The organism is Alsobacter sp. SYSU BS001988 (genome assembly GCF_054796215.1).
Window position 1 is genome coordinate 109,953 of record NZ_JBTAMK010000001.1, and the last position, 113,415, is coordinate 223,367.

The following is a 113,415-nucleotide window of genomic DNA, read 5'->3' on the forward strand; positions in this document are numbered from 1 at the left end:
AGTTCGGCGTTGGGGACGTCGTAGAGGAACCCCGACCAGTTGACGACGACCTCCTGGTAGTCCTCGAATTGCGAGGTGCCGGCCACCGCGTCGTGCTTCACGGCCTGCAGCTTGCCGTCGCGGTCGGCGGCGAGCGCCAGCTGCTGGATCGTGTAGGGGCGGTAGCCAAGCGTGAAGGTCTGGTCGCGGGTGAGCTCCACCCGCACGGAGCGCTTCAGCTCCAGCGCCGCCATGACGGCGAGGAAGAGCTGGTGCTGCGGCCGCAGGCCCGACCCGAAGGCGCCGCCGACGAAGGGCGCGACGACCCGCACGTCCGCGCTGGACAGCCCGAAGACGCTGGCCACGTAGGACTGGCTGTTCTGCGAGCCCTGCGTCTTGTCGTGGATGGTGAGCTTGCCGTCGCCCTCCCACACCACCGTGGTGGCGTGAGGCTCCATGGGATTGTGGTGCTCGATGGCGACGCTGTACTCGTTCTGCAGCTTCACCGGCGCGGCGGCCAGGGCGGCGTCGGCGTCGCCGCGGGGCTTGGGCGGCGGCTTCACGCCGTTGCGCTTCTTGGGAGGCGTATAGGCCTCCTCGCGCTGGAGCTCCAGATTGGTGAAATGCTCTTCGGGCGCGTAGTCGACCCGGACCAGCGTGGCGGCGTAACGGGCGGTCTCGTAGTCGTCCGCCACCACGAGGGCGATCGCCTGGCCGGCGAAGGCGATCGCATCGTCGTAGAGCGGCCGAAACGGCGAGCCCGGAGGCGCGGTCTCGTCGCGGTGCTTGTAGTCGAACCAGGCCGTCGCCGGCCGGTTCTCATGCGTGAACACCTGGACGACGCCCGCCACCGCGAGCGCCTGGGAGGCGTCGATGCGCAGGATTCGCCCGCGCGTGACGGCGCTCGACACGATGACCCCGTGCAGCAGGCCGGGCGCGGCGAACTCGGCGGCGTAGCGGGCTTGACCGGTGACCTTCAGCGGGCCGTCGACGCGGCTGCGCGGGGACCCCACATGCAAATCGGCGTTGCTCATGACGGCGTCCTCACTGGATCCGCTTGTCGGTCTGCGATTGCGGCGTCCCGGCCGCGGCCTGTCCGAGCGCCCGCACGATGGCGCGGCGCGCCAGCTCGATCTTGAAGTCGTTGTGGCCGAACCCCCGCGCGCCGACGAGGAGGCGCTCCGCGACCTGGGCGAACCGCTCCGGCGCCGGCGCCTGTCCTTCGAGGATCGCCTCGGCCTCCGGCGCGCGCCACGGCTTGTGGGCGACGCCGCCCAGCGCCAGGCGGGCCTTCCCGATGACGCCGTCGCGCATCTCCAGCCCGACCGCGACCGACACCAGCGCGAAGGCGTAGGACAGCCGGTCGCGCAGCTTGAGATAGGTGTGGTGCGCCGCGAAGGCGGGACGCGGCAGGTCCACCGCAGTGATCAGCTCGCCGGGCCGCAGCGTGGAATCCGTCTCGGGCGCGTCGCCGGGCAGGCGATGGAACTCGGCCATCGGGATGGCCCGCGCGCCGTCCGGGCCCTCCACCTGCACCACCGCCTCCAGGGCGGCCAGCGCCACGCACATGTCGGACGGATGGGTGGCGATGCAGTGCTCGCTCGTCCCCAGGATGGCGTGGATGCGGTTGACGCCGTCGCGCGCCGAGCAGCCCGACCCGGGCTCGCGCTTGTTGCACGGCGTGGCCGGATCATAGAAATAGTAGCAGCGCGTGCGCTGCAGCAGGTTGCCGCCCGTCGAGGCGGCGTTGCGAAGCTGCGGCGACGCCCCGGCCAGAATGGCGCTCGCCAGGAGCGGGTAGTCGCGCGCGATCCGCTCGTCATGGGCCAGGTTGGAATTGGTCACGAGGGCGCCGATGCGCAGCCCCTCGCCATGGCTCTCGATGCGGTCCAGCGGCAGCCGGGTGATGTCGACGAGGCGGCCCGGGCGCTCCACGTCGTATTTCATCAGGTCCAGCAGATTGGTCCCGCCCGCGATCACGCGCGCGGTCGGATCCCCGGCCAGCTCGCGCACGGCTTCAGCGGCGCTCTGGGCGCGCACATAGGAGAACGGGGTCATGGCCGACCTCCCGGCAGGCCGGCGCGGTCGCCCGCGGCCATGGCCTGCTCGACGGCGGCGACGATGTTCACATAGGCGCCGCAGCGGCAGATGTTTCCGCTCATCAGCTCGCGGATCTCGTCGCGCGTCCTCGCCCTGCCCTCGGCGATCAGCCCCACGGCGGAGCAGATCTGGCCCGGAGTGCAATAGCCGCACTGGAACGCGTCATGGTCGACGAAGGCGGCCTGGACCGGATGGAGTTCGCCGTCCTGGGCCAGGCCCTCGACCGTGACCACGCTCGCGCCGTCCTTCATGACCGCGAGCGTCAGGCAGGAATTGACCCGGACTCCGTCGACCAGGACCGTGCAGGCGCCGCACTGGCCGTGGTCGCAGCCCTTCTTGGTCCCGGTCAGGTCGAGGTCCAGCCTGAGCAGGTCGAGCAGGGTCGTCCAGGGCTGGACCTGCAACGGGCGCTCCACGCCGTTGATCGTGATGCGCACGGGGATGGCGTCCGGAAGCGCGGACGCAGTTCGCGATGGCGTGTTCACGGCAGGTCTCCGGTCGTGACGGGGAGCGTCGGCCTGGAGGCCCGGACGCTTCGTGCAGGATCAACCGGAGGCGCGGGGGATGGTTCCTCCCGACTCCTGGCGCGGACGGTCCGCGCTCAAACGTCGCACGGCGGCGGCGAGGGGGTCGGATTTCGGCGAAGGGGCCGTCGCGACGCCCCTCCGTTCCGTGTCAGGCGAGCGTTGGACAGGTGGGCCGCCAGCTTCAGCGCCGGCGACGATGGGCTCTCACGGGAACCATGCGGCTCTCCGCGTTGTCCTTGGCCTGCGCCACCATGAGGACGAGCGCGAAGGTGAGAGCCGGGACGATCAGGCCGGCCGCCGCAGCGGCATAGAGCGTCGACATCGGGGTTTCTCCTGCAAGGTCTTGAACCAATGCAGATGAAGTTCAGTCTGTTCCCGACGAAGCGGGGTCGCGAGACGCGGACGCTCGGCCATTCTCATGTTCGGAGCGCCACGGCGTCGCGTCTCGTCTGGCCGGTCGGAGTCGGGCCGGCGCATGCGACGCCGGAGGCGAGCGACCGCGCCAGAGGGGGCGCGATCGGCGTCCGAGGCGTGGTCAACCAGCCGTGGCGACCTTCGGGCGGCGGCCGCGCTTGGCCGGAGCGGGCGCAGGCGGAGGAGCGGGCTTGCGCCGGGCCTGACCGAGACCCATGCTTTTCGCCAGCTCAGACCGCGACGCCGCGTAGTTCGGCGCGACCATCGGGTAGTCGGACGGCAGTCCCCAGCGGGCGCGATAATCGGCGGGGGTCATGCCGTACTTGGTCGACAAATGACGCTTCAGGGACTTGAAGGTCTTCCCGTCCTCGAGGCAGACGATGTAGTCCGGAGTCACGGACTTCTTGATCGGAACGGCCGGGCGAAGCTCCTCGACCGGCTCTTCCTTCTTCCCGCTCGAGACGGCGACAAGGGCCGAGTGGACGCTTCCGATCACGCTCGTAAGCTCTTCACGCGACAACTTGTTGTTTGATACATACGCGGAGACGATGTCCGCGACGAGATCAATGAGGATGCTGTTGTCTTCTGACACGATGTGCTCCGATTTTTCAGCCATATCAGCATACACCACTTGATTTATTTGAAAAGCACAAATCCTTGATGAAAGACGAGTAGCATACCTCGCTTTATTCCCGGTCTAGTTGCATTTCCTCCCCAGGCTGCTTGTGCGGCTCCCGATCGCCGCAGATCCGTGGTCCGCCTCCGGCCAGCCATTTTCTTGGGCTCCAAGCAAGATCACGACGAAACGCCGCCCCAACTGGATTCGCCACGTGCCCTACAAGAAGATCATCGCCATGACGGCGCTCCTCGCCTTGGCCGAGCCCGCCAGCGCCGCCGCGTTGAAGATCGTCAACAAGACCAGAGAGCCGATCGCGGAGGTGCAGATCTCTCATGGGAGCGGCTGGGGTCCTCCGCAACTGGACGGCAAGCCGATCCGCTTCGGGGAAAGCCGCACCCTGCGCTGGGTCGCCGACGGAAAACGGCGGCTGATGCTGAAGAACGCCGGCGGCGACGAGTGCATCCTGGACGGCATCGACTTCGAGGAGGGCAAGGTCCTGACCGTCACGGACCGCGTCCTCACCCTCTGCAAATAAATTCGAAAAAAAACGACGGAGCCATGGAACCCCGTCCGGGGAGAGGCGTTATCCCGTCGCATCACAGGAATGCCCCCTCCAAGATGCGCAGCGGCCCTCGCAAGTGCTCGTCATTTGCGAGGGCCTTTTTCGTTCGGCGGCCCGCGCGACCGGGCGCGAGCCCGGCCTTACGCGCCCGAGCGGCTGGCCACGAACAGCAGCGACTGCTCGCTCTCCTCCATCAGAACGCCGGCGACATGGCCGAAGCTCAGCGACTCGCCCGGCCTCGGGCTGACGCCGAGGACCACGAGCGTGTGCTTGCCCACGCGCGCCTGGCGGGCGATGGCCTGCTCGGCGGCCATGTTCACCCGCACGGCGGTGCGGACCGGCACCCCGAACTGGTCACCCAACCGCACGATGTCCTTCAGGATCGCCTCGTTCTGGCCGCGCATGACGCGGAACCGCCGCTGGCGCGTTCCCGTCTGGTGCGCGCCGGCGACATAGAGCGCCGTGATGGGGCAGCGATGCGACCGCGCCAGCGCCAGCGCGACCTCGGCTCCCCGGCGAGACACCTCGGTGCCGGTGATGGCGACCAGGATGTTCATGTCGGCCCGCACGGGCTCCTCGCGCAGCGCGCCGCGGGCGCTGGCCAGCGCGAAAGGACCGTCGAAGCTCTCGGCGAGCCGCGTCAGCCGCGGGTGGAAGCCGCCCTTCGCATCCGCCGAAGGCTCCACCCCGGCGATCAGGAGATCGTAGCCTTTCGCCGCCTCCCGGGCGATCGCCTCCTCGTCCGGGCCTGACTGGACGCGGGTGGTGACGTCCACCTCCAGGGTGACCTCGTCCGGCTCCGGGTCGTCCTGGGCGGTGGCGGCCGCCTTTTTGACGGCCGTCTCGACGTCCAGGTCGATGTCGGGCTCGCCGTTCACGAGGGGGACCGCGTCGGCCCCGAGGCGCACCACCGTCACGGGCAGGCCCCTTGCGCCGGCGAGCAGGCCGGCGATGCGCGACGCCAGCCGGCCGCTCTGGCTCTGGTCCGCCCCGACCAGGAGGCGCTCCAGCTGGGGCACGAAGCCCTTGGCCTCGAAAGTCTCGCGCTCGATGCGCTCCGATTCCTCCGGCGTGATGGGCAGCCGTCCCAGCGCCCAGCGCAGCATCGGCGGCATCGCCATCGTGGTGATCACCGCCATGGCGACGATCATGGTGAAGAGGTTCTCGCTGAGGGCCCCGATGGAGAGGCCGATCGAGGCGACGATCACCTCCGTCGAGCCGCGGGCGTTCATGCCGCAGCCGAGCGCGACGGATTCGCGGCTGCTCAGGCCGCCGAACCAGCCGCCCACGAAGGCGCCGCCGAACTTGCCGAGGCTGGCGATCAGCACGAGGCCGACGGTCAGGAGGGCGATCTCGCCGTTCTTGAGAATGGTGAGGTCGGCGCTGAGGCCGGCGAGCCCGAAGAACACGGGCATGAACAGCGCCACGATCAGGCCGCGGAGCTCCTCCTCGATATGGCGCGTCAGGATGGGCGACTGCCCCACCAGCACGCCGGCCACGAAGGCGCCCAGCACGGTGTGCACGCCGATGGCGTTGGTGGCCAGCGCCATCAGGCCGGTGATCACCAGGATGACGGAGATCACCGCCATCTCGCTCACGAAGGTGTCGTTGGCCCAGCGGATGGCCATGAAGACCAGCTTGCGGCCGATCGTGAGGCTGACGGCCAGAAAGGCGATGGTTCCGATCAGGCTGCGCGCCAGCGACGGCAGGTCGAAGGCGCCATGCAGGGCGATGCCGAAGGTGAGCGCGATGATGATCCAGCCGATCGTGTCGTCGATGATGGCGGAGGCCACGATCACCTGTCCGACATTGCGCCTCATGAAGTTCATCTCGCGCACCACCATGGCGACGATCTTCACCGAGGAGATCGACAGCGCGGTGCCGAGGAAGAGCGAGGTGATCAGGCGCAGCTCGGGGCGCGGCAGCATGGCTTCCGGCAGCATCTCGCCCAGCGCGAAGCCGCAGGCGAACGGCACGGCGACGCCCGCCACCGAGACGCTGAAGGCGGCCCGCTTGACCTTGCGGACGAGGCCCAGATCCGTCTCCATCCCGGTGAGCAGGAGCAGCAGCATGATGCCGAGCTGGGAGATGGCGTCCAGCATCGCCTTCTGGTCGCGCTCCGGCGGAAACAGCGCATGCTGCCACTCCGGCAGGAGCGCGCCGAACACGGACGGGCCGAGCACGATGCCGGCGATGAGCTGGCCCATGACGGCCGGCTGGCCCACCCGCTGCATCGCCTCGCCCAGCAGGCGGCCGACGACGATCAGCACCAGCACCTGGGCGATGAACAGCGCTTCGGACGGACCCTTGGCGCCCGGCGCCGAGGCCGCGAAGGCGAGCGGGGCCGTGGCCCACAGGGCGACGGCGGCCAGAATCAGGAGAATGACGAAGGACGCCCGTCTCGGGAGGTCGACACAACGGAAAGACGGCACGCAAGGTCCTCATGCGGAGATGCACGAGAACGATGCAGGCCTTGGAAAGATCCGACCGACGCGCCCTCAGGTTCGCCGGGGGGCGGATGCGTCAGTAGAGGGCGCGCACCACGGTGCGCTCGACCACCGGGCAGGGCTGGGGCGTATAGGCGCGGTACCAGCCATGGCGCCAGCGATAGGGCGGGCTCTCGCAATAGCCCTGGTAGCGGGCCGAGATCGGCACGCCCGCGTCGGCGACGACGGGTCCGCGGAACTCGCCGTCATAGGAGATGATCGGCAGGTTGCGGACCGGCGGAGCGACGCAGGCGCCCAACGTCGTCGCCAACACGCCCAGCACGATCACGCTCTTCATCGCCGTCTCCTGATTCGCCCGAACCGTAGCATAGACCATGCAGCGTTCCCGCACGAGCGCACAGCCTAATGCAACCTTCCAGTAGAGCAAAGTTGAATTAGCGTAGGCGCCGCCCGCATATGGCCTTGGCCATCTGGCATTTCAGCATTTGTTAAGCGTGAAGAGACATGATGATGAACAGCGTATGGAGCATTTCAGATGAATCTTGCTCGGGCTTACCCCGATCAGCAGCAGGACGCGCTCGACGGCGCATCGGCTGCGGCTTTCATTCAAGGCATTTCTGACCGCATCGACCAGCTCGGAGAAATCGTCGACATCGCCGGCGACGTGAACGCCGTCGTCCGCGCCGTCTTCGAAAAAACAGCCGGGATCAACGACGTCGCCGTCGCGGCGGAGCAGATGATCCGCGCCAACGAGACGATCTCGACCACCGCCGAGCGGGCCCAGGCCTCGGCCATGGACGTCAAGGAAGGGCTCGCGGTCGCCACCGGCGCGATCCGCGAAGGCCTGGATGGCGCGCGCGAGAACGTCGCGACCCTGTCGGAGGCCGCCAGCCAGTTCTCCTCCATCCTCAGCGAGGCGACCTCGACCATCCAGCGCGTCTCCGAATCCAGCGCGGCGATCAACTCGGTCGCGCGCGAAATCCAGCTCATCTCGATCAACGCCGGCGTCGAGGCGGCGCGCAGCGGCGTCGCCGGGCGGGGCTTCGCCGTCATCGCCAACGCCATCAAGGACCTCGCCGAGCAGACACGCGCCGCCACCGCCGAGAACGCCCGGCAGCTCGGGCTCCTGTCCCAGACCATCGAGCGCCTGTCCGAACAGAGCCAGCAGAACGAGGTGAAGGCGCGCGCCGCCTCCGCCGAGAACGACGGCATCGCCGAGCGGCTGCACGCCTTCGACGAGTTCGGCCGGCTCGTCCACCGTCTGGTCGAGGACATCGAGGGCATCGCGTCCCCGGTCGCCGAGAACATCCGCGTCTGCAACGGCGTGATTGAGCATCTGGACGTCGTCATCGACAATCTGGAGGGCTCGCGCGGCGACTACGCGGAGGCCTCGCGGCGGATCGACTCGCTCGTGCGCACCAGCCAGGAGCTGGTGGAGTACATCGCCGGCTCGGCCGTGCAGGCCAAGGACGGCAAGCTGATCGCCATCGCCCAGGACGCCGCGGCGCAGATCGGGCGGCTGTTCGAGCAGGCGATCGACCGCGGCGAGATCAGCCTCGCCGACCTCTTCGACGAGAACTACGCGCCCATCGCGGGCTCGAACCCGCCGCAGCACATGACGCGCTTCGTGCCGCTGACCGACCGGCTGCTGCCGGCCGTCCAGGAGCCGATCCTGGCCACCGACGAGCGCATCGCGTTCTGCGCGGCGGTCGACCGCAACGGCTTCCTGCCGACGCATAACCGCGTCTATTCGAAACCGCAGGGCCGGGACCCGGCCTGGAACACGGCGAATTGCCGGAACCGGCGCATCTTCGACGACCGCACCGGCCTGTCGGCGGGCCGCAACGCCAAGCGCTTCCTGGTGCAGACCTACCGGCGCGACATGGGCGGCGGAACCTTCGCCCTCATGAAGGACATCTCGGCCCCGATCCGCGTCAAGGGACGCCACTGGGGCGGCTTCCGCATCGGCGTGAAGGTCTGACCCGCGCCGCTCAGGTGGGATCCCCAGCGGGCTCCTCGGCCTTGAGCCCCGGCCACCAGCGGAACGCCGCCGGGATGAGGAACGCGACAAGGACGAAGCGCGCCAGGTGGTGCACGCCCACATAGACCGGGTCGAGGCCGAGCGCGAAGGCCAGCACAGTCATCGCCTCCAGCCCGCCAGGCGCGAAGGCCACGGCGGTCTCGCCGAACGGCACGCCGACGATGGCCGTCACCGCGACCGCGCCCAGCGCCGACAGCGACAGGGACGCCGCGAAGGAGACGAGCGCGGCGGGCGCGGTGCGCAGCACCGTCATCGCCTCCAGCCCGCGGAAGCGCTGGCCGATGAACACGCCGATCAGCACGAACCCGATCAGGGAGAAGATCGGCGGCACGCCGCCATGCACGAGCCCGGGCGCGGTGACGAGGCCGCTCGCCAGCATCGGGCCGAGGATGAACGCCCCGGCCACGTTCAGCTTCTCGCAGGCGATCGCGCCCGCGATCGACACGGCGAACAGGATCGCCAGGGCGCCCGCGTCCGCCGGCGGGCGGATCGGCGCCGCGCCTCCCGAGCCGTGCTCGGCGGCCACGATGGCCATGGGCAGGATCGCGACCAACACGAAGAGCCGGACCAGCTGGACCACCACGATGCGGGCGACGTCGGCGCCCTGGTCGGCGGCGATGACCAGCACGGTCGAGAGCGCGCCGGGCGCCGAGGCCAGCAGGGCGTCGCGCGCCGACCAGCCCGACACATGCACCAGCACGGCCGCCGAACCGGCGATCACGATCACCACGGAGACGGCCAGGATGGCGAGGCTGCCGGGATAGTCGGCGAAGGCGCTCACCGATTCGGGCGTCATCGACGCGCCCATCGAGATGCCGGCGATGATGAGGGCGAGCTCGCGAAAGGCCGGGACCATCGGCGGGGCGATGTCGGCCGCAGCCAGGGCGGCCGTGACGATCATCGCGCCGGAGAGCCACGGGGCCGGGATTCCCGCCCATTCGAAGGCCCAGCCGCCCAACGCGGCGGCGGTCATCAGGCCGATCTGCGCCAGGATGGCGCGCAAGGCCGGCGCTGCGTGTGAACCCATGGGCGGCGGAGGGACCGGAAAGCGGAGCAAAACAGGGACCGTTGACCTCGATCAATGACGGTTCGCGATCCCTGCGTCAATTTGGATCCCGTGATGAGCGGCGGATGAGCGGCTCGGTCCCGAGGCGGCGGGGGTCTCCGCGGGACGCGCTCACTGTCCGATCCCACGTCATCCATGGCGTCTACGCCGTGGGCCGGGGCGCCCGGCACGGTCTCGGGGGAGCTGTGTCGGGCGCTTCCCGTCCGCCCGCACGTCGGACGGGCGCGGACGGGTTCCTCTTGCGTCGAACCGGAACTACGCCGCCCCGAACGGGAGCGCGGCGGCGCGTCAGGTCAATGCGAGCCGGTGCACTGGCACAGGCGGCAGACATTCACGATCGTGACCTCGTCGTGCCGGCCATAGTCCAGGAAGCCCTCGCGCTTCAGGTGCGAGAAGGCGCGGCTGACCGTCTCCAGCGTCAGGCCGAGATAGTCGGCGATCTCCTGGCGGGTGAGCGGCACCTGCACCTGCGCCCGATCCGCCTTGCGGTCGCCCGAGGGGCCCTGGCAGCCATTGCCGCCGCGGTTGGGGAGAAGCCGCATCAGAAAGGTGGAGACCCGCTCCACGGCCGACTTGCGGCCGAGCAGCATGGCGTGGTCGTGCAGGGCGCAGACCTGCGCGCGCAGGCCGGCGGAGATCAGCTGCTGCAGTTCGGCCGAGGCCTCGACCGTCTGGCGGTCGTAGAGCGCGATCCGCGACGGCAGCACCGTTTCGACCGTGACGTCGGCGAGATGGCTGACGCTGAGGCCGAACACGTCGCCCGGACCGAGCAGGTCGGTGATCTGGCGGCGGCCGTCGGGCAGGAGCTTGGACAGCATCACCGCGCCTTCGAGCACCACATAGAGGAAACGCTCGACGTCGCCCTCGTCGATGACGCTTTCGCGCGGCCCGAGATCGAGGCGGCGGACGGCCTTGTCGGCCGGCGCCTCGATGCGGCCGGGATGCGAGATGCCCAGCGTCCAGCCTGCGTCGTGCTTGGGGGGAATCCGGTCCCGCATGGGGTCCGACCGAGGAGCAACGAGGGACATACGAGCCTCTCCGGGGGTAGCGGCGCGTTCTGACGTCACGAGGACGCCGCCAGGGGATAGACGTCACATCTACAACTTAGCGCTAGCTGGGCGTCATCGCATCGGTTGTTCGCCGTAAGCACTGCTACGGACTGTGAAAAGGAAAAGGTCGGCGGCCGGCCTCCGCGTCCGGCGTTCAGATGATCTGCGAAATCGTCTCGGCGCTCAGCGGCTTTCTGAGCACCTGAACCGCCCCGAGGCCCTGGATCTGCTTCTCGATAGCGGCCTGGGGCTGGCCCGTGATGGCGATCACGCGCGGCGGATCCTTGAGGCCCTGAAGCCAGCCGATCACCTTGGCGCCGCTGATTCCCGGCAGCAGGAGGTCGACGATGATGGTGTCGCCGGCGAGCGGCGGCTCGCCCTCCAGAAAGCTCTCCGCATCCGGGTAGGTGGCCACCGTCAGGCCCAAGCCGTTCAGGAACATGAGCAGCGAATCGCTCACGCCGGGATCGTCTTCGAGGATGTGGATGGTCACAAAAGGCTACCGCAAGCTGGCCGCGCCGGTCCCGCGCAGGAGACCTCGCAACCTTGATCACTGTCAAAAACATATTGACTGAGAAATGCGCAGAATCCATCCGTAGCTTAACGGACGGGCTGGAGATTCTCGCCGAAACGGGCTTCGGCCGGTGCGGATCGGCCCTCCCCGGGGCCCGCCGGGGCTCAGTTCCGGCGCACGTCCGAATAGACGATGCGCACGAGGTCGGCGGTGTTGCGGGCGCCCAGCTTCTCCATGATGCGGGCCCTGTGCACCTCGATGGTGCGCGGGCTGATGCCGAGCTGGCGGCCGGCTTCCTTGTTCGACGCGCCGAGCGCGATCCGCTCGAGCACCTCGCGCTCGCGCGGCGTCAGCTGCTCCTCGCCCGAGAACGCGGCCAGGATCATGTCGCCGGAGTTGTTGCGCGCTCCCTTGCGGCCGCGCGCCTCGATGGCGTCGCGCACGCGCTGCACGACGGTGTCGGCGTCGAAGGGCTTCTCGATGAAGTCATGCGCGCCCTGGCGGATGGCCTCGACCGCCATCGGGATGTCGCCCTGGCCGGAGATCATGAACACCGGCGCGCCGTAGTGAGGCCCGAGTTCCTGCAGGACCTCCAGGCCGGAGCGGCCCGGCATGTGCACGTCCAGCACCACGACGTCCGGCGTGCGCGAGCGCGCCGCCGCCAGGAACGATGCGCCGTCCGGGAAGGCCTGGACCCGGAAGCCCTCCATCTCGAACACCAGCCGCAGGGCGTCCCGCACCGCTCCATCGTCGTCGACGATGAAGACGTCCTGGTCCATCTGGCCCGCTTGTCCCATGTGCACTCGCCGCCAAGTCCTGCGGCCGCCTCAGCTGCGGCCCATCCATCATGTTCGGGCGCCGGGCATCCGCAATCTTCCCGATTGGGCGGATCGCACATTCGGCGCCATTCTGTCCTGGCTGGCGCAACGCTCTGCGCCAGTCGTCATCCTGCGTCCTCGTCCGCCGAGCCGTTTTCGGGCGCGGCGATGATCGGCAGTTGAAGAACGAAGCGAGCGCCGCGTCCATCGCCGCCGGGATCGACCGTGAGGTCTCCCGCGTGATTTTGCGCGATCGTACGGGAGATGGATAGGCCTAGCCCCATCCCGGTTCGCTTGGAAGTAGAAAATGCCTTGAAGATCGTCGGCACGGCGGTGGGCGGCAGGCCGGGTCCGTTGTCCTCGACGACGACCTCCAGGTGCTCCCCGGCGTTGCGGGTCTCGATCGTGATCGTCGGAACCTCGCGCCCCTTCAGCGCCTCGACGGCGTTGCGCAGGAGATTGACGACGATCTGCTGGATCTGCACGGCGTCGACGACCGCCTTGGGCAGGCCGCGGGCGTAGCGGCGGATGACCCGGGGCGGGTTGCGCTGGCCCAGCATCACGAGCTCCAGGGCCTCGTCCACGATGGCGCTGATGTCGACCTCGCGCCGCTGCGGCTCGCGCTTCTCCACGAAATGCCGCATCCGGCTGATGATCGCCCCGGCCCGCTCGGCCTCGTGGACGGCCTTTTCGAGCACCTGCCGGAAGGTCTCCACCGGCAGGGTCGCGCCCTGCACGGCCCGGGTGATGCTGCGCGTGGCGGCCTGCAGATACAGCATGATGGCGGTGAGCGGCTGGTTCAGCTCGTGGGCGAGCGCGGCGCCCATCTCGTCCATGGCGGAGACGCGGGCGATGTGCACGAGGTCGGCCTGCAGCTCGTTGAAGCGCCGTTCGGCCTCCTTGCGCGAGCGCAGGTCGCGGATGATGCCGATGAATTGCCGACCGTCCGGCGTGCGCGCCTCGCCGACGGAGAGTTCGACCGGGAACTCGGTCCCGTCCTTGTGCCGGGCCCGGACCTCGCGCCCGATGCCGATGATCTTGCGCTCGCCGGTGCTGACGTAGTTGTCGAGATAGCGGTCATGCGCCGAGGCGTAGTCGGAGGGCATGATCAGCTGGACGTTCCGGCCGAGCGCCTCTTCCGGCGCGTAGCCGAACAGGCTCTCGCAGGCCTTGTTGTAGACGAGGATCTTGCCCTCTTCCTCGATGACGAGGATGCCGTCGACGGCGGTGTCGAGGACGCTGGCGAGGCGTGCGTCCGAGACGGTCGGGCGCGTGGGTCCGCTATGCTGCGTCATCGCCTTGCTTCACGCGCCCAACACCATGGCGCCATTCTGGCGCGCCGGATCCGCCAGCGCAACCGGCGGGCGGGAAGCCTCAGCGCGCCAGGGCCGCCGCGATCCGGCGGGCCGCTTCCTGGATGTCCTCGGGGCGGCGCGCGAAGCAGAGGCGGAAATAGGCCTCCCCGCCCGCCCCGAAGGCCGTGCCGGGCGCGATGCCCACATTGGCCTCGTCGACCAGCCGAAGCGCCATGCGCCGGGTGTCCGGCTCTCCCTTGACGGAGAAGAACAGGTAGAAGGCGCCCGCCGGCTCCGCGAAGTCCACCCGGCCGGTGGCCGCGAGGCCCTTGCAGATGATGTCGCGGCCGCGGCGCACGCGCTCGATCTGGTGCTCGACGAAGCCCTCGCCCTGGTCGAGCGCCACCACGGCGGCGCGTTGCAGGAAGGCCGGCACGCCCGAGCAGGAATACTGCATGAGGTTCTCGACCACCTGGCCCAGCGCGGGGCTGCACTCCAGCCAGCCGACCCGCCAACCCGTCATGGCCCAGTTCTTCGAGAAGGTCTGCACGAAGAGGATGCGGTCCTGCTCGTCCATGATGTCGTGGAAGGACGGCGCCAGCGCCGCGCCGTCGAAGACGAAGCGGCCATAGATCTCGTCCGCCACGATCCACAGGCCGTGGCGGCGCGCCAGCGCCAGGATCGCCTCCAGCTCCTCGCGCGTGGCCGTCCAGCCCGTCGGGTTCGACGGCGAGTTGACGATGATGAGCCTGGTGCGCGGCGTGACGGCGGCCGCGAGGCGCTCGACGTCGAGCGACCACCGGTTGCGCACCGGGTCGACGCTCATGGGAACCTCGACCGGCGTCGCGCCGCCCACCGTCACCGCGCCGAGGAAATTCGGCCAGGACGGCGACGGGATCAGCACCTCGTCGCCCGCGCCCGCCGCGATGCGGATGGCCATCTGCAGCGCGTGCATGCCGCCGGTCGTGACGTGGAACCGCTCCGCCGGCAGCGCCTGGCCGTAGAGGCGGCTCATATAGCGCGAGATCGCCTCGCGGAGCTCGGGGACGCCGCGCTGATAGGTGTAGAAGGTCTCGCCCGCCGCGAGGGCGCGGGTGGCGGCGTCCTGGATGAAGCCCGGCGTGGGAAGGTCGCCCTCCCCCACCCAGAGCGGGATGAGCCCCTGACGGCCGCGGCCGTAGTTGAACACCTCCACGATGCCGCTTTCCGGCGCGCCGGCCGCCTCGGGCCGCACGGCGGCGAGCAGCGCGTCGGCGGACGCGGCCGGCCTTGCGTCCAGGACATGGCCGGCCGGGTCGGCCGTCCGGAGGTCGGCGGGGGCGGAGAGTTCGGTCATCAAGGAATCGAGCCGCTTGCATCACCAGGGATGAAGCGGCTCTTCTGCCATGCGGCTCCCGCCGCCGTCTTCTCAAAAATCGTCATCGGAGCCATCAGCGTCGCTTCTGGCCCGATGCGGGCGCCGTTCAGCCCTTGGCGGCCAGGATGTCGCGGATCTCGGTGAGGAGCACTTCCTCCTTGGTGGGCGCGGCCGGCACAGTGGGGTGGGCCGCCTCCTGGCGCTGGAGGCGGGTGACCGCCTTGACGACGATGAACAGCACCCACGCGATGATCAGGAAGAAGACGACGGTGTTGATGAAGTTGCCGATCCCCATGACCGCGCCGGCCTTCTTGGCGTCCGCATAGGCCATCCCGAGCTTCACCGAGCTGGAGAGCGGGATGTAGATGTTGGAGAAATCCAGTCCGCCCGTGATCGCGCCGATGATCGGCATGATGATGTCGTTGACGAGCGAGTCGACGATCTTGCCGAAGGCCGCGCCGATGATGACGCCGATCGCCAGGTCGACGACGTTGCCGCGCATGGCGAAAGCTTTGAACTCATTGAGCATGGAACCCCTCCTCCGGCGGGCGCCGAGGCGGCCCGCTTTCAAATGAAGGCTAGACAATTGTTTGAAAAAGAAAAGATGCCGGCGGCAGTTTCAACCTCTACGCGAACTGTCTGACAAACCGCATTTTCGAGCTGTACTTCCGCCGGGACGCGAAGAACGCTAGGCTTCTCCCCGGCTGAGAGGGGGAGGACGGTGTTGGCGGGCTGGTCGGTCGTTCTGACCGCGTTGGCGTATCTGTGCATCCTGTTCGCCGTCGCCCATTACGGCGACACGGCCGGACGACGCTGGGTCACCGGCCGGGCGCGGCCCACCATCCAGGCTCTCGCGCTTGCGGTGTTCTGCACCTCGTGGACGTTCTTCGGCTCGGTCGGGCTGGCGTCCCGCTCGGGCCTCGACTTCCTGGCGATCTATATCGGCCCTGCTTTGGTGATCGGGCTCTGCTACGGCCTCGTCGGCCGCATCGTGCGCCTCGCCAAGTCGCAGAACATCACCTCGATCGCGGATTTCGTGGCCTCGCGCTACGGCAAGAGCGAGCGGGTGGCGGCGCTGGTCAGCCTCACCGCGGTCATCGGCTGCGTCCCCTATATCGCGCTGCAGATGAAGGCCATCGCGGCCTCGCTCACCACCCTGCTGGACGCCGTCCAGCCTGGCGCGGTGTCCCAGTCCGTGCCCGTCTTCGGCGACCTCGCCTTGCTGATCGCCCTCATCCTGGCCGGGTTCGCGACGGCCTTCGGCACCCGCCATGTCGACGCCACCGAGCACCAGGACGGCCTGATGCTGGCGGTGGCGGCGGAGTCGGTGGTCAAGCTCCTGTCCTTCCTGGCCGTCGGGGCGGCGGTGGTCTACGGCCTCTTCGACGGGATGGGCGACCTCCTGGCGAAGGCGGCCGCCCGGACGGACCTGACGCCCCTGCTGGAGCGCGGGGCGGGCTGGCCGGCCTTCCTGGGCGTCACCATGATGTCCGGCCTGATCATCCTGCTGCTGCCGCGGCAGTTCCACGTGACCGTGGTGGAGAACCGCGACACCGCCGACACGCGCCGCGCGGCGTGGCTCTTCCCGCTCTACCTGGTGCTCATCAACCTCTTCGTCGTGCCGCTCGCGCTCGCGGCGGACCTGCTGCTGCCGGTCGGCGTCGACCGCGACATGGCGGTGCTGGAGCTGCCGCTGCGCCACGGCCAGAACGTCATGACGCTGATCGCCTTCACGGGCGGCCTCTCGGCGGCGACCGCCATGGTGATCGTGGAGAGCGTCGCGCTCGCTATCATGATCTCCAACGACCTCGTGATCCCCCTGGTGCTGCGCCGGCGCGCCGTCACGGGCGCGGCCGGCATCGGCAACATGGGCGGGCTGATCCTGGCGGTGCGGCGGGTGGCGATCCTGCTGGTGCTGCTGCTCGCCTATTTCTACTTCAAGAACATGGGCGAGGCGGCCCTCGCGTCGATCGGGCTGATCTCCTTCGCGGCCATCGCCCAGATCGCGCCGGCCTTCTTCGCGGGCCTGTTCTGGCGGCGCGCCACGGCGCTGGGGGCGACGGCCGGCATCGTGTCCGGGCTCCTGGTCTGGGCCGCCACCCTGTTCGTGCCGAGCGTCGCGGACCCGGACTGGCTGCGCTCGCTGAGCGCCATCGGGGTCGACTGGGTGGGCCTCGACAGCCTGCTGGTCGGCGTCCATCCGGACGGCATCCGCTTCGGCCTGAACGAGATCACGCGCGGCGCGGCCTGGAGCCTCGGCGTCAACGCGCTCGCCTTCACGGCCTTCTCGCTGGCGCGCCCGGCCAATCCGATCGAGCGCCTGCAGGCCAGCACCTTCGTGTCGCCCGACATGCCGCCGATGGGCCAGTCCTTCCGGCTCTGGCGGGCCACCGTCACGGTGGGCGAGTTGCGCGCCACGGTGGCGCGCTACCTGGGCGAGGAGCAGGCGGCGTCCTCCTTCCTGGCCTTCTCGGCCAGCCGCGGCCTGCCGCTGGAGCCGGGGCGCGACGCCGACATCCACCTGCTGCGCTACGCCGAGCACCTGCTGGCCTCCGCCATCGGGGCGGCGTCGTCCCGCCTCGTCCTGTCGCTGCTGCTGCGCCGGCGCAACGTCACCAAGAAGGCCGCGCTCAAGCTGCTGGACGACGCCTCGGCGGCCATCCAGTACAACCGCGACCTGCTGCAGCACGCGCTCGACCACGCCCGCCAGGGCATCACGGTGTTCGACCGCGACCTTCGCCTGATGTGCTGGAACCGCGAGTTCCAGGAGCTCTTCGACCTGCCGCCCGACCTCGCCCGGGCGGGCACCGGCCTGGACGAGATCGTGCGCTTCAACGCGGCGCGCGGCAGCTACGGGCCGGGCGAGCCGGACGAGTTCGTCACCTCCCGGCTGGAGAGCTTCGTCAACGACGCCGAGCCCGTCCGGGTGCGCCTGCACGACAGCCACAAGGTCATCGAGATCCGCTCCGCCCACATGCCGGACGGCGGCATCGTGACCACCTACACGGACATCACCGCCTCGGTGGAGGCCGAGGAGGCTCTCGAGCGCGCCAACGAAACGCTGGAGCGCCGCGTCCGCGAGCGCACCGAGGAGCTGATGCGCCTCAACGAGGAGCTCGGCCGCGCCAAGGCCCAGGCCGACGACGCCAATGTGTCGAAGACGCGCTTCCTCGCCGCGGCCAGCCACGACATCCTGCAGCCGCTGAACGCCGCGCGGCTCTACGCCACCTCGCTCGTGGAGCGCACGCAGACGGGCGACGTCGCCGGGCTGGCCCAGAACGTCGACGCCTCGCTGGAGGCCGTCGAGGAGATCCTGACCGCCCTGCTCGACATCTCCCGGCTCGATTCCGGAGCCATGAAGGCGGAGATGTCGAGCTTCCGCATCGACGACATCCTCAACCAGCTCAAGCTGGAGTTCGAGCCCGTAGCCCGCGAGAAGGGCCTGCGCCTCGCCTTCATGCCCTGCTCCCTGACGGTGCGCTCGGACCGGCGGCTGCTGCGGCGGCTGCTGCAGAACCTCGTCTCGAACGCGATCAAGTACACCATGAAGGGCCGCGTCCTCGTCGGTTGCCGGCGCCGGCGCGGGCGCCTGCGGCTCGAGGTCTGGGACACCGGGCTCGGCATCCCGCCGTCCAAGCAGAAGGCGGTCTTCCGCGAGTTCCAGCGCCTGGACCAGGGCGCCCGGGCGGCACGCGGGCTGGGGCTGGGCCTCTCCATCGTGGAGCGCATCGGGCGCGTGCTGGACCACCCGATCCGGCTGCAGTCGCAGCTGGGCCGCGGCTCGGTGTTCACGGTCGATCTGCCCGTGGCCGCCCCCCTGCCGGCGATGGCGGCGCAGCGCGACTCGCGGCCGACGGCCGCCGCTCCGCTGGCCGGCATGGCGGTGCTGTGCATCGACAACGAGCCCGCGATCCTGAACGGCATGACGACCCTGCTGACCGGCTGGGGTTGCGCCGTGCTGGCCGCCCCGGGGCTGAAGGAGGCCCAGGCCGCCCTGCGCCGCCGCAAGCTGCGGCCCGACGTGGTGATCGCCGACTATCACCTGGACGAGGGCGACGGCATCGAGGCCATCACGGCCCTGCGCTGGAGACTGGGCGCCGACCTGCCCGCCGTGCTGGTCACGGCCGACCGCACGCCGGCCGTGCGCGACCTCGCCTCCGAGAAGGACATCCACGTCCTCAACAAGCCCCTGAAGCCCGCGGCGCTGCGCGCCCTGCTGGCGCAATGGCGGGCGACCCGCGCCGCGGCCGAATAGCGGCCTCCGCCCGCATGGCGGCGAGCCGCCCGGCTGCCTGCGTCATGGTGAATCAAATCTCTCCAATCTCATGAGAAAGAGAGACACCGCTTAACTCCGGATTGAATCTTGTTTGATATCAGTCAAGCACGATCAATCCCGAGTAGGTTCCATGGCGTGCACAGTTCGAACAAGGCTCAGCAAGCTCCTTCGCGCCTTTTCGCATGACCAGCGCGGCGTCTTTTCGGTGTTGCTGGCGGTGTTGGCCATCCCCATCCTGTCCTTCGTGGGGCTGGCGATCGACTATTCGCGACTGACCAAGCTGCAGGCCAACCTGCAGTCGATGGCCGACAGCGCGGCCCTGGCCGCCGCCGTGGCCATCAAGTCGAAACCCCACGCGCATTTCGAGCTGCACGCTCATCACTTCGAGAAGGCCAACAAGGATTTCGAGCTGTCGCGGATCAATTACAGCTACACCAAGGATGAAGTTCATCACACCGTCACCGCTTATCTGACCACGTCCGTCACGAATTATTTCGGGATTTTCCTGGGCAAGCGGCACAGCCCGATCTCGGCGCGGGCCGTCTCGAGCTACGACACCGTGCCGCCGCTCGAGATCGCCATCGCGTTCGATGTGACGGGGTCGATGAAGTATCGGGGCGACGGCGACAGCGGCGAGACCGTTTCGGTCCCGAAGCCCGACAGCAAGGCCGTGCAGGCCCAGAACGGGTTGAAGAAGTTCATCGGCAAGCTCACGGAGCTGACCGACGTTAGGGCCGCACTGGTGCCGTTTGCGACGGTCGTGAAGGTCGACGCCGATTCGACCCGGTACCAGCCCTGGCTGGACTGGAAGGCCGGTTCGGTCGCCCACGTCGAAAAGAAGAGCGACTGGGAAGGCTGCATCGTCGACCGGGACCCCGGCGTCGGTCCCTTCGTGTCACAGCACACGACCCACTATCCGGCGACGACATGCCAGAAGGATGATTGGAGGGCCGTCCATTGGACGAAGAGCACGCTGAACAACGTGGTCCAGTCCACCGATAATCTCACGATGCTGAAGGACCGCATCGGCGGCTTGCAGTTCGACGGATGCACCAACATCACGCTTGGCGCCTATTGGGGAGGGGTCGTCCTCGACCCGAACGGCCCGATCGCCGGGGCGGCGAATTGGGGCGACCGGAAGAAGATCCTGCTGCTGATGTCGGACGGCATGAACACGACCAATCGGTGGATCCCGATCCCGAACGCGCGCGACTGCGCCCGCACGACCAGCATGGACGCAGGAACCATCGCCACCTGCGACGCCATCAAGGCCAGGGGCATCGAGATCTACTCGGTCAATGTCGTGAACGGCGATCCCACGGTCCTTCGAGCCTGCGCAAGCGGCCCGAACCACTATTTCTACGCCGACAGCGCCGCTAAGATCGCCAAGAAGCTCGAGAACGTGACGGACGAGATCAAACGACGCGCCATCGTTCGACTCGCGAGTTGACGGCGTGCGACGCTCGCGCGCAAACGCGCCCTTGCGTCGCCGTCGTGTCGTCGCGCAGGACGGCGGGTCTATAATGCGCCCCGAACCGGATCGTCGAGGATCGTCATGAGCGCCGCCGCAAACGCACCCCGCCCCTTCCCGCCGGTCGCCGCGGGAACGCGCATCGGGCATGTCCATCTCAAGGTCGCCGACCTGGAGCGCGCCGTGGCGTTCTATTCGGGCGTGCTCGGTTTCGAGGTGCAGCAGCATTACGGGACCCAGGCGGCCTTCCTGTCGGCCGGGGGGTATCACCACCATCTCGGCCTCAACACCTGGGAAAGCCGCGGCGGCTCGCCGCCTCCGGCCGGGACCACCGGCCTGTTCCATACCGCGATCCTGTATCCGACGCGCCGCGACCTCGCCGACGCGCTGCGTCGCCTGATCGCCGCCGGCGTCCCTCTCACCGGCGCCTCCGACCATGGCGTCAGCGAGGCGCTCTACCTGGAAGACCCCGACCGCAACGGCGTCGAGCTCTACTGGGACCGCCCGGAAGCCGAATGGCCCCGCAATCCGGACGGCTCTCTCGCCATGGTGACCGAACGGCTGGACCTGCAGGACCTCCTCTCCGAACTGGAGCGCTGACCGCGGCGCCAGTTCCGCGGCGACGGCGCCCGCTGCGGCCCTCCCCTACGGTTCAGCCCCACCCACCCCCTCATCCTGAGGAGCCATGCGCAGCATGGCGTCTCGAAGGACGAGCGGGCGTTTGCATGAAACCACCCCCGTCATCCCCGGCGCGCCGCAGGCGCGGGAAGGGGATCCAGAAAGGCCGGGCGAAGGGCGCCTCTCGCCAACCCTCCTGGATCCGCTTTCCGGCGCTCCGCGCCGCCGGGGATGACGGCGCTGCCCTTCTCCCCGGCACGGGGAGAACGCAGCCGAGCGCAGCGAGGTCGGATGAGGGCCGGACGGCAAGGGCGTGGAACGGCGCTTGACAAACGGATAAAATTCCTATAACTCTGTCCATGCTCCGGTCCACGGAGGGGCGTCTGCAGCGTGACGGATGTGGATCGGGGGCGGCGGCCGTCAGAGCCGGGCTCACGACCCGGTCGAGCCGGCGGACGGAAGACAAGGTCCGACCAGCGAAGCGCGAAGGGGCTGAAAGCGCCCCGGGATCTTCCTTTCATCCTCCAACGTCGCGCGCGGAGCGGCGGGGCCTGGCGGCCTCCCGGCTTCACTTTTCTCTACCCCACTCGCCGTGGGCCCCCAGCGACGCCGCTCCGCGCCGCCCTCCGACACTCCGGGCCGAAAGGCCGCGGAGCTAAACGCGCTTGCCCTTCTCCCCGGGACGGGGAGAAGGTGGCCCGAAGGGCCGGATGAGGGGCCGAAATCCAGCCAAGCTGAACCACCCCCTCACCCCAACCCTCTCCCCGTTCCGGGGCGAGGGGGCCGGCTGCGGCGCTTGTCCAAGATCCCGGCCCACCGCCCCCGCAGCAAAGCGTCGCGAAGGATGAGGAGAGACGTGGCTCAGGCCGCCCGTCGGGCGCCCGCCGCGCGGCCGTAGAACGTCTCGCCGGTCGCCGCCATCTCGCGCAGCTGGGCGTTCGGCTCGAAGCGGACGCCGTACTTGGCGGCCAGCCTGTCGCATAAGGCCACGAAGGCCTTCGCGCCCATGCCGTCGATATAGCTCAGCGTGCCGCCCGTGTAGGGCGCGAAGCCGAAGCCGATGATGGAGCCGACGTCCGCCTCGCGCGGATCGGTGACGATGCCCTCCTCGACGGAGCGCGCCGCCTCCAGCGCCTGGGTGACAAGCAGGCGCTGCTTCAGTTCCTCGACGTCCAGCGAATCCGGGTCGAGCTGCCGGCCGGCGATGGCGGCGAGGCCGGGCCAGAGCGTCTTCGGTCCCTTCTCCGGGTAGTCGTAGAAGCCCTTGCGGTTCTTGCGGCCGAGGCGGCCCTCCGTCTCCACCAGGGTGGTGAGCAGCTTCTCCTGCACGGGATCCACGGCGGCGTCGCCGAGCTGGGCCTTGGTGGCCTTCACGATCTTCAGCGCCAGGTCGATGGCGACCTCGTCGTTGAGCGAGAGCGGGCCCACCGGCATGCCGGCCATCTTGGCGACGTTCTCGATCATGGCGGGCGGCACGCCTTCCATGAGCATCAGGTGGCCTTCGCGGATGTAGTTGCCGACGCAGCGGTTGGCGTAGAAGCCGCGCGCGTCATTGACCACGATCGGCGTCTTCTTGATGGCGCGCACATAGTCGAGCGCCAGCGCCAGCGCCTTGTCGCCCGTCTGCCTGGCCATGATGACCTCGACCAGCAGCATCTTCTCCACCGGCGAGAAGAAGTGAATGCCGATGAACTGGTCCGGGCGCTTGGCGGTGTCGGCGAGGCCCGTGATCGGCAGCGTGGACGTGTTGGAGCCGAAGACGGCGCCGGCCGGCATGGCGGCTTCCGCCTTGGCGATCACCTCGGCCTTCACCTTCGGATCCTCGAACACGGCCTCGATCACGAGGTCGCAGTCGGAAAGCGACGCGTAGTCGGCGGAGGGCGTGATGCGCGCCAGCAAGGCGTCGCGGTCGGCCGTCTTGGCGCGGCCCTTCATGATCTGGTCGGTCATGAGCTTGTGCGAATGGGCCTTGCCCTTCTCGGCCGCCTCCATGTCGCGGTCGATCAGCACCACGTCGATCCCGGCGTTGGCCGTGACATAGGCGACGCTCGCGCCCATGAAGCCGGCGCCGATGACGCCGACCTTCTTCAGGCTGGCGGCAGGGATGCCGGCCGGACGACGGGCGCCCTTGTTCAGCTCCTGCATGGAGACGAACAGGGTGCGGATCATCGCGGCCGCCTCGGGCGAACGCAGGATCTTGGCGAAATACCGGCTCTCGACCTTGAGGGCGAGATCCATGGGCAGTTGCAGGCCCTCGTAGACGGCGTGCAGCACGGCCTTGATGGCCGGATAGTTGTCCTGCGTCTCGCGGCGGTAGATGGCGTTGGCGGCGGGCCACACCATCATGCCCTGGGGCGAATAGACCTTGTTGGACGGCAGGCGGTAGCCCTCGGCGTCCCACGGCGCCTGCGCCTTGCCGCCGGCCAGGATCCAGGCTTTCGCCTTCGCGACGATCTCGGCCTTGGGCGCCACCTCATGCACGAGGTTCATGCTCTTGGCGGCGGCGGGGCGGATCTGCTCGCCCTTGAACAGCATCTGGAGGGCGTCGCCGGTCTGCATCAGCCGGGCGACGCGCTGGGTGCCGCCGGCGCCCGGGAACAGGCCGACCTTCACCTCGGGGAGGCCGACGCGGGTCGCCTTGTCGTCGGATACGACCCGGTAATGGCAGGACAGCGCGAGTTCGAACGCGCCGCCGAGGCACACGCCGTTGATCGCCGCCGCGAAGGGCTTGCCGCAGGTTTCGAGCCGCCGGTAGAGCAGGCTCAGGCGGCGGCTCTCGTCGAAGAAGAACTGCATGGCGGCCTCTTCGCCCTGCTGCTTCACCAGCTTGGCGTAGGCCAGGCCGAGGCCCTGCAGCATGGTGAGGTCGGCGCCGCCCGAGAAGCTGCCGTCCTTGCCGGACGTGATCACGCAGCCCTTGATGGCGGGGTCGGATGTCACGCCGTCGATGATCTTGCCGAGGTCCTCCATGACCTGCGCGGTGATGACGTTCATCGAGCGATCGGCCATGTCCCAGGTGGCGAGCGCCACGCCGTCGGCGTCGACATCGAAGCGGAAATTCGCGAGTTCCATCGTGGTGTCTCCCAGTTCCGCTTCCGTCAGACGCGCTCGATGATCGTCGCCGTGCCCATGCCGGCGCCGATGCACAGCGTGACCAGCGCGGTCGACTTGCCGGTGCGCTCCAGTTCGTCCAGCGCCGTGCCGATCAGCATCGCGCCGGTGGCGCCGAGCGGATGGCCGAGCGCGATGGCGCCGCCATTGGGGTTCACCTTGGCGGGATCGGCGTCGAAGGCCTGCATGAAGCGCAGCACCACGGCCGCGAAGGCCTCGTTGACCTCGAAGAGGTCGATGTCGGCGATCGACATGCCGGCGCGCTGCAAGACCTTCTTGGTGACGTCCACCGGCCCCGTCAGCATGAGCGCCGGCTCGGAGCCGATATTGGCGAAGGCCCGAATGCGGGCGCGAGGCTTCAGCCCTGCGGCGCGGCCGGCGTCGGCGTTGCCGACGAGCACGGCCGCCGCGCCGTCCACGATGCCGGAGGAGTTGCCGGCGTGGTGGACGTGGATGACCTTCTCGACTTCCGGATGGGCCTGCACGGCCACGGCGTCGAAGCCGCCCTGCTCGCCCATCATCACGAAGGAGGGCTTCAGGCTGGCCAGCGACTGCATGTCGGTCTGGGGCCGCATGTGTTCGTCATGGGCCAGGATCGTGAGGCCGTTGACGTCGCGCACGGGCACGACGGACTTCGAGAACCGGCCCTCGTCCCAGGCGGCTTTGGCGCGGCGCTGGCTCTCCACCGCATAGGCGTCCACGTCGTCGCGGCTGAACCCGTATTTCGTGGCGATGAGGTCGGCCGAGACCCCCTGCGGCATGAAGTAGGACTTGATCGCGATGGCCGGGTCCACCGGCCAGGCGCCGCCCGAGGCGCCGATGCCGATGCGGCTCATGCTCTCGACGCCGCCCGCCACCGCGAGATCCTGCTGGCCGGCCATCACCTGGGCGGAGGCGAAGTTCACGGCGTCGAGGCCCGAGGCGCAAAAGCGGTTGATCTGGATGCCCGGCACGCTGTCGCCGTAATCGGCCACGAGCGCCGCCGCGCGGGCGATGTCGCCGCCGGCCTCGCCGACCGGATCGACGCAGCCGAGCACGACGTCGTCGACATGCTTGGGATCGAGATCGTTGCGCTCGCGGATCGACCGCAGCGCATGGGCGGCGAGCGCCAGCGAGGTCACCTCGTGGAGGGAGCCATCCTGCTTGCCGCGTCCCCGCGGGGTGCGGACGGCGTCGAAGATGTAGGCGTCGGGCATCGGTGTCTCCCTGAGGTCCGCCGACGCGCGGCGGTTGGGGTGATCTTAAGCATCAAACGGCGGCGCGCGAACTCTCTCCCGCGCAGCGGGGGAGATGTCCGCGCAGCGGACGAAGGGGGCGGTGATGAGCCGGGATCCTGCGACACGGCGGCGCTGCGCCACCCCCTCCCTGCCCTCCCCCGCTTCGCGGGAGAGGGTTCCGCCTGGCGCTTTCCGTCAAAAAGCCTCCGCCGGCAGCGCCATGATGGCGTCCGAGCCGGCCGAGATGCGGGCGAGATGCGCCGCCGTTTCGGGGAGCATGCGCTCCATGAAGAAGCGCGCGGTCACAAGCTTGGCGTCCAGCACGGCTGCATCGCCCTCGCCGGCCGCCTTCTTGGCCGCCGCGGCCTCGACGATGCGGACCCACATGTAGCCCATGGCGACGAGGCCGAAGAGGTGCATGTAGTCGACGCTGCCGGCGCCGGCGTTGTCGGGCTTGGCCATGGCGTTGTTCATGAACCACATGGTGGCCTGCTGCAGGTGCTGCAGGGCGCCGCCGAGGGGCTTGGCGAACGGCGCCACGGTGGCGTCCTCGCCCTTCTCCTTCAGGTAGGTCCCGACCTCGTTGAAGAAGCCCATCACGGCCCGGCCGCCGTCCTTGGGCAGCTTGCGGCCGACGAGGTCCAGCGCCTGGATGCCGTTGGCGCCCTCGTAGATCATGGCGATGCGGGCGTCGCGGACGAACTGCTCCATGCCCCATTCGGCGATGTAGCCGTGGCCGCCGAACATCTGCTGAGCGCGCACCGCATTGTCGAAGCCGACGTCGGTGAGGACGCCCTTGAGCACCGGCGTCATCAGGCCGAGCCAGTCGTCGGCCTGCTGGCGCTCCTTCTCGTCGCCGCCCCGGTGGGCGACGTCGCTCTTCAGCGCCGTGTAGAGCACGAGCGCCCGGGCCGCTTCGTTGAAAGCGCGGATCTGCAGGAGGTTCCGGCGCACGTCGGGGTGGACGATGATGGGGTCCGCGGCCTTGTCCTTGGCCTTGGCGCCCGTGAGGGAGCGGCCCTGGAGGCGGTCCTTGGCGTACACGACGGCGTTCTGGTAGGCGACCTCGGACTGGGCGAGGCCCTGGATGGCGACGCCGAGGCGGGCCTCGTTCATCATCACGAACATGGCGGCGAGGCCGCGGTTCTCCTGGCCGATCAGCCAGCCGGTCGCCTCGTCGTAGTTCATCACGCAGGTGGCGTTGCCGTGGATGCCCATCTTGTGCTCGATGGAGCCGCAGGACACCCCGTTGCGATCGCCGAGAGAGCCGTCCGCCGCCACCTTCACCTTCGGGACGACGAAGAGCGAGATGCCCTTCACGCCCTCCGGCGCGCCCTCGATGCGGGCCAGCACAAGGTGGATGATGTTGGACGCGATGTCGTGCTCGCCGGCCGAGATGAAGATCTTCGTTCCGGTGACCTTGTAGGAGCCGTCCGGCTGCGGGACGGCCTTGGTCTTGATGAGGCCGAGATCCGTGCCGCAATGCGGCTCGGTGAGGTTCATGGTCCCGGTCCACTCGCCGGCGATCATCTTCGGCAGGTAGAGCGCCTTCTGCTCGGGCGAGCCGTGCGTATGCAGCGCCGCGATCGCGCCCATCGTCAGGCCCGGATACATGGCGAGCGCCATGTTGGCCGAGGACGAGAACTCGTTGACCACCGCGGCCAGCGTGTAGGGCAGGCCCTGGCCGCCATATTCGGGATCCGCCGCGAGGCCGATCCAGCCGCCTTCCGCGAAGGCGTTCACCGCCTCCTTGAAGCCCTTCGGCGTGGTCACGCTGCCGTCGTCATGGCGGGTGCAGCCCTCCAGGTCGCCCACGCGGTTGAGCGGCTGCAGCACCTCCTCGCAGAGCTTGGCGGCTTCGCCCAGCACCGCCTCGACCACGTCCGGCGAGGCGTCGGCGAAGCCCGGCAGGTTGCTGTATCGCTCCATGCGGAAGACGTCGTTCAGCAGGAACAGGACGTCCTCGACGGGGGCCTTGTAGGTCGGCATGGCTGGCTCCTCCAGGGGATCCCGCATTCGCGCGAGCGAGCTCGGGCGGGACGCTTCCCGATTTAGTTCACATATAAACCATAGGGGCCGGCTTGGGAAGGGGGGAGACGGGGACGGGGCGCCGCAAGGAAACGAATTCTTCGTCTCTCCTACGCAAAACTTAACGACCAAAGCGGCTTCCTTAACGCCCTGTTTACCCTAACCCCAGAAAAGTCAGATGCGCGGAGTTCGCTCAGCCGTTCTGTAGAAGGGCCGAGGAGCGCCGAGGCTGCATCGGCCCCCCCGATGCCCTGGTACCGAGTGGGTTCGCACCCCTCCAAGACGAGCGCGGACATGAAGCAGGCGATCCCGTGGAGCGTGAAAGGCGTCGACGCGAATGCGCGCGATGCGGCCAAGGACGCTGCGCGACGGGCCGGCATGACGCTGGGCGAGTGGCTCAACACCGTCATCGCCGAGACCGCCTCCGAACGCGAAGAACGCGAGCGGCGCGAAGCCGCCCAGTCCCACGCGCCGGCTCATCCCCAGGCGCGCGATTTCGAGGGCGAGGAGCGCCCTGCGGCCCACGCCCCCTCCCCGTCCCGGACGCGCCCGGCGGCGCCCGCCTCGCGCCCCGCGGCCCGATACGAGGACGAGGCCGCGGCCGAGCGCCTCGCCAGCCTCGAAGCCCGGCTGGAGCGGCTGTCGCAGCGCGCCGGCGAGACCGCCCTGCCCCGCACGGCGGCCAAGCGCCAGCCGGCCGGCGAGCGGCAGGACGCCTATGCGGACCGCAACGACCTCGCCTCGGTGCTCGAGCGGGCCATGCAGGAGAACCGCCTCCGCACGGAAGCCGTCGAGGAGAAGACGGCCGGCGCGCTCGATTCGATCGTGCGCTTCATGGAGCGCTCGGACACCCGGCGCGGCGAGGAGCTGAACGCCCTCGCGCAGGCCCAGGAACGCACCTCCACCGCCCTGCGCGACGCGCTGGGGCTGGTGACGAACCGCATGGACTCGCTGGAGCGGGCCATCGCCCACAAGGGCTCGACCGAGCTGGAGCCGATCCGGGCCGCCATCCTCCGGCTGGAGGAGCGCATCGAGCGCAAGACCGCCTCGGCGACGGCGTCGCCGTCGCGGATCGAAGCCTCGATCAAGCAGCTGGAGAGCCGCCTCGTCGACATCGCCGACAAGCTGGAGGAGACCGAGCACGCGTCGTCCGCCCGCGACGGCGACCGGGGCCGGGGCGAGCGCATCGCCCGCATCGAGGAAAAGCTCGCATCGGTTCTGGACGCGCTGGACGCGCAGGGCGGGGCCGACCGCTATGACGACGACGACGCCGAGACGCTGATCCCGCCGGCGCACACCCTCGACGAGGCCATCGCCCAGATCCGCTCCCGCCAGACCCGGCTGGAGGCGCCGCCGCAGCGCCGCCCGCGCGAGGCGGACCGCACCGCGGAGCTGCTGGACGGCCTGCGCGGCGACGTGGTCAGCCTGGCCGAGCGCCTCGAGCGCATGGACCAGCCGCGCGATCCGCCGGGCGTCGACGCGATGCGCCGCGAGCTCGCCGACCTCGCCCGCACCGTCCAGACCATCTCCAGCCGCAGCGATTTCGCCTCCCTGGAGCGCAGCGTCGCGACGCTGTCGGACCGCGTGGAGAACTGGGAGGCCCACCAGGACGGCGAGCGCCACCAGGGTCCGGCGCAGCGCGTGCTGGACGACATGCGCAACCTGGTCGAGGAGCTTCGCCCCGTGGCGGGGCTCACCACGCTGCGCGACGATATCGGCGGCCTCGCCGCCAGGCTCGACCGGGCGCCCGCCCAAGGCATGCCGGCCGAGGTGGTCGAAGCCATCCTGTCGCAGATCGCGGACCTGCGCGGCGTCGTCGCCAAGGCGGCGAGGCCCGTGTCGCTGGAGCCTCTGGAGAAGCAGGTCGCCGCGCTCGGCCACCGGCTCGACATCGCGCTCGCCAAGCCGTCCCGCGGCTCCGGCCAGGTGGGGTCGGCCGCTCTCGCCGACCTCTCCGACGCCGTCGCGGCGATCCGCTCGGCCATGCAGGACTTCAATCCGCAGGCGAGTTTCGAGCGGCTCGAACAGCGCCTGGACGAACTGGGCCAGCGCTTCGACCGCGAGGGCGACCGCGGAGACTTCGACGACATCCGGGGCCGGCTCTCGCCGATCGAGGGACAGCTTCGCTCGCTGGGCGAGAAGCTCGACTCGTTCAAGGGCGCGCCCGCCAACCGCGCCACGCTCGACGCGCTGGACCGCAAGATGTCGGCCCTCTCCGAGGCGCTGGACCGCAAGGCCGCCGCGCCGGACATGACGCCCCTGGAGACGCTCGTCCGCACGCTCGGGGACAAGATCGACAAGGTGCGCAGCGGGGCGGGCGACGCGCCGTCGCTGGACGCGCTCCAGGGCCACCTCGCCTCGATGACGGCCGCGCTGGAGCGCTCCGGCGAGGGCTTCTCGGCCCTGCGCTCGATGGAGCGGTCCATCGGAGACCTGTTCGCCAAGATCGAGGACGCCAAGCTCGGCGCGCTCGCGGCCGCCGACGTCGCCGCCACCAAGGCCGCGAACGAGGCGGCGGCGCGGGTGATGGGCTCCGAGTCGTCCCGCTCCGCCCCGTCCGAATTCGCCGAGGTGCGCACCCGGCAGACCCTCGAGGCCGTGCACGACACGCTGGAGAAGATCGTCGAGCGGCTCGGAATGCTCGAATCCGACATGGCGAGCGACCGCGTCCGGCTGATGACCGTCGCCGAGGGCGCCGGCCGCCAGCAGCAGGCGCGCGACCCCGCGCCCGCCGCGGCGCCCGCCCAGAAGCTGGCCGCCGCCGCCGCGGCCGCCGAAGCCGCCCGGGCGCTCGGCCTGCAGCCGCAGCGCCAGCCGGCCCGTCCTGCGGCCCGCGCCGGCGACTCCGAGCGCGTCCACGACGCCCCGGCGCAGAGCTCCGGCTCGGCGACGGTCATGGATCTCGCCGACGACATGCTGCTGGAGCCCGGCAGCGGACGCCCGCAGGGCCATGGCGAGCGCGTCGCCCCGGACTTCGACCGCGACGACCAGGCCGAAAGCCCCAAGGCCAGCTTCATCGCGGCCGCCCGCAAGGCCGCTCAGGCGGCGCACGGCGCCCAGCCGATCCGGGAGGAGCCGAAATCCAGGTTCCGGCTCGGCGGCTCCGACAAGACGGGCAAGGTCAAGACCGCCGCTGCGTCGGCCCAGGCGACCCTCAGCGCCGCCCCCGACGGGGACGCCATCGGGGCGGCCGCGGGCGGCGGATCCGCGGTCGACCAGGTCCGGGCCTATGTGGACGCCAAGCGCCGGCCGATCCTGATCGGCCTCGCCACGATCCTCCTGGCGGTCAGCGGCGCACAGGTGGCGCGCAACATGCTGCAGGGGCAGGAGCCTTCCAGCCCCGCGCCCCAGCAGGCCCCGATCGACGGGACCGCCCGCAACGCCGAGAAGCAGTCGCAACTGGCGCCGCCGGCGGCGCCGCAGCCGGCCCGGCCGGCCCCGGAGAGCGCCGCGCCCGCAGCCCCGACGATGGGCTCGAGCCTGACGGCGCCGACGGGCGTCCCGGCCCAGACCTTCGCCGCCAACCCGCTGGCCCCCGGCGCCTCGTTCGGGGCGCGCGATCCCGCCACGGTCGGCTCGCTCGCCCCCGCCCCGAAGGCGGGGCCGGCCGACGCCAAGGCCCCGGAGGCCCCGGCCGCGAGCCTGCCGACGGGCGCCTGGCCCAAGGCGCTGCAGAAGGCGGCGAGCCTGAACGACCCTGCCGCGGCCTTCGAGATCGCCGTGCGGCTCGCCGACGGACGCGGCGCGACGCGCGATCCCAAGCTTTCGGCGCAGTGGTTCGAGAAGGCGGCGGGCCTCGGGCTCGCTCCCGCGCAGTACCGCCTCGGCAGCATCTACGAGAAGGGCGTCGGCGTCCCCAAGGACCTGGCGCTGGCCAAGACCTGGTACCAGCGGGCCGCCGAAGCCGGCAACGCCAAGGCGATGCACAATCTCGGCGTGCTGATCGCCGAGGGCGTCGGCGGCAAGCCGGACTATTCGGCCGCGGCGCAGTGGTTCCGCAAGGCCGCCGAGTTCGGCGTGCGCGACAGCCAGTACAATCTCGCGATCCTGACCGCGCGCGGCCTCGGCGTGCAGCAGAACCTGCCGGAAAGCTGGATGTGGTTCTCGCTCGCGGCCGCCCAGGGCGACCAGGACGCGTTCAAGAAGCGCGACGAGGTGGCGGGCCGCATGGACGCCGCCGCGCTGGCGGCCGGCAAGGCGGGGCTCGACGCGTTCAGGGCCAAGCCGCAGGACGCCAAGGCCAACGACGTCGCCGCCCCGGCGGGCGGCTGGGACCGCGACAGCGCCGGCGAGGCGCCCGCCAAGGCGCGATCGGCGAAGCTCTGACGCGGCTCGCGGCGCCGGCGCCACGCCCGGGCCAAATCCGGGCGGCGACGACCTTGCGCCGTTGACGGACCGGCGACGCCTCCGCTTGATGGACGGCGGACCCGGCCCGCGGCGGCCCAGGCCTCCGGAGCCCATGCCGCCCAGCGAGGCCAGACCCCGTGCAGATCTATCTGCCCATCGCGGAGCTTCCCGTCAGCATCTTCCTGGTGCTGGGCCTCGGCGCGGCCGTGGGCTTCATTTCTGGCATGTTCGGCGTGGGCGGCGGGTTCCTGATGACGCCGCTGCTGATCTTCATCGGCATCCCGGCGGCGGTCGCGGTGGCGACGGAATCGGCCCAGATCGCCGCCTCGTCGATGACGGGCGCGATCGCCTACTGGCGCCGGCGGGCGCTGGATTTCAAGCTCGGGTCGGTGCTGCTGGCCGGCGGCGTGCTCGGCACCGTGCTGGGCGTCGCCTTCTTCAACGCGATGCGCCGCCTCGGCCAGCTCGATCTCGTCATCACCCTTTCCTACATCACGCTGCTGGGCTCGGTCGGCGGGCTGATGTTCACCGAGAGCCTGCGCGCCATGGCGTCGGCGCGGCGGGGCGGACCCGTGAAGCTGCGCCATGGCGGGCAGCATCCCTGGTATTTCGGGCTGCCGCTGCGCATGCGGTTCCACCGCTCAAAGCTCTATGTCAGCATCATCCCGCTGGTGACCCTGTCGACGCTGATCGGCTTCATCGGCGCTGTGCTGGGCATCGGCGGCGGCTTCCTGATGGTGCCGGCGCTGATCTACATGTTCCGGGTGCCGACCGCCGTGGTGGTGGGGACGTCGCTGTTCCAGATCCTGTTCACCATGGTGGCGGCGACGATGCTGCATTCGGCCACCAACCAGTCCGTCGACATCATCCTGGCGATGCTGCTGGTGGTGGGCGGCGTCTTCGGCGCCCAGTTCGGCGCCCGGGCCGGGCAGAACATCCGCGGCGAGCATTTCCGGCTCCTGCTGGCCCTCATCGTGCTCGCCGTGGGGGTGCGCTTCGCGTCCGAGATCGTGCTGAAGCCGGACGAGCTGTTCTCGCTCGGCGTGACGGAGATCCGCCGGTGAGGCCGGGCCCCGCCCGCGCGCTGCGCCTCGCCGCCGCCGCGATGGCGTCGCTGTGGGCCGGCGGGGCCGCCAGGGCCGAGACCCTGGTGCTGTCGCTCTCCAGCCATCGGGTGCAGATCACGTCCACCTATACGGGATCGGAGCTGGTCGTCTTCGGCGTCATCGACAACGAGCGCCGCAGCGTGACGCGGGCCGAGCCCTACGACGTGGTGGTGACCGCCACGGGGCCGCGCGCCTCCACGGTGGTGCGCCAGAAGATGAAGCTCGGCCCGATCTGGATGAACCTGAACCAGCGCAAGTTCTTCGAGGTTCCGACGACGCTGGCGCAGATCTCCTCGCGCCCGATCGAGCTCATCTCGTCGCCGGACCTGCGCCGCCGCTTCGGCCTGGGGCTGGAGGCGCTGCTCGACCCGGCCGGATACGACCTCGTCTACGACCCGACCTTCAGGACCGCGCTGGTGCGGCTGCAGAAGGACGCCGGGCTCTACAAGGTCAACGAGCGCGGCGTGACCTTCATCACGCCCTCGATCTTCCGCGCGGCGGTGCCAGTGCCGGCGACGGCGCCGCTCGGCGGCTACGAGGTCGGCGTGACGCTATTCTCGGGCGGCGTGCTGCTGGCCCGCGAGAGCACCAATTTCGAGGTCACCAAGGTGGGCTTCGAGCAGGCGGTGGCGCAGGCCGCGCACCAGCATCCGCTGCTGTATGGCGGGCTGACCGCCGCGCTCTCGCTCGCCTTCGGGTGGCTCGCGACGGTGATCTTCAGGCGGGACTGATCGCGCGTGGCGCTGGCCCTTCGGGCGGGGCCGGGGTAACGATCGGCCAGATCCTCGCCCGCCGGAGCCCGCATGACCGCGCCGACCCTCGACAGCCCCGACCCGGCGCCCGCCGCCCTCCGCGACGACCGGGTCATGCCTGCCTCCGCGATGGCGCTCGGCGCGGCCGGGGTGATCCCCTTCGTGGCGCTCACGGTCGCGGCCCTGGTGCAGGCCGATGCGCGGCTCGGGCTGCCGTCGGGCTTCGCGCGGGCCGGCCTCGTCGCCTATGGGGTGGTGATCGCGTCCTTCCTGGGCGGCGTGCGCTGGGGCGTGGGGCTGCTGATCCCGAACCGCGAGCATGCGCCCAGCCTGTTCGTCATGTCGGTGCTGCCGCCGCTGGTCGCCTGGGGCGCTCTGTTCATGCCGCGGCCGCACGACCTCGTGGTGGTGATCGGCTGCTTCCTGGTGCTCGGGGTGTCGGACGTGGCGCTCGCCTGGCGCGGCGTCGCGCCGCGCTGGTACGGCACGCTGCGCCTGGCGCTCACCGCCGCCGTCGTGTGCACGCTCCTGGTCGCGCTCGCCATGCTGCCGGGCGCGGAGGGCTGACGCGTCAGTCCGGAGACAGCTGCGCGGCGGAGACCGCGTAGACCCGGTCCGATCCCATCACATGCGCGGTGAAGCGGCGCGCGAAGAGCGGCGCGAAGGCGCGGTCGAGCACGTTGAGGCCGCCCGCATAGGCGCCGAAGGCCGGCATCACGCAACGCCGCCCGTCCGAGACGAAGCAGCGGCGGCGGATGGCGCGGCCGCGCCCGGCCACCTTCGCGGCCGGGTGGAGATGACCCGCCAGCTCCGGCCCGGCCTCGCCGGGCGCCGGCTCGTGGCGCAGCGTGACGCCGCGCAGCACGACGCTGTCGCGGGCCTGGCCGCCGAGGCCGGCCGGGGGCTCCGGATCGTGGTTGCCGGCGATCCAGATCCAGTCCGCCCCGGTCTGGAGGATGCGCAGGGCGGCCATGTCCTCGGCCGGGATGCGCTCCAGCGCCCGAACGTCATGGAAGCCGTCGCCCAGCACCACGACCGTGGCGGGGCGGTAGCGCGCCACCACGGCCGTCATGGCCGCCAGCGTGGCGCGGCTGTCATAGGGCGGCAGCATCTGCCCGCGGGCCGCGTAGGCGGAGCCCTTCTCCAAATGGAGGTCCGCCACGACCAGCAGCCGCTCGGCCTCCAGGAACAGCGCGCCGGAGCGGCAGGCCGCGAAGACGGCGTCGCCGACGCGCAGCTCCGTCGCGACTGCGGCGGCGTCGCGGACGGACAGGGCCGACGGACGCGCGTTCACGGAGTCTCGCTCCGCGACAGCTTGATCCGCGCGAAGGCCCGGAGCCCCCTGGAGCGGGACGACGCGCGGGCCCGGTTCGACAGCGACGCGGGCGCCGGGGCGGGACGCGGCTGCGCGTCCGCCGGGCCAGTGGCCGCCGCGGGCGTCCCCGTCTCCATCGCCTCGTCCATCATCTGCGCTTCCGCCTCGGCCAAGATGTCCTCCGCCGCCTCGCCATAGACCGCCTCGCGGCCGATCTCCAGCATCACCGAGATGGCCAGCGGAGAGACCCGCTCCAGCGACTTGTGCATGATTCGCCCCTGGATGCGCGACAACATGCCGGCCAGGCGCTGCAAGTCGAGGAGACCTGTCGCCGCATCCGCCCGGGTGGCCTTGAGCAGGATGTGGTCCGGCTCGTGCCGGCGCAGCACGTCATAGACGAGGTCGGTCGACATGGTGACCTGACGGCCGCTCTTCTCCATGCCGGGATGCCGGCGCTCGATCAGGCCGGCGATGATGGCGCATTGGCGGAAGGTCCGCTTCATGAGCGCGGACTCGTCCAGCCACTCCTCCAGGTCGTCGCCCAGCATGTCCTGGGCGAAGAGTTCGTCGAGGCTCAGCCGGCCCTGCGCGATCGCGGCGCTGAGGTCGGAGAGGCCCCAGACGGCGAGGCCGTAATCGGTCGCCACGAAGCCGAGCGGCCTCAGGCGGGCGCGCTCCAGCCGGCGGGTGAGCAGCATGCCGAGCGTCTGGTGGGCGAGCCGCCCCTCGAACGGATAGGCGACCAGATAGTGCCGGCCGGCTCGCGGGAAGGTCTCGACCAGCAGGTCGTCGCGCCGGGGCAGCGCCGACCTGCGGGTCTGGTTCTCCAGCCAGTCGGCGACGCCGCCCGGGAGCCGGCTCCACTCGGCCGGATCGGCCAGCATGGCGCGGACCCGGGCCGCCAGGAAGGTGGAGAGCGGGAACTTGCCCCCCGCATAGGAGGGCACCTTCGGGTCCGTGCCGGCCGGGGCGCGGGACACCACCACCTCGTTCTCGGCCAGCGCCTCGAAGCGCAGGATCTCGCCGGCGAACACGAAGGTGTCGCCCGGCAGCAGCCCCTCGGCGAAATACTCCTCCACTTCGCCCAGGGTCCGGCCGCCGCGCGCGACGACGCCGGGCGAGCCGGGCCGGGCGTGCTTGACCCGGCCGAGCCGCACCTTGAGCATCGCGGCTTCGACGATGGTTCCGACATTCATGCGGTATTGCTGGGCCACGCGCGGGTTGGCGGCGCGCCAGAGCCCGTCCGTCCCGCGCCGGATCTTGGCGAAGCGGTCATAGGTGGCGAGCGCGTATCCGCCGGTCGCCACGAAGGCGACCACACGGTCGAAATCGTCGCGGCCGAGGCCCGCATAGGGGCTCGCGGACGAGACCTCCGCGTAGAGGTCGTCGGCGTCGAAGGGTTCGGCGCAGGCCATGCCGAGGACGTGCTGGGCGAGCACGTCCAGCGCGCCGACCCTGGCGTCGGGCGTGTCCTGCGCGGCCTCCGCGACGGCGTCCAGCGCCGCCCGGCACTCCATGATCTCGAAGCGGTTGGCCGGCACCAGCAGCGCCTGCGACGCCTCGTCGAGCCGGTGGTTGGACCGGCCGATGCGCTGCATCAGGCGGCTCGCGCCCTTGGGCGCGCCGACATTGACGACGAGGTCGACGTCGCCCCAGTCGATGCCGAGGTCGAGCGTGGAGGTGCAGACCACGGCCCGGAGCTGGCCCGCGATCATGGCGGCCTCCACCTTGCGGCGCTGGCCGACGTCCAGCGAGCCGTGATGCAGGGCGATGGACAGGCCGTCCTCGTTGATGCGCCAGAGCTCCTGGAAAATGAATTCCGCCTGCATGCGGGTGTTGACGAAGACCAGCGTGGTGCGGTGCGCCTGGATGGCCTCGTAGATCGCCCCCATGGCGTGGACGGCGTTGTGCCCGGCCAGCGGCAGCGTGCGCGAGCCCTCCAGGATGCGGATGTCGGGCGCCGCCCCGCCGGCCACGGCCACGAGATCGGCCATCGCCGGCGGCTCGGCGCCGCGACTCTGCGACGCTTCGGCGCCACGACTCCCCGGCGCCTCGGCGCCGCGACTCTTCGGCGCCACGGCGCCACGCGATGCATCGGGCGGCGCGGCGCCGGTCGCGCCCAGGTAGCGGCGCAGCTCGTCGGGCTCGCGGACCGTGGCGGACAGCCCCACGGCGGCGAGGCCGGGCGCGAGGCGGCGCAGCCGGGCGAGGCCGAGCGACAGCAGGTCGCCGCGCTTGGACGTCACCAGCGCGTGAAGCTCGTCGAGCACGACCCGGCGCAGCCCGGCGAACAGGGTCCGCGCGTCGCGGTGGGCCAGCATCAGGGCGAGCTGCTCGGGCGTCGTCATCAGGATGTCGGGCGGCCGCTGCATCTGGCGGGTCCGCTTGTGGGCGGGCGTGTCGCCGGTGCGGGTCTCCACGCGCACCCCCAGCCCCATCTCGGCGATGGGCGCCTCCAGGTTGCGGGCGATGTCGGTCGCGAGCGCCTTCAGGGGAGAGACATAGAGCGTGTGGAGGCCGCGCCCCTCCAGCCCGCCGGGCGGCGCGTCGGCGAGCTCGACCAGGCTCGGCAGGAAGCCCGCCAGCGTCTTGCCGGCGCCCGTGGGGGCGACGAGCAGCGCGGAGCGCCCCGCCTGGGCCAGCGCCAGGAGTTCGAGCTGATGGGGCCTCGCGGCCCAGCCGCGCGACGCGAACCACGATGCGAAGCGGGGCGGCAGGGCGGAATGGTCGGGTTGGGGCGCGCTCACTCGCCTGAAACTAGCGCATTCCGGCCCGATTGGGATTCCGGGATCCCGAAAGAGGCCCGCGCCTCGCCGTCACGGCCCCAAGGCGTGTGCGGAGCCACACATCGGGCCGGGCTTGATGAGGGCAATGTCCATCCGTGGCCGACGAGCAACGGCCCAAGAGCTCCACAGATCTTCCTCCCCGGCTCCCAGTCCTTCCGAGCGGTTTTACAGAAGCCGCCTTCACCATCCCAGGAGATCCCTCCATGTCCGCCGCCCTCCTCTCGACGCCTGTCCGCAACCGCAGCACCCGGGTCCGCAAGTCGATCGCGGCGGCCCTCGTCGCCCTCACGGTCGGCGGCGCGGCGATCGCCACGTCGACCCCCGCGGCGGCCGGCGGATGGGGCTACTACCATCATCGCGGCTGGGGCTATGGCGGCGGCGCCGCCGCGGCCGGCATCGTCGGCGGCCTGGCGCTCGGCGCGGCCCTGGCGGCCTCCGCCCAGCCGGCCTATGGGGCGCCGGTCTATGCGGGCGACTGCTACGTGGTCCGCCGGCGCGTGATGACCGACTATGGCTGGCGCACCGTGCGCCGCACCGTCTGCGACTGACCGGCCGAGCCCTTGAGATCCGCCGAGGCCCCGCGGTCCGCCGTGGGGCTTCGCGCCGCGTGGTTCAGGCCGCGAAGGACCGGCGGGCGAGCCGGGGATAGAGCGCCGCCTGCCCCAGTCCCCGGATCGCCAGGAACAGCAGGAAGGCGATCCACAGGCCCGTATTGCTCCACCCCGCCGACAGCGCCTCCGCGGCGTAGACGATCAGGGAGCCCAGGATGGCGTAGTTGGCCAGGGCGAAGGGCCCGGACCAGATGCGGATGCGGATATAGTCGCGCGCCGCCTCGGTCACGGCCGGGCTGGCGTCCATCAGCCGGAACGTCGCCGCAATGATGGGCGCCTGGAGCAGGATGAGCAGGACGCCGAGGCAAGCGGCCACCGCCAGGGCCCGGGCCAGCGCGCGGGCGACCTCGCGGTCGTCGCCCGCCCCGAAGGCCTGCGCGGTGAGCCCGGCCGTGCTCATGCGCAGCGATCCGAGCCCCCAGAACAGCATGTCGAACAGCACGGCCCCGATGGCCACCGCCCCGAGCAGATGGACCTCGCCCAGGCGGCCGATCACCGCCGTGTCGACCAGCCCGATCAGCGGCTCGGTGAGATGCGCCAGCATCATCGGCGCGGCGAGCGCGACGATGCGGGCGGCCGACGCGTCGACGGGCCGGCGGGGGGCAGGCGCGTTCACGGAGAAGCTCAGCGGCCGAAGAGCCGCATCAGGAGCCAGACCGGGACGACGATCATCGCCCCATAGACGAAGTAGCGCAGAACCTGCCGAACGGCACCGAAGCCGAGATCCATGATGCGGTCGAGCAGCTCCTTGGCGCCCCGGAGCAGGTCGGGCGGGGTGAGCCCGAACAGCGACAGGAAGGCGCCGACCACGATGGACATGAAGATCAGCTTGAGCAGCACGGATCCGGGGGAGCCGCCCAGGATGCGGGAGAGATCCGTGTTCGCCATGCTGTCCTCCGGCCCGCGCGCCGGGCGATTCCATGGCGTCTCTTTAGCATCGATCCGGGCTGAAATCAGGACCGGCGGGGACTGGACCACGGGACGCCGGCGCCGTTTCATGGCGGCCCCGTCCTGGAGCCGAGCCCCGCCATGCTGGTCGACCCCGCAGCCTTCGATCCCGCAAGCGTCGACGCTGAAACTCTGGCGTTGAACGCCGAGATCCTGGCCAAGCTCGCCGGACTGCCGGACCAGTGGTCCGCGCCGCCGGCGGTGGTGCGCGAGCGCCGCAAGCAGGGGCTGGGCGCCTTCCCGGTCCCGCCCGCCAGCGCATGGGCGCGGACCATCGCCATCGAGGGGCCGGGCGGCCCGCTGGAGCTGCGCATCGTCGCGCCGGCCGAGCCCTCGGGGGTCTACCTGCACATCCATGGCGGGGGCTGGGTGTTCGGCACGGCCGACATGCAGGACGACCGGCTGGAGCGGCTGGCCCGCGTGTGCGGGCTCGCCTGCGTCTCCGTCGAGTACCGGCTCGCGCCCGAGGCGCCCTACCCGGCCGCGCCGGACGACTGCGAGGCGGCGGCGCTGTGGCTCGTCCGCGAGGCGAAGGCGCGCTTCGGCACGGAGAGGCTCCTCATCGGCGGCGAGTCGGCCGGGGCGCATCTGGCGGCGGTGACGCTGATGCGGCTGCGCGACCGGCATGGGCTGACGCCCTTCCGGGCCGCGAACCTGACGGCCGGGTGCTACGACCTCGCCCTGACCCCCAGCGTGAGGCGGTGGGGAGAGACCAAGCTGATCCTCAACACCCGCGACATCTTCCTCTTCGTGCAGAACTTCCTGCGCCTGAAGGGCGACGTGCGCGACCCGGACGTCTCGCCCCTGCAGGGCGACCTCGCCGGGCTGCCGCCGGCGCTGTTCACGGTGGGCACGCGCGATCCGCTGCTGGACGACACGCTGTTCATGGCGTCGCGCTGGCTTGCGGCCGGCAATCGGGCGGAGCTCGCCGTGTGGCCGGGCGGCGCGCATGTGTTCATCGGCTTTGCGGGCGCGCTGACCGAGCGGGCGCTGGCCTGCAGGCGGCCTGACGGCGCCTCAGTCCACCGTGGCGGGCTGGCCAGCCGCGATCCTGGAGGCGGCGATCACCGCCTGCGTGCGGCTCTCGACGCCGAGCTTCTGCAGGATGGCGGAGACATGCGCCTTGACGGTGGCCTCCGAGACGCTGAGCTCATAGGCGATCTGCTTGTTGAGCAGCCCCTCCGACAGCATCATCAGCACCCGGACCTGCTGGGGCGTGAGGCTGCCGAGGCGCTTGACCAGGTCGCTGGTCTCCCGGTCCATCGGGGCGGACATGTCGACGTCGGGCGGCGTGTAGTCGCCGCCGTCCAGCACGGCCCGGATCGCCGCCCGCATGGTCTCGACGTCGACGGTCTTGGGGATGAAGCCCGACGCGCCGAACTCGATGCAGCGGCGGATGACGCCCCGGTCCTCGTTGCCGGACACCACCACCACCGGGGTCCCGGGGTGCTGGGCGCGCAGATACATCAGGCCGGAGAAGCCCTGGACGCCCGGCATCGTAAGGTCGAGCAGGACGAGGTCGAGGTCCATGCCGCGGCCGAGGCTGTCGGTGACCTCCTCGAAGGTGCCCGCCTCGAGGATCTCGGCCTCGGGCTCGACCCCCGCCACGGCGGTCCTGAGCGCGCCGCGCACGAGCGGATGGTCGTCCGCGATCATGATGCGTGTCTGTGCCGATGCGCTCACAATCCCCTCCCGCGATCGCCCGTGCCGGGCGCTGACCTATTTGTTATGTCCGGTTGACGACCTTCCGTGAAATTCTCAGCCGGAGCAAGTATTTCGGCATAGCGGGTATTGCGGATGCAACCGCCCGGGACTTGTCACGCGCGGCCGCCGCCCGCATCGTGCGTCGTCGAGATTGCAGCGGCCATGCGACACGTGTTTGACGAGCAGGATTCCCACGGATGATGAGTTCCCGGATCGATTTCATCCGGTTCGCCAGCCTGTCGGCCGTGGTCGTCGGGCTGACGGCCGCCGCCGTCGCAGTGGCCGAGCGCCTCGGGGCGCCGGGCCGGGCGCTCGGGATGGCGGCCGTGGGGATCATGCTCGGTGTGGCCGTCGCGGCGGGCCTGGCGTGCGGCACGATGCGGCTGCCGGCGTTCCTGACGCAGGGGAGGACGCTGCCGGCGGCGGGCGCGAGCCTGGGGACGGCGGCGGTCTGGCCCTGGGCGTTCCCGGGGCAGTCGCCGGCCGCGGCCGCGGCGGGGCTGCTGCTGGCCGCCTTCCTGCTGGCGCCGGCGCTGCGCCGCTCCGGCGCGCCGACCTGGGCGAGCTTCGTCGGGACGCGTTTCGCCAGCCCCCTCGCCCGGGCGCTGGCCGCCGTGGTGGTCGGCGCGGGATCGTTCGGGCTCGGGACGGCGGCTCTGGCCGCAGCCGCGGGCGTCGTCTCGCGCGTGTTCGGGATGGGCGCCCCGCAGGCCGCCGCGGTCGTGGCGGCCGTGGTCGGGTGCATGACGCTGCCCGGCGGAGCGCGCGGCCAGACGCGCGCCGCCGTGGCGCTCGGGCTCGCCGCCCTGGGGGCCGCCGCCATGCTGTGGTTCGGCCGCCCGGCCGCCTCGCCGGAGCGGTTCGCGGCGGCGCTCTCGCCGCTGATGGGGCCGAACGGCCTGGCGCTGGGCGTCGCCGGAGCCCTCGCGGCGCTGGCCTCCCCGGCGTCGCAGACGATCTGGCCCGGCGTCGAGAAGACCGAGGATTGCCGCATCGCGCTGCTGTGGGCGGCGGTGCTGACCGGAGCGCTCGCCTATGCGGTCGCGCCCGCGGCGACCCCCGCCGACGGCCTGTTCCCGGCGATCGCGGCCGACGTGTTCGCGGCGGCGGTCGCCATGGCGGCTTCCGGGGCGTTCCTGCTGGCCGCCGGGCAGGCGCTGGCCTTCGACCTGCGCGCCCGGGTCGACCGGCGCCGCACGCCGGCGTCCCTGCGCTTCGCCCAGATCCGGCTGGCGTGCCTCGCCGTCGTCGCGGCGGCCGGCGTTGCGGCCGCCTTCGCGCCGGGCGTCGCGGCGGCGCAGGCCGGCGCGGCCTCGGCGATCCTGGTCGGGGCGCTGCTGCCGCCGGTCCTGCTCGGGGCCGGATGGGACCGGGCCAACGCGGCCGGCGCCATCGCGTCGCTTTGCGTCGGCCTTGCGGCGTCGCTGGCGCTCGTCGGCGGACGGCTCGGGCCGGAGGGGCTGGGCGACGCCGCGGCCGGGCTCTGCGCCTGCGCGATGGGGCTGGCCGCCGGCGCGGCCGCGAGCCTGCTCACGCGCCGCTCGCCGCAGGTCCCGCGCCCGCTCCATGACGACATGCTCTGACGCGCGTCGGGGGCGTCACCCCGGCGTCGCGTCGCGGGTCTCGCCGGCGCGGATCAGCTTCTCCAGCACCTCGATCCGGTCGGCCTCGGCGGGCGGCTTGTCCCAGCGGATGCGCGAGACGCGCGGAAAGCGCATCGCCACGCCGGACTTGTGCCGCGTCGAGCGGTTCAGGCCCTCGAAGGCGATCTCCAGCACGAGGCCCCGGTCGGGCTCGTGCGTGACCTCGCGCACCGGGCCGAAGCGGTTCAGCGTGTTGCGCCGGACGAAACGGTCCAGTTCGGCCAGTTCGGCGTCGGTGAAACCGAAATAGGCCTTGCCGACCGGCACGAGCTCGTCGCCCGACGCGCCCTCGCGCCAGACCCCGAAGGTGAAGTCCGAGTAGAAGGACGAGCGCTTGCCGTGGCCGCGCTGGGCGTACATCAGCACGGCGTCGACCACGTGAGGATCGTGCTTCCACTTGTACCAGAGCCCTTTCGGGCGGCCCGGCACATAGGGGCTGTCGGCGCGCTTGATCATGCAGCCCTCGACGGCCGCGGCGTCGACCCCCGCCCCGGCGTTGGCCGGATCGGCGCGGGCGGCCGCCAGCTCGTCCCAGCTCGCGAAGCGGATCAGGGGCGAAATGTCGAAGCGCGGATTGCCCAGCCCCTCCAGGAAGCCCTGCAGGCGCTCGCGGCGGTCGCAGAACGGCAGGGGCCGCAGGTCCTCGCCCGCATGGGTCAGGAGGTCGTAGGCCCGGACGTGGGCGGGGAACTCCACCAGCATCCGGGGCGAGACGCTCTGGCGATTGAGGCGCTGCTGCAGCACGTTGAAGGTCTGCACCCGCCCCTCGCGCAGGATCAGCAATTCGCCGTCGATGGCGCCGTCGAAGTCGATGGCCTCGACCAGGTCCGGGAAGCTCCGGGAGATGTCCTCGCCGGTGCGCGAATAGAGCCGCTGGACCCGGCGCCCGTCCGGCCGCACGCCGCCGACCGCCTGCACCCGGATGCCGTCCCATTTCCATTCGGCCGTCATCTCGGCCGGGTCCAGGCTGTCGAAGTCGGAGTCGTCGAGGGGATGCGCCAGCATGGGCGGGCGGAAGGGAGCCGGATCGGTGGCTTCGGGACGCGGCGCCAGCCCCTCGGCCCAGGCGAAGAGCGGCTCATAGGGCGGCTCCAGCCCGTGCCAGACCTCCTCGATGTCGTTGGGCTCCAGGGTCCCCAGGGCGGCGACGGCGCTCTTGGCCAGCCTGGCCGAGACGCCGATGCGCAAGCTGCCGGTGATGAGCTTCAGCAGCGCCCAGCGGCCCGTCTCGTCGAGGCCGTCCAGCCAGCGGGTGAGCAGGCCCGGCAGATCGGTCCGGTGGCTGGCCTGGAGGGCCTCGATCACCTCCGCGAGCGAGGGCGGCGGCCGGTTGTGGCCGGCCGCCGGGCGGGCGCCGTCCTGGCGGTCGAGCGCGTCGACCCCGCCGCCGGTCTGGCGATGGCTCTCGCCGGGCGACGGCCAGAGCAGCGCCACGGTCTCGGAGAGGTCGCCCACATAGTCGTAGCTCAGCCCGAAAAGGACCGGGTCGGTGCGCTCGGCGATGAGGGCCCGGATGAGGCCCGGCTTGGCGTTGGCGAAGGAGAGCCCGCCCGACAGGGCGGCCAGCGCGAAGCCCCGCTCCGGGTCGGGCGTGGTGCGGAAATAGTCCGTCATCATCCGCAGCTTGTTGTTGCGGCCGGGCTCATAGGCGAGGCGGTCCAGCAGGGCGGCGAAGCGGTTCACGAGGACGCCTCCGCGCCCGCAAGGGGCGTCTCGCCCGGGAGCGTCTCGGGCTCGACCTCGCCCTCGTCCCCGTAGCCCAGCATGTGCAGCGGCTTGGCCCGGACGCCGCGCGTCACGCACCAATGGACGAGCGCGTCCTCCTGGCCGTGTGTGACCCACACCTCCGACGCGCCGGTCTCCAGGATGGTGCGGCAGAGGTCGTCCCAGTCGGAGTGGTCGGACACCACCAGGGGCAGCTCCACGCCCTTCTGGCGCGCCCTCGCCCGCACCCGCATCCAGCCGGACGCGAAGGCCGTGACGGGATCCGGGAACTTGCGCGCCCAGAGGTCCTGGGTGGCGCTCGGCGGGCAGATCACGATGGCGCCCCCGAGCCTGGGCCGGTCGGCCGCCTGCACCTTGCGGACGTCGCCCAGGGGCACGCCGTGCGCGATATAGAATTCCGTGAGGCGCTCCATCGCGCCGTGGACGTAGATGGGCTCGTCGTAGCCGGCCTCCCGGATCAGCGCCATCAGGCGCTGGGCCTTGCCGAGCGCATAGGCGCCGACGATGTGGGCGCGCTCGGGAAAGAGCCGCACGGAGGCGAGGAGCTTGCCGACCTCGTCGCGCGTGTCCGGATGCCGGAACACCGGCAGGCCGAAGGTCGCCTCGGTGATGAAGACGTCGCAGGGCACGACCTCGAAGGGGGCGCAGGTGGGATCGGGCGCGCGCTTGTAGTCGCCCGAGACGACGATGCGCAGCCCTTCGCATTCGAGCGCGATCTGGGCGGAGCCGAGCACATGGCCCGCAGGGCGATAGGTCACGCTGACGCCGTTGAGGTCGATGCGCTCGCCGAGGCGGGCTTCCTGCGTGGCGTCGGCGAAGTCGGGGCCGTAGCGCACCGCCATGATTCCCAGCGTTTCGGGCGTGGCGAGCACCCGGCCATGGCCGGAGCGCGCATGGTCGGAATGGCCATGCGTGATCAGGGCGCGGGCCACCGGGCGGACGGGATCGATATGGACGTCGGCCTGGGGACAGTAGAGCCCGGAGGGCGTCAGCGTCAGGAGATCGGAGGGGCGCATGCCCGTTACATAGGACTCGCCCTGCGGCCCGGCGAGGCGCGCCGAAACCTCGACCAGGTCCGGCCTATACCTCACGCTGTAGTCTGTCGTACTTGCACGCGCCAATTGACAATCGTGCTACTTTGGCTGAGCCGCGTCCGTTTGGCTCAAGGCTCATCTGTGCAGACCCGGAGGATACGATGGCGACCGTCTTGGCGATCCATTCCGTGCGGAACATGGACCAGTGGCTCAAGGGCAAAGACCGCGAGAGGCTGTTCCCGACGTTCTGCTCCAGTTACCGGCTGTTCAAGCATGCTGACGGAACGCGGGTCGGCATCGTCATGGAAGGCGTGGATCTCGCCAAGATGCAGGAGACCATCGAGGGCCCCGAGGGCCAGGCCGCGAAGGCTGCGGACACCGTCATCGATCCCATCGAAGTCTACGTCGAGATCGAAGGCGGCACATGAACGAACCGCGCCAGCGCCGCCCGCCGGAGAATGGAGCCTAGGCCGGCAGGCCCTCCACCGGACGGCGGACGGCCTCGGCCGCGCCCCGGCCCACCACGGGGGCCAGGCTGTCCAGGCGCTCGGCCGCGAGGCGGTCGCGCAGGCCGTCGAGGATCTCGCCGACCAGCGCCGGACCCTTGAAGATCAGGGCGGAGTAGAGCTGGATCAGCGTCGCCCCGGCCTCGACCTTGGCCCAGGCGCTGGCGGCGGAGTCGATTCCGCCGACGCCGACGAGGGGGAAGGCTCCCTCCGCGCGCTGATAGGCTTCGGCGAGCATGCGGGTCGCCAGCGGGAACAGCGGCCGCCCGGAGAGGCCGCCCTGCTCGGCGGCCGTCTGGCGGTCCCGCAGGGTCGAGGGACGCCCGATGGTGGTGTTGGAGACGATGAGCCCGTCCACGCCCCGGCGGCGGGCCACGGCCACGACCGAATCGAGATCGCTCAAGGCGAGGTCCGGGGCGATCTTCAACAGCACCGGCTTGCGGCCCGCCCGGGCGGCGAGGCCGTCGCGGCGATCGAGAACCCGGGCGAGCAGGTCGTCGAGGGCGCTCTCCTGCTGCAGGTCGCGCAGGCCGGGGGTGTTGGGGGACGAGACGTTGACGGTGAAGTAGGTCGCCGCCTCGGCGAAGGCCTCGATCCCGGCGACGTAGTCGGCGGCCCGGTCGGCCGCATCCTTGTTGGCCCCGATATTGACGCCGAGCACGCCGGGACGCCCGGCGCGGGCGTTTAGCCGCGCCAGCGCGGCGGCGTGGCCCTCATTGTTGAAGCCGAGGCGGTTGACGACTCCCTCGTCGTCCATCAGCCGGAAGATGCGCGGCTTGGGATTGCCGGACTGCGGCCGCGGCGTGAGCGTGCCGACTTCGGCGAAGCCGAAGCCCAGGCCCAGCATCGCGTCGGGGACCTCGGCGTTCTTGTCGAAGCCCGCCGCCACGCCGAGCGGGTTGGGGAAGCGCAGGCCGAAGGCCTCGACGGCCAGCCGCGCGTCATGGACCGGCGCGGGACAGGGCGGCAGCGCGGCGAGCGCCCGGATGGTGAGGCCGTGGGCGGCCTCGGCGTCCATCCTGTGGAGCAGAGGCAGCGCCAGGGCGCCGAGCGGGCCGGCGAGGCGGGACGAAAGCAGGCGCGCGATCACCGGACATGCTCCGGGAAGCGGTGCGCGCCGTCCGGGCCGAGCGGCAGCGGATCGACGGACCGGGCGGCCGCGGTCGGCGCCGGCCGATAGAGATGCGGGAAGAGATCCCCGCCGCGCGAGGGCTCCCATCGCAGGGCCGGGCCGAGATCGTCCGCCTCGAAGGCGACGAGCAGCAGGTCCGGCTGGCCGGCGAAATGCTTGCGCGCCGTCTCGCGCGCCTGCGCGGCGGTCGAGAAATGGATGTAGCCGTCGGCGAGGTCGACCGGCGCGCCCGCGAAGGCGCCGGCGGCCTCGGCGGCGCGCCACAGCGGGGCGGGCACGATCTTGTAAATGAGCATCTCGGTCCCCTCGTTTGTTGCGGTCTTACGGGGGGCGGTCGATCCGATCAACGTTTCTGGCTCGTCTCCCCCTACAGGATGATTGCATTCGGCAGTTGGTGGGATTAATTCCATATGCACGGACGATGATCCTCCTCGCTTCGCGGGACCGATCCCATGACCACTCGGCTTTCTCATTCGCAGGTCTGGGGCGCCATCGACGCGCTCGCGGCCAAGTACAACCTGTCGGCCTCGGGCCTCGCCAGGAAAGCCGGCCTCGACCCGACCACCTTCAACAAATCCAAGCGAACCTCGCCCGACGGGCGCGACCGATGGCCCTCGACGGAGTCGATCGCCAAGGTGCTGGACGCCACCAACGCCAGCCTCGACGAGTTCATGGCGCTGATCGTCCCCAAGGAGGCGCACTACAAGAGCCGCTCCCTGCCCTTGCTGGGCTTCGCCCAGGCCGGAGCCGGCGGCTTCTTCGACGACGGGGGCTTCCCGGTCGGCGAAGGCTGGGACGAGGTGGATTTCCCGGACCTGCCGGAGGGCAATGTGTACGCGCTCGAGGTGACGGGCGATTCGATGCTGCCGCTCTACCGGGACGGAGACGTCATCATCTGCTCGCCCACCGCGTCCGTGCGGCGGGGCGACAGGGTGGTGGTGAAGACCACCGGCGACGAGGTGATGGTGAAGGAGCTGAAGCGCAAGACCGCCAAGTCGGTCGAGCTCGCCTCGCTCAACCCCGATCACGCCGAGCGCGTGGTGCAGGCCTCCGACATCGTCTGGATGGCGCGCATCATGTGGGCGAGCCAGTAGCCAGCAGCCAGAGCCCGCGCGCCACGTAAGTAAGGCTGACGGCGCGGATGATGATCCGGCTCCAGCGCCGGAATCCCGCGTCGCTCATCCGGTGCAGCACGAAGGCGGCCATGGAGGTGCCGGCGAAGGCGGTCAGCACCGCCACGGCGTAGATCCACCAGGGCAGGCTCTCGTCCATCAGATGGGCGAAGGAGCCGAAATAGGCGACCCGCAGCAGGTGCGCGACCATCTGGGTGGCCGCCTTGGTGGCCACGATGGTCTTGCGGTCCAGCGCGCTGTTCTGGAAGAAGATGTCCAGCACGTTGCCGGCTGCGCCCGCGAGCAGCTGCAGCACCATGATGATCGCGCCGCAATAGACCGGCGCGCCCCGCCGCGTGATGTCGAGCCGCAGGCTGTGCGGCAACATCTCGGCGAGGAAGGGCAGCAGCCCGAGCCCCAGATAGATCGTCGCCTTGTCGGGCACGAAGGCGATGACCTTCATCAGCGCGAAGGCCGCGACCGAGCCGACCAGGTAGCCGGCGAAGATCGGCCACTGCACGAAGCGGCGCCACAGGAAGGCGCGCCAGCCGTTGGAGGCCATCTGGGTCGTGCCGAACAGCACCATCGCGGGCGCGACGTCCAGGACGAGCAGCAGCACGCCGAGCAGGATCATCCCGCCCGCCATCCCGAAGATGCCGGACAGGAACGACGTGACCAGCACCGAGCCGGCCAGGACGGCGATCAGCGCCGGCCCGAACGCCACGGGTCAGACCGCCTTGCGCGAGGCCAGGAAGGCGTCGTGCTCGCGGATGAGGTCGCCGGACAGCCCCTTGGCGATGAGGGCGCGCGTCTCCGCCACGCCGTAGAGGGCGGCGAAGGACCCGAAGCGCGGCCCGCGTTCCGCGCCGAGCAGGACCTGGTAGAGCGTCGAGAACCACTGCTGCGAGACGCCGGGGCGCCCGTCCGGGCTCTTCGACTTGCCGCTCGTGTCGGGGAAGTGCCGGCGGCCGACCTCGTAGACGGCGAACTGGATGGCGTCCGCGTCGGTCGAGCCCTCGAACTCCGCCAGGGCCGCCGAGAGGTCCTCCAGCGCCGCGCGCTCGGCCTCGGTCGGCTCGCGATAGACCTTGGCCGGGCGCACGAAATCGCGGAAATAGGCGACCGCGTAGCGCACGAGCTTGTCGAGGCGAGGATTCGCCTCGGGCGAGGCGCCCGGCGCGTAGCGGCGCAGGAAGCCCCACAGCACAGCCGGGTCCTCGGAATTGGCCACGGCCACGAGGTTCAGCAGCATGCCGAAGGTCACCGTCGTGGCGGCCGCGTTGGCGTCGGCGCTGTGGATGGCCTCGGGCGGCGGCGGGGCCCCGCCATGGATGTGCCAGACCGGGTTGGCGATCTGCTCGCGCAGGCCCTGCTTCTGATAGCGCTCCAGGAAGCCGATATAGTCGTCCACGGCGCGCGGGATCACGTCGAAGAACAGACGCTTCGCCTCGCGCGGCTTCTGGAACATGAACAGCGACAGGCTCTCCGGGCTGGCGTAGGCGAGCCAGTCGTCGATGGTCAGGCCGTTGCCCTTGGACTTGGAGATCTTCTGGCCCTTCTCGTCCAGGAAGAGCTCGTAGTTGAAGCCCTCCGGCGGCTCGGCCCCCAGCGCGCGGGCGATCTCGCCCGACAGCTTGACGCTGTCGATGAGGTCCTTGCCGGCCATCTCGTAGTCCACGCCGAGCGCGACCCAGCGCATGGCCCAGTCCGGCTTCCACTGCAGCTTGCAGGCGCCGCCCAGCACGGAGGTCTCGAAGCGCTCGCCGGTGTCGGGATCGCGCCAGACCACGGTGGCGGCGTCGCGCTTCACCTCCTCGATCGGGACCTGCATCACGAGGCCGGTCCGGGGGTGCAGCGGCAGGAAGGGCGAGTAGCTCTGGGCGCGCTCCTGCCGCAGCGAGGGCAGCATGATGGCCATCACCTCGTCGAAGCGCTCCAGCATGAGGCGCAGCGTGGCGTCGAAGCGGCCGGACTTGTAGCACTCGGTCGCCGACATGAACTCGTAATCGAAGCCGAAGGCGTCCAGGAAGGCGCGCAGGCGGGCGTTGTTGTGCTCGCCGAAGCTCGGATGGAGGCCGAACGGGTCCGGGACCTGGGTCAGCGGCTTGCCGAGATGAGCCGCCAGCATCTCCCGGTTCGGGACGTTGTCCGGGACCTTGCGCAGGCCGTCCATGTCGTCCGAGAAGGCGACGAGCCGGGTTGGGATCCGGTCCTCGGTGAGGACGCGAAAGGCGTTGCGGACCATGGTGGTGCGCGCCACCTCGCCGAAGGTGCCGATATGCGGCAGGCCGGACGGGCCGTAGCCGGTCTCGAACAGCGCCTCGGTCTTGCCCGTGCGCTTGAGGCGCTCGACGAGCTTGCGCGCCTCCTCGAACGGCCATGCGGGCGCGGCGCGCGCGGCGTCCAGAAGGGTGAGCGGCTGGTCGGTGGAGAGCGAGGCGGACATGGTCTGGGCTTTCGGCGGTCGCTACGGCCGGCGTCGCGACGGCCGATGCCGCCGGATTCAGCCCCGTTGAGCGCGGCGGACCATAGAAACACGCGCCTGCAGGGTCAATGCGCATGCGGGCGCGGGAGGTCGCCGGAGCGCCCGAGCCGCGCCGGCCTTCACGGCCGAGGCCTAGGCGCGATTGTCGGAAAATTCGACGCAATTGCCACGACGGGCTGAAAGAGTTCGCATCCCTATGTTTTCAGCCCGGCGTCGACGCCTGGAACCATCGCCATTACCATCCATCAATATTGTTCATAGGAGGCTGCATTGAAGCCCGACAAGCGATTGACCCTGGAATACATCGTGGGATGCATCGTTTTCGCGATGGAAGAACTGGACCACATGGCCGAACACGAGGCGGCGCGGCTTCTCGAAAGGGCAGCGCGTTCACTGATCGCGAAGGACCAGGCGGCGGCGAAGCGCGGCGCGCGGGGTGAGCGGGGCGCCGAGCCCAGGCCGAACTGACGCGGGCCGGCCCGAGGCGATCGCCGCGGCCGCCGAGCGGGGGCCCGGCGCGGGCTTCGGGGCGGCGAGCCCATGGGTCGTCTTGTTCCAGCGCTGGGGCGCCCAGATCAGCTCCCAGGCGGCGCGCCAGGCGGCGGCCGACCACATGGCGTAGTAGAACGGCAGCATCAGGAGATCCGCCGCGCCCATGCGCAGGCCCTCGCGGCGAGCGCCCGCCAGCATCGGCCAGACCAGCGCGAGCGCGCCGCCGACCAGCACCACGCCCGACAGCGAGGCCAGGACCGCGTCCGCCGGCGAAGACGGCGCCAGCAGGCTCCCGTCCAGGATCCGCGCCAGCGTGACCGCCATGAAGAGCGGCTGCCCGAGCGCGGCGAGCACCACCCCCAGCGTATGCGCCAGGACGGCGACGCGGTCGAAGGCGGGGAGCGGGCGCCTGCCCCAGACGGCGCGCCCATGCACCAGCGTGGCCTGCATCCAGCCTTTCAGCCAGCGGGAGCGCTGGCTCATCCAGGCCCTCACGGTCAGGACCGCCTCCTCGCGCGTGGACGAGTTGAGGGTGCGCACCCCGTAGCCCAGCCGGGCGAGCCGCAGCCCGAGATCGGCGTCCTCGGCGACGTTCCAGGCGTCCCAGCCCAGGACGCTTTTCAGCACCGGGACACGGAAGTGGTTGGAGGTTCCGCCGAGCGGGATCGGCGCGCCCATGCGCGAATAGCCGGGCAGCACGACGTTGAAGAGCGCGGCGTATTCGAAGGAGAAGAGGCGCGGCAGCCAGCCGGCGTCGCCATTGTGGATGGAGAGCCGCGCCTGCAGGCAGGCGAGCCGGGGGCCGGACCGGGCGAAGGCCGACGCCGCCAGCCTGAGCTGGCCCGGATCCGGCACGTCCTCGGCGTCATAGACGACGAGCAGGTCGCCGCGCGCGCTCTTCAGGCCGATATTGAGGGCGCGAGGCTTCGTGCGAGGGAGCCCGGGAGGGCACACCACCACGCTCACATGGTCCGGCAGGCTCAGCTCCCGCGCGGCCGCCAGGGTCTCCTCGTCATCGGCCTCGACCAGCAGCTTGATGTCCAGCTTGCGCTTGGGATAGTCGAGCGCGTCCAGGGCCCGGACGAGTTGCGGCAGCACGCGCCCCTCCCGGAGCAGCGGCGCCAGGATCGTGTAGACGGGCAGTCGGGAGTCCGGCAGGAGCGGCGGGTCGGCCTCCGGCCGGCTCTCCAGGCAGGCCGCCAGCCTGAGCGCCACCACGAAGGCGAAGAGCAGGTTGAAGGCGCCGAACAGCAGCGCGCCCGCCAGCAGGGGCTCCCCCGCGACGGCGAAGGACGCGGCTCCGACGGCGGCGAGGCCGCACAGGCTCTCGGCGCGGGTGAACCCGTCGCGCACGGACATCGCGGGCCAGGCGTCCGGCAGGCGATGCGCGGCCTCCCGCGCGAGCGCCGCATCCATGGACCGCCGGATCGCGGCCGCGACCTGCGAGGGCGTCGCCACGCCCGCGCCGGCCCAGCCCGACCCCGGCCGGACGGAGGACGCCAGGGCGCGGAGCGCCGGGCCGCGCGGCGCGAGCACGAAGCGCGGGCCCGATCCCGGCGCGAGCGGAACGGCCGGAGCGTCGGGCGGCGGCGCGCGCCGCATGGGCGCCAGCCGAAGCGGCCCGGACACGAAGGGCGCGCCGAGATGCCTCGCCAGGGCCCGATAGACGTCCTCCTCGGCGACGACGCCGCGCTCCATCACGATCTCGGCCACCTCGCGCCCGGTGCGCGCCGCGTCGTCCACGGCGGACAGCAACTCGCCCGGAGGAACGCCGGCTTCGGCGAGGAACGACACGGCTCGAGGCAGAACGCGGCTGACCGCGTCCGTTCCCGGGCCCGAAAAGGACCCTGGCGCGTTCATGACGATTTCCGTTCGGCAATCAATAGGCGATAATCAGAGAAGACTAGATCAGATCTGACCCGTTGTTGAGATGAAAACTGAGAACATCGTCATTTTACAACCACATGCACTGCAAAGTTTGAGGTCGACCCCGGCGGCGGCGGCTGCGTTCATCCGGCGGGCCGTCCCGACTCTGTTCGCCTGCGCCTGCCTTCTAGGGATGGCCGCCGCAACGTCTGGCGCGGCGCGGGCGCAGGAACAGCTCTTCATCCCCCAGTTCTGGGACCCGGCGCAGAAGCCGGACAAGCCCGACCTGTCGGCGATCCGGGTGATCCGCTTCCTGACGGAGGACGACTACCCGCCGATGCATTTCCTGACGGACGACGCGCGGCTGACCGGCTTCAACGTCGACCTCGCCCGGGCCGTCTGCGAGGCGCTGAACGTGGCCTGCACGGTTCAGGCTCGACGCTGGGACACGCTGCTGGACGCCCTCAAGGAGGGGCGCGGCGACGCCGTGATCGCCTCGCTGAGGCCGACCCCGGAGCTGCGGGCGCAGTTCGGCTTCACCGCGCCCTATCTGCGCACGCCCGCCCGCTTCGTGGCCCGGGCCGGCGCCGCGATCGATCCCTCCCCGGCCGCGCTCGACGGCAAGACCGTCGCCGTGGTCGCCCAATCGGCGCACGAGAACTACCTCAAGACCTTCTTCCCCAAGGCCGTGGCCAAGCCGTTCGACGATCTCGCCCGGGCCCGCGCCGCCCTTCAACGCGGCGAGGCGGACCTGCTCTTCGCCGACGGCCTGACCATGGCGGTCTGGCTCAATGGCGAGGAGGGCGAATGCTGCGGCTTCGTGGGCGGGCCCTATACGGAGAGCCGCTGGTTCGGCGAAGGCGTCTCGATCGCCACCCGCCGCAACGAGACCGTCCTGCGCCGCGGCATCGACTGGGCCCTGCAGCGCGTCGCCGAGCGCGGAACCTACGCGGAGATCTACCTGCGGTACTTTCCGGTGGGATTTTACTAGGCCGCAACCCCCTGGCGCGCTGCACGGAGCGGCGATCTAGTCCGGCCTGGTGCGCAGCTCACCCTCGTAGTCTCGTTTTCCGAGCGGCACGCCGCGCATGCGCAGGATGTCGTAGGCGGTCACGGCGTGGAAATGGAAGTTCGGCAGCGAGAACGAGAGGATGAGGGTCTCCGGCGTGAACCGGAGCTTTCGAGGACCGATCTGCAGGTCCAGCTCCTTGCCTGCCCAGCTGTTGACCTCGTCGGCGGTGAACGCCGCCAGGGCCGTTTGCGCCTTGTCCATCATGGCCCGGAGGTCGGCGAAGGGGACCGGCCCCACCAGAGCGGGCGGGGCGAACACGCCGGTTTTCGCAGCCTCAAGCCCCCACACGGCGTGGTGCCACGCGGCTTCGATCTGGAAGTGGAAAGGCGCCATGTCCGCGAAGAGCCGGGCCTGCACGAAATCGTCCGGATCGGCGCCGGTCTCAGCGCAATGCCGGGCCGCACGGTCGAGAAAGCCTCCGATGGCCCGTACGGTCTGCAGGAAGGTCGGAACGCTGAGGTCGTAGAGCGTCGTCGCCATCGGCTCTGGCTCTCGGGGGTGGTCGAACCGCCCGTCAGAAATACCGGGCGACGTCCTTGGCGGATTCGGCCGGAGGGCGCTGGAGGTTGAAGGCGCCGACGAACTGGCCGGACTTGTCCATCAGATAGACCAGGGCCGTGTGGTCCATGGTGTAGTCGCCCTTCTCCAGCGGGACCTTGCGGGAATAGACCCGGTAGGCCTTCGTGGCGGCGTCGACGGCCGCGCGGTCGCCGGTCAGGCCGACGATGCGCTTGTCGAAGCTGGAGAGGTAGGTCTTCAGCAGTTCGGGGGTGTCGCGCTCGGGGTCGACGCTGATGAAGTAGCTGTTCAGCTGGTCGGCCTTCGGACCCAGGGCGTCGTAGACCTGCGTCACGTCCTGCAGGGTGGTCGGGCACACGTCCGGGCAGTGGGTGAAGCCGAAGAAGATCAGCGAGGGCTTGCCCTTCAGGGCCGCCTCGGTCACCGGCTTGCCGTCCTGGTCGACGAGGCGGAAGGGTCCCCCCACCGCGGCGGCGGTGATCTTCTGCTGACCCGGCGCGAGGACCACATAGGCCGCGACGCCGAGCGCGATGACGCCGAACAGGAACGCCACGAGGGGCAGCACCAGGCGGTTGGCGGAGCGCTGTTCGGCGGGTTCGGACATCACGATCTCATCTCAGGTTGATCTCGGCGGCCGCCTGGCCGGGAGCCCGGCCGCGCTCAGAAGCACCAGGCGAGCGCCGATGAGACGGCGTCGGTGAACACCGCGTCGCCCCGCGCGGCCCAGAGCAGCCCGCCGGCGGCCGCCAGCGCCAATCCCGCCCCCGCCCACAGGCCGAGGCTCAGCCGCGACGGGCGCGGCCGGACGTCCTCGGGTGACCAGTCGGCCGGGTTCGACATGCCCAAAGCCTCGCTGCGCCCGGGCGAGTGCGCCGGACTTGCGTCCATATAGGCAAGATCGGCCGTCGGCGCCACCGCTTTGGGCGGCATGGGGCGTCAGCGCGCGGCGGAGCGGCGGGCGAGCGCGTCCTCGGACCCGAGCAGGAACTCCTCGACGCAGCGCGCGAAGGCGTCGCGGGCCCGCCGCGTCGTGAGGTTGTGGTCCGCGCCGGCGATGACGCGCAGGCTCAGGCCCGGGAGGCGGGCGGCGTCGCGGCCGTTCGGGCCCATGTGGCGGGCGAGTTCGTCTCGCCCGCCGTCGTCCTCGCTATAGACGAGGAGGACGCGCGCGCCGCGGGCCGAGAGGGCGCCGAAGCCGCGTCGCACGGGATTGCGCGCCTGCTCCAGGCTCTCGCCCCGCTTGGCGGCCTGGGCCATCCGGTGGGCGAGGCTGCGGACGCCCCGCCGGGCGAGTTCGGCGGCGATCCCGGCGGCCTTGATGTCGCCGCCGAGCAGCCGGCGCCAGGTCGCGCCGTCGCCCGCGCGGCTGAGATAGAAGCTCGTCGCCCGGAAGCTGTCGCGCATGGCGGCGTCCAGCGACAGGCCGTCCCGCCAGGCGAAGATCTGGTTGTTGAGCATGACGACGGCGTCGATGCGGGGATCGACCTTCGCGCTGTGGAAGGCCCGGTAGGCGGCGCTGCACTGCCCGGCGACCGTGACGGATCCATAGCCCCGGGACTTCAGCCAGTCGATCGCGGCGGCGACGTCGGCGTGGGATTGGTCAGCGTAGACGCGGCGCGGACGGCCGTCGGAGGGCTCGGCGGCGTCGCCGAAGCCGAGCATGTCCATGCGCAGCGACGCCGCGCCGCGCGCCGCGAGCCCCCGGCAGAGGTCCACGGTCTGGCGCGCCCAGCCGACATGCGAGTTGCCGCCCGCGTTGAGGACCAGCAGGACCGGTCCGCCGGGGGCGGCGCCTTCGGGGCGGTTCAGCACGCCGACCAGCCCCGACGAGGGGCCGAAGGTCGCCAGCTCTTCGGTCCAGCCGGGACCTTCGAGCAGGGCCGGCGGCGGCGGAAGCGGCGGGACGGCGGCGCCCTCGGCGGCCGGCGCGGCGCCCTTGGCCAGCCACGAGGCCAGCGCGTCCCAGTCCGCCTCGGGAACGACGGAGGTCGTGGGGTCGCGCACCAGGTCGTCCCGGCCCGGGAAGGGCAGCAGGTCGGGCTCGACCCCGAGGGAGCGGAGCGCGCTCGCGAAGGCGGCGGGCTGGTCGTCGCTCATGACGGCGACGCGCGGCGCGGGGGCGGCCGGCAGCTTGCGCCAGTCGAGCGCCTTCAGCTCCTCGAGGGTGGCGCGGGCCAGGACGAACCCGGCCGTCTCGATCCCGTCCAGCGGCTCGTCGGGAAGCGCCGCGCTGGTCCCGGGCGGCGCCATCAGGGCGGAGAGGGCCGCCAGCTCGCGGCCATAGGCCCGGCCGGACAAAGGCGGCGCGAGCAGCGCGATCCCGGACACGCCGCCCAACCGGGCGGCGACGTCGGCCGCCAGGAGCGCGCCCAGCCGGAGGCCGACGAGATAGACCTCGCGCACGCCGGTCCGGTCGCGCAGGGCCTGGATGCCGGCCCCGATCGAGGCGCGCCAGGCCGCGAGGCGGTCGGGGTCCTGCTCGCAGCCGAGCGAATCCGCCGCGCCGGGATAGTCGAAGCGCAAGGTCGGCAGGCCCGCCGCTGCCAGCCGGTCGGCCAGCATGCGCCAGCCGCGGCGCGCCCCGAACTCCTCGAAGCCGTGCGCGGCGCACAGGACCACGCCGCGCGTTCCGCGGGCGGGGTGGAGCCAGCCGGCGCAGGGGCCGAAGGTCAAAGGCTGCATCAGGATGTCCGGTAGGAGAAGGAGGAGGACGCGTTCACGGCCAGGATCCGGCCCGAGGGCGGCCCCTGCCCGGCCGTGCGCGGCCGCAGCCGCACGCGCTTCTCGCGTCCGGGCGCCAGGTGGAACCAGTCCTCCTCCGGGCGGTAGCCCTCGTCGAGGATGTGGACGGACTGGGCCAGCCGGTCGGTGGAGAGGACGAGGGACCACCCGTCCCCGTCCTGCTCGGCGCGGGCCGCGATGGAGACCGGCAGGCGGGCCGAGCCGCGGCCCAGCGGAAAATGGAAGGCCTCGGCGATCGCCGCGCCCGAGGCGGCGTCGGCGAGGACGGCGACGCAGACGTCGTGCGAGGGCGGGCCGAACCGGTAGGCGTAGCCGACGTCGAAGAAGCTCCCCAGCAAGGACGCTGAGGAGAGGGTCCGGGCCGAGCCGGGGGCCAGCGTCAGGCGGGCCTCGCCGCGCGCGACCGGGACGGCGCCGTCGCGCAGGCAGGCGAAGGAGACGACGACGTCGCGCGCCCGGGGGGCGTCGTTGAGCAGGTGGATGGCGAGGCCGTTGACGCCTTCGTCGGTGAGGGTGACTTGCGTCGGCCGGAAGGCGCGCTTGAGGGCCCAGTAGGCCGATTTCGGCTCGCCCGTGGAATCGACGACGCCCCAGCCGGCGCCGGGCCACAGGTCGCGCCAGAACCAGACGAGGCCTCCGCCCGTGGGCGAGCCGGGGCGGCGCCATTCGGCGAAGGTCGCCTCCACGACCTCCGCGACGACCGCGCGCGACAGGTCGGCGTAGCGCTCCGGATCCTCGGTCCGCAGCCGGGCCGGATCGACGCCGTAGAGCAGGCCGAGATAGTGGTCCCGCACGTCCTCGAAATCCCAGCTCGCGCCGACGTCGCGGGGAGTGCGCTCCTTCCAGCGCGGGTGGTGGACGGCGGGCGCGGGCAGCAGCCGCTCCAGCGTGGCGGCGTCCGGCAGGTTGGCGAAGGCGAGGCACTCGGAGGCGAAGCGCACGCCGGCGCGCCTGGCGTCCTCCAGCGGCCGCCGATAGGCGCCGACGCCGTAATAGTGGGTCACGCCGGCGTCGGCGCAGAAGGGCAGATCGCCGCCCCAGGGCGAGTTGGCCACATAGAGGGCGTCCGGCCGGAGCGCCGCCGCGGCGGCGGGCAGGACCTCGTGGGTGAGCGGGCCCGACCAGGCCTCGGCCGGGCAGCCCAGCATGGCGGCCTGCTGGGCGATCTCGCTGCCGCCGCAGAGCACGGCGATGCAGGGCGAGGCCTGCGTGCGGGAGAGGAACTGGCGCGCCTCCTCGGCGACGCCCGCTACGAAAGCCGCATCGCCCGCCGGATAGTCCAGGTTGGCGAACATGAAGTCCTGCCAGACCAAGACGCCGAATTCATCACAGAGCGCGTAGAAGGCGTCGGCCTCGTAGAGCGTGACCCCGCTGACGCGCAGCATCGTCACGCCCGCGTCGCGGACCTGCTCGAGCAGCGGCCGGTAGAGGTCCGCTCCGCCCTGGAGGCCGACGATGTCGGGCGGCGTCCAGCAGGCGCCGCGGCAGAAGACGGGCTGGCCGTTGACGCGAAGCGCGAAGCCGCGGCCGTCCGGCCCGGCGTCCTGTTCGATGCTGCGGAAGCCGACCCGGCCGAGGCCGATCAGGCTCCCGCCGATGCGGACGCGGACTTCGTAGAGCGGCTGCGCGCCATAGCCGTTGGGAGCCCAGCGCTCGACCTCGGCGAGACGCAGTTCGCCTTCGAGGCGGCCCGGGGCGGTCCAGCGCAGGGGCGCCTCGCAGCCGGCCCCGATCAGGACGGCGGTCGGCGCGTCGGCCGCGTCCAAGTCGCAGTCGAGCGTGACCGCGATGCGGCCGCCGCGTCCCTCGGGGACGGCTCGGAGATCGGCGTGACGCACCCTGAGCCCATCCGCGCGCCGGATGCGGGTGACGGGCCGCCACGGACCGACGACGTCGACGGGCGGGCACCAACCCGGCATGTGGCCGAGCAGCGTCGTGCGCAGGCTGCGCAGCCCGTCGCCTGCGATCATGGCCGAGCGCCAGCGCGGGCGCGGGCGGGATTGACCGACGCGCCCCGCGATGGCGCGGCAGACCACCGTGAGGACATGCTCGCCGGCGAGGTCCACGTCGACCTCATGAGCGAGGAACATGTTGTCCGACTGCAGGATGCGGACGTCGTCCAGCCACACGTCCGCCAGCGTGGCCAGGCCCTCGAAGCGCAGCGTCTCGGGGCCGGAGCCGTCCAGCCGGCAGCGGAACCAGACGTCCTTGTCGTGCAGCCGGACGGGAGCCTCGAAGCTCCAGCGGCCGGCGGCCTCAAGGGCGGCGGCGGCCGTCCCGGGCGCGGCGGCGGGGATCCAGTCGAGGTCGCGGCCCAGCTGGGCGGGCGAGGCGGCCTCGCCCGGCGCCGTCACGGCGAGCTCCCAGCCGTCCAGGGGCCGGGGCGCCGGGCCTGCCGCCGCGTGGATCCGGGCCATGGGGTCAGGCTCCGAAGCGCCGGGCGAGGACCGGGACGCAGTCGTCCCAGGCGGAAGCGAGGTCGTCGAGCGGCGCCTCGACGCCCTCGAAGCGGCGGCGCGCGACGGCGCGGGCCATGTTGAACTGCAGCGTCTTGGCGCCGACCGCGATGCGCAGGGCGGCGTCGCGCGGGGCGCCGAGGCCGGTCTCGCCCTGGTCCGCGAGCCAGTCCAGGTGGCTGGCCAGCAGCTCGAAATTGGCCCCGAGCTGGCGGGCGGTGTTGAAGGCGTATTTGTGGAAGAAGGCCGGATCGCGCGCGGCCACGCGCTCCAGTTGCGCCCGGAAGCGGCGCTTCCACGCCAGCACCGGGTTGGACGCGGGGGCGCGGGCCAGATGGCGCCGCAGCAGGTCCGTCGCCGCCGCGCGCAGGCGCGCGCCCTCCAGCGCCGGCCGGTCCGGCTTCACGAACTCCACATAGGGAAAGAGCGCCGCGTCGCCGCGCTGGCCCGGCAGGCGGCCGAGAACGCCGTCGAAGTCCTCGTCCTCCAGGCGGAAATAGCCCGCGTTGTGGAAGTAGCCGATCGCCCGGTTCTCCTCGTCGAGGAGATTGACCCCGATCGTGGTCTTGGTGTGCTCCGTCCGGTACGAGACCCCGAACGTGTCGGGTAGGTAGAAGCCGTCCACCTCGATCAGCACCACCCTGCCCCGCCCGAGCTGCTCGGCGACGTGGCCCTCCAGCCTGTCGAAGATCGAGAGCTCCTGCAGGACGACGCCGTGAAGGGCCTCGAGGTCCTCCACGGGGATCTTGAAGAAGGTGAACTGGTCGCCTTCGAAGTCCTGCGTCACCGTGAAGGCCATGGCGGCGGCGGGGTCGCGGCCCAGCGCCCCGAGGAGCTCGATCCAGAGATCCACCGAACAGTTGGTCTCCGGCCAGTTGCGCTCGGGAGCGTGCAGCGGATGGCGGGCCTGGCCGGCGACCGGGATCGCCGGGCCGACCGCCGTCTCCGACGCGTTCAGGAGCAGGTTCGCGTTCGCCGCCATGACGGACCTCATCCCCAGAGCGCGGCGCGGACGGACGCCGGCCAGGCCTCGACGTCGACGCCGTGATGGCGGAACAACGCCAGCGCGACGCGCTCCATGCCGAAGCCCACGCAGGCCGTGTGGGCGACCTCCCCGGAAGCCGTCTTCAGACCCCACACCGAGCCGAAATGGTCCTGGTGGTAGTTGAAGCTGAGGCAGGCGGTGGGATTGACGGCGCTGTTCACCGGGACGAGCAGCTCGAACTTCAGGCCCTGGTCGCGCTGGCTGTTGGCCATCATGCGGCCGGCGCGGCCGAAGAACGGATCGTTGGCGACGTCCACCTCGAAGGGCAGATCGAGGCGTCCGATCAGCTCGCGGCCTCGCTCGAGCCAGGTCTTGCGGAAGGCGATGACCTCGTCCTGCGTGCCCATCCGGACATATTCGCGCATCCGGAACATCTGCATGCGGGCGGGATCGCGCGAGGGCTCATGCCGGAAGCAGTAGGACATGAGATCGAAGAGCCGGCCCTGGGCCGGCAGCGCGCCGCGCTTGGCCGCCATCGGGTAGAGCGGATAGCAGGCGGCCGGCGTCAGCACGACGTCGGAGATCTGCTGGTCGGCGGACCAGTCTGCCCCCGTCTCCAGGCACTGGAGCAGGTTGGCGTGGGCGCCGTCGTCGCCGCAGAAGCAGTGCACGGTGCCGGCGAGCTGCGGGAAGCTCTTCAGGTAGCCGCTGCGCTCGAAATGGGCGCGGTTCATGCCGGGCGGGAAGCGGACCACCTCGGCCCCGTCTTGGCCCCCGAAGGACGTGATCAGCGCGTCGAAGCGCGCGATGACGTCCTCGAACAGGCCGCTGCGGCCGTAGAGGCCGTCCACGCCCGTGTCGATGAGGAGGCCGGCGTCGAAGAGCTGGTCGAGCAGCGTGACTTGAGCGTCCATTGGATTACCCCGCGAAATTGGTTTCGAGACGGGACACCAGCAGCATCGTGGCGGTGGAGCCCAGGATCCGGTCGTTGCTGATCATCAGCGGCGCGGAGAGCGCGTCCCTGAGGAAGCGGCCCACGCTGAACGGCGTGTCGTTCTTGTAGCCGTGGATGCCGCACACCTGCAGGGCGGTCTGGCAAACCTCCACGGCGGTGCGCGAACACACGAGCTTGACGTTGTTGATCGCCACCGCGAAGCCCATCGAGGAGAGTTCGTCGGCCTCGTGGCGGGCGGCGTCGTAGCGGCGCAGGGCGGAGGCGATGGTCGCCTGCATGGCCTGCAGCTTGCCGGCCTCTTCGGCGAGGTGCACGGCGCCGGGCGGCGTCGCGTCCGGCCTGCGCCGGGCCTCGGAGCGGACGAAGGACTGCGCCCGCGACAGCGCCGCGGCGGCCACGCCCTGCCAGACGCTTCCCCAGAGCAGGTGCGAGTGCACCAGCATGGACTGGGCGGCGATCTCGGCGAAGGGCTTGGGGATGACCTGCTCGATGGCGGCGTTCGCCTCGAGCCTGAACCCGTCCGAGCAGGTGCCGCGCATGCCGAGCGTGTTCCAGCCGCCCGTCTTGCGCAGCGTGTACTGGTCGGCGGTTAGGACGGCCATGACCTGGTCGGAGGACGGCGCGTCCGGGTTGCGGCGGGCGGTGGCCATGATGGCGTCGGCCTGCAGCGCGTAGGAGATGACGCTGGCGTCCTTGGCGAGCCGGAACAGCCCGCCGTCCTGCTCGATGGCGCAGATGGAGTTGCGCAGGTCGCCGCCGATCCCGGCCTCGGTGGTGGCCGAGGCGATCAGCAGCTGCTCGGTCGCGACCCGGCGCATGAAGGAGCGATGCCAGGGGCTGTCCATGCCGTGCGAGATCAGGCTGGAGACCTTGATCTGGTGCATGGCGTAGACCATCGCGGCGGCCGAGCAGCCCAGAGCGATCTGGCCGCACACGGTGGCCACGTCGGCCAGGGAGGCGCCGCCTCCTCCGAACTCGGTCGGGATCATCAGGCCGAGCAGGCCCTCAGCCTTCATGGCGTCGACGGCTTCGGCCGGGAAGCGGGCGTCGGCGTCGACCGCGTCGGCGTGGCGGGCCGCGACGTCGGCGACCCGGCGCGCGCGGCGCAGGACGGCGAGCTGGCGATCGGCCTCGGCCTGCGCGGGATGGAGATGGTCCTCGGCGGCTGCAATGCGCAGGGCCGACGCGTTCTCGTACGACATCAGGCCGCCTCCCTCTGGGCGAGCAGCTCGCCGACCACCTGGCCGATCGCGTCGATGCTCGCGAAGGAGCGGCGGTTCAGGTAGCGATCGGGGAACTCGACCCCGAACCGGTCCTCGATGGCCAGCATCAGCTGCACCGACGCGAAGGACGTCAGCCCCGCCTGGTAGAGGTCCGCATCGTTAGCCAGCGTCTCGACCGCGACCGGCAGCCGGCCGGTCTCCGCGATGATCTCCACGATGGTGTTCCGGATCGCCTCGCTCATGTGTCGCCCTTTCTCACGTGATCTGTCGAAGGCGGGGACCGAAACGGGGATCTCATCCGAAAGCTTGGTGAAGATCCGAAGATGTTTCGTTCTCTGCCGTCCGTGTTGCGCCTGTTCGGTTTCGAGACCTTTCGGCCTCCGTTTCGTGCCGTCCGGGGACACCTCAGCGGCGACGCCGGACTGCACTCGCGTGCCGTTGCTGTCATTGCAACTTTCGCGCGCAAACAGGGTGTCGGGGCCGTTAGGGTTAAGGAGGAGTAAAGGCTGAGATGCGTTCCGGGCTGTGGCATGCGGGGACGACAGGAGCTTCCGTGACACAGTCCCTCACGCTCATCCGCGCCGTCCGTCGAACCGCCTGCGCGGCGCTACTCGCCGTCGCGGCGGCGGGCTCGCCCGCGGAGGCGGCAGGGCTGTTCGACTTCCTGTTCGGCGGCAGGTCCCCTCCCCCTTCGCCGACCTATGACCGGCTTCCGCCGCCGCCGCCGATCCTGTTCTCGCCGACCCCGCGCGGCGCCCGCCCGCTTGGCGCAGCGGGCGGACTGTCCCGCGTGGACGCGCCGACCCGCCACAGCACGGCCCGGGTGGTGACCATCGGGGCGGGCGGTCAGCCCTTCTGCGTGCGGGAATGCGACGGCTACTACTTCCCCCTGCCGGCGGGCGCGGGGCGGGCGGCCGAGACGGAGCTTTGCTCCATGGCTTGCCCGGGCGCGCAGGTCGACGTGTTCCGCAGCCGCGCCGGCGGGATCGACGCCGCCGTCAACGGCCGCGGCCAGAGCTATTCGGAGACGGCCAGGGCCTTCGCCTACCGCAAGGCCAGCATTCCGGCCTGCGGTTGCCGCAAGCCCTCCTCCTATGCGGAATGGGCGGCGCGGCTGCTGCTGGATCCGACCCTGCGGGCCGGCGACCTGATCGTGCACGAGACCGGGGCGAGCGTGGTCGCCAGCACCGCGCGGCCCGGGACGCCGCTCAAGACGTCGCAGCTGCGCGACATCGCCGCCCCGGGCGCCGTGCCGCGCACCACCCTGGCGCAGGCCGACCGGATGCTGGGCTTCACCTTCCACCAGGAGCTGGCGCGGGCGGCCGGCGCGATCCAGGTGGCGAGCCGGTCGGGGGCGGACGTGGCCAACGTCAACGCGATCGTGGTGACGCCGGCGCGACCCTCCGTCTTCGCCAGGAGCTCCGCGCCGGCCGGAGCCGAGGCCTTCCGGCCGCGGGTCGTGCTGGGCTCGCCGATTCGACCCTAGACGGCGTCGGACTCGGGCGGGGGCGGCTCGTCGCGCAAGGCGCGGCGCAGGACCTTGCCGACATTCGTCTTCGGCAGCTGGCTGGTGAACTCGATCCGCCGCGGGACCTTGTAGCCGGTGAGGTTCTCCTTGCAGTAGGCTCTGAGCGCCTCCGCGTCGAGTCTGCGGTCCTTGCGGACCACATAGGCCACCACGGCCTCCCCGGAATGCGCGTCCGGCATGCCGACGACCGCCGCCTCCAGGACGCCCGGATGCGAGACGAGGACGTCCTCGACCTCGTTCGGATAGACGTTGAAGCCCGACACCAGGACCATGTCCTTGATGCGGTCCACGATCCTGACCTGGCCGTCGGGCTGCAGGACGGCGATGTCGCCGGACCGGAAGAAGCCGTCCGGCGTGGTGACGCGCGCGGTCTCGTCCGGGCGGTTCCAGTAGCCGGCCATCACCTGCGGACCTTTGATGCAGAGTTCGCCCGGGGTCCCGGCCGGCAGGACCTCGTTGTCGGGGCCGCGAATGGAGATCTCGGTCGACGGCATGGGGTAGCCGATGGTGCCGGAGAACTCCTCCAGGTCCAGCGGATTGGCGCAGGCCACCGGGGACGTCTCGGACAGGCCGTAGCCTTCCACGATCGCCTTGCCGGTGAGCGCCTTCCAGGCCGCCGCGACCGCCTGCTGGGTGGCCATGCCGCCCGAGGCCGAAAAGGCGACGCGCGAAAAGTCGACCTTGTCGATGCCCGGCGCGTTGATCAGGGCGTTGTAGAGCGTGTTGACCAGCACCATGCAGGTGAAGGGCCGGGTCCTCAGCGTCTTCACCAGGCCGGCGATGTCGCGCGGGTTGGTGATCAGCAGCTGGCACCCGCCGATGCGCGTCATGAACATGCAGCAGGCCGTGAGCGCGAACACGTGGTAGAGCGGCAGCGCCGTGAGCATCACCTGGTCGGCGCCCGACATGAACGGGCGCATCCACGCCTCGCACTGCATCACATTGGCGGACACGTTGCGGTGCAGCAGCGTCGCGCCCTTGGCGACGCCCGTCGTCCCGCCCGTATATTGCAGGAAGGCGACGTCGCCCGGCTCAATCGGGACGGTCTGGAAGGGACGTCGTCCGCCCTCCTCGACCACCGTCGAGAACGCGACCATGCCGGGCAGACGAAACGGCGCCACGGATTTCTTCACGTAGCGGGAGACGAGGTCGACGACCTTGCCCTTGAGGCCCAGCAGATCGCCGGGGCGGACCACCACGACGGCGTCGAGCGTCACGGAGGGCAGCGCCTGCTCGACCGTGTGGGCGAAGTTCTCCAGCACCACCAGCATCCGGGCGCCGGAGTCGTTCAACTGGTGGCTGAGTTCGCGGGCCGTGTAGAGGGGATTGACGTTGACGACCACGCCGCCGGCGAGCAGCACGCCGTAGATCGAGGCGGGATAGGCCGCCACGTTCGGCATCATGAGGGCGACCCGGTCGCCCTTGCGCAGCCCCCGCGCCTGCAGCCAGGACGCCACGGCCGTCGCGGCCGCGCCGAGTTCGGCGTAGGTCAGCCGCTTGCCGAAGCTTTCCAGCGCGGGACGGTCGGCGTGCCGGGCGACGCTGTCGCGGAACATGTCGGCGAGCGAGCCGGCCTTGTCGACGTCGATCGTGGCCGGAACGTTGGGCGGGTAATGCGCCAGCCAGGGGAAGGCCGGCGCCGGCGCCTCGGCGGCCGCAGCGCTCGTCAAACCAGTATGGGACGCCGACATCCGCTCCTCCCCCCGCAGCCTCTCGCCCGGACTTCGCCGCCGGGTTGGTTCATATATAAACCACCTCTCGCCGCAAGCGATAGGGGCTTGCGGCGAGCTTATGCGAGACGCGGGATTTTCGCGACAGGGCTTGCGTTCAGGCCTCCTGGAGCCAGCCGGCCACCGCGGCGACGTCGTCCTGGGTGAGTCCATGGCCGGCCCTGAGCGTGCGGTGGTCCACCGCGGCGCCCGCGCGCCGGAGCGCCGCCCCGAGGCCCGCCGCCGAGGCGGCCGGGACGATCGGGTCCGACGCGCCCGACAGGAGCAGCGCGCGCCTGCCGCCCAGGTCGGGCGCGGGCGGATCCGACAGCACCGTCATGGCGCGCAGCAGCGCCGCCCCGGCGAGGACGTCGGGATGAAGCAGCATCAGGGCCGCCGCGATGTTGGCCCCGTTGGAGAACCCCACGGCGATCGGCGCGGCGAGCCCGTAGGCCTCGCGGGCCTGCGCCACGAAGGCCGCGAGCTCCGCCGCGCGGGCCCGGACGTCGGCCTCGTCGAACACGCCCTCGGCGAAGCGCCGGAAGAAGCGCGGCATGCCGCCTTCCAGCACCTTGCCGCGCGGCGAGAGCAGCGCCGATCCGGGCGAGACGGCTCGCCCGAGCGGGATCAGGTCGTTCTCGTCCCCGCCGGTGCCATGCAGCAACAGGAGCGGCGGCCGGGTCGGGTCCGAGCCCGGCGCGAAACGGTGGGTGAAGGACAGGGACGCCTGCGGGACGGATGCGCTGGTCATGGTGGATCTCCCATCGGGGGCGGCCGGGGGCCGCGTCAGTCGAGCCGAGGCAAGGCGGCCGCGATGGCGTCGCGCCGGGGCTCCAGGAAGGCGGGCAGCTTCAGGGCGTCGCCCAGCGTCGCCACGGGCTCGTCGACCGCGAAGCCGGGGATGTCGGTCGCGATCTCGAAGAGGACGCGCCCCGGCTCGCGGAAATAGACGGACCGGAAGTAGTTTCGGTCCTTCTGCTCGGTGGCGCGGATCCCGTGGTTCTCGGCGAGCTTGCGCACCATCTCGGCCTCCGCCGCGTCGTCCGCCGCCCGGAACGCTACATGGTGGACCGAGCCCGCCCCCGGACGGGGAGGCAGGAATCCGCCCGCCGCGCGCAGGTCGACGACGCCGCCCATGGCGGTTCCGGCCGCCCTGTAGCGTACGAGCGAGTCCTCGCGGCCTTCCTCGCGGAAACCGAGCACGTCGCTGAGGATCGCCCCCGTGGCGGCGACGTCGTCGAGCAGCAGGCTGACGCTGTGGAAGCCCCGGATCGCGGCCTCGGCGGGGACGCCGCCGCCCGCCCATGCGGGCTCGAGCTCGGCGCCGGCGACGCCGACCAAAGCGAGCCGCATGCCGTCCGGATCGCGGAAGGCCAGCACGGTCTCGCCGAAGCGCCTGACCGGCGCGTCATGGGCGACGCCGCGCTCGACGAAGCGGTGCATCCAGAAGCCGAGCGCGCCGGCCGGAATGCGGAACACGGTCTCCTGCGCCTCGCCCACGCCGAGCCGGCCGGGGGCGGCGTGCTCCCAGGGAAAGAAGGTCAGGATCGCGCCGGGGCTGCCGGTCTCGTCGCCATAGTAGAAGTGATACGTGCCGGGATCGTCGAAATTGACGGTCTTCTTGACGAGCCGAAGGCCGAGCGTGTCGCGGTAGAACGACAGGTTGCGCCGCGCCGGACCGGCGATGGCGGTGACGTGATGGATGCCGCTGGTGCTCATGTCGGGTTCTCCCTGCGGGGGTTCGTCCCGCCCCGCACAGATAGTCAGGGGGACGGGCGATGTCCGTTGCGAAACTGCAAGCGATCCGCTGCGACCGGGCGCGATCCGGGCAGCGTAGCGCAGGCCAGGCCTGGCGCGGGCGGCTTCCCGCCGCATGCAACGATGCACTATGCTGGGCGCGCCGCCGCTCGCCGGGCCGATCCGCCGGCGACGGCGCACGGGGCGAGGACGACGCCATGTCATTCCACGAGAAGCTCGAGCACCTCGGCAGGCGCTTTCGCGAGCGGCTGGGCCCGCACCTCGCGGAGGCCTTCGCGCTCGACCTGGACGCGCTGGACGGCGTGCGCCGCCGGGCTTTGCGCGAGGGCGAGACGTTTCCCGGCGCCCGCCTGGCGGACCAGGAGGGCCGGCTCGTGGACCTGCACGAGGCCTACCGGCAGGGGCCCGTGCTGCTGACCTTCTATCGCGGAGGCTGGTGCCCGTTCTGCCGGCTGGCGCTGGGCGAGTTCGAGGCCGCCGCGCAGGACGCCGCGCAAGCCGGCGTGCAGGCCTTCGCGGTGTCGCCGGAGCAGCCCCGCTTCGCGCAGGACACGATGGCCGCCAACGGCCTGAGCTTCGGCATCCTGTATGACGAGGGCGGCCGTCTGGCCGACGCGGCCGGGGTCCGCGTCGCCGTGCCGCCGGACCGCCGCGCCATCCTGACGCCGACGGACACGCCCCTGCCGGACCGCAACGGCGACGAGAGCTGGACGCTGCCGCTGCCGGCGACCTATGTGATCGAACGGGGCGGCCGCATCGCCTTCGCGCATATCGACCCCGATTTCCGGCGCCGCCTGAGCCGCGACGAGATCAAGGCCGCCCTGGCGCGCAGCCTCGCCCAGCCGGCCGCCGGCTGAGCCGGAGCGTCTCGTCGCTCCCGCCCCGGTCACTCGGCCGGATGGGCCTGCGGGGCGGCCGGCGGCGCGAGCGTCTCGCCGCCGCCACGGCGCCGGGCGCGCCACAGCACGAGGGCCCGGAGCGCCACGTAGAAGACCGGGGTGAGGACGAGGCCGAACGCGGTCACGCCGAGCATGCCGAAGAAGACCGCCGTGCCGAGCGCCTGGCGCATCTCCGCGCCGGGCCCCGTCGCGATCATCAGCGGCACGACGCCGAAGATGAACGCGAAGGCCGTCATCAGGATGGGGCGCAGGCGCAGCTTGCAGGCCTGCACGACGGCGGCGACGGGATCCAGGCCTTCGTGGGCCTCCGCCTCGCGGGCGAACTCGACGATCAGGATGGCGTTCTTGGCCGCCAGCCCGACCAGCACCACGAGGCCGATCTGGGTCAGGATGTTGTTGTCCATGCCGCGCAGCATGACGCCCAGGAGGGCCGACAGCACCGCCATCGGGACGATCAGGATGATCGCGAGCGGCAGGCTCCAGCTCTCGTACTGGGCGGCCAGCACCAGGAACACGAACAGCACCGACAGCGCGAAGATGAAGATCGCGGTGTCGCCGGTGGCGCGCTCCTGGAAGGCGAGCTCCGTCCACTCGAAGCTCGCGCCCTGCGGCAGCACCGAGCTGGCGATGCGCTCCATGGAGTCGAGGGCCTGGCCCGACGAGACGCCGGGCGCCGCGTTGCCCTGCAGCGGCACGGCCGGGTACATGTTGTAGCGCTGGATCAGCTCGGGGCCGGACGAATCCTTCAGCTCCACCAGCGTGCCCAGGGGCACGAGCGCGCCCGTGGCCGAACGCACGCGAAGCCGCGCGATCTGGTCCGGCTCGATGCGGTAGCGCTGGTCGGCCTGGGCGCGGACCTGGTAGACGCGCCCGAAAGCGTTGAAGTCGTTCACATAGGCCGTGCCGAGATTGATCTGCAGCGTCTCGAAGATGTTGGCGATCGGCACGTTCAGCATCTGCGCCTTGACGCGGTCGATCTCCAGATAGATGTGCGGCGCGCCCGCCGTGAAGGTGGTGAACACGCCCGTGAGCGTCTTGTCCTGCCGGGCCTGCCCCATGATGGCGTAGGCGGCGGCGAGCGCGCGCTTGACGTCGGCGCCCTGGCGCTCCTGCACCATCATCTTGAACCCGCCCGAGTTGCCCAGGCCCCGCACCGGCGGCGGCGGGATGGCGATGATGAAGGCCTCGTCGATGGCCTGCAGCCGCCCGAAGAGCTCGCGGATGATGGCGTCGGCGCTGCGCCCCGTCTTCAGGCGCTCCTCGAAGGGCTTGAACGACACGAAGATCGCGGCGGCGTTGGACGCGTTGGTGAAGGTGGCGCCGGAGAAGCCCGCGAAGGCGACGGCGTTGAACGCGCCCGGGACCTCGCGGGCGATCTCGCTGGCGCGCTGGACGACCCGGTCGGTCCGCCCCAGGGCGGCCCCGTCCGGCAGCTGGATCACCACGATGGCGTAGCCCTGGTCCAGCGTCGGGATGAAGCCGCGCGGCACCCGGTCGGCCACCCACAGCGTCCCGAGCAGCAGCCCGGCGTAGATCGGCAGCACGATCGCCTTGCGCCGGACGATCACGCCGACCCCCGCGGCGTAGCCTTCCGACATGCGGTCGAAGCCGCGGTTGAACGCGCCGGCGGCGCGCGCCCCGGCGCGGCCGAGAGCGGTCCGGGGCGGGTCGTGCGCATGGGGCTTGAGGATCAGCGCTGCGATCGCGGGCGACAAGGTGAGGGACACGAAGGCCGAGATCAGCGTCGACACCGCGATGGTCAGCGCGAACTGCCGGTAGAACTGCCCCGAGATGCCCGGGATGAAGGCGGTGGGGATGAACACCGCCGCCAGCACGAGCGCGATGGCCAGCACCGCGGTCCCGACCTCGTCCATCGTGGCGTGGGCGGCGTCGCGGGGCGACATGCCGAGCGAGATGTTGCGCTCGACGTTCTCCACCACCACGATCGCGTCGTCGACCACGATGCCGATGGCCAGCACGAGCCCGAACAGCGTGAGGGTGTTGAGCGAGAAGCCCAGCGCCGACATGGCCGCGCAGGCGCCGACGAGCGAGATCGGGATGGCGACGATCGGGATCAGGGCGGTGCGCCAGCTCTGCAGGAACACCAGGATCACGATGACGACGAGCGCCACGGCCTCGAACAGCGTGTGGTACACGGCGTTGACCGACTCGGCGATGAACTCGGTGGGATTGTAGACGACCGTGTAGTCGATGCCGGGCGGGAAGTCCTTCTTCAGCTTCTGCATGGTCGACAGGATCGCCGCGGAGGCGTCCAGCGCGTTGGTGCCGGGACGCTGGAAGATCGCCAGCGCCACCGCGGGTTTCCCGTTCAGGTAGGAGTTGGTGAAGTAGTCCTGCGCGCCCAGCTCGACCCGGGCGACGTCCGAAACGCGCACCAGCCTGCCGTCGGTCGTGTTGCGCACGATGATCTGGCGGAACTGGCGCACATTGTCGAAGCGGCCCTGGGTGGTGACGGCGAGCTGGAAGGCGGTGTCCTGAGGCGCCGGCTCCTGGCCGAGCGAGCCGCCCGAGACCTGGACGTTCTGCGCCTGGATGGCCCGCACCACGTCGCCCGACGTCAACCCGAAGGCGGCCAGCTTGTCCGGGTCGAGCCAGACGCGCAGGCTGTATTGCCGCTCGCCGAAGATCGTCAGGTCGCCGACCCCGTCGAGGCGCAAGAGCTCGTCGCGGACATTGTTGCGCGCGTAGTTGGAGACGTAGAGCTGGTCGTAGCGGTCGTCGGGCGACAGCATGTGCACGACCATCATGAGGTCCGGCGAGGACTTCAGCGTGGTCACGCCCAGGCGCTTCACCTCCTCGGGCAGGCGCGGATTGGCGATGGCGACGCGGTTCTGGACGAGCACCTGCGCCTTGTCGAGATCGGAGCCCAGCTTGAACGTGATGGTCAGCGACAGATTGCCGTCGCCGGTGGAGTAGGAGGACATGTAGAGCATGTCCTCGACGCCGTTGATCTGCTGCTCCAGCGGCGTGGCGACCGTGGCCGCCACCGTGGCGGCGTCCGCGCCCGGATAGCTCGCCCGCACCACGATGGTGGGCGGCGCGATCTCCGGATACTGGGCGACGGGCAGCCTTACATAGGAAATGCCGCCCACCAGCATGATCACGATGGACAGGACCGCGGCGAAGATGGGCCGATCGACGAAGAAATGAGCGAACCGCATGGCGCTACTTCTCCGCGATCGCGTCGGGCCCGGGCTTGATGGCCACCATCCTGGGCTGGACGGCCGCGCCCGGGCGCACCCGCATCAGCCCGGAGACCACGATCGTCTCGGAGCCGTCGAGGCCCTCGCGCACCACCCTGAGCCCGTCGATGCGCGGGCCGGTCCGGATCGCCTTGGCGGAGACCTTGGAGTCGGGGCCGACCACGTAGACGATGCGGCGGTCCTGGTCCGCGCCGATCGCCTCGTCGGGGATCATCACGGCCTTGTAGGGCTGCGACCCCTGGATCTGGATGCGCCCGAACAGCCCCGGCGTGAGCGCCATGGTGGGGTTGGGCAGCGACGCCCTCACCCGCATCGTGCCGCTGGCGGCGTCGACGCGGTTGTCGACGAAGTCGATGCGGCCCGGATGGGTCGGCTCGGTCTCGTTGGTGAGCGCGACCGCCACCTTGGACGCATCGCCGCCCTGGCCGGAGCCGATGCCGTTCACGCCCTGGCGGAAATAGGCCAGGAAGGACCGCTCGTCGATGTCGAAGTAGAACTGGATCGGGTCCAGCGAGACGATGTTGGTGAGCAGCGTGTCGTTGGCGTTGACGAGGTTGCCCTCCGACACCAGCCGGCGCGAGATGCGCCCGCTCATGGGCGCGCGCACCTGGGTGAACTCCAGGTCCAGCCGCGCCCGGCTCAGGGTCGCCTCGGCCCGGTCCGCCTCCGCGCGCGCGGCCAGCAGGGCCTGGCGGCGCTGGTCGAAGACCTGGTCGGCGATGTTGCCGGTCTTGCGCAGGTTCTCGGCCCGGTCGTAGTCGGACTGGGCGAACTCGGTGCGCGTCTTGGCGGAGACCAGCGTCGCCTCGGCCTCCTTCACGGCGTCCCGATAGGGACGGTCGTCGATGCTGAGCAGCAGGTCGCCGGCCTTGACCATGCTGCCGTCGCGAAAATCGACCTTGGTGAGATAGCCCGTCACGCGGGCGCGGACGTCGACCTGGTCGACCGCCTCGAAGCGGCCGGTGAAGTCGTCCCGCTCGGTGATCTCGGTGATGTAGGGCTTGGCGACGGAGACCGTGGGGGGACCGGGCGTCTGCGCCGCCGCGGCCAGCGGCCACGCCCCGAGGCCGATCAGGAGAGCCGGGACGCAGGGATGGACCAGGGAGGTGGGTTTCATCGGGTCCGCTCCTGTGGGCTTCCTCGGCCCATGTTGCGCAGAGGCAAAACGGGACGCCAAGTTTGCTTTACAACCTTTGCGCGTCAACTGCGCGTCGAGGCCCCGCCAGCCCCGGAGCAAGGAGGATGGCGGGCTGCGCCCCGCCCCCGGCGCGCCCGGGGATCGTCTTCGCGACGCGGGTCCTGTAGAGAGTCGAGGGCCTGCGACCGGGAGTCTTGCGATGTCGTCCGTCTTCCAGGGCCTTTCGGCCTTCCCGATCACGCCCGCCGACCGGAACGGCCGGGTCGACGCTGAGGCGCTCGGGCGCCTTGTCGAGCGACTCATCGCCGCACGGGTCGATTCCATCGGGCTGCTCGGCAGCACCGGGACCTACGCCTATCTGAGCCGCGAGGAGCGGCGGCGCGCCGTGTCGATCGCCGCCGAGGCGGCGCGAGGGCGCACGCCCCTGGTGGTCGGGATCGGGGCGCTGCGCACGGACGAGGCCATCCGGCTCGGCCGCGACGCCCGCGAGGCGGGCGCCGACGCCGTGCTGCTGGCGCCGATGTCGTACACGCCTCTGACGGAGCGGGAGGTCGAGGTCCATTTCACCGCGGTGGCGGATGCGGTCGGCTTGCCGCTGTGCGTCTACGACAACCCGGCGACGACCCATTTCAGTTTCACGCCCGCCCTGATCGGGCGGCTCAGCCGCCACCCCTCGATTGTGGCCGTGAAGGCCCCGTCGGCGGAGGCGGCCGCCATGCCGGAGCGCCTTGCGGCGCTGCGGGCGGCGGCGTCGGAGGACTTCCAGATCGGGTTCAGCGGCGACTGGAACGCCGCCGAGGCCCTGATCGCCGGCGGGGCCGCCTGGTACAGCGTGCTGGGCGGGCTGTTCCCCGAACCCTGCATGAGCATCGTCCGGGCCGCGCAGGCGGGGGACGTGACCGCGGCAAGGGACGCCAACGCCGCCCTGGAGCCGCTCTGGGCGCTGTTTCGCGAACTGAGCAGCCTGCGCGTCGTCTACGCGGCCGCCAACCTGCTCGGACTGTGCCGCGCGGATCCGCCCCTGCCCATCCTGCCCCTCGCGGAAAGTAACGCCCAGCGGTGCCAGGACATCGTCTCAAGGTTGGGTTTGCGTTGAAACGTGATTGCGTGTGAAGTGTTTGGACCCGCGGGATGGACGGCTCGCGTCCTCGCACATCCGGAGGGCGACGCCTCCACGTTCATGAACTCAGCGTTGCGATCCCGGACCGATGGCCACATCTTCCAAACCATTCCCCATCGTGGGGATCGGCTCGTCGGCCGGAGGAGTCGAGGCTCTCGGAAGCTTCTTCTCGGCGGCGCCGGCGGCCGGCGGGATCGCCTATGTGGTGGTCACGCATCTCAGCCCTGACTACAAGACCATGCTCCCGGAGATCATCGGCCGGCACACCACGATGCCGGTGACGCTGGCCCGGCAGGGCGCCGAAGTGCGGCCGAACCGCGTCTACGTGCTCCCGGCCGACGCGATCCTGGGCATCGACCGCGGCAGGCTGACGATCCGGCGGCAGAGCAAGGAACACCGCGAGCGCAAGCCCATCGACATCTTCCTCAGCTCCCTGGCGATGGACCAGGGCGAATACGCGGCGGGCGTGATCCTGTCCGGGCGCGACGGCGACGGCACGCTGGGGATCAAGGCCATCAAGGAGAGGGGCGGCCTGACCATGGCGCAGGCGCCCGGCGCGAACGGGCCGAGCCATCCTCAGATGCCGGAGAGCGCGATCTCCACCGGGCTGGTGGACCTCGCCATCCCGGCCGACCAGATGGGCGACAAGCTCCTGGAGTTCGCCCGCGGCTTCGACCTCCTCGGCGCGGGCGCCCCCGAACAGCCCGGACCCTCGGCCGACGCGGAATGGGCCACGGCCCACGAGACGATCTGCGCCATCCTGCGCAACCAGGTCGGCCACGACTTCCAGGGCTACAAGGCGAAGACCTTCATGCGCCGGGTGCAGCGCAGGATGCAGGTCACCCAGTCCAAGACCGTCGCCGATTACGTGGCGACGCTGCGCAAGGACCTGAAGGAGGTCAGCGCGCTGTTCCGCGACCTTCTCATCAACGTCACCAACTTCTTCCGCGACGCGGAGGCGTTCGAGGCTCTCGAGACGCTGGTCCTTCCGAAGCTTTTCGCGGGCCGCGGCGTTGGCGACACCATCCGGATCTGGGTTCCGGGCTGCGCCACCGGCGAAGAGGCCTACACGATCGCCATGCTGGCGCAGGAGCGGCTCGACCGCATGAGCGCCAAGCCGCAGGTGCAGATCTTCGCGACCGACATCGACGAGCGGGCGCTCGCCGTGGCGCGGGCGGCCCGCTATCCGACGGCCCTGCTGGACAGCGTGTCGCAGGAGCGCGGGGACCGTTTCTTCGTCGCCGACGGCGGGGCCTACCAGATCAGCCGGGAGGTCCGGGATCTGTGCATCTTCTCGCCCCACAGCGTCATTCGCGATCCGCCGTTCTCCCGGATGGACCTCGTATCCTGCCGGAACCTGCTGATCTATTTCGGTCCCGACATCCAGAGCCAGGTCATTCCGACCTTCTACTACTCGCTCAGGCCGGGCGGCTTCCTGTTCCTCGGCACGTCGGAGACGGTCAGCCAGTTCGGCGACCTGTTCACGGCCGTGGACAAGAAGCAGAGAATCTTCAGGCGTCGGGACGACGTCGTCGGCGTGAACGGGCTTCCCCGTTCGGTCCGCGGGGTGACGCCGATGATGGAGGCCAGCCAGGCGGGGCAGCCGCGGGGCCAGTTGGCCGGAGCCGCCATCCGGCACTCCGTCGAACGGCAGGTGATCGAGCGCCATGCGCCGGCGCATGTGCTCGTCAACGACCAGGGCGACGTGGTCTATTACTCGGGCCGGACCGGCAAATACCTGGAGCCGGCGCCGGGCCTGCCCAGCCGCCACCTCATCGGCATGACCAAGAAGGGCCTGCGGCTGGAGCTGCGCACCGCGCTCCAGACGGCGATGGAGACCGGGCATGCGGTGGTGCGCCCCGGCGCGGCCGTCGAGGGCGAGGACGGCCGCGTCCAGATGGTCACCCTCACGGTCGAACCGCTGGCGGAGCGCCGCGACAACGAGAACCTGTTCCTCGTGCTCTTCAGCGACGAGGGTCCGATGCTCAGCCGCGAGCAGGCCGAGGCCCGCACGGTCCTGCGCGGCGAGGAGGCGGCGAGCCATCTCGAAACCGAGTTGCGGGAGACGCGCGAGCGCCTGCAGGCCCTGATCGAGGAATATGAGACGGCCCTGGAGGAGCTGAAGTCCTCCAACGAGGAGCTCGTCTCGGTGAACGAGGAGCTGCAGTCGAGCAATGAGGAGCTCGAAGCCTCCAAGGAGGAGCTCCAGTCGCTCAACGAGGAACTGCACACCGTGAATTCGGAGCTTCACGGCAAGGTCGACCAGCTCGACCGCGCCAACAGCGACCTCAGCAACCTCTTCGCCAGCACCCAGATCGCCACGGTCTTCCTCGACCGCAACCTCGTGATCCGCAGCTTCACGCCCGACGTGAAGCGGATCTTCTCCATCCTGCCCACCGACAAGGGCCGCCCGCTCAGCGACCTGTCCAGCCGGTTGCCGCTGCCCGACCTCGCCGCCGACGTGCAATCCGTGCTGGAGTCCGGCGAGAGCATCGAGCGCCAGATCGCCGACGAAGGCCCGAATGTCTTTTTCCTGCTGCGCCTGATCCCCTATCGCAACTCGGAGGTGCGCGTTCAGGGCGTGGTGGTGACGTTCGTGGACGTGACCACGCTGGTGCAGGCCGAAAAGCAGCAGCGGGTGCTGGTGGCGGAGCTGAACCACCGGGTGAAGAACATGCTGGCGCTGGTGATCGCCATCGCCGACCAGATGGCCACGCCCGGCCAGAGCCTCGCCCAGTACAAGACGACCCTGATCCAACGCCTGCGGGCCATGGCCCGGTCCTACGGGGCGATCTCGCGCGAGAGATGGGTGGACGTGTCGCTGGCCAACATCGTCAAGGACGAGCTGGAGCCGTTCGGGCTCCAACGCGTGTCGCTGGACGGACCCGCGCTGCGAGTTCGGCCGCGCCAGGCGCTCTCGCTCGGCATGGTGCTGCATGAACTCGCCACCAACGCCGGCAAGTACGGCGCGCTGTCCAGGGCCGAGGGCCGGGTGAAGGTGACGTGGTCCAGCCAGGACGGGCGACTGACGCTGCACTGGCGGGAGCAGGGCGGCCCTTCCGCGGCGGTTCCCCAGGAGACCGGCTTCGGCATGCAGCTGATCCAGCGCGAGATCGGCTACACGCTGCGCGGGACGTCGGAGATCCGATTCGATCCGACCGGGCTCTCGGTCACGCTGACCTGCCCTCTTTAGGTCGACGGAGCCGGCCGTGGAATCGCGTCGCAAGATTCTGATCGTCGAGGACGAGTGGATCATCGCGCTGGACCTGAAGACGTCCCTCGAGCGCAAAGGCTATGACACGCTGGGTCCCGCCCCGACGGTCGTCGAGGCGCTGGCGCTGATCCGGGACGGGCAGGTGGACGCGGCCATCCTGGACGTGAAGCTCTTCGACGAGACCAGTTTCGCGGTGGCGGATGTGCTGCGGCAGCGCTGCATCCCTTATGTATTTTCTACCGGCTACAACCCCGGAGAGTTGCCCGCCAAGTACAGCGGGGTGACGGTTCTGAGCAAACCTCACGACGAGCGGGAGCTGCTCGCGGCGTTGCGCAAGATGTTCGGCGGCTGAGGCGGCGGCGACCCGGGCGCAGGGGTGCGGCGCCGTACCCCCTGTCGAACGGGCGCTGCCGACTTGCGAAGGGCGCCCAAGCGCGATCTAACACGTGGTGCGGCCGTCAGGCCGCCAGCCGTTCCCTCCGGCGGCGCAGGACAGAAAATCGACGTCGATGGCCTCGGACGCAGCGCAGCGAAGACGCTACCCCATCTCCGTTCATCTGGCCGTCTTCAGCCTGTTCACGCTCCTCCCCATCTCGCTGGTGGGCACCGTCATCGCCACCCGCATGGCCGCGCAGGAGCAATTGCGCCTGGAGGCCCAGGCCCAGGCCTTCGCCAGCGACGTCTCGGGCGACATCGACCGCGAGCTCGGCGGCATGATCGCCGCCCTCCAGGCTCTCGCCACGTCGCCGGCGCTGGCGGCCGGGGATCTCGCCACCGTCTACGACCAGGCCAAGCAGGTCCTGACCTTCCGGGGCTATGCGATCGCGATGCGCGACAGCTCCGGGCAGCAGATCCTCAACACCGTCGCGCCATGGGGAAAGCCCCTCCCGGTGAGCCAGGACGAGATGGTGCGCCAGACCGACCGGCGGGTGTTCGAGACCGGCCAGCCGGCGGTCTCGAACCTCTACCAGGGCACTGTGACCAGGCGGCCCTTCGTCTTCGTCGACATTCCGGTCCGCAGCGGCGGCGAGGTCCGTTACGTCATGAACATGGCGATCTCGCCCGATCTCCTGCGCCAGGTCGTGCTCGACGCCACCACGCCGCCGGACTGGAACGTCTCCGTCATCGATGGCGCGATGAAGATCGTCGCCCGGTCGCACGAGCATGAGCGCTTCATCGGATCGGAGGCCTCGGCCAGCTTCCGCGAGAACGTCGCCGCGGGCCGCAGCGTGTGGCCCGGGCGCACGCTGGACGGCAACGAAGTCCTCACGGTGGCGCATCAGTCGGCCCTGAGCGGCTGGCGCGTCGCCGTCAGCATCCCGAGGCGGACGCTGGAGGCGCCGATGCGCCAGTTCCTGGGCGGGGTGGCCGCCCTGACCGGCCTCGGCCTGCTGGGCTCCCTGGTTCTCGCCCTGGCGTATGGACGGACGCTCGCGGCGCCCATCCGCGACGTGGCGCGCGCCGCATCCGCGCTGGGGACGGCGAAGGAGCGGCAGGAGCCGGTCAAGACCTCGATCGCCGAAGTGAGCGCCATCGCCAACGCCATGTCGGAGACGTCCGGCGAGTTGCGCCGCAGGGCGGATGAACGCGACCGCGCGCTGCGCAGCGCCGAGGCGGGCGAACGGCGCCTGCGGGCGACCTACGAGAACGCCGGCGCGGGCATCGCCGAAGTCGACGCGCATGGCCGCTTCGTCGCCGTGAACGAGACCCTGTGCCGGATCACCGGCTATACGCGCGAGGCGCTGCTGGGCATGCGCTTCACGGATCTCAGCGAGCCGGAGGACGTGGCGGAGGACCAGTCGGCGTTCCACGGGCAGCTCTCGGGATCGCAGACGGACTATGTGGTGGAGAAGCGGTTCCACCGGCGGGACGGCGAACCGCGCTGGGTGCGCATCTTCAGCACCGCCGTGCATGAGGACGGCGCCTTCGCCTATGCGGTGCGGGTCGTGCTCGACGTCACGGACGAGAAGCGGGCCTCCGAGCACCAGCTGCTGCTGATCGCGGAGCTGAACCACCGGGTGAAGAACACGCTCGCGATCGTCCAGTCGCTGGTGCTGCAGACGCTCAAGTCCACCCACAATCCAGAGCACTTCAAGGATGCGCTGACCGGGCGCGTGATGGCGCTGGCGCGCTCCCACGACCTGCTCAGCGACTCCGACTGGAAGGGCACGACGCTGGAGAACGTGGTGCGGCTCACCCTGGCGCCGCATGACGGACCCGACTGGCGACGGACCGTGATCGAGGGCCCCTCCATCCATGTCGGCCCGCGCTCGGTGGTGTCGATCTCGCTGATGGTCAACGAGCTCGCCACCAACGCCGTGAAATACGGCGCCCTCTCCGACCAGGACGGCAGGCTGGAGGTCTCCTGGACGCTCGAGGGGGACGGCGCGGACCAGCGCGTCGCCCTCCGCTGGTCCGAGACGACGGACAGGATTCAGGCGCGGGAAGCCCGCAACGGCTTCGGCAGCAAGCTCATCCGCCTCTGCGTCGAGAAGGAGCTGGGCGGCGCCTATCGCCAGGACTTCGCGTCCGGCCACTTCAAACTGGCCGCGGCCCTGCCGGCGTCGAGCCTGGCCCACTAGGCCGGCGGGGTCCGGACGCGCGGGGCGTCCGGACGGTCCGATGCGGGGTCAGCCGGGTCCCATCCGGGCCGAGGCCGGGTGGCCGGGCACCTTGAAGCGCTTGCCGGTGTCGGTGACCTGGCTTCCGTCCACCTTCAGGATGGAGAAGTCCTGGTCGAGATAGTTGCCGACCAGCAGGTAGCGGCCGTCCGGGGTGAACACCGCCGCCTCGGGCAGGCCTCCGACCTCGATCTCCTTGACCAGGGTGAGCTTCTTGCCCTCGACCTTGAGGACGTTGATCGACCCCGTCGGCTTGTAGAAATAGGCCTTCTTGCTGGCGTTGGACCCGCGCAGGATCACCGCCACGGCGACGTCGCCCTTGGGGCTGATCGCCAGGCCTTCCGGGCCGTCGCCCACCACCACGCGGTCGACGATGCGGGGCGGGTTGGCCTCCAGGTCGATGACGCTCACGGTGTCGACGCTGCCGTCCGACGCGCCGGAATTGCCGTTGTCGGCGGTGAGCGCGAACTTTCCGTCGGGGCTGATCGCGCCGTTATAGGGCCACTGCCCGGTGGGCAGGTCGACCTTGCCGTAGGTCACCTTGCCGCTGGCGTCGATGTCGAGCATCGCCGCCTTGTGGGCCGGGAACTTCATCGCCATGCCGCGCCTGCCGTCGGGCGAGATGGCGACATGGGCCACCACGTCGCCCATCGGGACCGTTTCGGCCAGGGTGACGTCGCCGTTCTTGATCGACAGGACGGCGACGGCGTTGTCGCCGCGCAGGGCGACCAGGGCCATGTCGCCCTTCGGGCTGAAGCTCAGGCCGGACGGCATCTTGCCGACCGACAGGGTCTTGGCGATCTTGGGCGGATTGGCCTTCAAGTCGATGACGTGGACCTTGTCGTCGACGACCTGCTTCAAGGCCTCGCCGTCCTTCACCACGTCCACGGAATCGGCGACCAGCGCGATGGAGCCCGTCGGGTCGATGGCGACGTTGGTCGGCGGGCCGACGACCGAGTTCTTCAGCGGCAGCGTCGCCACGATCTTGGGCTCTTCGGGATTGGCGAGGTCGACGATGACGACATTGTCCTTGCCGGGGGCGGACAGCACCGGCTTGCCCTCGTCGTCCCAGACCAGCTTCTCGTCATTGCCCACGATCATGAACGGCGCCGCATGGACGGCCGACGCCGCCATGCCCATCGCCAAGGTGATGAAGACCGCTTCCGGCCACCTTTGCATCGTGCATCCTCCCGTGTCTTGTGCGGCCGCCCCCTGTCGGGCGAACGGCCTGAAGGGAGCATACGCCTCCCGGACGGGGTTCAAAGGGCGATCGAGGCGAACAGAATGGGCGGACGCGCGTTGGCTGTGCGTCAGTCCCTTCCACATCCAGGAGCTTTCCCCATGCGCAGCCTCCTCATCGCGTCCTTCATCTGCCTTTCCGCCGCCGCCTGCGCGACGCGTCAGCAAGCCACAGGGACCGCCGTCGGAGCGGTGGGCGGCGCCGTGGTGGGAGGCCCGGTTGGAGCCGTGGTGGGCGCGGGAGCCGGCGCGGTCGTGGCGGCGCCGGGCGGAGTGGTCGACCAGACGAAGCCGCGGAAGAAGCGCGTCGTTCGCCGGCACCGCACGACCTGACCTCGTCGAGCCGCGCGTCAGGCCGACCAGAACGGCTTGACGCGCCGGAGCCCGTCATGGGCCGCCTGCGCGCCTTTCAGCAAGGCGTGGGCGCCGGCGGCCGGCGCCGCGGCGATCAGGCCGGCGGCGAAGAGGGTCCGGGGATCCGTCACTCCGGCCGGATCCTCCGCCAGCCTGGTCATCAGGGCGGCGCTGACGCGCACGTCGTTCATCGCGCCGAGTTCGTCCTGCAGGTCGTTCAGACCCTGCAGGAGCCGCCTGAAATCCTTCCGCGGCGCGAGGCTTTCGAAGGGCTCGATCATGTAGCGCAGCTTCTTGGCCTTGATGCGGACGCGGTGGCGTTCCTCGGCGTCCAGAGCGGCGAGGTCCTCGCCTTGCTTCAGAACCTTGCGCAGGCGCCGGTCCAGCGCGTCGCGGACGACGTCGAGCACGGGCCGGCTCCGAGTTCCAGGGTCCGGGCCGTCCGCCGCCAGCGCGCGGGCGAGGTCCAGGCTCATCGCCAGGAACCGTTCCGACTCGAGCGCCTGCTCCAGCGCGTCGTAGGACGCGTCGCGCCGCCGCGCGACGGCGCGCTCCAGGCCGTCGAAGCCGGCGGCGTCCGGATGGGCGTTCCGGGCGGCCGGCAGGGTCTCGGCCAGGAACACGTCGAGGTCGCGCGCTTCGCCGAGCAGGCCGGAGATCCATTTCAGGTCCTCCTCGGGCCCCCCGCCGCGAGCGCCGTGAAGCACGGGCGCGAACAGGGACCAGAACGCCCGCAACCTGCGCGCCGACACGCGCGCCTGGTGCAGCGCCTCCACGTCGCGCGTCGCCAGCAGCAGCTCGCAATTGTCGAAGAGGGCGGCCGCGCAGCGCAGGCCGATGTGAAAGGCGGTCTCCCCGGCCGACATCGTTTCGCAGAGGTCGAAGGCCGGCTTCTTGCGCGGCGCGCCGAGTTCGCCCCGCAGCAGCCGGTATCCGCGCTCGCTCTTGCTCGTGAAGGAGAGCACGCCGCGGCCGAGAGGCGCGATCTCCCGGGCCGCCGCGAAGAGCGCCTCGGGCGAGCCCCGCTTCAGCTCCAGCTCGAGTTCGCACAGAGCGTGCTCCTCGTCCCCGGCCCGGATCACGCCCGTGTCGAGCGCCGCCTCCACGAGCGACCCGTCGCGCTCGAGCAACAGCGTCCGGCGCTCGACCTCCACGGTGAAGACGGGACGCAGCTCCTTTCGGATCCGGCCTTTGTCCAGAAGGGCCTCGGCCGGCGACCCCCGGGCGGCCGCGAGGTCGGGCTGGTCGCCCGTGACGACGCTCTCCCATTCGCCGCGACCCAGCGCCGTCCCGGCGCTCTTGACGGTCTGGACGGTCCGCTGTCCGTCGTGGCGGAGGCGCAGCACGATTCCCTTGCGGCGGAGCGCCAGGTCGGGGGTGTCGAAATAGACGGCGCGCAGCGGCGAGACCTGGGGCTCGCCCGCCGCCAGCAGCGCCGGCGCCCGCTGGAGGGCGTCCATGCGGCCGGGGCGCAGCAGGAATTTCAGCTCGATCTCGGTGTTCGGCGTCATGCCCAGTCTTCGCGCGCCCGCAGCGCTTGTACAAGCGCCCGCGCGGATGCGGGTTCCACCGGGTCGGACGAAGGCGTGGTTTCAGGCCTCGACGCCGAAGGCGCGGGCCAGCGCGCGCCGGCCTGCCGGGGTGACGTCCAGGGCCCGGGTTCCGGGCAGGCGGCGCATCCAGCCCTGCGCGAAGCAGGCCTCGCACAGCGCCGCGCCGACCCGGCCGGCGATGTGGGGCTTGCGCTCGGTCCAGTCGAGGCACGGGCGGCAGAACACCCGCGCCCTGCGCCGCGCCGGCGCTCCGTCGGCCTCCAGGACGACGCCCAGATCGCGCAGGAAGGCGAGGCCGCCGGGCGTCATGGCCGCGCCGTCGGGGCCGAACTCGCAATGGCCGCGATCCGCCATGCTCTGCGCCATCCCGACCGCCACGCGACCGGCGAGGTGGTCGTAGCAGGTGCGGGCGCGCCGGAGCGCCTCGTCGCGCGCCGCTGCGGGCCGCGCCGGCGCGACGGCGTCGCGCAGCCCCGTCGAAGCCGCCATGATGCTTTCGAGCATGGCGGCGACGGCGGGCGAGGCCAGCCGGTGGTAGCGATGCCGGCCCTGGCGCTCCATCGCCAGCATGCCGGCGGCGGTGAGCTGGGCGAGGTGGCCGCTCGCGGTCTGGGGCGTGACGCCCGCGACCCGGGCGAGCTCCGTGGCGGTCAGGGCGCGGCCGTCCATGAGGGCGCAGAGCATGCCGGCCCGCGCCGGATCTCCGACGAGCGCCGCCGTGGCGGCGAAAGCGGCGGTGGTGGGCATGAGAGGTCCTCCAGTCCGGACCCGCGAAAGAGGCCCGCCGGCAGCATGCCCGCCCGGATGCGGCGACGCTACGGCGGCGGCCGAAGCCATCGCGCCGCCCATGCGTTAGTCAGGGGCGATCACGACAGGAGCCGACCATGATCACATGCTTCATCCGCTACGAGATCGATCCGTTCGGGACGCAGGCCTTCGAGACCTACGCCCGCAACTGGGGCCAGGCGATTCCGCGCTGCGGGGCGGATCTCATCGGGTATTTCGCGCCGCATGAAGGCTCCAGCACGACGGCCTACGGGGTCTACTCGATCGAGAGCCTCGCCGCCTACGAGGCCTACCGGGCGCGCCTGCGCGACGATCCGCTGGGACGGGAGAACTACGCCTTCGCCCGAAAGGAGCGCTTCATCCGCAAGGAGGACCGCATCTTCCTGCGGCTCGCGTCCGCTCCCCACGCGCGGGGGTCGGCGGCATGATCGCGGTGATCTTCGAGGTCTGGCCCGCCGAGGGCCAGACCGACGCCTACCTGGCCATCGCGGCGTCTCTCCGCGAGGATCTCCAGGCCATCGACGGGTTCATCTCGGTCGAGCGGTTCAGCAGCCTGACCGAACCCGGCAAGCTGCTCTCGCTCTCGTTCTGGCGCGACGAAGAGGCCGTGGCGGCGTGGCGCGCCCGCGAGCGGCACCGGGGCGCGCAGGCCAAGGGCCGCAACGCGGTGTTCCGCGACTACCGGCTGCGCGTCGCCGCAGTGGCGAGGGACTACGGCATGAGGGAGCGCGAGCAGGCCCCGCCGGACAGCCGGGCCGCGCATGGCGGGTAGGAGCCAGGCGCTCAATCCGGGTGGATCTGCCCGCCGTCATAGCCGCAGGCGATGCGGCCCATCGCGGCCCGGAACGCGTCCGCGTCGATCTCGGCGCGGGCCGCCGCGAGCGCCTCGGGCGTCGCCTCCTGGCCGCGCCCGCGCACCAGCATGCGGGCCAGGGCGGCCGTATCGAGGTGAGGAAGGTCGGCCCAGAGCCCGCGGGCGAGCGCGGCCGCGAGGCCGTGGTCGGGATGGGCCGGGTTCTCCGGCGCGCGCCCGATCTCGTACATGTGGGTCGCGGAGGACCAGTCGGCCCGTTCGGCCGGAAGCCGCTCGAAGATCTCCGGCCGCTCCTGCGCCACGTAGAAGCGGTTCAGCGTGTCGAACAGGCGGAACCGGTATCCCTGCGCCAGCAGGGCCGGCTCCCAGGCCTGCCAGGCCTCCTCCCCCGCGCCGGGCGTCACCGCCTCGGCCACGACCACGGCCGGCCGGAAGCGGCCCCAGTCATTTCCGGCCAGCACGTCCGCCTCCGCGCCCTCGACGTCGATCTTGAGGATGTCGATCGCCGTGACCCCATGCCGCTCGCACAGGCTCGCCAGCGTCAGGCAGGGCAGGCGCACGGTCCGGTAGGTCGCCCCGAACGCCTCCGCCCCGCGCGCGTGCTCCTCGACGGTGGTGGAGAAGCCATGCAGCCGGTCGACCTGGTGAAACGCCGTCTCGCCGTCCCGCCGGCCCACGAGGCCCGCATGGACGACGTCGCGCGGGCGCAGCAGCGGATAGAGCGCCGCCAGATCGGCCTGGGGCTCGGCCACGATCCCGCGCCAGCCCCGCTCGTAGAAGAACTGGGTGACGTTGTCGGCCACCGGGTGGCCGGCGCCCACGTCGATGTAGAAGCCCGTCTCCTGGCCGGCGAAGGCGAGGGAGAGATGATAGTCCTCGAGGTTCTGGGTGTAGGAGAGGAGCATGGGGCCCTTCGCGCGCGTGAGGCCGCGATGATGGCCCATTCCGGGCGTGAAGGCGATGCGCGGCGCGCTCAGCGCGGGGCGGAGGCCGGGTCGGCGGCGGCGCGCCCGGCGCGCGGGCCCGACAGCCGCGGCCAGAGCAGGCCGATGGCCAGGCCGCCGACCACGAGCGCGGTGGCGGCCAGCTTCCAGGGCGGCATCGGCTCGCCGAGCAGCAGGGCCGACGCGCCGAGGCCGAAGACCGGGATCAGCAGGGCCATCGGGGTGATGGTCGCGGCCGGGTGGCGGGCCAGCAGCCAGCCCCAGGCGGCGTAGCCGAACAGGCTGTTGCCGACCGATTGCCACAGAACCGCGGCCCAGGTCTCCGGTCCGGCGGCCGCCAGCCCGTGCGCGATGGCCGGCCAGCCCTCGAAAGCCAGCGACAGCGCCACCAGGGGAGGCACCGCGAAGAGGCTCGACCACACCACATAGGCGACCATGTTCACCCGGCCGCTCGCCTTGGCCACCATGTTGCCGGCGGCCCAGCATGCGGCCGCCAGCAGCACGAGGCCGAGGCCGAGAGGCGTGGTGCTGGCGTCGACATGCGACGCGATCACCGCCAGCCCGGCGCAGGCCAGGAGCAGCGCGACGATCTGATACAGGCGCACCCGCTCGCCGGTCAGCGCCATGGAGAGCCCGATGGTGAAGAAGACCTGCGCCTGCACGACCAGCGAGGCCAGCCCCGGCGAGATGAATCCGTTGATGGCGATGAAGAGAAGCCCGAACTGGCCGGCCCCGATCAGCACCCCGTAGGCCGCCAGATGGCGCCACGGCGCGGCGGGCCGCTTCACGAAGGCGATGGCCGGGACCACCGCGAAGGCGAAGCGCAAGGTCGCGAAGGTCAAGGGCGGGAGATGGCTGAGGCCGACCCGGATGACGACGAAATTGGTCCCCCAAACCGCCACGACGGCCAGAGCGAGCAGGATGTGCGGCAGGGGCAACGCGCCGGGCATGGGATTCTCCAGTGGCGGGACCATGCTCCCGGATCGGCCGCCGGAACAATGCAAAAGCGTGAACCCACCGATCATCGAAACCGATCGGCGGAGTCAGCCGGCGGGATCGAAGCCGCTCCCGGCCTGCAGCGGCCCTCCCCGGCCCGCGCCGCGAGCCGCGATGTCGCGCTCGATGCGGACGTCGAAGCGCTCCGCCAGGGCGCAGAGGTCGTCCAGATAGGCCGAGCGGAGCCGGTTCAGCCTGTCGAGGGCCTCTGGACTGGCGGTCACGGCGTAACCGGCCTTGGCGAGGGCCTCCCGCACGCTGTCCAGCTCCCGGGCTTCGCACCGTCGCGAGGGGCCCGGCTCGGCGGCGTCGAGCCCGCCCTCGACCCGGAAGATGGCCGCGAGCTGGCGAAGGACATGCGTCCCGGTGAGCAGGAACTCCCGCGCGGCCGAGGAGGCCGCGTTCATCCGGTCCTCGTCGGCGACCGCCAGCACGATGCTGGCGGCGTCCAGCACGGCCCCCAGCGCGGCGAGCCATTCGCAGTCCTCCTCGGCGGAGCGGAAATGCATCAGGATCGGGTTGGCGCGATGGCTCTGGAGCACGTCGGCGGCCCAATCGTTCCAGGTCCTGAACACGACGGCCAGCCGCTCATGGCTGTCGTTGCGGCCGATGCCGACCAGGAGGGCCAGGCCAGTCGGCGGCGCACGGGTGATCACGCCGATCTGGATCACCCGCACCTCGCGATCCTGCAGGGAGCTCTGCACCGACAGGATGAAGGTGGCCAGGATGGTGACGCCGGCGAGCCCCGTCATGCCGGCCAGCACCACCGTGACGCGGCTCGGCCCCGAGATGTGGACGCTGGTGAAGCCGATGGTCGTGAAGGCCGAGCCGGCATGGAACAGCGCGTCGCCGAAGCCGGGGGGCGGCTGCATGTCGAACCTGCGGGCGTGCAGCATGGCCGCGTAGCCCAGGATCAGGACGGCGACCCAGATCAGGATGGAGGCGACGAGAAGCAGGGGCGCGAGGCTGGCCCGCAGGGTCTGGCGGGTGCGCGGCGAGCGCATTCGCCCGGCGAGGCCGCGCCAGAGCGGTCCGACGCTGCGCCCCAGGATGGGGCCGAGCCGCAGCGCCCGGTGGGTTGGCCGCGGCAGCAGCACCGTGCGGAAGATGTCGGACAGAACGAGGACGACGCAGAGGGCGCCAGCGGCGTACTCCAAGAGCCAAGGCATCCCGTCTCCGATCGCGGTCTCTCGGCCGGTGAACGCGCGAAGGCGTCGTTTGGATGCCGGCCCCGGATTCGCGCCGCGGAGTCAGGTCGGGCGCATGCCCGCGGCGCCGTCCTGGCTGAACCTCTTGAACGCGGCCTCGGCGCTGGATGCGAAGGCCTCGGCGATCCGGCGCGCGTCGCCGAACCGGTCGCGGCTGCGCACCGCGGCGATGACGGACCCGCTCGCCCGGTCCACCAGGAAGGCGGACAGCACGCAGGTGTCCGGCGTCAGCGGCCGCACGCTGCCTTCGACGCTGGCTTCAAAGCTCCACGGATAGTTCTTCAGTCGCCGGCCCAGGGCCGACCTGACCGCTTCGGTCAGCGACGCCTCAGTCACGGGCGACTGAAAGGGCCGCAGGAGGATCAAGAGCGCACCTGAGTCGCCAAGGAGGTACTCTCGTCTCGTTTTGGACCGGCGCCGTTCAGGATCGTTGAAAACGATGATGTTCCGAGGCGCCGGCTAAACCGTAACGTGCACAGCAAAGGGGCGACCCTGTCAAGTGAGCCGCGTCACACTGTTGGCATGTGTGAAGCAGCTAACTTGCCGAGGGTGTTGAAAGACGTCAGAGTTCACGGATCTTATCCCGCACGAGACGAACAGAGGAAAGACGTCGTTTGACGGTCAACCTCTCCAGAACTGATCTTCGAACGCTGACCCACGCGACCCGATCCCTCGTGGTCGTGGACATGGTGGAGTCCGTGCGCCTCGTCGAGCAGCACGAGGACGAGCTCATCGGCCGCTGGCTGGCGTTTCTGGAGCATGTCACCGACGACATCCTGCCGGTCTGCGGCGGCCAGCTGGTGAAGAGCCTCGGCGACGGCATGCTCCTGGAGTTCGACCACGCGCAGGGCGCGGTGAAGGCCGCGCTCTGGATCCAACAGTCCGCCCTGCAGAGGAACGCCGGCTACGCGCCCGACCAGCACATCCTGCTGCGCGTGGGCATCGAGACCGGCGACGTGATCCGGGGCCAGGGCGACGTGTTCGGGCGAGGCGTCAACCGCGCCGCCCGCCTGGCGACGCTGGCCGGGCCCGGCGAGGTGGTGGCGTCGGCCGGGGTGCGGGCCCAGATCACCCCCGTGCTGGACGCCGAGATCGAGGATCTGGGCGACTGCTACCTGCGCCATGTGAACTCGCCCGTGCGGGCCTACCGGGTGGGGCCCCCCGGGCCCCTGCCCCGGCCCGACGCCGGACCGCCCCTGCGCGACCTGACGCCGTCGCTGGCGGTGGTGCCGTTCTCCTCGATGAACGAGCAGCAGGACCACTTCATGCTGGGCGAGATCCTGGCCGAGGAGATGATCAGCGAGATGTCGCGCTCGCAGGAGCTTTGCGTCATCTCGCGGCTGTCCACGACGGCCTTCCGCGACCGCGGCCTGCAGGTCCAGGAGATCGGCCGGCGGCTGAACGCCAACTACATCGTCTCGGGCGACTACCGCACCCAGCAGGGAGCGTTGATCCTCAACGTGGAGATCGCCGACGCCCTCACGGGCCAGGTGGCCCAGTCGCGCCAATACAGGGCGAAGCTGAACGCCATCCTGCGCGGCAAGCGCGAGTTCATCGACCAGATCATCGCCGAGCTCAGCGCGGCGGTGATGACCCGCGAGGCGCTGAGCGCCCAGACCCAGCCTCTGCCGACGCTGAAAAACTACACGCTCCTGCTCGGCGCCGTGTCGCTGATGCACCGGCTGTCGCCGCCCGACTTCGCCCGGGCCCGGCGCATGCTCGACGCCCTGATCGAACGCGCGACGCGGCAGGCCGTCCCGCAGGCCTGGCTCGCCAAGTGGCACGTGCTGCGGGTGCAGCAGGGCTGGTCGCCCGACCCGGTCGAGGACGCCCGGCAGGCTCTGCGCTGCACCAGCCTGGCGCTCAACGCCGATCCGAACTGCTCGCTGGCGCTCGCCATCGACGGGTTCGTGCACACCAACCTGCTCAAGAAGCTCGACGTCGCCCAGAGCCGCTACGAGCGGGCGATCGAGGCCAATCCGAACGACTCCCTGGCCTGGCTGCTCAAGGGGACGCTTCACGCCTTCCGGGGCGAGGGACAGCCGGCCGTCGCGTCCGCCCAGCATGCGCTGAGGCTGTCGCCCCTGGATCCGCACCGGTACTTCTATGACAGCCTGGCCGCCACGTCCTACCTGGCGGCGCACCAGTTCACGCGGGCGCTGCAGGCGGCGAAACGCTCCCTCAAGGCCAATCGCACGCACACCTCGACCTGGCGCGCCCTGGCGATCGCCCAGTGGAGCCTCGGCCAGCACGACGAGGCGCGCAAGACCGTGCAGGGGCTGATGAGCCTCGACCCGTCCCTCACCATCAGGAGCTGGCGCGAGCGCTCGCCCAGCTCCGACTTCGCCATCGGCCAGGAATGGGCCGAGGCTCTCGGGAATGCGGGCGTGCCCGCCTGAACGCAATGCCGGCGCCGGCCGGAACGGGGAGACCAGACCATGTCGTTGCTCTCGCTTTTAGGTGGCGTCGGAGGGGTTGGCGGGGTTGGAGGCGTCGGGGGAGTCGGGGGAGTCGGCGGCGTCGGGGGCGTGGGCGGGGTCGGCGGCGTCGGAGGCGTCGGAGGCGTCGGAGGGGTCGGCGGCGTAGGCGGCGTCGGGGGCGTCGGCGGCTCCGGACCGTATGACGGCGCGCTGGGCGCGGACGCCCTGATCCATTCCCGCGACGGCGTCGTCGGACCATGGCAGGCCGGCGCGACGCCGCCGCCTGCGCTGGCCGTCGAGGACCCGAAGCACCTGCATCTCTGGTCGCCCTGGGTGAGGGCCGCCGTCTTCGACGCCGAGGTCATGTCGCGGCTGGGCTTCGGAACCCAAGGCTCCAGCAGGCAAGTGATGCGGGTCTGGCATCTGGAGATCGAGCCGCAGGCCAGCTCGCCGCCCACGGCGACCTACCAGCCCCTGGTCTCCCTGAAGCGGCCGACCGACGCGATCTTCCTGCAGCAGCTCGACCTGGTGAACGACCATGCCGATCTGCGGCCCGACCGGGCCTCCGAGATCCTGGAGCAGACGTCAAATCCGGGCGCGTTCTTCAGCTCGATCGTGTTCCTTCACCCGGACCGGACGCCCTACACGATGGAGCTCATCGCCACGGCGCTGCGGCTGGCCAACGTGGTCGAGATGCGGGTGAAGCACGCGCTGGCCTGCCGGCGCCCGGTGGAGCTCTCCCCCAAGATCCAGCCCATGATCCTGACGCCGGCGCATGGCTCGCTGCCCAGCGGACACGCGACCGAGGCCTTCGCCTCGGCCGCCGTGCTGTGGACCCTGCTGCGGACGGCCCACCCGGCCCATTACGGCAATCAGGCGTTCGGCCAGATGCTGATGCGCACCGCGGCGCGGATCGCCGTCAACCGGACCGTGGCGGGCGTGCACTTCCCCGTGGACAGCGTCGCCGGCGCGATGCTCGGCCTGACGCTGGGCCACTATTTCGCGCGGCGCTGCGCGGCGATGAACGGCTACCAGGCGTGGTCCTTCGACGGGTCGGCCTACCCGGCCAATTTGGATTTCAACTGGCACACGCTGTTCGACACGAACCCGCCCCAGCAGCTCGCGGCGGCGCCCTATGTGGCCTCGGCGGGTCCCCAGCTGCTCACCACGTCTTCGCCCGCGCTGGAGTGGCTCTGGGGACGAGCCCTCAAGGAATGGAGGTGACGGAAGCCCGGGGACGACGAACAGGAGGCCGGCATGGCCAAGCGTGACGAGAGCGAAGCGGAGCGGTTCGAGGACGGCCCTTTCCCGCCGTCGGTGTTCTGGAACCTGCTGGCGGCCCCGGACGAGTTCTTCCGGGACGACGACTCGATCAGTTGGGTCCCGATGACCCTCGAGCTGAGCGGACTTCGCGCGGCCGACTTCGCGGAGGCGAAGGACGTGATCCGGGCCGAGCGGCAACGCGCGCTGTGGCTGGACAATGTCCGCGTCTCGCCGGCGGACCTGGAGCCGACCTTCGACGGGAAGGAGCCGGGCGTCGTCACGGTCCAGGTGGCCCGGAGCTATGTGCGGACGTTCATGCGCGTCGTCGCCCGACACTACCGGGGACAGGTCGTTCGGGCGGCCGTGTCGCCGCCCCTTTCCGACGCCATGCTGGGGTTTTCGCGGCCCGGCGAGAAGCCCGCGCCGGCCGCCCGGCGGTCCCCGCGACGCTCCGGGCCGGAGTCGGCGCAGGCCGTCGCCGCCCAGCGGAGCGCGGACGCGGCGACGCCGCCGCAGGTGATCATCGGCATCATCGACGACGGGCTCGCCTTCGCCCACGAGCGGTTCCGGGACGCGAACGGAAGCCGCGTCGAGTATTTCTGGATGCAGGACGGGATCGGGACGCCCCCTCCCGGCTTCCTGCACGGACGCGAGATCGTCCGGACCGGGCCCGGCGGCGTCGAAGACATCATCGCCCGATGCACGCATGGGGGCGAGGTCGACGAGGACGAGGCGTACCGGCTTGCTGGCCTCACCGATCCGGCGATCCCGGGGCACAAGGGGGTGTCGTGGCGCCGCGCGCACGGAACGCATGTGCTGGACCTCGCCGCCGGCTTCGCGCCCGACGACCCGCGAGGCGCCGACCGCAGGATCATCGCCGTGCAGCTCCCGCTTACCGTGACGGGAATCCCCGCCTCCGCCCGGCTGGAGTACTTCGTGGTGGAGGGCCTGAAATACATCCTGAGGCGGGCGCTTCAGATCGGCTCGGCGCCTGCGCCGGTGGTCATCAATCTGAGCTACGGGACCACGGCCGGCTCGCATGACGGGACGGGGACCATCGAGCGCTCCATCGAGGAGTTGACCACGGCCTACAAGACCGCGCATGGCGTCGACGCCACGGTGGTGATCGCGGCCGGGAACAGCTTCCTCGACCGGCTGCATGCCTGCATCGCGTTCCAGGCCGTCGGCGACACGGTCTGTCTGCCATGGCGCGTGCTGCCGGACGACCGCACGTCGAGCGTCGTCGAGATCTATATGCCGCCCGGCGCGCCAGCGGGCCGCGTCGGCCTCACCCTGACGCCGCCGCGCGGCAACGCCCTCAGCATCCTGGAGGGCGGCCCGCTACGGGAGGCCAAGAGCAGCCAGACGGTGATCTACCGGGTGGCCTACGCCGTCGATCCGAACGCCGGCAGGGGCTTCTTCACCATCTTCGTCCGGCGGACGTTCAGCCTCGCCCACCAGGGTCCCAACAACGCCCAGTGGGTCGCCCCGAGCGGCGTCTGGACGATCAGGCTGACCAATTACGGCCTCGCGGCGGACGAGGAGATCCACGCGCGCGTGCATCGCGACGACACGCCCTACGGCTACCCCACGCGCGGGCGGCAGTCTTACTTCGACGCGCCCGACTACGAGCGCTTCGACCTGCAAGGCCGGCCCGTCGAGGTCGACAACGACAGCGTCGTGAAGCGGCGCGGGACGCTGAACACGCTCGCGACAGGGCCCTCTCCGGTCGTCGTCGGCGCCGCGAGGCGCCAAGGCCGGCATGTGGCGCGCTATTCGTCGGCGGGCCCGGCGTCTCCCAGCGCGGTCGGCCCGCCGGGCTTCCGAGCCGGCCCGGACTGCCTGATGACCAGCGACCGCTCCAGCGTGCGGCGGGGAGTGATCGCGTCTGGAACCCGGACGGGGTCCGCAGTCGCCCAGGGAGGAACCAGCGTCGCCGCGCCCCGCATGACCGCCTTGCTGGCGGGCGCCGCGCTCGCCGGCGCGGCGATCGACCGCGCGGCGGCTGACGCGATGATCGCCCTGAAGGCTGGGCCGCCCCCGCCGGACGTCGAGCGTGAGGGCCTGGGCTACGTGCCGGATCCTTGAGCCAGCCCCGCCCAGGCGGGCGGCGCGCGTCCGCCTCGCAGGCCTGGACAACCTATAGGCGTGACGAGCGCGAAGCGCAGGCTTAGGCTTGCCGGCGTCACCGGGGGAGCGACCATGGACCACAGCAACGAGAAATCGGCACTGGAAGCGCAGATCGCGATCGTCAGGGCCAATATCAGCGACCTCATCGAGCAGTCCGCGGCCTATTCGGGCGCGGGCGACGAGGACCGGTCAGCCGCGCGCATCGAGGAGCAGCAGAACCTGCTCACGATGCTCCAGAAAAGGCTCGAGGACCTCGACCGCCGCGCCTGACCCGACATCGACGACGCAGGACCGCCCGCCCTATCGCGTCCGCCGTCCCGGGCGGCCGGGGGTCCTGCGCAGGGCCAGCGGCTTCAGCCATTCGGCGGCCGCGAGATAGACCGCCACGATCGCGGCGACGCCGGCCAGCACGGCCGGGGACGGCGGCTGGAAGCCGAACCAGGCCCCCAGCGGTGTGAACGGGATCGCCAGCGCCGCCGCGAGGGCGAGGAGGGACGAAGCGGACAATGCGGCCGAGGGACGATCGGCCCAGGGCCGTCCATTGGTGCGGATGATGAAGATCACCAGGATCTGCGTGGCCATGGATTCCAGGAACCAGGCCGTGCGGAACTCGTCGGGCGAAGCGCGGAACATCAGGTAGAGCGCCGCGAAGGTGATCGCGTCGAACAGCGACGACAAGGGTCCCATCACGGCGGCGAAGCGCACGAGCGCGCGCATGTCCCACACCTGCGGCCGGGCGGCGGCCTGCGCCCGAACCCCGTCGAAGGGAATGCCGATCTCGGAGAGGTCGTAGAGCAGGTTGTTGAGCAGGATCTGCGTGGGCAGCATCGGCAGGAAGGGCAGCGCCATCGAGGCGACCGCCATCGAGAGCATGTTGCCGAAATTCGAGCTCGCGCCCATGCGCACATATTTCAGGATGTTGGCGAAGGTCCGCCGTCCCTCCTCGACGCCGTCGGCGACGACCTCGAGGTCCGGCGCCAGCAGGATCATGTCCGCGGCGGCCTGGGCGACGCCCGTCGCCCCGTCGACGGAGAGGCCCACATCGGCGGCCTTGAGGGCCGGCGCGTCGTTGATGCCGTCGCCGAGATAGCCGACGATCGAGCCCCTGGACTGGAGAGCCTTGACGATCCGGGACTTCTGGTCCGGGGCCAGCCGGCCGAACGCGTCCACGGTCTGGATCTGGACTGCGAGCGCGTCGTCGCTCAGCGCGGCGACGTCCTCGCCCGACAGGACCGTCCGGGCGCCCATCCCGACCAGGCCGGCCACGTGCTGGACCACCACGGGATCGTCGCCGGACAGGATCTTCAAGCGCACGCCGGCCTTCGCCAGCCGGGCGATGGCCGCCCTGGCGGTGGCCTTGGGAGGGTCCGCGAAGGCGCACAGGCCCTCGAAGACGAGGCCCTTCTCATCCTCGGGCGCGACGTCCTGCGTGGCTTTCGTCCAGGGGCGGGACGCCGCCGCAACGCTGCGCAAGCCCTCCTTCGCAAGCGCGTGCACGCGGGCCAGCGCGTCGGCCCGCCGCGCCTCGTCCATGTCCTCCCGGCCCGCGCTCGTGCGCCTGGCGGCGCAGAGCGCGATCACCGCCTCGGGCGCGCCCTTGACGATCAGCGTTTCGCCTTCGGGGCCGTCGGCGAGGATGGAGCCGGTGCGGCGGGCGAAGTCGAAGGCGCGGCGCCCCTTCAGCGACCAGCCCCGCGCAGCCATGGCCGCGCCGGCGAGCAGCGCCGCGTCGAGCGCGCCGCGGTCGCCTCCGAGATCGGCGGCCACGGCGGCGAGGCGCGCCGGCCGTGGATCCTGCGCGCCGTCCGGGCCGAGGCTTCGATCCAGATGGATCTCCGCCGAGGTCAGCGTGCCGGTCTTGTCGGTGCACAGCACCGTCATGGCGCCGAGATCGTGGATGGAGGCCAGGCGCTTGACGATGACCTTCCGGCGCGACATCCGCAGCGCCCCGCGCGTCAGCGTCACGGTCGTGATCATGGGCAGCAGTTCGGGCGTGAGCCCCACCGCGAGGGCGACCGCGAACATCAGCGAGCCCAGGACATCGCGGCCCGCCAGGATGCGCGTGGCCAGCACGACCACGACGAGGCCGAGCGTCAACCGGGCGATCGCCAGCCCGAACGCGTGCAGGTCCCGCTGAAAGGGCGAGGGCGTCTGGGCGGTCGCCAAGGCGGCGGCCGCGGCGCCGAAGACCGTGCGGCCGCCCGTCCGCACGACCAGGGCGCTGGCCTCGCCCGTGAGCGCCACGGCGCCGCGGAACAGGGCGTTGGAGGCCCTGCCGGGGCCGTCCGCCTGGACCGGCCCCGCCCGCTTCTCCACCGGATAGGGCTCGCCGGTGAGCGCCGCCTCGCCGGCCGTGAAGGCCGAGCACGTCAGAACGAGCGCGTCCGCCGGGATGATGTCGCCGGCGCGGACCCGCAGGACGTCGCCGGGGACGACCTGATCGACCTCGACCTGGACGAACGCGCCGTCCCGCTTGACCTCCGCCTTCAGGGCCACCGACCGGCGCAGCACGTCCGCGGCCTTGATGGCGTGTCCTTCCTGGACGGTGTCCAGCCCGATCGAGAGCGCCAGGATGGTGACGATGATGCCGCCGCCGACCTCGTCGCCCGTGGCGACGGAGACGACGCCGGCGGCGAGCAGGATGAGCGACAGCGGTTCGAGCAGCCGCCGCAGGACGGCGTGGACCCAGGTTTCGCTCGTGGTCTCGGCGTCGCTGTTGGGGCCGTACCGGTCGAGCCGGCTGCGCGCCTCGGACGCGCTCAGGCCGTCCGCGCCGCAGCCCAGCGACGCGCAGACCGCCTCCGGCGACTGGGTCCAGAACGGCTCCGGCGCGCCGGCGGCGGGCGCGGAACCGAGGGTCGCCGCCGGCGTCGCGGCCGGGTTCCGGGACGGGGGGAGCGCTTCGATCTCGCCCGGCGCGGCGCCGCGGTGCTTCATGCCTGCTCCATTTCAAGCGGCTCGGGCGGGCGGCGCCGGGCGACCCGGGGATCACCGGCGCTGGCCGAGGCTCCTCACCAGCGCGATCACCTGATCTTCGCTCGTCTGGCCGAAATCCCGGTAGCTGCCCCCCACTCCCCGGAACAGCGCCGGCGTCTGCAGGCAGACGACCTCGTCCGCGGCGTCGGCGAGATCCTCGGCGGCCTCGGGCGACGAGACCGGCGCGGCGAGGACCAGGCGGGCCGGCCGCTCGGCCCGGAGGGCCAGGAGCGCCGCCCGGGCGGTGGCGCCGGTGGCCAGACCGTCGTCGATCACGACCGCCGTCCGGCCCTTGGCCGAAGGCCGGGGCGGCAGCGACCTGAACCGCCGCCGGCGCTGCTCCAGCACGGCGAGCTGCTCCTGGGCCAGTTCGGCCTTCCGGCGTTCGTCCAGGCCCATTTCGCGCACCAGCGCCTCGTTCCAGACGACGAGGGGCGGGTCGCCGTCCGCCACGGCGCCCAGCGCCAGCTCCGGCTCGCCCGGCGCGCCGATCTTGCGCACGAGGAGGACGTGGACAGGGACGCCCAGCGCGCGCGCCACTTCGGCGGCGACCGGCACGCCGCCGCGCGGCAGCCCATAGACGATGGGCGCCTCGGCCTTGAGGGGGGAGAGCGCCGCCGCAAGCCGGCGCCCGGCGTCGACCCTGTCCTTGAACATCGCGAACTCCCTCGACAGCGCCCCCGGCGGCTTGAGGCCCAGGGCCTCCTCGCGCCGGCCGGCCTAAGGGGCGGTCGGATAGGCCTGGTCGCTGAAGGGCGACGAGGAGGGCGTCTGGATCCGGATGTAATCGACCCCACCGGCCTTGTGGCAGCTGTTGCAGGCGCCCGTCAGCTCCGCATAGGCGGCGTCGAACTGGGCGGAATCCATCCGCCGGGAGGCCGCGACCATGTTGGCGATGGGGCCGCTCGTCTTGGCGACCTCCTCGACCGGGATGTTCTCGTACAGCAACGCGGCCCGGATCAGGTCGTCCTGAAGCCGCTGGACCTCATGCGCCATCAGCGCCCAGTTGCGGCTTCGGCCGGCGTACCAGACCTTCATGTGCCGCAGCTGCGCGATCAGCATGATGTCGCCGAGCGCCGGAACGGACGGGTCGGAGATCCGCGCCGCCGGCCTCGGGCTCTGGGCGAAGGGCGCGTCCTCCGCCAGGAGCGGCGCCGTCATGGCGAGCGCGCCGAGGAAACACAGGGTCGCTCTCATCGTTGCTCCTGCGGGCTGACGGAAGCCAGAACGCCGCTGGTGGCGCGGGGCGGGCCTTCCGCGACGCTGAGGGGAGCCCAATCATAGCACACGGCGAGATTGTAAATATGCGGACTTTCCCGCTCTGGCGGGAGGGCGCCCCCTGTCAGGGTGGGCTTGCAGCCGCGCTGGCCGCAGCCGCCCGGTTCAGTAGGTCGTCGCCAGGTAGTCGACGACGGCCCTGGCGTCGTCGTCGTTGATCTCGGCCTTGTAGGTCTTGATCATCTTGGAGACCTCGGCCTCCCAGAACGCCTTGCCTTTTTTGGGGGGCTGCATGGCGATGTAGTCGACGGAGTGGCACGCGGTGCAATTGTTCTGCGCGATTTCCACGCCCGGCCCCGACCGCAGCTTCGCCGTCTCCGGCGGCAGCTGGTAGACGACGGGCTTGGCGACGGCCACGGCCCCGGAGGCCAGGACGGCTGCGGCGGAGAGCTTCAGGGCGAGGCGCATGGGACCTCCTCAGGCCGCGAGGACGCGGACGCGTTCCGTGACGTTGCGCATGTAGCCGGCCGGGTTCCACAGCGGCTCCATGGGCTGCGACTGGCCGATCCGGTTCACGGCCCGGACCCTGAGGGCGTGCTCTCCGGGCGGCAGCCGGATCTGGGCCCGCCACTCCCGGAAGGAGTAGCGGCCGAGGTCCTCTCCCAGCCGGGCGCCGGACCAGCTCACGCCGTCATCGGCGGACAGGAGCACCTCCGTGACGCCCTCGCCGCCGTCGAAGGCGACGCCCTTCACCAGGACGTCCGCCTGGGCGGGCACCTTCGCCCCGTCCGCAAGGTTGGTGATGAAAGAGCGCACGTCGAAGCGCTGGATGGGCGTCGTCTTCGCCGGCGCCTTGCCGGGCTCCACGCAGGCGCAGGCGTTGTCGGGGATGCGATAGGCGGACTGCATCCAGAAGCCGCCATAGACGCCGTCCACCACCTCGATCTCATTCAGATGCTTCACCCAGTAGGTCCCATAGCGGCCTGGGACCACGAGGCGCAGCGGGAACCCGTTCAGGAAGGGCAGGTCCTCGCCGTTCATCGCATAGGCGAGCATCACCTCGCCGTCACGGGCGTGGTCGATGTCGAGCGCCTTGACGAAGTCCGGGGTGGCGGGCAGCACGGGGCCGTCGAGCCCGTCGAAGACGACCTGCCTGGCGGAGGCCTGGACGCCCGCGCGGTCGAGCACGGCCTTGAGCGGCGCGCCCCGCCAGCGGGCGTTGCCCATGGCGCCGTTGGCGAGCTGGCCGCCGGCGACGCGCGGCTCGAAGAAGCCCCGGCTGTTGCCGGAGCACTGGTTCACGGCGACGATCTCGATCGGCTCCATCGCCTTCAGGTCGGCCAGCGACAGCGAGAGCGGACGATCGACCTTGCCCTTCACCTCGACCCGGAACGCGTCGGGATCGATGCTCAGCGGGATGTCGGCCAGATGGTAGCGGACGAAGAACGCATCATTGGGCGTGATCACGCCCTCGTCGAAGACCGAAAACGGCGTCTCCAGCTGCGGCGGCCGCGCCGTCATCTGGATCAGCGGACGCTTCTGCGGATAGGCGACCAAGGCCCGCTCGCCGGCGCCGAAGGGCAACGTGACGCTCTCTTGCGCCCTGGCCAGGCGCGTCGCCCACGGGACCGCGCCGAAGGCCGCGGCGCCCAGGCCGACGCGATGCAGGAACTGTCGCCGATCCATGCTCGTCTCCTCCGTCCCGGCGCCCGTGTTCGGCGCCTTGTCGGACCCCAGAGACATTTGCAACCCGGAGGGCGCCAATCAAGGAGAATGCACGCTGAAGTGGCGAACGCCGGAGCGCGCCGTTCCTAGGTTCGACGATGATGGATTGGAGCGGGCGAAGGGAATCGAACCCTCGACATACAGCTTGGGAAGCTGTCGTTCTACCACTGAACTACGCCCGCGCTCCTGAGCCTTATAGGGCGGAATCGGCGCGGGCCGCAATGGGGGAGAGCGGGGTTCAGGGCGCCCGGAAGTGCTTGGAGAGCTTCAGGCCCTGGGCCTGGTAGTTCGAGCCGAGGCCCGAGCCGTAGAGGGCTGCGGGGCGCTCGGCCATGCGCTCATAGACGAGCCTTCCGACGATCTGCCCGTCCTCCAGGATGAAGGGCACGTCGCGGGAGCGGACCTCCAGCACGGCGCGGCTCCCGGCCCCGCCCGCGCCCGCGTGGCCGAAGCCGGGGTCGAAGAAACCGGCGTAATGGACGCGAAACTCCCCCACCAGCGGGTCGAAGGGCGTCATCTCGGCCGCGTAATCGGGCGGCACGTGGACGGCCTCCTTGGAGGCCAGGATGTAGAACTGGCCGGGATCGAGGATGAGCTCGCCCTCGCCCTTGAGGCGCAGCGGGTCCCAATATTCGGCGGCGTCGCACGCGCCGACCGCGTCGACGTCGACGAGGCCGGTGAAACGCTTGGCCCGGTAGCCGACGAGCTGGCCCTCGCCGAAGCCCGAAAGGTCGACGCTGACCGCGATGCCGCTCTGGACGGAGGGCTCGGAGGACGTCACCAGCCGCTCGCGGCGGTGCAGATCCAGGAGCTCGGCGTCGTCCAGCCGCACCGCGCCGGAGCGGAAGCGCAGCTGCGACAGGCGCGACCCGGTGCGCACCAGCACCGGAAAGGTGCGCGGCGAGATCTCCAGGAAGAGCGGTCCGGAATAGCCGGCGGCGATCTGGTCGAACTCGCGCGCGCCGTTGGCGATCACCCGGGTGAAGACGTCGAGGCGCCCGGTGGAGCTTTTCGGATTGGCGCCCGCCGCCAGGTCGGGCGGCAGGTCGAGGCTCTCGAGCAGTTCGGCGATGTAGACCGCGCCGGTCTCCAGCACCGCGCCGCGCGCGAGGTCGATTTCGTGGAACGAGAGGCGCTCGATGCGTTCCTCGACGCTCGCCTTGTGGCCCGGCAGGAAGCTGGCCCGGACCCGGAACGCGCGACGCCCCAGCCGCAGATCGAGGCTGGCGGGCTGGATCTGCCCGGCCACCAGAGGCTCGTCGGACCGCAGGCGACCCGCGGCCGCGAGGGCCTCGATCGACTGCGAGGGAAGAATGCCCGGTTTGAAGATCAAGGCGCGGTCCTCGCCGGACGTCCTGCCCGGCCTCCGTCTCGTCTAGCGCATCGGGCGCGCGAGGCCAAACCGATCATTGACGCTCGCCGGGGCGGAGCGTAAGCACGTGTGGAAATCGTGGTCTTTTTGCGCCGGCCGGCTTGCCGCCACGTCTGATCGAAGTGCTAAAAGGCCGGGGCGGCGCATGCCCGGCCCGGTCCCGACCCGGCCGGTTTTTTCATGTCTGGAGACCGGCGATGCCGCCTGACCACCAGCCCCGCCTCGACCTCGCCGCCCTTCACGCCGACACGCAGCTCGTGCATGGCGGAACCACGCGCTCGGCCTTCGGGGAAATGTCCGAAGCGCTGTTCCTGACGCAGGGCTTCGCCTACGACACCATGGAGGCGGCCGAGGCGCGCTTCGACGGGTCGGACCCCGGCTTCATCTATTCGCGCTTCTCCAATCCCACCGTGGCGATGTTCGAGCAGCGCATGGCCATGCTGGAGGGCGCCGAGGCCGCGCGCGCCACCGCCAGCGGCATGGCCGCCGTGACGGCCGCCCTCATGGGCCAGGTCCGGGCGGGCGACCATGTGGTGGCCGCCAGGGCGCTGTTCGGCTCCTGCCGCTACGTCGTCGAGGACCTGCTGCCGCGCTTTGGCGTGGAGTCCACGCTGGTGGACGGGACCGACCTGGCGCAATGGCGCGCGGCGGCGCGGCCCAACACCAAGACGTTCTTCCTGGAGAGCCCGACCAACCCGACCCTGGAGATCATCGACGTCGAGGCGGTGGCGGACATCGCCCACAGGGCCGGCGCGACGCTGGTGGTCGACAACGTGCTGGCGACGCCGATGCACCAGAAGCCGCTGAGGCTGGGGGCGGACTGCGTGGTCTATTCCGCCACCAAGCACATCGACGGCCAGGGCCGATGTCTCGGCGGCGTGATCCTGGGCTCCGCGTCGTTCATCAACGACAACATCCACAACCTCCTGCGCCAGACCGGACCGGCGCTGTCGCCGTTCAACGCCTGGGTGCTGCTGAAGGGGCTCGAAACCCTGGGCCTCAGGGTGGAACGCCAGGCCCGCACGGCGGCGCGGCTGGCCGACGCGCTGGCGCGCCTCCCGCGCGTTTCCCGGGTGCTCTATCCGGGCCGGCCGGACCACCCCCAGCACGCGCTGGCGCAGCGCCAGATGGCCAGCGGCGGCACCATGATCGCGTTCGAGGTCGAGGGCGGAAAGGCCGGCGCCTTCGCGTTCGGCAACCGGCTGCGGCTGGTGCGGATATCCAACAATCTCGGCGACGCCAAGAGCATCGTGACCCACCCGGCCACCACCACCCATCAGAGGCTGACCCTGGAGGCGCGGTCCGAGCTCGGCATCACGCCGGGCCTGCTGCGCCTGTCGGTGGGGCTGGAGCACGCCGAGGACCTGATCTCGGACTTCACCCAGGCGGCGCGGGGCTGACGGCGCGAGCCGGGCGTTTCCCATCGGACGCGAAACAGCCTAGAGGCTACGCGTCTTCGTCGCTGCGCGTCGCAGGAGCTTGCTCGCCGATGTATCGGGCCGTCACCCGCCAGATCCAGGTCACCGTCTCGCCGGCCTATATGGAGGAGCAGTCCTCCCCCGACAAAGGCCGGTATTTCTGGTCCTACGCGGTCGAGATCGTCAATCTGGGGCAGGAGACCGTGACGCTGCGGTCCCGCTACTGGCACATCCGGGACGCCAGGGGCGTCGTCCAGGAGGTGCGCGGCGAGGGCGTGGTCGGCAAGCAGCCCGTGCTCGGGCCGGGCGAACGCTTCGAATACACCAGCGGATGCCCGCTGGAGACGTCCGAGGGCATCATGTCGGGCGAATACCAGATGCAGACGGCGGCCGGCGAGGTGTTCGGCGTGGAAATCCCGGCCTTCTCTCTCGACAGCCCGAACCAGAGGCGGGTAATGCACTAAGGCCCGGCGTGTCTCCGATTGGGACGGACGCAGGCGCTCCCGCCATCCGCGAAACCCGCCTCGCCCTGCGCTTCCGGATCCCGCCGCCGACCCGAACCGGTTTGTCCGTGATCGACCTGCGCGCCGTCGCCTATCCCGTGGCCCTGCTGCTGACGCTGCTCGGGGCCCTGATGGGCGCGCCCGCCGCGGCGGACCTCGCGGCCGGCCAGGAGGGCTGGCGCGTTTTCGCGCTCGCCGGCGGGCTCACGGTCTTCGCCGGAGCGGCGCTTGCGCTCGCCACGCGCCAGACCCCGGCGCGCGCCTTTCGCGTGCGCGAGGCGTTCCTGTTCGTCACGATGGCCTGGCTCGTCCTCGCTTCGTTCGCGGCGACGCCCTTCTGGCTCGGCGAGGCGGCCCTGTCCTATCCGGCCGCCCTGTTCGAGGCCATGTCGGGGCTCACTGCGTCGGGCGGCACGGCCATCCGGGGCCTTGACGGGCTCTCGGCCGGACCGCTGCTGTGGCGGGCCATGCTCAACGGCCTCGGCGGCGCCGGGGCGCTGATGCTGGGCGTCGTCGTCCTCCCGGCCCTGCAGGTGGGAGGCGCCCAGGTCGCCCGGGTCGAAGCCGCGCCGCGGCGCGAGCTCCTGTATCCCCGGGCCAGGACCATGGCGGGCCGGATCCTGGCCGCCTATGCGGGACTGATCGCCGCCTGCGCGGCCTGCTACGGGCTTTCGGGCATGAGCGCCTTCGACGCCGTCGCGCACGCGCTCGCAACGGTCTCGACGGGCGGCTTCTCGACGCATGACGCCTCCATCGGCCATTTCCGCAGCGCGGGCGTGGAGTGGACGGCGATCCTGTTCATGATCTCCGGGGCGCTGCCGCTGGCGGTCTTCGTCCGGGCCCTGCGCGGCGACGCCGGCGCGCCCTGGCGTTCGCATGAGATCCGCGCCTTCGGAGCCGTCGGGCTTTCGGCCGCGGCGCTGCTCGCCCTGTCGCTCGCCGCGTCGGGCGCAGCGCCGGGACCCGGCCTGCTGCGGGAGGGGCTGTTCGCCGCGGTCTCCACGCTCACCACCACGGGCTTTCGGGTCTCGGACGGGGCGGCCTGGAGCCCTTTCGCGCAGGCCGTGCTGTTTTCGCTGCTCTTCGTCGGGGGATGCGGCGGCTCCACGGCGGGCGGGCTGAAGCTCTTCCGGATCCTGATCCTCGGACAGACGGTGAAGCAGGCGCTGCGGCGCATCAGGCTGCCGCACTCGGTGACCCCGCTGACCTTCGACGGCGCCCCGGTGGACAACGGGACGGCGCTGGCCGTCGTGAGCTTCCTGATCGCCTATGTGGCTGCCGTCCTGGCGGCCGCCCTCGCCCTCAACCTCACCGGCCTCGGGCTCGGGGCGTCGCTCTCCACGGCGGCCGCCCAGCTCTCCAACACCGGGCCGGGGTTCGGGGCCCAACTGGGGCAAGGCGGGGCCTATGCGGGCCTGCCGGCGGCGACCTATGGAGTGCTCGTCGCCACGATGCTGCTGGGCCGCCTGGAAATCTTCACACTGTTCGTGCTCTTCATGCCGCGCTTCTGGCGCGGATAGACACTCCAACTGGACATCGGATGACCCTCAACTCCCCCACGCCTTTGGCGATCCTGGAACGGCTCGTCTCGTTCGACACGGAAAGCTCGCGCTCGAACCTGCCGCTGATCGACTATGTCGAGAGCCTCCTGGGCGGGCTCGGCGTCGGGTCGGTCCGCATCCCCAACGCGGACGGCCGGAAGGCGGCGCTGTTTTGCACCATCGGGCCGACCGACAAAGGCGGCGTCGTGCTGTCGGGCCATACCGACGTGGTGCCGGTGGCCGGGCAGACCTGGACGACGGACCCCTTCACGCTTCGGGTGCAGGACGGGCGCGCCTATGGCCGCGGGGCGGTCGACATGAAGGCCTTCGCGGCCATCGCGCTGTCGCTCGTGCCGGAGATGCAGGCTGCGGCGCTGAAGACGCCGATCCACATCATGCTCAGCTATGACGAAGAAACGACCTGCATGGGCGTCCTCGACACCATCGCCCGCATGGGCGAGGACCTGCCGCGGCCGCAGGCGGTGATCGTGGGCGAGCCGACGGAGCTCCAGGTCGCCGACGCCCACAAGAGCGTCGTCACCTACAACACCTATGTGCACGGCCACGAGGCGCATTCCTCCAAGCCGGAGCTCGGCGCCAACGCGGTCTTCGCCGCCGCCGCGCTGGTGCACGAGCTGGACCGCCTCTCCGACGTGTTCCGGGAGCGCGGCGACCCGTCGGGCCGTTTCGATCCGCCCTACTCCTCGGTGCAGGTCGGGACCATCCAAGGCGGGACGGCCCGCAACATCCTGGCCAAGATCTGTCACTTCCAATGGGAGGTCCGCGGCGTTCCGGGAACGGACGAGCGCGAGGTCGCCCGCATGCTGGACGACTACGCCCAGCGCGTCGTGATCCCGCGGTTGACCCGCGACGGCTGGCCCGGCTCGGTCGAGACCATCCTGGAAGTCGACGTGCCGCGGCTCGAGCCCGATCCGGGCTCGGCGGCGGAGACGCTCGCCCTGCGGCTGGCGGGCCGGAACAGCACCATCACGGTGCCGTACGGCACGGAGGCCGGGCAGTTCCAGCGCCACGGGCTGCCGACGATCGTGTGCGGGCCGGGTTCGATCAACCAGGCGCATCAGCCCGACGAGTACATCACCCTGGACGAGATCGACCGCGGCGTGGCCTTCATGCGCAAGCTCATCGCGACCTGCTCGGCCTGAGGCCCGCGGTCCCGAAGGTCAGGCGTCGACGCCGACCTCCTCGGGGTCGACATGGTAGTGGGTGGAGCAGAACTCGCAGGTGATGCCGATGCGGCCGTCGTCGCCCACCATGGAGCTGCGCTCCTCGTCGGAGAACTGCTTCAGCATCGAGACGATGCGGTCGCGCGTGCAACGGCAGCGCTCCACGACCGGCTGGGCCTCGAACACCCGCACGCCGCGTTCATGGAAGAGCCGGTAGAGCAGCGTCTCGCTGGTCAGCGTCGGATCGATCAGCTCGTGATCCTCCACCGTCTCGACCAGGGACCGGGCCTCCACCCAGGCGTCGTCCTCCTGCGGCGTGTGGAGGGAGGCGCCTTCCGGCGCGTCGCCCGGCGGCAGGTCGGCCTGGCGGAGACGGTCCGCCGAGGCGGGCAGGAACTGCACCATCACGCCGCCGGCCCGCCAGGCGTGCGCGCGTCCGCCCGTGCCCAGCGTCTCGCCGACCGCGATGCGCACGCGCGTGGGAATCTGCTCCGACTGCTGGAAATACTGGTGCGCGGCTTCCTCGATGGTCTGGCCCTCGAGCGACACGATGCCCTGGTAGCGAGACATGTCCGCGCCCTGGTCGATGGTGAGCGCCAGATGGCCGCGGCCGAGCAGCTGCGTCGGGACGGGGTCCGCGCCCAGCGCGGCCAGTCGCTCCGCGTCGTAGCGCGCATAGGCGCGCACGCGGTCGGGCGCTTCGAAGTCGACCACCAGCATGTCGACCGCGCCGTCCGTGCGGGTCTGCAACTGGAAGCGGCCCTCGAATTTGAGCGAGGTGCCCAGCAGGACCGCGAGCGTCACCATCTCGCCCACGAGCCGGGAGACCGGCGCAGGATAAGCGTGGCGCTCGAGGATGCTGTCCAACATGGGACCGAGGCGCGCGATGCGTCCGCGCGCCTCGAGGGGTTCGACCGCGAACGGGATGATGCGGTCGTCCTTCTCGGGATGCGTATGCGTCATTGATCCAATGCTCCGAGACACCAGGCGAGCACGCCCTTCTGGGCGTGCAGGCGGTTCTCGGCTTCGTCGAAAACGACCGATTGCGGGCCGTCCATGACCTCGTCCGTCACCTCCTCGCCGCGATGGGCGGGGAGGCAATGCATGAAGATGGCCTTGGGGTCCGCCTGTTTCAACAGCTTGGCGTTGACCTGGTACGGCGCCAGCAGGTTGTGCCGTCGGCCGGCGTCCTCGTCTCCCATGGACACCCAGCAATCGGTGACGATGCAGTCAGAGTCGGCCACGGCCTCCTGGGGATCCACCATCGCGGCGACGCGCGCGCCTTCGCGACGCGCCCAGGCGAGCAGGTCGGCCGGCGGGGCGAGCTGCTCGGGCGCGGCGATGTTCAGGCGGAAGTCGAACCGCGCGGCGGCGTGCACCCAGGACGCCAGGACGTTGTTGGCGTCCCCCACCCAGGCCACCGTCTTGCCCTTGATGGGGCCGCGATGCTCCTCGAAGGTGAGCACGTCGGCCATCACCTGGCAGGGATGCGACAGCTTGGTCAGCCCGTTGATGACCGGCACGGTGGCGTGCTCGGCCAGTTCGGCGACCGCCTTGGCGTCCAGCATGCGGATGACGATGGCGTCGACATAGCGCGACAGCACGCGGGCGGTGTCGGCGATGGTCTCGCCGCGGCCGAGCTGCATCTCGGCCCCGGTCAGCATGATGGTCTCGCCGCCGAGTTCGCGCATGGCGACGTCGAACGACACGCGCGTGCGCGTCGACGGCTTGTCGAAGATCATCGCCAGGGTCTTGCCGGCGAGCGGGCGCTCGGCCGGCGGCTGGCCCTTGCGCCGGGCGCGCTTCATGGCCGCCGACGCGTCGAGGACGCGCCGGAGCTCGTCGCCGGTGAAGGGCGTCAGGTCGAGGAAGTGCCGCACGGCCGCGGACGCCCGGTCCGGGGCGCCGATCGAGATCGTCGCGCTCATGCGGCGGCTCCCTTCTGGGCGGCGCGCTCGATGCGGGCGCAGGCCCGGTCGAGCCGGTCGAAGGCCTCCGCCACATCCGAGTCGGAGATGATCAGCGGCGGCAGCAGGCGCACGACGTTGTCGCCAGCCGGGATGGTGAGGAGATGCTCCTCCCGGGCGGCCGCGGCGAACTCGACATTGGACGCGCGGGTGCGAATGCCGAGCAGCAGGCCCTCGCCGCGGATCTCCTCGATGACGGAGGGGTGGCGGTCCTTCAGTTCGGCGAGGCGCTGCTTCAGCTTGAGGCCGATGCGCTCGACATTCTCCAGGAAGCCCGGCGCGAGCACGACGTCGAGGACGGCGTTCCCGACCGCCATGGCGAGCGGATTGCCGCCGAAGGTCGTGCCGTGGGTGCCGGCCGTCATGCCCTTGCCGGCTTCGCGCGTGGCCAGGCACGCGCCGAGCGGGAAGCCGCCGCCGATGCCCTTGGCCACCGACATGATGTCCGGCGTGACGCCGGCGCGCTCATGGGCGAAGAACTTGCCCGTGCGGCCGACGCCCGTCTGGACCTCGTCGAAGATCAGCAGCATGCCGTGCTCGTCGCAGAGCTGGCGCAGGCCGCGCAGGCATTGCGGCGGGATCGCCCGCACGCCGCCCTCCGCCTGGATCGGCTCGACCATGATGGCGGCCGTCTCGGGCGTGATCGCGGCCTTCAGGGCCTCGTGATCGCCATACGGGACCTGGTCGAAGCCTTCCGCCTTGGGGCCGAAGCCCTCCAGGTATTTCTGCTGTCCGCCGGCCGCCAGGGTGGCGAGCGTGCGGCCATGGAACGCGCCCTCCACGGTGAGGATGCGGAAGCGCTCCGGCTGGCCGTTCACGGCGTGATACTTGCGCGCCATCTTGATGGCGGCCTCGTTCGCCTCCGCGCCGGAATTGGCGAAGAACACCGTGTCGGCGAAGGTCGCGTCCACCAGGCGCTGCGCCAGCTTCTCGCCTTCCGGAATGCGGAACAGGTTGGACACGTGCCAGACCTTGCGGGCCTGGGCCTCCAGCGCCTCGATGAGATGCGGGTGCGCGTGCCCGAGGGCGTTCACGGCGATGCCGGCCCCGAAATCGAGATAGCGCTCGCCTCGATCCGTGAAGAGCCAGGGCCCCTCTCCTCGCTCGAAGGAGAGGTCCGCGCGCGCGAAGGTCGGAAGCAGCGGCGACGGCTTGAGGCTCTCTTCGGCCATGATGGATCGTCTTTCCTCGACAGGGGCCCAAAAAAGGAAGTGCCGCCCGACCGGGGCGGCACCGTCAAACTATGGGGACGACCCGCTTTCGTGTCAACGAAATCGGGTCGGCGGGGCGGCCTCAACGACCCAAGTCCTTGATTTGGACGAATGTTCCGGCCGCATAGATTCCGGATGAAGATCTTCAAGCACAAGCGCGGTGCGTAACAATGCGGAGCCGTCAACCCCGGCACTGACTCTTTCCCGCCACGATCCTTGTTGAAAACACGCCCCGTCGCCGCCGGACTCTTGCACGTGAGTCACGCGATGTCGTAGGTTCACGACTGTCAAATACGACATGTGGTGCGGCGAACCACTCGAACGGCCCAAGATGAAACCCCGTGCTCCGCGATGCGGAGCGGCGCACGTGGGCGGATTCGCAAAGTGACGAGCATGCGTGAATTGGCGACATCGACGGCCTTCAAGAAGCTGCGGGCGCGAATTCAGAACGGCAACACAGTAGACGGGGATTGAGGCCAATGTCCTGGACAGATGAACGCGTCGAACTGCTGAAAAAACTCTGGAACCAGGGTCTCAGCGCCAGCCAGATCGCGGCGGAGCTCGGCGGAGGGGTCACCCGCAACGCCGTCATCGGCAAGGTGCATCGCCTCGGGCTGTCGGGCCGGGCCAAGACGCCGTCCCCTCAGCAGCAGCGGCCCCGCAAGGTGACGCGCGCGCCGAGCCATCCCATGAGCCACGGCTCGCCGGCCCCGATCGTCCGCGGCAACCTGGCCGTCATGCCCAAGGCCATCCCGGCCCCCGCTCCCGTGGCCGAACTCGCCCCGGTTCCGCGCAACGACGTCGTGATCCCGATGTCGGAGCGGGTGACCATCATGGAGTTGCGCGAGTCCATGTGCCGCTGGCCCCACGGCGACCCGACGAGCGAGGATTTCCGCTTCTGCGGCGCCAAGTCCCCGCCCGGCACGCCCTACTGCCACTATCACTCGCAGATCGCCTACCAGCCGTCGGTCGACCGCCGGCGCGCCGCGGCCCGCATGGCGGTCGCCAAGGGCTGAGCGGCGCCTCCTTCAAGAACCGACGCGGGCGACTTGGCCCGCGTCGTCCTTTGAATCAGCGGCGCGAGAAGGTCTCGTCGAAGGAGTAGCCGGAGCCGCGCACGGTGCGGATGGGGTCCTTCTCGCGGGGCCGGTTGATGGCCTTGCGCAGGCGCCCGACATGCACGTCGACCGTACGCTCGTCGATGTCGCTGTCGTGGCCCCACACCCCGTCCAGCAGCTGCGAGCGGGTGTAGACGCGGCCCGGCTTCTCCATCAGGAACTCCAGCATCCGGAACTCGGTGGGGCCGAGATGCAGCTCGCGCCCGGACCGGCGCACGCGGCGGGTCTCCCGGTCGAGCGCGATGTCGCCGGCCTCCAGCGTGCTGGCGACGCGCTCGGGCGAGGCGCGCCGCAGCAGCGCCCGGACGCGGGCGACCAGCTCCGGCACGGAGAAGGGCTTCACCACATAGTCGTCCGCGCCCGTCGCGAGGCCGCGCACGCGCTCGCTTTCCTCCCCGCGCGCCGTCAGCATAATGATCGGCAGGCGCTGGGTCTCGCCCCGCTGGCGCAGCCGGCGGCACAGCTCGATGCCGGAGAGGCCGGGCAGCATCCAGTCGAGCAGGATGAGATCCGGCGTGCGCTCTCGGATGCGCAGGTCTGCCTCGTCCCCGCGCGCGACGGTCTCGACGTCGTAGCCTTCCGCCTCGAGATTGTAGCGGAGCAGAAGCGTGAGGGCCTCCTCGTCCTCGACGATCAGGATATGGGGGGCCGTCGCCATGGGGGTCTCCGCCGGGATCTTCGGCCTTCTTCTATGACCGCAGCATGACATTCATATTACAGGCGAGAGGGGTGAATCCGCGCAGCTCGCCAAGGCTCAAGCGGGCGCCAGCGGAATCGTCACGCGGAAGAGGGCGCCCTCGCCGCGGCGGCTTTCCACCGTCAGCCGGCCCCGATGGCGCTTGGCGATGTGCTTGACGATGGCGAGGCCGAGGCCGGTGCCGCCCTTGTGGCGGCTCTCGGCGTCGTCGACCCGGTAGAAGCGCTCCGTCAGCCGCGGCAGATCGGCGGGGCCGATGCCCGGCCCGTAGTCCCGCACCGAGAGCCGCGCATGGTCGCGGCCGCCTTCCGAGACCACGTCCACGGCGACGTCCACCCGGCCGCCGGACTGGCCGTATTTGATGGCGTTCTCGATCAGGTTATCGGCGACGCGCAGAAGTTCGTCCCGGTCGCCCGGCGCGATCACGGGCGCGGAGTCCGCCAGCGCGAGCTCCACCTTCCGCTCGGCCGCCAGGGGACGGAGCGTGTCGATCACCTGCCGGGCCACGGCGACGAGGTCGACCGGGGCGTCGGGATGGCGATGCTCGTTCATCTCGATGCGCGACAGGGAGAGCAGGTCCTCGATCAGGCGCGCCATGCGCTGCGCCTGGCCCCGCATGATGGCGAGGAAGCGCTCGCGCGCGGCGGGGTCGTTCTTGGCCGGGCCTTCCAGCGTCTCGACGAAGCCCAGCAGTGACGCGAGCGGCGTGCGAAGCTCGTGGCTGGCGTTGGCGACGAAGTCGACCCGCATCTTCTCCAGCCGGCGCGCCTCGGTGAGGTCGTGGAACGCGATCACGACCGCGGGGCGCCCCGTCCCGCCCCCGCGCGGTCCCAGACCCGTGGCCTGGAACGAGAAGACGCGCTGGACCGGGACCCGCTCCTCGTATTCGCCCGAGACCGGGCCCTCGCCGCGGGCCGCCGCCTCGGCGGCGCGGATGATGGCGGGCGTGCGCAGCGTGAAGGAGAGCGGCGCGCCGGGCGAGAGCGCGCGCCAGAGGCGCCGGGCCGCGCCGTTGCACAGCAGCACCGTGAGGGCGTCGTCGACCAGGAGGACGGGATCGGGAATGGCTTCCAGAACCGAGGCGAGCAAGGGGTCCGGCGGGGCCATGGCCGCCGCCTCCGCGGACCGGCGCGCGTCGTGGTCCTTCACGTCCGTCGCTCCTCAGCCGGACCCGACCTCGTCCTCGACCTCGTCATCGTCATCCTCGTCGGCCCGGAACGCCTTGACCCGGCGCACGATCTCCATGGCGCCCAGCAGCGCCAGCGCCAGCACGAAGGGCACGAAGTAGTAGCAGATCCGAAACAGCAGCAGCGCCCCGATCATGCCGCCATAAGGCAGCCGCCAGAAGGCCAGCAGCATCGTCGTCTCGAAGACGCCGAGGCCGCCCGGAGCGTGGCTGACGATGCCCAGGATGCACGCGAAGGCGTAGATCGCCGCCAGCGTCTGGAACTCCACCCCGTAGCCCGGCGGCATCAGGGTGTAGAGCACCGCGCTGGCGCAGCAGACCTCCGCGGCGCCCAGCACGATCTGGGCCGCCGACACCTTGAGGCTGGGCAGCTCCAGCCGCCAGCGCTGCACCCGGACGGCGCGGCGCCTGACGCCGACCCAGACCAGGTAGCCCATGATGGCCGCCAGCACGGCGGCGCCGATGAGGCGGTTTGCGGCGACGGCCAGATGGTTGATGTCGGCGATGGCCGGCGCCTGCCAGATCAGGCCGACGCCGACCACGGTCCCCATCCCGAGCAGGAAGGTGAGGCCCGCGATCGTGGTCAGGCTGGCGACCTTGCCGGCCGAGACGCCCAGCGGCGCGTAGATCCAGTAGCGCACCGTCGCGGCCGTCACGAGGGGAAAGCCCAGCGTGAAGGAGATGGCGTAGCTCGTGAAGGAGCCGAGCGCGGTGATCCTGTAGGGGATCCGCAGCTTGAGCTGACGAAGCGCCAGCGCGTCGTAGACGGTGAGCAACGTGTAGCTCAGCATCACGAAGGCCAGCGCGATGGCGAGGTCTTCCAACTCGGCGCGCGCGAAGGCGGTGCGGACGTCCGAGAGCTTGACCTCCGACAGGATGCGCCAGAGCACGACGGCCGAGATGAGGAAGAGCGCGACGCTGGCCAGCGTGCCGACCCACGCCAGCGACCGCCGCGGCGGGGGCGGCGGCGCGGCCGGGCTGCCGCCGCCGGCCAGTCCGGCGGGGCGAACGTCCGAGCTATCCATCATCGATCCGTGCGAAACGGCCCGCCCGGCCTGCCGCGGGCGGCTTCTTATGGCCGCGACGGCGGACGCCCGCAAGCCCGGGCGCGTGGAGTCAGGCGAGGCCGGCGGCCTGCTGCAGGGCCGCCCGGGCGAGCCCGACGGTCTCGGCCGCCGCGCCGATCTGGTCCCATGTCGTGCCGTCGACGGGCACGCCGTCGCGGATCCGCTCGGCCCGGATGCGCCGCTCCGGCTCGCCGGCGATCAGCACCGCGGCCTCTCGGCCGGGAAGCGGCGTGCGCGCCCATTCGATGAAGGCGTCGATCTGCGGGAAGAAGGTCTCGGTCGTTCCCAC

At 70.9% G+C, this 113,415-nt stretch carries 95 protein-coding genes, 1 tRNA gene, 1 pseudogene and 1 riboswitch (2 of these 98 running past the window's edge); of the genes and pseudogenes, 33 read left to right on the forward strand and 64 right to left on the reverse strand.

The window, feature by feature from the left end; translation table 11 throughout:
* The 5 genes from ACYVO7_RS00545 to ACYVO7_RS00565 all read right to left on the reverse strand — a co-directional run.
* Positions 1–1,013, reverse strand: partial view of a xanthine dehydrogenase family protein molybdopterin-binding subunit gene (locus ACYVO7_RS00545; RefSeq protein ID WP_460447909.1) — the start only. 1,228 nt of this gene lie to the left of the window's left edge; 1,013 of the gene's 2,241 nt are visible here — the first part of the coding sequence; it begins with the start codon at positions 1,011–1,013; its stop codon lies beyond the left edge, outside the window.
* 10 nt (positions 1,014–1,023) lie between these two features.
* Entirely contained in the window at positions 1,024–2,037 is a 1,014-nt protein-coding gene (locus tag ACYVO7_RS00550) for an FAD binding domain-containing protein (protein WP_460447910.1), read from the reverse strand.
* Positions 2,034–2,522, reverse strand: a complete 489-nt coding sequence (locus tag ACYVO7_RS00555) for a (2Fe-2S)-binding protein (protein ID WP_460448527.1) — start codon at positions 2,520–2,522, stop codon at positions 2,034–2,036. Before ACYVO7_RS00555 ends, ACYVO7_RS00550 begins: the two co-directional genes overlap by 4 nt.
* A gap of 265 nt (positions 2,523–2,787) precedes the next feature.
* Positions 2,788–2,928 (reverse strand): hypothetical protein, encoded by a 141-nt coding sequence (locus ACYVO7_RS00560; protein WP_460447911.1) that lies wholly within the window; start codon positions 2,926–2,928, stop codon positions 2,788–2,790.
* Positions 2,929–3,141: 213 nt separating this feature from the next.
* Positions 3,142–3,636 carry a Ros/MucR family transcriptional regulator gene (locus ACYVO7_RS00565; protein ID WP_460447912.1) on the reverse strand — a complete coding sequence of 165 codons (495 nt, stop codon included), beginning with the start codon at positions 3,634–3,636 and terminating at the stop codon, positions 3,142–3,144.
* Between the two features lie 214 nt (positions 3,637–3,850).
* Between ACYVO7_RS00565 and ACYVO7_RS00570 the strand changes: the two genes are divergently transcribed.
* Entirely contained in the window at positions 3,851–4,174 is a 324-nt protein-coding gene (locus tag ACYVO7_RS00570; RefSeq protein WP_460447913.1) for a hypothetical protein, read from the forward strand.
* Between the two features lie 167 nt (positions 4,175–4,341).
* Here ACYVO7_RS00570 and ACYVO7_RS00575 read toward each other — a convergent pair whose 3' ends face one another.
* Positions 4,342–6,633, reverse strand: a complete 2,292-nt coding sequence (locus tag ACYVO7_RS00575) for a cation:proton antiporter domain-containing protein (RefSeq protein ID WP_460447914.1) — start codon at positions 6,631–6,633, stop codon at positions 4,342–4,344.
* Between the two features lie 91 nt (positions 6,634–6,724).
* A complete protein-coding gene (locus tag ACYVO7_RS00580; protein WP_460447915.1) occupies positions 6,725–6,985 on the reverse strand; it encodes a hypothetical protein in 261 nt (86 codons plus the stop codon).
* A gap of 198 nt (positions 6,986–7,183) precedes the next feature.
* Between ACYVO7_RS00580 and ACYVO7_RS00585 the strand changes: the two genes are divergently transcribed.
* Positions 7,184–8,629 (forward strand): methyl-accepting chemotaxis protein, encoded by a 1,446-nt coding sequence (locus tag ACYVO7_RS00585; protein WP_460447916.1) that lies wholly within the window; start codon positions 7,184–7,186, stop codon positions 8,627–8,629.
* A 10-nt stretch (positions 8,630–8,639) separates the two neighbouring features.
* Here the strand turns inward: ACYVO7_RS00585 and ACYVO7_RS00590 are convergent, their stop codons facing one another.
* The 7 genes from ACYVO7_RS00590 to mscL all read right to left on the reverse strand — a co-directional run bounded on the left by ACYVO7_RS00590 (position 8,640) and on the right by mscL (position 15,317).
* A complete protein-coding gene (locus ACYVO7_RS00590; protein WP_460447917.1) occupies positions 8,640–9,716 on the reverse strand; it encodes an AbrB family transcriptional regulator in 1,077 nt (358 codons plus the stop codon).
* Positions 9,717–10,048: 332 nt separating this feature from the next.
* The gene (locus ACYVO7_RS00595) at positions 10,049–10,783 is read right to left on the reverse strand and encodes a Crp/Fnr family transcriptional regulator (RefSeq protein WP_460447918.1); all 735 of its coding nucleotides are present in this window, start codon (positions 10,781–10,783) and stop codon (positions 10,049–10,051) included.
* A gap of 175 nt (positions 10,784–10,958) precedes the next feature.
* Positions 10,959–11,297 carry a response regulator gene (locus ACYVO7_RS00600; protein WP_460447919.1) on the reverse strand — a complete coding sequence of 113 codons (339 nt, stop codon included), beginning with the start codon at positions 11,295–11,297 and terminating at the stop codon, positions 10,959–10,961.
* A gap of 185 nt (positions 11,298–11,482) precedes the next feature.
* Entirely contained in the window at positions 11,483–12,115 is a 633-nt protein-coding gene (locus tag ACYVO7_RS00605; protein ID WP_460447920.1) for a response regulator transcription factor, read from the reverse strand.
* A 146-nt stretch (positions 12,116–12,261) separates the two neighbouring features.
* Positions 12,262–13,431, reverse strand: a complete 1,170-nt coding sequence (locus tag ACYVO7_RS00610; protein ID WP_460447921.1) for a two-component system sensor histidine kinase NtrB — start codon at positions 13,429–13,431, stop codon at positions 12,262–12,264.
* Positions 13,432–13,510: 79 nt separating this feature from the next.
* Entirely contained in the window at positions 13,511–14,767 is a 1,257-nt protein-coding gene (locus ACYVO7_RS00615; protein WP_460447922.1) for a pyridoxal phosphate-dependent aminotransferase, read from the reverse strand.
* A gap of 127 nt (positions 14,768–14,894) precedes the next feature.
* Complete coding sequence (gene mscL, locus ACYVO7_RS00620; protein WP_460447923.1) at positions 14,895–15,317, reverse strand: large conductance mechanosensitive channel protein MscL; 423 nt, start codon at positions 15,315–15,317, stop codon at positions 14,895–14,897.
* A 192-nt stretch (positions 15,318–15,509) separates the two neighbouring features.
* Here mscL and ACYVO7_RS00625 point away from each other — a divergent pair, with 192 nt between their 5' ends.
* From ACYVO7_RS00625 to ACYVO7_RS00635, 3 genes are all read left to right on the forward strand, one after another.
* On the forward strand, positions 15,510–19,043 hold the full coding sequence (locus ACYVO7_RS00625) for a PAS domain-containing hybrid sensor histidine kinase/response regulator (protein WP_460447924.1): 3,534 nt from the start codon (positions 15,510–15,512) through the stop codon (positions 19,041–19,043).
* 151 nt (positions 19,044–19,194) lie between these two features.
* The gene (locus tag ACYVO7_RS00630) at positions 19,195–20,514 is read left to right on the forward strand and encodes a pilus assembly protein TadG-related protein (protein ID WP_460447925.1); all 1,320 of its coding nucleotides are present in this window, start codon (positions 19,195–19,197) and stop codon (positions 20,512–20,514) included.
* Positions 20,515–20,619: 105 nt separating this feature from the next.
* Positions 20,620–21,135: a VOC family protein gene (locus tag ACYVO7_RS00635; protein WP_460447926.1), complete on the forward strand. Its 516-nt coding sequence runs from the start codon at positions 20,620–20,622 to the stop codon at positions 21,133–21,135.
* A gap of 879 nt (positions 21,136–22,014) precedes the next feature.
* Here the strand turns inward: ACYVO7_RS00635 and ACYVO7_RS00640 are convergent.
* The 3 genes from ACYVO7_RS00640 to ACYVO7_RS00650 form a co-directional block, all read right to left on the reverse strand.
* On the reverse strand, positions 22,015–24,225 hold the full coding sequence (locus tag ACYVO7_RS00640) for an FAD-dependent oxidoreductase (protein WP_460447927.1): 2,211 nt from the start codon (positions 24,223–24,225) through the stop codon (positions 22,015–22,017).
* A 26-nt stretch (positions 24,226–24,251) separates the two neighbouring features.
* The gene (locus ACYVO7_RS00645) at positions 24,252–25,460 is read right to left on the reverse strand and encodes an acetyl-CoA C-acetyltransferase (RefSeq protein ID WP_460447928.1); all 1,209 of its coding nucleotides are present in this window, start codon (positions 25,458–25,460) and stop codon (positions 24,252–24,254) included.
* A gap of 216 nt (positions 25,461–25,676) precedes the next feature.
* Positions 25,677–27,470, reverse strand: coding sequence for an acyl-CoA dehydrogenase C-terminal domain-containing protein (locus tag ACYVO7_RS00650; protein WP_460447929.1), 1,794 nt, complete (start codon positions 27,468–27,470; stop codon positions 25,677–25,679).
* 333 nt (positions 27,471–27,803) lie between these two features.
* Between ACYVO7_RS00650 and ACYVO7_RS00655 the strand changes: the two genes are divergently transcribed.
* From ACYVO7_RS00655 to ACYVO7_RS00670, 4 genes are all read left to right on the forward strand, one after another.
* Complete coding sequence (locus ACYVO7_RS00655) at positions 27,804–31,835, forward strand: SEL1-like repeat protein (protein ID WP_460447930.1); 4,032 nt, start codon at positions 27,804–27,806, stop codon at positions 31,833–31,835.
* Positions 31,836–31,993: 158 nt separating this feature from the next.
* Positions 31,994–32,920 carry a sulfite exporter TauE/SafE family protein gene (locus ACYVO7_RS00660; protein WP_406856389.1) on the forward strand — a complete coding sequence of 309 codons (927 nt, stop codon included), beginning with the start codon at positions 31,994–31,996 and terminating at the stop codon, positions 32,918–32,920.
* Positions 32,917–33,693: a TIGR02186 family protein gene (locus tag ACYVO7_RS00665; protein WP_460447931.1), complete on the forward strand. Its 777-nt coding sequence runs from the start codon at positions 32,917–32,919 to the stop codon at positions 33,691–33,693. Before ACYVO7_RS00660 ends, ACYVO7_RS00665 begins: the two co-directional genes overlap by 4 nt.
* Positions 33,694–33,765: 72 nt before the next feature.
* Entirely contained in the window at positions 33,766–34,281 is a 516-nt protein-coding gene (locus ACYVO7_RS00670) for a DUF3429 domain-containing protein (RefSeq protein WP_460447932.1), read from the forward strand.
* 4 nt (positions 34,282–34,285) lie between these two features.
* Here ACYVO7_RS00670 and pdeM read toward each other — a convergent pair whose 3' ends face one another.
* Both pdeM and ACYVO7_RS00680 read right to left on the reverse strand, forming a co-directional pair.
* Positions 34,286–35,008, reverse strand: a complete 723-nt coding sequence (pdeM, locus tag ACYVO7_RS00675) for a ligase-associated DNA damage response endonuclease PdeM (protein WP_460447933.1) — start codon at positions 35,006–35,008, stop codon at positions 34,286–34,288.
* Complete coding sequence (locus ACYVO7_RS00680; RefSeq protein WP_460447934.1) at positions 35,005–37,776, reverse strand: ligase-associated DNA damage response DEXH box helicase; 2,772 nt, start codon at positions 37,774–37,776, stop codon at positions 35,005–35,007. The genes pdeM and ACYVO7_RS00680 overlap by 4 nt, the downstream gene beginning before the upstream one ends.
* 242 nt (positions 37,777–38,018) lie before the next feature.
* Here ACYVO7_RS00680 and ACYVO7_RS00685 point away from each other — a divergent pair, with 242 nt between their 5' ends.
* Positions 38,019–38,363, forward strand: a complete 345-nt coding sequence (locus tag ACYVO7_RS00685; RefSeq protein WP_460447935.1) for a hypothetical protein — start codon at positions 38,019–38,021, stop codon at positions 38,361–38,363.
* A gap of 64 nt (positions 38,364–38,427) precedes the next feature.
* Here ACYVO7_RS00685 and ACYVO7_RS00690 read toward each other — a convergent pair whose 3' ends face one another.
* Positions 38,428–39,042, reverse strand: coding sequence for an MATE family efflux transporter (locus ACYVO7_RS00690; protein ID WP_460447936.1), 615 nt, complete (start codon positions 39,040–39,042; stop codon positions 38,428–38,430).
* 8 nt (positions 39,043–39,050) lie between these two features.
* Positions 39,051–39,314 carry a DUF6460 domain-containing protein gene (locus tag ACYVO7_RS00695; protein WP_406856383.1) on the reverse strand — a complete coding sequence of 88 codons (264 nt, stop codon included), beginning with the start codon at positions 39,312–39,314 and terminating at the stop codon, positions 39,051–39,053.
* 144 nt (positions 39,315–39,458) lie between these two features.
* Between ACYVO7_RS00695 and ACYVO7_RS00700 the strand changes: the two are divergent.
* A pseudogene (locus tag ACYVO7_RS00700) lies at positions 39,459–40,367 on the forward strand (alpha/beta hydrolase); the annotation flags it as partial.
* 24 nt (positions 40,368–40,391) lie between these two features.
* Here ACYVO7_RS00700 and ACYVO7_RS00705 read toward each other — a convergent pair.
* The gene (locus ACYVO7_RS00705; protein WP_406858509.1) at positions 40,392–41,030 is read right to left on the reverse strand and encodes a response regulator; all 639 of its coding nucleotides are present in this window, start codon (positions 41,028–41,030) and stop codon (positions 40,392–40,394) included.
* Between the two features lie 245 nt (positions 41,031–41,275).
* On the opposite strand from ACYVO7_RS00705, the gene ACYVO7_RS00710 reads away from it, so the two are divergent.
* Positions 41,276–42,661: a hypothetical protein gene (locus ACYVO7_RS00710; RefSeq protein WP_460447937.1), complete on the forward strand. Its 1,386-nt coding sequence runs from the start codon at positions 41,276–41,278 to the stop codon at positions 42,659–42,661.
* Positions 42,662–42,676: 15 nt separating this feature from the next.
* Here ACYVO7_RS00710 and ACYVO7_RS00715 read toward each other — a convergent pair whose 3' ends face one another.
* Together ACYVO7_RS00715 and ACYVO7_RS00720 are read right to left on the reverse strand one after the other, a co-directional pair.
* Positions 42,677–44,404, reverse strand: a complete 1,728-nt coding sequence (locus ACYVO7_RS00715; RefSeq protein ID WP_460447938.1) for a cisplatin damage response ATP-dependent DNA ligase — start codon at positions 44,402–44,404, stop codon at positions 42,677–42,679.
* On the reverse strand, positions 44,401–45,462 hold the full coding sequence (locus tag ACYVO7_RS00720) for a ligase-associated DNA damage response exonuclease (RefSeq protein WP_460448528.1): 1,062 nt from the start codon (positions 45,460–45,462) through the stop codon (positions 44,401–44,403). The genes ACYVO7_RS00715 and ACYVO7_RS00720 overlap by 4 nt, the downstream gene beginning before the upstream one ends.
* A gap of 179 nt (positions 45,463–45,641) precedes the next feature.
* Here ACYVO7_RS00720 and ACYVO7_RS00725 point away from each other — a divergent pair, with 179 nt between their 5' ends.
* Positions 45,642–45,908 (forward strand): hypothetical protein, encoded by a 267-nt coding sequence (locus ACYVO7_RS00725; RefSeq protein ID WP_460447939.1) that lies wholly within the window; start codon positions 45,642–45,644, stop codon positions 45,906–45,908.
* A 37-nt stretch (positions 45,909–45,945) separates the two neighbouring features.
* On the opposite strand, the gene ACYVO7_RS00730 is transcribed toward ACYVO7_RS00725, so the two are convergent.
* A complete protein-coding gene (locus ACYVO7_RS00730) occupies positions 45,946–47,076 on the reverse strand; it encodes a quinone-dependent dihydroorotate dehydrogenase (RefSeq protein ID WP_460447940.1) in 1,131 nt (376 codons plus the stop codon).
* Positions 47,073–47,414: a DUF952 domain-containing protein gene (locus ACYVO7_RS00735; protein WP_460447941.1), complete on the reverse strand. Its 342-nt coding sequence runs from the start codon at positions 47,412–47,414 to the stop codon at positions 47,073–47,075. Before ACYVO7_RS00735 ends, ACYVO7_RS00730 begins: the two co-directional genes overlap by 4 nt.
* Positions 47,415–47,570: 156 nt before the next feature.
* On the opposite strand from ACYVO7_RS00735, the gene ACYVO7_RS00740 reads away from it, so the two are divergent.
* Positions 47,571–48,212, forward strand: coding sequence for a S24 family peptidase (locus ACYVO7_RS00740; RefSeq protein ID WP_460447942.1), 642 nt, complete (start codon positions 47,571–47,573; stop codon positions 48,210–48,212).
* On the opposite strand, the gene ACYVO7_RS00745 is transcribed toward ACYVO7_RS00740, so the two are convergent.
* The 3 genes from ACYVO7_RS00745 to ACYVO7_RS00755 all read right to left on the reverse strand — a co-directional run bounded on the left by ACYVO7_RS00745 (position 48,193) and on the right by ACYVO7_RS00755 (position 53,067).
* The gene (locus tag ACYVO7_RS00745) at positions 48,193–48,954 is read right to left on the reverse strand and encodes a TSUP family transporter (protein ID WP_460447943.1); all 762 of its coding nucleotides are present in this window, start codon (positions 48,952–48,954) and stop codon (positions 48,193–48,195) included. The genes ACYVO7_RS00740 and ACYVO7_RS00745 overlap by 20 nt on opposite strands.
* A gap of 3 nt (positions 48,955–48,957) precedes the next feature.
* Complete coding sequence (locus tag ACYVO7_RS00750) at positions 48,958–50,676, reverse strand: lysine--tRNA ligase (protein ID WP_460447944.1); 1,719 nt, start codon at positions 50,674–50,676, stop codon at positions 48,958–48,960.
* Positions 50,677–51,105: 429 nt separating this feature from the next.
* Positions 51,106–53,067, reverse strand: coding sequence for a glycosyltransferase family 2 protein (locus ACYVO7_RS00755; protein WP_460447945.1), 1,962 nt, complete (start codon positions 53,065–53,067; stop codon positions 51,106–51,108).
* Between the two features lie 199 nt (positions 53,068–53,266).
* Between ACYVO7_RS00755 and ACYVO7_RS00760 the strand changes: the two genes are divergently transcribed.
* Positions 53,267–54,064 carry a transporter substrate-binding domain-containing protein gene (locus tag ACYVO7_RS00760; protein WP_460447946.1) on the forward strand — a complete coding sequence of 266 codons (798 nt, stop codon included), beginning with the start codon at positions 53,267–53,269 and terminating at the stop codon, positions 54,062–54,064.
* Between the two features lie 36 nt (positions 54,065–54,100).
* On the opposite strand, the gene ACYVO7_RS00765 is transcribed toward ACYVO7_RS00760, so the two are convergent.
* Genes ACYVO7_RS00765 through ACYVO7_RS00805 form a run of 9 tightly spaced genes read right to left on the reverse strand, consistent with a single transcriptional unit; the run spans position 54,101 to position 63,255 of the window.
* Positions 54,101–54,625 (reverse strand): DUF1993 domain-containing protein, encoded by a 525-nt coding sequence (locus ACYVO7_RS00765; RefSeq protein ID WP_460447947.1) that lies wholly within the window; start codon positions 54,623–54,625, stop codon positions 54,101–54,103.
* Positions 54,626–54,659: 34 nt separating this feature from the next.
* Positions 54,660–55,268, reverse strand: coding sequence for an SCO family protein (locus ACYVO7_RS00770; RefSeq protein WP_460447948.1), 609 nt, complete (start codon positions 55,266–55,268; stop codon positions 54,660–54,662).
* Between the two features lie 56 nt (positions 55,269–55,324).
* Complete coding sequence (locus ACYVO7_RS00775) at positions 55,325–55,594, reverse strand: hypothetical protein (protein ID WP_460447949.1); 270 nt, start codon at positions 55,592–55,594, stop codon at positions 55,325–55,327.
* A gap of 6 nt (positions 55,595–55,600) precedes the next feature.
* A complete protein-coding gene (locus tag ACYVO7_RS00780; RefSeq protein ID WP_460447950.1) occupies positions 55,601–57,346 on the reverse strand; it encodes a serine aminopeptidase domain-containing protein in 1,746 nt (581 codons plus the stop codon).
* Complete coding sequence (locus tag ACYVO7_RS00785; RefSeq protein WP_460447951.1) at positions 57,346–59,823, reverse strand: glycosyl hydrolase 2 galactose-binding domain-containing protein; 2,478 nt, start codon at positions 59,821–59,823, stop codon at positions 57,346–57,348. Before ACYVO7_RS00785 ends, ACYVO7_RS00780 begins: the two co-directional genes overlap by 1 nt.
* Before the next feature lie 4 nt (positions 59,824–59,827).
* Positions 59,828–60,844: a DUF1839 family protein gene (locus tag ACYVO7_RS00790; RefSeq protein ID WP_460447952.1), complete on the reverse strand. Its 1,017-nt coding sequence runs from the start codon at positions 60,842–60,844 to the stop codon at positions 59,828–59,830.
* 8 nt (positions 60,845–60,852) lie between these two features.
* On the reverse strand, positions 60,853–61,761 hold the full coding sequence (locus ACYVO7_RS00795) for an amino acid--[acyl-carrier-protein] ligase (RefSeq protein WP_460447953.1): 909 nt from the start codon (positions 61,759–61,761) through the stop codon (positions 60,853–60,855).
* Between the two features lie 4 nt (positions 61,762–61,765).
* Complete coding sequence (locus ACYVO7_RS00800; RefSeq protein ID WP_460447954.1) at positions 61,766–63,004, reverse strand: acyl-CoA dehydrogenase family protein; 1,239 nt, start codon at positions 63,002–63,004, stop codon at positions 61,766–61,768.
* On the reverse strand, positions 63,004–63,255 hold the full coding sequence (locus ACYVO7_RS00805; RefSeq protein ID WP_460448529.1) for an acyl carrier protein: 252 nt from the start codon (positions 63,253–63,255) through the stop codon (positions 63,004–63,006). Before ACYVO7_RS00805 ends, ACYVO7_RS00800 begins: the two co-directional genes overlap by 1 nt.
* A 323-nt stretch (positions 63,256–63,578) precedes the next feature.
* Between ACYVO7_RS00805 and ACYVO7_RS00810 the strand changes: the two genes are divergently transcribed.
* The gene (locus tag ACYVO7_RS00810; RefSeq protein WP_460447955.1) at positions 63,579–64,511 is read left to right on the forward strand and encodes a DUF2865 domain-containing protein; all 933 of its coding nucleotides are present in this window, start codon (positions 63,579–63,581) and stop codon (positions 64,509–64,511) included.
* Here the strand turns inward: ACYVO7_RS00810 and ACYVO7_RS00815 are convergent.
* From ACYVO7_RS00815 to ACYVO7_RS00825, 3 genes are all read right to left on the reverse strand, one after another.
* On the reverse strand, positions 64,508–66,244 hold the full coding sequence (locus ACYVO7_RS00815) for an AMP-binding protein (protein WP_460447956.1): 1,737 nt from the start codon (positions 66,242–66,244) through the stop codon (positions 64,508–64,510). The genes ACYVO7_RS00810 and ACYVO7_RS00815 overlap by 4 nt on opposite strands.
* Before the next feature lie 136 nt (positions 66,245–66,380).
* A complete protein-coding gene (locus ACYVO7_RS00820; RefSeq protein WP_460447957.1) occupies positions 66,381–67,013 on the reverse strand; it encodes an alpha/beta hydrolase in 633 nt (210 codons plus the stop codon).
* 35 nt (positions 67,014–67,048) lie between these two features.
* Complete coding sequence (locus ACYVO7_RS00825) at positions 67,049–67,981, reverse strand: ring-cleaving dioxygenase (RefSeq protein WP_460447958.1); 933 nt, start codon at positions 67,979–67,981, stop codon at positions 67,049–67,051.
* A gap of 236 nt (positions 67,982–68,217) precedes the next feature.
* Between ACYVO7_RS00825 and ACYVO7_RS00830 the strand changes: the two genes are divergently transcribed.
* Positions 68,218–68,877, forward strand: coding sequence for a peroxiredoxin-like family protein (locus ACYVO7_RS00830; protein ID WP_460447959.1), 660 nt, complete (start codon positions 68,218–68,220; stop codon positions 68,875–68,877).
* 29 nt (positions 68,878–68,906) lie between these two features.
* Here the strand turns inward: ACYVO7_RS00830 and ACYVO7_RS00835 are convergent, their stop codons facing one another.
* On the reverse strand, positions 68,907–72,101 hold the full coding sequence (locus tag ACYVO7_RS00835) for an efflux RND transporter permease subunit (RefSeq protein ID WP_460447960.1): 3,195 nt from the start codon (positions 72,099–72,101) through the stop codon (positions 68,907–68,909).
* 4 nt (positions 72,102–72,105) lie between these two features.
* Entirely contained in the window at positions 72,106–73,260 is a 1,155-nt protein-coding gene (locus ACYVO7_RS00840) for an efflux RND transporter periplasmic adaptor subunit (protein WP_460447961.1), read from the reverse strand.
* Positions 73,261–73,480: 220 nt separating this feature from the next.
* Between ACYVO7_RS00840 and ACYVO7_RS00845 the strand changes: the two genes are divergently transcribed.
* The 4 genes from ACYVO7_RS00845 (at position 73,481) to ACYVO7_RS00860 (ending at position 80,197) form a co-directional block, all read left to right on the forward strand.
* Entirely contained in the window at positions 73,481–74,377 is an 897-nt protein-coding gene (locus tag ACYVO7_RS00845; RefSeq protein WP_460447962.1) for a dihydrodipicolinate synthase family protein, read from the forward strand.
* A gap of 112 nt (positions 74,378–74,489) precedes the next feature.
* Complete coding sequence (locus ACYVO7_RS00850) at positions 74,490–77,594, forward strand: CheR family methyltransferase (protein WP_460447963.1); 3,105 nt, start codon at positions 74,490–74,492, stop codon at positions 77,592–77,594.
* Positions 77,595–77,610: 16 nt separating this feature from the next.
* Positions 77,611–77,967 (forward strand): response regulator, encoded by a 357-nt coding sequence (locus ACYVO7_RS00855; protein ID WP_460447964.1) that lies wholly within the window; start codon positions 77,611–77,613, stop codon positions 77,965–77,967.
* A 157-nt stretch (positions 77,968–78,124) separates the two neighbouring features.
* Positions 78,125–80,197, forward strand: coding sequence for an HWE histidine kinase domain-containing protein (locus ACYVO7_RS00860; RefSeq protein WP_460447965.1), 2,073 nt, complete (start codon positions 78,125–78,127; stop codon positions 80,195–80,197).
* Positions 80,198–80,245: 48 nt separating this feature from the next.
* On the opposite strand, the gene ACYVO7_RS00865 is transcribed toward ACYVO7_RS00860, so the two are convergent.
* On the reverse strand, positions 80,246–81,415 hold the full coding sequence (locus tag ACYVO7_RS00865) for a YncE family protein (protein WP_460447966.1): 1,170 nt from the start codon (positions 81,413–81,415) through the stop codon (positions 80,246–80,248).
* 162 nt (positions 81,416–81,577) lie between these two features.
* Here ACYVO7_RS00865 and ACYVO7_RS00870 point away from each other — a divergent pair, with 162 nt between their 5' ends.
* On the forward strand, positions 81,578–81,808 hold the full coding sequence (locus ACYVO7_RS00870) for a hypothetical protein (protein ID WP_460447967.1): 231 nt from the start codon (positions 81,578–81,580) through the stop codon (positions 81,806–81,808).
* A 17-nt stretch (positions 81,809–81,825) separates the two neighbouring features.
* Here ACYVO7_RS00870 and ACYVO7_RS00875 read toward each other — a convergent pair whose 3' ends face one another.
* The gene (locus tag ACYVO7_RS00875; RefSeq protein WP_460447968.1) at positions 81,826–83,340 is read right to left on the reverse strand and encodes a CYTH and CHAD domain-containing protein; all 1,515 of its coding nucleotides are present in this window, start codon (positions 83,338–83,340) and stop codon (positions 81,826–81,828) included.
* Positions 83,341–83,421: 81 nt separating this feature from the next.
* Positions 83,422–84,129: an ArsR/SmtB family transcription factor gene (locus tag ACYVO7_RS00880; protein WP_460447969.1), complete on the reverse strand. Its 708-nt coding sequence runs from the start codon at positions 84,127–84,129 to the stop codon at positions 83,422–83,424.
* Between the two features lie 137 nt (positions 84,130–84,266).
* Here ACYVO7_RS00880 and ACYVO7_RS00885 point away from each other — a divergent pair, with 137 nt between their 5' ends.
* Together ACYVO7_RS00885 and ACYVO7_RS00890 are read left to right on the forward strand one after the other, a co-directional pair.
* Positions 84,267–84,596, forward strand: a complete 330-nt coding sequence (locus ACYVO7_RS00885) for an NIPSNAP family protein (RefSeq protein ID WP_460447970.1) — start codon at positions 84,267–84,269, stop codon at positions 84,594–84,596.
* Positions 84,593–84,940 (forward strand): antibiotic biosynthesis monooxygenase family protein, encoded by a 348-nt coding sequence (locus ACYVO7_RS00890; RefSeq protein WP_406856350.1) that lies wholly within the window; start codon positions 84,593–84,595, stop codon positions 84,938–84,940. The genes ACYVO7_RS00885 and ACYVO7_RS00890 overlap by 4 nt, the downstream gene beginning before the upstream one ends.
* 11 nt (positions 84,941–84,951) lie before the next feature.
* Here the strand turns inward: ACYVO7_RS00890 and ACYVO7_RS00895 are convergent, their stop codons facing one another.
* From ACYVO7_RS00895 to ACYVO7_RS00910, 4 genes are all read right to left on the reverse strand, one after another.
* Positions 84,952–85,887 carry an FkbM family methyltransferase gene (locus ACYVO7_RS00895; protein ID WP_460447971.1) on the reverse strand — a complete coding sequence of 312 codons (936 nt, stop codon included), beginning with the start codon at positions 85,885–85,887 and terminating at the stop codon, positions 84,952–84,954.
* Positions 85,888–85,955: 68 nt separating this feature from the next.
* Positions 85,956–86,876: an EamA family transporter gene (locus ACYVO7_RS00900; protein ID WP_460447972.1), complete on the reverse strand. Its 921-nt coding sequence runs from the start codon at positions 86,874–86,876 to the stop codon at positions 85,956–85,958.
* A gap of 93 nt (positions 86,877–86,969) precedes the next feature.
* Positions 86,970–88,091, reverse strand: a complete 1,122-nt coding sequence (locus ACYVO7_RS00905; RefSeq protein ID WP_460447973.1) for a hypothetical protein — start codon at positions 88,089–88,091, stop codon at positions 86,970–86,972.
* Between the two features lie 81 nt (positions 88,092–88,172).
* Positions 88,173–88,496, reverse strand: coding sequence for a hypothetical protein (locus ACYVO7_RS00910; RefSeq protein ID WP_460447974.1), 324 nt, complete (start codon positions 88,494–88,496; stop codon positions 88,173–88,175).
* 248 nt (positions 88,497–88,744) lie between these two features.
* Here ACYVO7_RS00910 and ACYVO7_RS00915 point away from each other — a divergent pair, with 248 nt between their 5' ends.
* The 4 genes from ACYVO7_RS00915 (at position 88,745) to ACYVO7_RS00930 (ending at position 94,213) form a co-directional block, all read left to right on the forward strand.
* Positions 88,745–90,529, forward strand: a complete 1,785-nt coding sequence (locus ACYVO7_RS00915) for an adenylate/guanylate cyclase domain-containing protein (protein ID WP_460447975.1) — start codon at positions 88,745–88,747, stop codon at positions 90,527–90,529.
* A 129-nt stretch (positions 90,530–90,658) separates the two neighbouring features.
* Complete coding sequence (locus ACYVO7_RS00920) at positions 90,659–91,774, forward strand: phosphatase PAP2 family protein (protein WP_460447976.1); 1,116 nt, start codon at positions 90,659–90,661, stop codon at positions 91,772–91,774.
* Between the two features lie 33 nt (positions 91,775–91,807).
* On the forward strand, positions 91,808–93,901 hold the full coding sequence (locus ACYVO7_RS00925; protein ID WP_460447977.1) for a S8 family serine peptidase: 2,094 nt from the start codon (positions 91,808–91,810) through the stop codon (positions 93,899–93,901).
* A gap of 114 nt (positions 93,902–94,015) precedes the next feature.
* Positions 94,016–94,213 carry a hypothetical protein gene (locus ACYVO7_RS00930; protein ID WP_460447978.1) on the forward strand — a complete coding sequence of 66 codons (198 nt, stop codon included), beginning with the start codon at positions 94,016–94,018 and terminating at the stop codon, positions 94,211–94,213.
* A gap of 30 nt (positions 94,214–94,243) precedes the next feature.
* Here the strand turns inward: ACYVO7_RS00930 and mgtA are convergent, their stop codons facing one another.
* From mgtA to ACYVO7_RS00965, 7 genes are all read right to left on the reverse strand, one after another.
* Entirely contained in the window at positions 94,244–96,880 is a 2,637-nt protein-coding gene (gene mgtA / locus ACYVO7_RS00935) for a magnesium-translocating P-type ATPase (protein WP_460447979.1), read from the reverse strand.
* A 51-nt stretch (positions 96,881–96,931) separates the two neighbouring features.
* A complete protein-coding gene (locus tag ACYVO7_RS00940) occupies positions 96,932–97,576 on the reverse strand; it encodes a phosphoribosyltransferase (protein ID WP_460447980.1) in 645 nt (214 codons plus the stop codon).
* Positions 97,577–97,639: 63 nt separating this feature from the next.
* On the reverse strand, positions 97,640–98,116 hold the full coding sequence (locus ACYVO7_RS00945) for a hypothetical protein (protein WP_460447981.1): 477 nt from the start codon (positions 98,114–98,116) through the stop codon (positions 97,640–97,642).
* A gap of 186 nt (positions 98,117–98,302) precedes the next feature.
* Positions 98,303–98,605, reverse strand: a complete 303-nt coding sequence (gene sorB / locus ACYVO7_RS00950; protein WP_460447982.1) for a SorB family sulfite dehydrogenase c-type cytochrome subunit — start codon at positions 98,603–98,605, stop codon at positions 98,303–98,305.
* A gap of 9 nt (positions 98,606–98,614) precedes the next feature.
* Positions 98,615–99,823 (reverse strand): SorA family sulfite dehydrogenase catalytic subunit, encoded by a 1,209-nt coding sequence (sorA, locus tag ACYVO7_RS00955; protein WP_460447983.1) that lies wholly within the window; start codon positions 99,821–99,823, stop codon positions 98,615–98,617.
* 146 nt (positions 99,824–99,969) lie between these two features.
* Positions 99,970–100,044 (reverse strand) — tRNA-Gly (locus tag ACYVO7_RS00960).
* A gap of 56 nt (positions 100,045–100,100) precedes the next feature.
* Positions 100,101–101,195 carry a 2'-deoxycytidine 5'-triphosphate deaminase gene (locus ACYVO7_RS00965; RefSeq protein WP_460447984.1) on the reverse strand — a complete coding sequence of 365 codons (1,095 nt, stop codon included), beginning with the start codon at positions 101,193–101,195 and terminating at the stop codon, positions 100,101–100,103.
* A 107-nt stretch (positions 101,196–101,302) separates the two neighbouring features.
* Positions 101,303–101,383, forward strand: a riboswitch (SAM riboswitch).
* 48 nt (positions 101,384–101,431) lie between these two features.
* Here ACYVO7_RS00965 and ACYVO7_RS00970 point away from each other — a divergent pair.
* From ACYVO7_RS00970 to argE, 4 genes are all read left to right on the forward strand, one after another.
* Positions 101,432–102,634, forward strand: a complete 1,203-nt coding sequence (locus ACYVO7_RS00970; protein ID WP_460447985.1) for an O-succinylhomoserine sulfhydrylase — start codon at positions 101,432–101,434, stop codon at positions 102,632–102,634.
* An 89-nt stretch (positions 102,635–102,723) separates the two neighbouring features.
* Positions 102,724–103,116 carry a Co2+/Mg2+ efflux protein ApaG gene (apaG, locus tag ACYVO7_RS00975; RefSeq protein WP_460447986.1) on the forward strand — a complete coding sequence of 131 codons (393 nt, stop codon included), beginning with the start codon at positions 102,724–102,726 and terminating at the stop codon, positions 103,114–103,116.
* 8 nt (positions 103,117–103,124) lie between these two features.
* The gene (locus ACYVO7_RS00980; protein WP_460447987.1) at positions 103,125–104,675 is read left to right on the forward strand and encodes a TrkH family potassium uptake protein; all 1,551 of its coding nucleotides are present in this window, start codon (positions 103,125–103,127) and stop codon (positions 104,673–104,675) included.
* A 20-nt stretch (positions 104,676–104,695) separates the two neighbouring features.
* A complete protein-coding gene (gene argE, locus ACYVO7_RS00985) occupies positions 104,696–105,859 on the forward strand; it encodes an acetylornithine deacetylase (protein WP_460447988.1) in 1,164 nt (387 codons plus the stop codon).
* Between the two features lie 18 nt (positions 105,860–105,877).
* On the opposite strand, the gene ACYVO7_RS00990 is transcribed toward argE, so the two are convergent.
* From ACYVO7_RS00990 to ACYVO7_RS01000, 3 genes are read right to left on the reverse strand one after another with little or no spacing between them, the layout of a single operon-like run.
* Positions 105,878–106,843, reverse strand: coding sequence for an Hsp33 family molecular chaperone (locus ACYVO7_RS00990; RefSeq protein ID WP_460447989.1), 966 nt, complete (start codon positions 106,841–106,843; stop codon positions 105,878–105,880).
* Complete coding sequence (argF, locus tag ACYVO7_RS00995) at positions 106,840–107,808, reverse strand: ornithine carbamoyltransferase (protein ID WP_460447990.1); 969 nt, start codon at positions 107,806–107,808, stop codon at positions 106,840–106,842. Before argF ends, ACYVO7_RS00990 begins: the two co-directional genes overlap by 4 nt.
* Positions 107,805–109,019, reverse strand: coding sequence for an acetylornithine transaminase (locus ACYVO7_RS01000; protein WP_460447991.1), 1,215 nt, complete (start codon positions 109,017–109,019; stop codon positions 107,805–107,807). The genes argF and ACYVO7_RS01000 overlap by 4 nt, the downstream gene beginning before the upstream one ends.
* A gap of 518 nt (positions 109,020–109,537) precedes the next feature.
* Here ACYVO7_RS01000 and ACYVO7_RS01005 point away from each other — a divergent pair.
* A complete protein-coding gene (locus ACYVO7_RS01005; RefSeq protein ID WP_460447992.1) occupies positions 109,538–110,074 on the forward strand; it encodes a GcrA family cell cycle regulator in 537 nt (178 codons plus the stop codon).
* A gap of 55 nt (positions 110,075–110,129) precedes the next feature.
* On the opposite strand, the gene phoB is transcribed toward ACYVO7_RS01005, so the two are convergent.
* The 4 genes from phoB to ACYVO7_RS01025 all read right to left on the reverse strand — a co-directional run.
* A complete protein-coding gene (gene phoB, locus ACYVO7_RS01010) occupies positions 110,130–110,834 on the reverse strand; it encodes a phosphate regulon transcriptional regulator PhoB (RefSeq protein WP_406856326.1) in 705 nt (234 codons plus the stop codon).
* A gap of 96 nt (positions 110,835–110,930) precedes the next feature.
* Entirely contained in the window at positions 110,931–112,022 is a 1,092-nt protein-coding gene (locus ACYVO7_RS01015; RefSeq protein WP_460447993.1) for an ATP-binding protein, read from the reverse strand.
* Positions 112,023–112,034: 12 nt separating this feature from the next.
* The gene (locus tag ACYVO7_RS01020; protein WP_460447994.1) at positions 112,035–113,084 is read right to left on the reverse strand and encodes a lysylphosphatidylglycerol synthase domain-containing protein; all 1,050 of its coding nucleotides are present in this window, start codon (positions 113,082–113,084) and stop codon (positions 112,035–112,037) included.
* Between the two features lie 91 nt (positions 113,085–113,175).
* Positions 113,176–113,415 carry the final stretch of a malate/lactate/ureidoglycolate dehydrogenase gene (locus tag ACYVO7_RS01025; protein ID WP_460447995.1) on the reverse strand. The gene runs 834 nt beyond the window's last position, so only the last 240 of its 1,074 coding nucleotides appear in the window; the start codon falls outside the window, past its right edge; its stop codon occupies positions 113,176–113,178.

Excerpts from the sequence above, each read along its gene's own strand:
- ACYVO7_RS00615 (WP_460447922.1), bottom strand. The coding sequence starts at position 14,767 with ATGACCGAACTCTCCGCCCCCGCCGACCTCCGGACGGCCGACCCGGCC.
- ACYVO7_RS00640 (WP_460447927.1), bottom strand. The coding sequence starts at position 24,225 with ATGGAACTCGCGAATTTCCGCTTCGATGTCGACGCCGACGGCGTGGCG.
- ACYVO7_RS00925 (WP_460447977.1), top strand. The coding sequence starts at position 91,808 with ATGGCCAAGCGTGACGAGAGCGAAGCGGAGCGGTTCGAGGACGGCCCT.
- ACYVO7_RS00775 (WP_460447949.1), bottom strand. The coding sequence starts at position 55,594 with ATGCCGCCCAAAGCGGTGGCGCCGACGGCCGATCTTGCCTATATGGAC.
- sorB (WP_460447982.1), bottom strand. The coding sequence starts at position 98,605 with ATGCGCCTCGCCCTGAAGCTCTCCGCCGCAGCCGTCCTGGCCTCCGGG.
- ACYVO7_RS00565 (WP_460447912.1), bottom strand. The coding sequence starts at position 3,636 with ATGGCTGAAAAATCGGAGCACATCGTGTCAGAAGACAACAGCATCCTC.
- ACYVO7_RS00800 (WP_460447954.1), bottom strand. The coding sequence starts at position 63,004 with ATGTCGTACGAGAACGCGTCGGCCCTGCGCATTGCAGCCGCCGAGGAC.
- ACYVO7_RS00720 (WP_460448528.1), bottom strand. The coding sequence starts at position 45,462 with ATGCGCCCCTCCGATCTCCTGACGCTGACGCCCTCCGGGCTCTACTGT.
- ACYVO7_RS00880 (WP_460447969.1), bottom strand. The coding sequence starts at position 84,129 with ATGCCCACCACCGCCGCTTTCGCCGCCACGGCGGCGCTCGTCGGAGAT.
- ACYVO7_RS00610 (WP_460447921.1), bottom strand. The coding sequence starts at position 13,431 with ATGACGCAGCATAGCGGACCCACGCGCCCGACCGTCTCGGACGCACGC.
- ACYVO7_RS00860 (WP_460447965.1), top strand. The coding sequence starts at position 78,125 with ATGGCCTCGGACGCAGCGCAGCGAAGACGCTACCCCATCTCCGTTCAT.
- argE (WP_460447988.1), top strand. The coding sequence starts at position 104,696 with ATGACCCTCAACTCCCCCACGCCTTTGGCGATCCTGGAACGGCTCGTC.
- ACYVO7_RS00670 (WP_460447932.1), top strand. The coding sequence starts at position 33,766 with ATGACCGCGCCGACCCTCGACAGCCCCGACCCGGCGCCCGCCGCCCTC.
- ACYVO7_RS00755 (WP_460447945.1), bottom strand. The coding sequence starts at position 53,067 with ATGAACGCGCCAGGGTCCTTTTCGGGCCCGGGAACGGACGCGGTCAGC.
- ACYVO7_RS00885 (WP_460447970.1), top strand. The coding sequence starts at position 84,267 with ATGATCACATGCTTCATCCGCTACGAGATCGATCCGTTCGGGACGCAG.
- argF (WP_460447990.1), bottom strand. The coding sequence starts at position 107,808 with ATGAGCGCGACGATCTCGATCGGCGCCCCGGACCGGGCGTCCGCGGCC.
- ACYVO7_RS00970 (WP_460447985.1), top strand. The coding sequence starts at position 101,432 with ATGCCGCCTGACCACCAGCCCCGCCTCGACCTCGCCGCCCTTCACGCC.
- ACYVO7_RS00635 (WP_460447926.1), top strand. The coding sequence starts at position 20,620 with ATGAGCGCCGCCGCAAACGCACCCCGCCCCTTCCCGCCGGTCGCCGCG.
- ACYVO7_RS00645 (WP_460447928.1), bottom strand. The coding sequence starts at position 25,460 with ATGCCCGACGCCTACATCTTCGACGCCGTCCGCACCCCGCGGGGACGC.
- ACYVO7_RS00930 (WP_460447978.1), top strand. The coding sequence starts at position 94,016 with ATGGACCACAGCAACGAGAAATCGGCACTGGAAGCGCAGATCGCGATC.
- ACYVO7_RS00710 (WP_460447937.1), top strand. The coding sequence starts at position 41,276 with ATGATGAGTTCCCGGATCGATTTCATCCGGTTCGCCAGCCTGTCGGCC.
- ACYVO7_RS00725 (WP_460447939.1), top strand. The coding sequence starts at position 45,642 with ATGGCGACCGTCTTGGCGATCCATTCCGTGCGGAACATGGACCAGTGG.
- ACYVO7_RS00905 (WP_460447973.1), bottom strand. The coding sequence starts at position 88,091 with ATGCCTTGGCTCTTGGAGTACGCCGCTGGCGCCCTCTGCGTCGTCCTC.
- ACYVO7_RS00695 (WP_406856383.1), bottom strand. The coding sequence starts at position 39,314 with ATGGCGAACACGGATCTCTCCCGCATCCTGGGCGGCTCCCCCGGATCC.
- ACYVO7_RS00840 (WP_460447961.1), bottom strand. The coding sequence starts at position 73,260 with ATGAAACCCACCTCCCTGGTCCATCCCTGCGTCCCGGCTCTCCTGATC.
- ACYVO7_RS00815 (WP_460447956.1), bottom strand. The coding sequence starts at position 66,244 with ATGTCGGCGTCCCATACTGGTTTGACGAGCGCTGCGGCCGCCGAGGCG.
- ACYVO7_RS00560 (WP_460447911.1), bottom strand. The coding sequence starts at position 2,928 with ATGTCGACGCTCTATGCCGCTGCGGCGGCCGGCCTGATCGTCCCGGCT.
- mscL (WP_460447923.1), bottom strand. The coding sequence starts at position 15,317 with ATGCTCAATGAGTTCAAAGCTTTCGCCATGCGCGGCAACGTCGTCGAC.
- mgtA (WP_460447979.1), bottom strand. The coding sequence starts at position 96,880 with ATGAAGCACCGCGGCGCCGCGCCGGGCGAGATCGAAGCGCTCCCCCCG.
- ACYVO7_RS00820 (WP_460447957.1), bottom strand. The coding sequence starts at position 67,013 with ATGACCAGCGCATCCGTCCCGCAGGCGTCCCTGTCCTTCACCCACCGT.
- ACYVO7_RS00735 (WP_460447941.1), bottom strand. The coding sequence starts at position 47,414 with ATGCTCATTTACAAGATCGTGCCCGCCCCGCTGTGGCGCGCCGCCGAG.
- ACYVO7_RS00685 (WP_460447935.1), top strand. The coding sequence starts at position 38,019 with ATGTCCGCCGCCCTCCTCTCGACGCCTGTCCGCAACCGCAGCACCCGG.
- ACYVO7_RS00795 (WP_460447953.1), bottom strand. The coding sequence starts at position 61,761 with ATGGACGCTCAAGTCACGCTGCTCGACCAGCTCTTCGACGCCGGCCTC.
- ACYVO7_RS01005 (WP_460447992.1), top strand. The coding sequence starts at position 109,538 with ATGTCCTGGACAGATGAACGCGTCGAACTGCTGAAAAAACTCTGGAAC.
- ACYVO7_RS00590 (WP_460447917.1), bottom strand. The coding sequence starts at position 9,716 with ATGGGTTCACACGCAGCGCCGGCCTTGCGCGCCATCCTGGCGCAGATC.
- ACYVO7_RS00760 (WP_460447946.1), top strand. The coding sequence starts at position 53,267 with ATGGCCGCCGCAACGTCTGGCGCGGCGCGGGCGCAGGAACAGCTCTTC.
- ACYVO7_RS00765 (WP_460447947.1), bottom strand. The coding sequence starts at position 54,625 with ATGGCGACGACGCTCTACGACCTCAGCGTTCCGACCTTCCTGCAGACC.
- ACYVO7_RS00705 (WP_406858509.1), bottom strand. The coding sequence starts at position 41,030 with ATGATCGCGGACGACCATCCGCTCGTGCGCGGCGCGCTCAGGACCGCC.
- ACYVO7_RS00845 (WP_460447962.1), top strand. The coding sequence starts at position 73,481 with ATGTCGTCCGTCTTCCAGGGCCTTTCGGCCTTCCCGATCACGCCCGCC.
- ACYVO7_RS00875 (WP_460447968.1), bottom strand. The coding sequence starts at position 83,340 with ATGACGCCGAACACCGAGATCGAGCTGAAATTCCTGCTGCGCCCCGGC.
- ACYVO7_RS00830 (WP_460447959.1), top strand. The coding sequence starts at position 68,218 with ATGTCATTCCACGAGAAGCTCGAGCACCTCGGCAGGCGCTTTCGCGAG.
- ACYVO7_RS00750 (WP_460447944.1), bottom strand. The coding sequence starts at position 50,676 with ATGTCCGCCTCGCTCTCCACCGACCAGCCGCTCACCCTTCTGGACGCC.
- ACYVO7_RS00595 (WP_460447918.1), bottom strand. The coding sequence starts at position 10,783 with ATGTCCCTCGTTGCTCCTCGGTCGGACCCCATGCGGGACCGGATTCCC.
- phoB (WP_406856326.1), bottom strand. The coding sequence starts at position 110,834 with ATGGCGACGGCCCCCCATATCCTGATCGTCGAGGACGAGGAGGCCCTC.
- ACYVO7_RS00865 (WP_460447966.1), bottom strand. The coding sequence starts at position 81,415 with ATGCAAAGGTGGCCGGAAGCGGTCTTCATCACCTTGGCGATGGGCATG.
- ACYVO7_RS00990 (WP_460447989.1), bottom strand. The coding sequence starts at position 106,843 with ATGACGCATACGCATCCCGAGAAGGACGACCGCATCATCCCGTTCGCG.
- ACYVO7_RS00585 (WP_460447916.1), top strand. The coding sequence starts at position 7,184 with ATGAATCTTGCTCGGGCTTACCCCGATCAGCAGCAGGACGCGCTCGAC.
- ACYVO7_RS00740 (WP_460447942.1), top strand. The coding sequence starts at position 47,571 with ATGACCACTCGGCTTTCTCATTCGCAGGTCTGGGGCGCCATCGACGCG.
- ACYVO7_RS00945 (WP_460447981.1), bottom strand. The coding sequence starts at position 98,116 with ATGAGAGCGACCCTGTGTTTCCTCGGCGCGCTCGCCATGACGGCGCCG.
- ACYVO7_RS00870 (WP_460447967.1), top strand. The coding sequence starts at position 81,578 with ATGCGCAGCCTCCTCATCGCGTCCTTCATCTGCCTTTCCGCCGCCGCC.
- ACYVO7_RS01000 (WP_460447991.1), bottom strand. The coding sequence starts at position 109,019 with ATGGCCGAAGAGAGCCTCAAGCCGTCGCCGCTGCTTCCGACCTTCGCG.
- ACYVO7_RS00550 (WP_460447910.1), bottom strand. The coding sequence starts at position 2,037 with ATGACCCCGTTCTCCTATGTGCGCGCCCAGAGCGCCGCTGAAGCCGTG.
- ACYVO7_RS00770 (WP_460447948.1), bottom strand. The coding sequence starts at position 55,268 with ATGTCCGAACCCGCCGAACAGCGCTCCGCCAACCGCCTGGTGCTGCCC.
- ACYVO7_RS00580 (WP_460447915.1), bottom strand. The coding sequence starts at position 6,985 with ATGAAGAGCGTGATCGTGCTGGGCGTGTTGGCGACGACGTTGGGCGCC.
- sorA (WP_460447983.1), bottom strand. The coding sequence starts at position 99,823 with ATGGATCGGCGACAGTTCCTGCATCGCGTCGGCCTGGGCGCCGCGGCC.
- ACYVO7_RS00895 (WP_460447971.1), bottom strand. The coding sequence starts at position 85,887 with ATGCTCCTCTCCTACACCCAGAACCTCGAGGACTATCATCTCTCCCTC.
- ACYVO7_RS00650 (WP_460447929.1), bottom strand. The coding sequence starts at position 27,470 with ATGCCGACCTACAAGGCCCCCGTCGAGGACGTCCTGTTCCTGCTGAAC.
- ACYVO7_RS00780 (WP_460447950.1), bottom strand. The coding sequence starts at position 57,346 with ATGCAGCCTTTGACCTTCGGCCCCTGCGCCGGCTGGCTCCACCCCGCC.
- ACYVO7_RS00630 (WP_460447925.1), top strand. The coding sequence starts at position 19,195 with ATGGCGTGCACAGTTCGAACAAGGCTCAGCAAGCTCCTTCGCGCCTTT.
- ACYVO7_RS00655 (WP_460447930.1), top strand. The coding sequence starts at position 27,804 with ATGAAGCAGGCGATCCCGTGGAGCGTGAAAGGCGTCGACGCGAATGCG.
- ACYVO7_RS00790 (WP_460447952.1), bottom strand. The coding sequence starts at position 60,844 with ATGGCGGCGAACGCGAACCTGCTCCTGAACGCGTCGGAGACGGCGGTC.
- ACYVO7_RS00785 (WP_460447951.1), bottom strand. The coding sequence starts at position 59,823 with ATGGCCCGGATCCACGCGGCGGCAGGCCCGGCGCCCCGGCCCCTGGAC.
- ACYVO7_RS00940 (WP_460447980.1), bottom strand. The coding sequence starts at position 97,576 with ATGTTCAAGGACAGGGTCGACGCCGGGCGCCGGCTTGCGGCGGCGCTC.
- ACYVO7_RS00900 (WP_460447972.1), bottom strand. The coding sequence starts at position 86,876 with ATGCCCGGCGCGTTGCCCCTGCCGCACATCCTGCTCGCTCTGGCCGTC.
- apaG (WP_460447986.1), top strand. The coding sequence starts at position 102,724 with ATGTATCGGGCCGTCACCCGCCAGATCCAGGTCACCGTCTCGCCGGCC.
- ACYVO7_RS01020 (WP_460447994.1), bottom strand. The coding sequence starts at position 113,084 with ATGGATAGCTCGGACGTTCGCCCCGCCGGACTGGCCGGCGGCGGCAGC.
- ACYVO7_RS00605 (WP_460447920.1), bottom strand. The coding sequence starts at position 12,115 with ATGGGACAAGCGGGCCAGATGGACCAGGACGTCTTCATCGTCGACGAC.
- ACYVO7_RS00835 (WP_460447960.1), bottom strand. The coding sequence starts at position 72,101 with ATGCGGTTCGCTCATTTCTTCGTCGATCGGCCCATCTTCGCCGCGGTC.
- ACYVO7_RS00890 (WP_406856350.1), top strand. The coding sequence starts at position 84,593 with ATGATCGCGGTGATCTTCGAGGTCTGGCCCGCCGAGGGCCAGACCGAC.
- ACYVO7_RS00825 (WP_460447958.1), bottom strand. The coding sequence starts at position 67,981 with ATGAGCACCAGCGGCATCCATCACGTCACCGCCATCGCCGGTCCGGCG.
- ACYVO7_RS00850 (WP_460447963.1), top strand. The coding sequence starts at position 74,490 with ATGGCCACATCTTCCAAACCATTCCCCATCGTGGGGATCGGCTCGTCG.